This window comes from Fodinicurvata sediminis DSM 21159, assembly GCF_000420625.1.
In the GTDB taxonomy this organism is placed as follows: Bacteria; Pseudomonadota; Alphaproteobacteria; order Kiloniellales; family DSM-21159; genus Fodinicurvata; species Fodinicurvata sediminis.
The window spans coordinates 515,354-628,445 of the sequence record NZ_ATVH01000011.1 but is presented as its reverse complement, the minus strand read 5'-3'; the positions used below and the strand labels follow the sequence as shown (position 1 = coordinate 628,445).

Here is a 113,092-nt window from a genome sequence, read left to right as displayed (position 1 = left end):
AACGCCATAGCGATCCATGATCGGCTGGGCACAGTGGTGCCCGGCCCGAATGGCGACGCCAGCCCTGTCGACGATGGTCCCGATATCATGAGGGTGGGCGCCGTCCATGGTGAAGGAAACAATGGCTGCCTTGTCATCAGACTGCCCAAGAATGGAAAGCCCATCGATCTCCGATAGACGGGTTTGCGCATAGTCGAGCAGGTCTTGCTCGTGGGCAGCTATAGCCTGGAAATCCAGAGCATTCATGTAATCCACGGCAGCGCCGAGGCCGATGGCTTCGATTATGGCCGGTGTGCCTGCCTCGAAGCGATGCGGGGCCGCCTTGAAAGTGCTGCGCTCGAAGGTCACCGACGAAATCATCTCGCCGCCGCCTTGGTAAGGCGGTAGGCGGTTCAAAAGATCCTTGCGTCCATAGAGTACGCCAATGCCGGTGGGCCCATATAGTTTGTGGCCCGAGAAGGCGTAGAAATCGGCGCCAAGCGCCTGCACGTCCACTTTCATGTGCGGCACGGCCTGGCAACCATCCACCAGAACTGGAACGTCCTTCTGGTGGGCGGCGTCGATGATATCCGCGATCGGGGTGATCGTGCCCAGCGCATTCGAGATATGGCTGACAGCGACCAGCTTCGTCTTGGGGCCCAGAAGGGCCAAGTACTCCTCGTAGAGGAAATTGCCCTGGTCGTCGATCGGTACGACCTTCAACTCGATTCCCAGGCGATCGCGCAGAAGCTGCCAGGGCACGATGTTCGAATGATGCTCCAGCCAAGAGATCACGACCTCATCACCGGGTTGGAGCATTCCCTGGCCCAGCCCATTGGCCACCAGATTGATGGCTTCTGTGGCACCCCGCGTGAAAACGATCTCGTCTGAGGAGGCTGCATTGATGAACTGGGCAATGCGTCCGCGTGCACCTTCGTAGAGGTCGGTGGATTCCTGGCTCAGTTTGTGAACGCCGCGATGGACGTTGGAGTAGCAGCCTTCCATGACATCGGTCATGGCCTGGATTACTTGACGCGGCTTCTGGGCACTGGCCGCATTGTCCAAGTATACCAATGGACGGCCATAGACCTGGCGTTCCAGGATCGGAAAGTCCGCGCGGATACGATCCACGTCCAGGGTGGGTGGCTGGTTGTGACCTGCAGGGCGATGTTCAGGTTCGATCATGCTTGTCATGACTGCGGTTCCTCCGCCTGATCAAGCCAGCTGCGCAGACGCTGCTGGAGTGCCGGCTTAAGGGAGTCGTCCTCCAGTTCCTCGATGGCTTCCGCCACGAAGGATTCGACCATCAGGCTGCGGGCACGCTTCTCCGAAATCCCGCGACTGCGCAGGTAGAACAAGGCATCGCTGTCCAGTTCACCCGAAGTTGCACCGTGGGCGCACTGTACGTCATCGGCATAGATTTCCAGCTCCGGCTTGCTGTCGATTTCAGCCTTCTCGGACAGCAGTAGGGTCTTGTTCAGCATCTTGCCATCGGATTGCTGAGCATCCCTGTCCACGATGATCTGCCCCTGGAAAACGCCACGAGCCTTGTCGTCCAGTGCGCCCTTGTAGGTTTCGCGACTGGTGGTGCGGGGGACGTGATGGTGGATCACGCTGGTAGTGTCGCCGTGCTGGCTGCCGCGCAGCAGATAGGCACCGTTCAGTGTGGCCTCCGCGTCCTCGCCGTTCAGATGCACATGAAGCTCGTGCCGTGAAAGGGCGGCTCCCGTTGTCAGGCTGTAGCTCTTGTAGCGTGCCCGACTGTCCAGCTCCGCATGAACCGTGGTCAGATGCCGCATTTCCGGACCGTTCTCCAGAACCCGGACCTGGAGAAGCTCTGCATTCTCGCCCAGGCGCACGTCCCAGAGAGCATTCAGCAAGCCTGCGTTCGTTCCCGGGCCGCCGTGGTGCTCGATCAGTTGGGCTTGGCTGTCCTGCTCCAGCACCACGAGAATGCGCGGATGATGCGCGATGGCCTGATCCTCCAGGCCGTCCAGGAAAAGCAACTCGATGGGATGTTCAAGCCGGACGCCGGCGTGCAGGTGGAGGACCATACCTTCTTCGAAAAGCGCCGTGTTCATAGCGCTTTGTATTTGCTCGGGATGGCGCAGCTCGCGCCCCAACTCTGTTTCCAGCCAGTCGGGGCGGTCGGCCAGAACCTGGGAAAGCGGGGCAAGGGTCACGCCTTCGGGCAGACTATCCAGCCGGCTGTGCGTATCGGACAGGCAGCCATTGACGAAAGTCAGACGGTAGCGGACCTTGTCTTCGGGCAGGAGCGACGGGACCTGATCCAGATTGACCCGGGGGGTGGTCTTGCCACGATGATGCAGGTCCAATTCGCGCAGCGAACGTGGGAGGTTGGTAAACTTCCATTCTTCCTTCCGGGTGGAGGGAAGTCCCAATTCGCGCACCTTGTCCAGCGCTTCCTGGCGCAGTCCGTTCAGCCAGGAAGGCCCGCCCGCGCTCAGCGCCGCTGTTTCGAAGTGCTGCTCGAAAAGTCCGATATTGCTTGCAGGTTCATTTGCCATGATGGTCTTCGACCTCCCTTCAGGCCGCCGACTCTATGAATTGACTGTAACCGCTGGCTTCCAGTTCCTGGGCGAGCTCCGCACCACCCGACTTGGCAATGCGGCCGTGGGCAAGGACGTGCACCTTGTCCGGCACGATGTAGTCCAGAAGACGCTGGTAGTGGGTGATGACGAGCATCGCGCGTTCAGGACTGCGCAGGGCGTTGACACCATCTGCCACCGTCTTGAGCGCATCGATATCCAGGCCGCTGTCCGTCTCGTCAAGGATGGCAAGCGTGGGCTGCAGTATGGCCATCTGAAGCATCTCGTTGCGCTTCTTCTCACCGCCGGAAAAACCGACATTGACCGAGCGTTTCAGGAACTCTTCGGACATGCCGAGTTCCTTCGTCTTGGCGCGTAGCTGCTTCAGAAACTGCATGGCGTCCAGTTCGTCCTGGCCGCGCGCCTTGCGGATCGAATTGAGCGCTTCCTTCATGAAGGTGGTGTTGGGAACACCCGGAATCTCGACTGGATACTGGAAAGCCAGGAAGATGCCGGCAATGGCTCGTTCCTCGGGCTCCATATCCAGAAGGTTCCGGCCCTGGAACAGGACCTCGCCTTCAGTGACTTCATAGCCTTCACGCCCGCTCAGGACATAGGACAGGGTGGACTTGCCAGAGCCGTTTGGCCCCATGATGGCATGCACTTCCCCCGGCGAGATCGAAAGATCCAGGCCGCTGAGAATTTCCGTGCCATCTACGTTGACGTGCAGGTTCTTGATTTCCAACATGACTTCAAACCATTCTGAAAAGAGGGTCTTGCAGGATCAGCCAACCGAGCCTTCAAGGCTGATACCGACCAGTTTCTGTGCTTCCACGGCGAATTCCATTGGCAGCTGCTGCAGCACATCACGACAGAAGCCATTGACGACCAGAGCGACGGCGTCCTCTTCGCCGATGCCGCGCTGGCGACAATAGAACAGCTGGTCCTCCGATATGCGCGAGGTGGTCGCCTCGTGCTCCACGCGGCCCGAACGGTTCTTGTTCTCGATATAGGGTACCGTGTGGGCGCCGCACTTAGAACCAACAAGCAGTGAATCGCACTGAGTATAGTTGCGTGCGTTTTCCGCCTTGCCGCCGATGCGCACCAGGCCGCGATAGGTCTGATTCGAATGCCCGGCGGAGATACCCTTGGAGATGATGCGGGAGCTGGTGTTGCGTCCCAGATGGATCATCTTCGTGCCGGTATCCGCCTGCTGGTAATTGTTCGTGATGGCAATTGAGTAGAACTCGCCAACCGAATTGTCACCCTTCAGGATGCAGCTGGGATACTTCCAGGTAATGGCCGAACCGGTTTCCACCTGGGTCCAGGATATCTTGGAATTCTTGCCTTCGCAGAGCCCGCGCTTGGTGACGAAGTTGTAGATGCCACCCACGCCGTTCTCGTCGCCTGGATACCAGTTCTGGACTGTGGAGTACTTGATTTCCGCGTCATCCAGGGCAATCAACTCGACGATGGCGGCATGCAACTGGTGTTCGTCGCGCATCGGTGCGGTGCAGCCTTCCAGGTAGCTGACGTAGGAGCCCTTGTCCGCAATGATCAGGGTGCGCTCGAACTGTCCGGTGTTCTCCGCATTGATACGGAAGTAGGTGGACAACTCCATGGGGCAGCGCACGCCCGGCGGGATGTACACAAAGGAGCCGTCCGTGAAAACCGCCGAATTCAGGCAGGCGTGCTTGTTGTCCGCATAGGGCACAACGGAGCCCAGGTACTTCCGAACCAACTCCGGATGCGACTGGATAGCCTCGGAGATGGAGCAGAAGATAACGCCAACTTCCTCAAGTTTCTTCTTGAAGGTCGTGGCCACGGAAACGGAGTCGAAAACCGCGTCCACGGCCACGCCCGCCAGCATCTCCTGTTCCTTCAGCGGGATCCCCAGCTTTTCATAGGTTTCCAGAAGCTTGGGGTCGATCTCGTCAAGGGACTGTGGCTTGTCGTCGTCGGTCTTGGGCGCCGCGAAGTAGTATGCATCCTGGTAGTCGATGGGGGGGAAATTAACCTTGGCCCAACTTGGCTCCGGCATTTCCAGCCAATGACGATAGGCTTGCAGGCGCCAGTCCAGCATCCATTCAGGTTCGCCTTTCTTGGCTGAGATGAAACGGACGATGTCTTCGTTCAGCCCTTTGGGCGCCGTGTCCATCTCGATGTCGGTTACGAAGCCATGCTTGTAGCCTTCGCCCAGGTTCTTGACCTGTTCAACGGTCTCGACGCTGGCTGCCATTGTCGATCACTCCTGTCATATAACCCATAGTCAGTTGACCGGTCGCATGTCCGGTTTCTTGTCTTCATTTGGCTCGGTCCATTCGAACAGGCCCGATGTCATGTCCGAGAGGCGTACGCCGTTGAGGGCCGTGCGAATGGCACCGTTGACTTTGTCCCAGTTCCCGCGCATGGGGCAGAGCGCTTCCGATTCGCAGTGTCCAACCTGGCCGTCCACGCACGCGGTCAGCGCAATCGGGCCTTCCAGGGCCTCGATGATGTCCGCAACGGTGATTTCTTCGGGATCGCGTCCGAGCCTGTAGCCGCCGGTAGCGCCCCTCTGGGATACGATAAGCCCGTCACGTGCCAAGGCGTTGAGGACCTTGGCAACCGTAGGAACGGGTACGCCGGTTTCCTCGGCAATATGTGGCGCCGTTCGTACCATCTCGCGATTCCGCGCCATCTGGGCCAGGACCACGACGGCATAGTCCGTCAGGCGGTTCAGTCGAAACATGACCTCTCCAATCCGGAGTTAATCAGTCTGGTTTCTGATTTACGCATTGGCTCGGAAAAATCAAGCACAAACCGGATCAGTTTGGTCCGGTTTGTGTCGATTCATGTTTTTCAGCCGTGACTGCCGAGAATGGTTTCCGTTTCACCGCCCTTGTGCCGTTCAGGCAGGACTGCATGAAGGAACACGCCAACAATGGCCGCCAGAGCCATTGAGGAGACAGTGAAAGTTTCCCCGAACTGGAGGGTCGCACCACCAATTCCGATCACAAGAATGACAGAGGTAACGAGCAGGTTGCGTTTTTCGGATAGATCCACCTTGCCCTCGATCAATGTTCTCAGGCCAGAAGATGCAATTACGCCGAACAGGGCGATGGAAACCCCACCCATGACGGCTGTGGGAATCGACGATAAAAGGGCGGCTACGGTGCCGACAAATCCCAGGATGACAGCCAGCAGAGCTGCACCGCCAATCACATAGACGCTGAAGACCCGGGTAATGGCCAGCACGCCGACATTTTCCCCATAGGTCGTATTGGGTGGCCCGCCCAGCAGGGCGGCCAGCATCGTGGCAAGGCCATCACCGGCCAGGGAACGGTGCAGGCCGGGGGTGCGCAGGAAATTGCGGCCCACAATACGGCTGAGCACCACCTGGTCGCCGATGTGCTCGGCTATGGTCACGATGGCAATCGGAACCAGGACAGGCAGCACCTGCCAGGGAATGCCCTCGGCTGCCAGGAGGCCGAGGAAGCCTTCGAAATCGGGCACACGCAGGAACGAAGCCTCCTGCACCGGCGTAAAATCCACCAAGCCGACAGCCAGGGCAACGACATAGCCCACCGCAATGCCCAGCAGAATCGGTATGACAGAGAAAAATCCCTTGAGAACCAGGGTGAACACAATGATGGAAGCCAGTGTTATGGCTGCAACCAACAGGGTGGTCAGGCTGTAATCGCCGCCGCCTACGGTGTTGTCGGCCATTTCGATGGCAACCGAAGCCAGGCTGAGGCCAATGACCATGATCACGGGGCCGACCACTACGGGCGGCAAGAGGCGCATCAGCCAGCCGACACCGAATGTACGAATGGCCAGGGACACCACCAGATAGACCAAGCCGGCACAGAAGCAGCCGAACAGGGCCCCTGGAATGCCGGCCATGCTGGCAGCTGTCACGATGGGGGCGATGAAGGCGAAGGAGGACCCGAGATAAGCTGGGATACGGCCGCCTGTGACAACGAGATACAAAAGTGTCCCGAGTCCACTGCTAACCAGGGCGACGGCTGGTGGAAGCCCGGTAAGCAGAGGCACCAGGACGGTTGCCCCGAACATGGCGAAGAGGTGCTGAAGGCTGAGCAGCATCCAGGCCCCGGCCGGTGGACGTTGAGATACGCTGAGTGACCAGCTTTCCTGATCCGACATGACTTGCCCCCTTTACTTGTTGTCCCCTGTTGATCCTTCGGCAGTTGCTGCCGGTGGAACTGAAGTGCCTAGAGTGTGCCGAAAAGGCGATCCCCGGCATCGCCCAGCCCAGGCAGGATGTAAGCTTTCTCGTTCAACCTCTCGTCCAGTGCGGCTGTATAGATGGGTATATCCGGATGCGCGTCGGCAAAGACCTTCACACCCTCAGGCGCGCACACCAGGGTGACCAGACGCAGGTCTTCACGGGCCACTCCGTTGCGCAGCAGGACATCCACAGCATGGGCGGCCGAGCCGCCTGTCGCCAGCATGGGGTCGACCAGCAGCACGCGTCCCGGGTTCTCCGGCAATTTCAGGAAGTACTCATGCGGTTTCTTGGTTTCCGGGTCACGGTAAAGCCCGATGTGACCTTCACGCGCCGAAGGAATCAACTGCTGCAGCCCCTCGGCCATTCCCAGGCCAGCCCGCAGGATCGAGACAATGGACAGCGGACAGGCCAGAACCGGTGCATCCATCTCGACAAGCGGTGTCTCGATTCGTTCATGCGTCAGCGGAAGATCGCGTGTGACTTCGTACCCCAGTAGCAGCGAGATTTCGCGCAGAAGCTGGCGGAAGAGGATCGTCGGCGTGTTCTTGTCACGCATCAGGCTCAGCTTGTGCTGGAGCAACGGATGGGTGACCACATGCAGGGAGGGAAAGTCATTTTCTGTCATGGGGCCTCTTTATGATCGTTTGAAGCCGGCAAGGCAATCACCACGATGACACCGGCAAGGCTCAACAGGCTCATTATGAAATAGGCCTGTCCGTGCAGTGCGGCATAGAGCGGTCCTGCCAGGAACAGCATGCCGCCCATGGCCAGGCCACCGGTCAATGCGGCGTAGAGTGTCTGCGCCGTGGCGGCAAGTGAGACTGGCGTATGCGCCGAGATGAAATGCATCGCGCCAAGGTGCGCGGCTGCGTAGGTCAAGGCGTGCAGGCACTGCAGAAGCAGGGTTGTCTCGGCAAAAGGCAGGATTGGCGTCAGGGACCAGCGTATGCAGCCGGCCAGTCCGGCCAGCAGGAGCAAACCTTTCGTTCCGAAGCGCTTCAGGAAGAATGCACCATAGGCGAAGAAGGCAATCTCGGCGATAACGCCGATGGCCCAGAATATCCCGATTGTAATCTCGTCGAATCCTGTGCTGCGCCAATAGATGCTGCCGAATCCGTAATAGAGGGCGTGACTTGATTGCAGCAGGGCTGCTGCAACCAGGAATGCCATGAACTGCCAGTTTCCCATGAGACTGCGCAGGCCACCTATCTCGAAGTTCCGGCGCTCCGTTCTGCCGGAAGGCAGAAGTCCGGCGGTCACCAGGCAGAGACCCAGGCCAATCATGATGAGCAGAAGTATAATGTCCGATGCATTTTCTGCGATCAGCCAGCCGCCGGCCGATGACGCCAGTATGAAGGCGAGCGATCCCCATAGCCTGATGCGGCCGTAATCCAGGCCGTGCGCGCGCACCGCCGCCATGCTGCGACTGTCGCTTAGGGGGATGAGAGGGTGAAAGAGGCAGATGGCAAGCACCTGGACCGGCAGCAGGACCCAGAATCCATGTAGATAGTGGAACAGGCCAAATGTGCAGAGTGCACCTGCGGCAAGGAGGTGCGGCAGGAAGTGGCCGTAGGACCAGCGGTCTGCCACCAGGCCGAAAGCCGGGGTTGCCAGGATTCTCAGCCAGGCCGAAGCGGCAAGCAGAGTCGCGATTTCGGTGGCGCCAAGGCCGCGCCCCTCAAGCCAGAGGGGCCAGAAGGGCAGGTAGATACCAAGTGTAAAGAAGATGGCGGCCTGAAGGGCAGCGTAGGGAAAAGCCAGTCTGAAGTTTACGTGAAGGCGCACGTGATCCAGCCCTGTTACAAGGTTTCAGCGCCAGTTGCTACTTGCTGCGGCTCTGCCGAGACTTGGAAAGAGCCTGGCTCGGTGGGCTGGAGCTCAGCCTTTTCCTAAAGCTCAGCCAAAGGCCTTGAAAGCAATCAGCGTAAAGGTGTCCTTGATTCCGGGCAGGGTCTGGATCGATTCGGTCACGAAGTGCCCGATGTCGGTATCGTCATCCAGGTAGCATTTCACCATCAGGTCATACTGCCCGGATGTCGAGTGGACTTCCGAAACCTGCTCAAGATCCTGAACAAGCTCGTCGGCAACCTTGTAAGCTTGGCCAAGTTCACACTTGATCTGGACGAATATCGTTTTCATGCAACGAAGCTAGCCGAGATAATCCGGTTCGAAAAGGGCCTTGGGCTAGGGGCCACGGGCAGTTTGCGCATCCGCAGTTCAGGCGCTGGCCGTCTGGGGTACGGGGCGCAGCAGGAATGCCGGCGTGTGCTCGCCGAAAGGCGATGTGCTCTCGTCGTTTTCAAGAAGCTCCGGTTCCTTCTTGCGCGACTTGCTTCGACGCGAAGAGGTTTTCTGGGCTGCCGGCTTCTTGCCGCTCTTTGCGGACTTTTCCGCTTCCTCTTCAACAGGTTTGTCTTCAACCGCTTCGACTTCCGCTGCTTTGTCCTCAGCCTGCGGCTTGGATGCGTCGTCCTGCACCTTGCCGCCAGAGGGCTTTCGAGACTTGGCCTGTGATGTCTTGCGCTGGCTTGACCTGCGGGTTTTTGCAGCCTCTGGCTGAGCTTCCTCCTTGGCTTTCTCACTGGAGGGTGCTTCGCCTGAAAGGGAGGTCTTCTGGATCTCGAAGCCGATCAGTTTTTGGACGGCATCCAGGTACTTCTTCTCGCTCGGCAGGAAAAGGGTATAGGCCTTGCCACTGCGGCCGGCGCGTCCTGTGCGTCCGATTCGATGCACATAGTCCTCTGCATGGGTCGGGACGTCGAAATTGAAGACGTGACTCACGGCCGGTATGTCGAGCCCGCGGGCGGCAACGTCGGAACAGACGAGTATCTGTATCTCGCCATTCTTGAACGCATTGAGGGTTTCCATGCGTGCCGGTTGGGCCATGTCGCCGTGGAGCGCCTTGGCATTGAGGCCATGCCGCTCGAGCGAACGCTGGAGTGTTGCGACGTCGCGCTTGCGGTTCGAGAAGATCAGCGCGCTCTGCATCTCGTCAGCTTCCTGTTTCAGGAGCTCACGCAGGGCGGCACGCTTCTTCTTTGGTTCGGCCTCGCAGGGCAGCAGGCGCTGGGTCACCAGGGCCGCCGCCGAAGGCGGAGGTGCAACGCTGATTTCCTTGGGGTTGTTCAGGAACTTTTCGGAAAGCTTGCGAATTTCCGGGGCCATGGTGGCCGAAAAGAACAGGGTCTGGCGCAGCGGTGGCAGCAGCCCGACCAGTTTTTCGACATCCGGGATGAAACCCATGTCCAGCATGCGGTCGGCTTCGTCGATGACGAGAAGCTTGGTGTCCGCCAGCAGGATCTGGCCACGATCGAAGAGATCCAGCAGCCGCCCAGGCGTGGCAATCAGCACGTCGACGCCGCGTTGCAGCAGGTTCTGCTGGTCCTTCATGGATTCGCCGCCGATCAGCAGCGCCATGCTCAGCTTGGAATTCTTGCCATACTTTTCGAAGCTGTCGGCCACCTGGGATGCGAGTTCCCGTGTCGGCTCAAGGATGATGGAGCGCGGCATGCGGGTCTTCGCCCGGCCGCTGCTCAGAATATCGATCATGGGCAGGGTGAACCCGGCCGTCTTGCCGGTGCCCGTCTGGGCAACGCCCATGATGTCGCGTCCCATGAGGACGTAGGGAATGGCTTTCTCCTGGATGGGAGTCGGCTGATCGTAGCCGGCGTCCTTTATGGCCTGGAGTGTCTCGGAACTCAGTCCAAGCTGTTCAAATGACATGTTGACTCTTAACTGTAGGGAAGTATTGCAGCACCGTATTCAATACGGTGAGTGCGCCGAAAACGTTACGGTTTTCTGTGGCTGTGTCAAGAGAGGCCTGATATAGCCGTGCTCTAAACGAGGAATATAGTTTGCTTGTGGCTGAAATACAGCAGAAAATTTCTTGCTGATCCCTGTCACTTTTCTTTCTGTTTCATGAAGTAACAAATCCATGGTTTCTTCCGAGTTATCACGAAAAACCCTGGCCAGGGCGGAGAGCTGCCTTGTGGTGGTGGATGTCCAGGACCGTCTGGCGCCAGCCATAGCAGACAGCCAGGCCGTTCAGGATGTGACGAAGACGTTGCTGCGCGCTGCAGCAGAATTGTCCGTACCGAGCATCTTCACCGAACAATATCCCAAGGGGCTAGGGCCGACAGTTGAGCCAGTGCATCAGGCTGCAACGAACGCGTACGTGGTTAGCAAGATGACGTTTAGCGCCGCGCGTGAAACCACTTTCATGGATGTCCTGGCAGACTTGCAGTGTAGGCAAGTGCTGATCTGCGGCATGGAGACGCATGTCTGTGTTCTGCAGACTGCACTGGACTTGAGCGTCCTGGGTTATGAAGTTTACCTGGTTGCCGATGCCTGCGGCTCTCGCGATCCTATGCAAAGGGAACTCGGGCTGACACGTATGCGCCAGGAAGGCATACGGCTTGTGACAAAGGAAATGGTGCTGTTCGAGTGGCTCGAACGTGCCGGAACAGAAGACTTTCGCTCACTGCTCAAGATGATCAAATGACAGACAGAACGCCACTTGCCTTGTTGCCCGGCCTTTTGCTGGACGCCGACCTCTGGCGCCACCAGATTCAGGAATTGGCGGATCTTGCCGATATCAGGGTGGCGGACTTCAGTACCCAGGATAATGTCTCCGACATGGCCAAATCGGTCCTGGAGATGATGCCGCAACGCTTTGCGCTCGCCGGGTTGTCGATGGGGGGATATGTCGCACAGGAAGTGATGCGCCAAGCCCCTGATCGCGTTGAACGCCTGGCGCTCATGGATACGCGTGCCTGTCTGGACGAAGAAGAAGTGATCTCGCGTCGCAAGGGCTTAATGGAACTGGCGCGCAAGGGCCGTTTCAAGGGTGTGACACCGCGGCTTCTGCCCATGCTGGTTCACGAGGATCGCCTTGAAGACAAGGATCTCTGCGATCGGATCCTGGCCATGGCCGAGAACATTGGCCGTGATGGGTTCATTCGTCAGCAGCAGGCCATTCTCAATCGCCCGGATTTCCGGCCTGACCTGGCCCGGATTACCTGCCGGACCCTGGTGCTCTGTGGTCGTGAGGATCAGTTGACCCCTGTTGAAGCGCACCGCGAGATGGCCGCCGGTATCGCGGACTCACGCTTGGTGATCCTCGACCACTGTGGCCATCTGCCACCGATGGAAAAGCCGCAAGAAACCACGGCCGAGCTGCGTCGTTGGCTGACAGAAAGGGACTGAATTCACAGCGCTATCAGAGTTCTCCTATTGCAACCGCATGGTGCCGGGGTCCGGACAGAGGGTGAGCCGGGATACAGTCTCTCTCGGCTCTGTTGCACATTCTGGCAGCACCAGACCTTCGCGCTGGAAGCGGCCAACGAACTGGGCCGCCGGCATGCGGGCGATGCGCACCGCTGCTGGCGGTATGACGCTCGCAAGCAGGTCTTCGAAATCATGAATGCGCCCTGCCTGTAAACTGGAGAGGGCTGCAAGCAGGAGCTTCTCATCGTTGCTCAATTGCCGGCAGTCCGGATGTTCGATCACGATGACACCAGGAGCGGACGCGGCGAGAGTCCTCATGAAGCGGTCCAGATCACGGGTCGCATCGGACAGTCCTGCGGCCTGGGCGCCATCCTTCAGGTTGACACTGGCATGCCCTGGGTGGCGCTGGTCATCAACCCAGCTGCGCAAGAACCATATCAGGAACTGTCCTGCGAACGGCAGATCCGACAGGCGCGAGGAGTCATCGATGGGACAGTTCATGAATGGGGCCTCCGTTCAGGGTGTTGTTGTGAGAGTTGTTCGGTTGACTTGATCTTCACCGCAGTTTGAAGGCCAGCGGCACACGAAATTCCATACGCTCCCGGTCGATTTCATCGGGCGGCTCCGGCAATGGCTGTGCCCGCTCGATCATGGCCTCAACTTCACGGTCCAGAAGGCTGTGGCCCGCGCTCTGCTCTATCGAATATTCCAGTACGCGGCCTACCTGATTGATCACGAAGCGCAGGATGGCCGTGCCTTCCTGACGCCGTTGACGCGCGGCGCGCGGGTAGTCCTTGTGACGCTCGAGCCAGAGGCCGAGTTCGCCGAGATATCGTTGCAGCGCATCGGCGGTTCTGGCGTCTCCTGTTCCCGGGTTCTCTGTCTGTCCGGTTGAGCTTGTTTCAGATGCGCCGGCACCACTGTTCCCCAAGGCGGCCTGCTCTTCTTCCTGGGCGCCTTCGGTATCCTGGCTCTCTTCAGTCGAGGATTCCGGTTCTGTTGCGGGAGGGTCATTGCGTTCCTCCCGGGTTGGCTTGCGGGCCATTTGCTGGTCTTGAGGCTTCCGAGGGGGCGGCTGTTCAGGGCGGCTTCTCGCAACAGGTTCCTCAGGTCTGTCCTCTTGCGCCTCTTGCTCCTGTTCGCTGGAGACGGCCTGCGCTGTCGCGGTCTCCGGCTCACTGGCAGTGCGCGTTTCCTGCTCTGTGGCTGCAACTGTATCACTTACGTCGGCTGCCTCTGCAGCCGCCTCTGCGACTTCGGCTGCCTCTGCGATTTCTCTAGGTTCGCTAACTTCCGCCTGCTCTTCAGGCGTGGCCGTTATAGCCTCCTCCTGAGCTTGCGCCTGTTGTAGCGTTTCTTCGGGAGGCGCGGACGTCTGGACTTCCTCTGGGGGCGGGGTCTCGGATTGAGATTCCGTGACGTCACTTGCCTCAGCCATGGCTTCCGGGTTGTCTTCCTCAACCTGAACGTCTTCCGGGACGGCTTCACTTGCCTCGGTGGTGTTCTCTGGTGTGACGGCGTTGTTGGTGGATTGGACCGCGGCTTCCTGAATGTTCTCTGCGGCGGTCTGGCCGTCTCCGGCAAGATCAAGCGAGATTTGCGTCCCACCGCCGGCGAGACTGGTCTGGTTATCCTGCTGCAGACCTGAGAGCAGGAAGAATGCGAGGTGAAGCGCAAGGGCAAGTGCCAGGGCCAGAACCCAATGGCGCGGCTTTATCTGCATCAGCGCCTGCTGTTCGTTAGAAGCGTAACCTGCTCAACCCCGGCCTGCCGAAGGCGACTCATGACCTGGACCAGCCGGGCCGAATCAAGGCTGTTGTCTGCTTTCACTTCCAGATCGGCTGCCACCTTCCGCGAAAGGCGGGCAGAGATTTCTTCCTCCAGCTGTTCCAGTGCGACCTCGGTATCCTCGATGACCATTTGGCCATCTTCCGAAATAAAGAGTGTCAGGGTCTGATCCTTGGGAAGCGATTCACTGAGACTTTCGGGCGGTTCGACAGCCAGTGGATCACTTGCCGACAGCTGTCCGGCCAGCATGAAGAAGATCAGCAGCAGGAAGACAATGTTGATCAGCGGCAGGACGCCGGCTTCACTGTCGATGCTGCGAGGTCTGGGTGAGGAGATGCGCATGGCGTCTATCGTTCCGACAGGGCTATGTTGTGGCCCCCCGCAGCCGAGATCTCGTCCAGGACCCGCACGGTCTGCTGCAGAGGGACCTGGCGCATGGGGCGCACCAGGATGCGCCGATCAGGGTCCTGTTGCAGATCTGCACTGAGGGCCGCGCCAAGCTCTTCCACGGACATGCGGCGCCCTGAAAGGTCCACCTGGCCGTCCTCATGCACGCGCAACAGCATGGCACCTTCCATGCTGTTGCCGGCCGCGCTCTGAGCGGATGGCGTGCCCAGGGCGATACTGCGCCAATCCATGAAACTGGAGGCCAGCATGAAGAAAACCAGGAGGATGAAGACGATATCGATCAGAGGGGTCAGGCGTACCAGTCGGACAGCTGACCTTTTCTCTGTCTTATTCCGCAGGCTGAAGCCTCGCCCGGGAGACATCGTGGAACTGTCTGGACTCATGACTGCTTTCGACTGAATAGAAGGCGCTGGTGAATACGCGGGTGACACTGCTTTCGATGACATGGGTGCAGTGATCGACCCGGCGCTCGAACCAGCTGAGTGCGAGAATGGCAGGAATCGCAACGGCCAGGCCCACAGCTGTGGTCAGCAGGGCCTCCCAGATGCCGCCTGAAAGGACCGAGGGATTCACCTGGTTTCCGGCCAGTTCCAGTTGCTGGAAGGAGGCGATCATGCCCAGCACTGTACCGAAGAGACCGAGCAGGGGACTGAGACTGCCGGTCACCTCGAGGATGCGTAGATGTGCGCGCAGTGCGTTCAGCTTTTCGCCAGCGATACGTTCCACTTCCTCACGGATGAGCTGTTGTGAAAGGTCGGCGCGGTTCATGCCGCGGATGGCGGCTTGCAGGGGAGCTGCAGCCGGGTGCCTGGAGGCATCCAGCAGGCGCATTGCAGCAGCGGTATTGCCGTTAAGGTATTGATTGAGCGCATCATCCAGGGGACGTGTGCGAGAGAGGTGCAGCCGCTGGAATTGATAGAACTTCAGCAGAATGACACTGAATGCCACGACCGAGAGGACGAGCAAAATTGCGACAACAGGTCCGCCGGCACTCAGGATTTCTCCAAGCTCAGTGAAGGAAGAGAGAAAGCTGCCCTCTTCTTCCATCAGCAGACGCCCTGTTTCCGGGTCTGGCATTGGAAGTGCGTCTGTCTGAACGTAATTGTCGCCGTCCATTGCGATAATCCTTAGAGGGCATGCGGAAAGGCGCTACCTGGAGCGAAGCATCGTGAATGGAGGTTATTATTAGATATGCGACGCATTTTCAACGAGAATGATAGTCACTATTCCTATAGCTGTCCCTAGCCTCATAGCTTCACTACCGTGGGAACGTGCGAGACAGACTTTCTACACCAACGAAATGCGAGCCTTGCATGGACGTCATTTCTGATGCGGAAACGCTGTTGTTGCACTCGTATCGCTGTCCTCTATATTCACGGCATTATGAATTCACTGGGTTTCGACAAGGCTCCGGGCGACACACGGATCGTGGTCGCCATGTCTGGTGGTGTTGACAGTTCCGTAACCGCGGCGCTTCTGCACGAGGCGGGGTATGAGGTCATTGGCATCACGCTGCAGCTCTATGACCATGGAATGGCCGTGGAGCGGAAGGGGGCCTGCTGTGCAGGTCAGGATATCTATGACGCACGGCAGGTCGCCGACAGTCTGGGAATCCCGCACTATGTGCTGGATTACGAAAGCCGCTTTCGTGAATCGGTCATCGACGAGTTTGCCGATAGCTACCTGAACGGGGAAACGCCGATCCCTTGCGTGCGGTGTAACCAGACCGTGAAGTTCCGTGACCTGCTACAGACTGCCAGCGACCTGGGCGCCGATGCCCTGGCCACGGGCCACTACGTGCAGCGCAAGGAAGGCAAGGACGGGGCCGAGATGCACCGCGCTGTCGACCACAGCCGGGACCAGAGTTATTTCCTCTTTGCCACCACGCAGGAGCAGCTTGATTTCCTGCGCTTCCCGCTGGGCGATCTTCCGAAGAGCGAGACCCGCGCATTGGCCGAGCGCTTTTCGCTGCCTGTTGCGGAAAAGCCGGACAGCCAGGATATCTGTTTCGTGCCCAATGGCTCCTATGCACAGGTGGTGGAAAAGCTGCGCCCCGGTTCTGTGGAATCGGGCGAGATCGTGGATTTGGATGGCCGTGTCCTTGGGCAGCACAATGGCATCATCCACTACACCGTGGGACAGCGGCGTGGCCTCGGGATAGGCGGTCTTGAGGGGCCACTCTTTGTCGTGCGCCTGGAGCCCGAGACACATCGCGTCGTCGTGGGGCCGAAGGCTGCGCTGGCGCGAGACCTGGTACATCTACGCGAAGCCAACTGGCTGGGGTCCGTGCCATCCGACACAGAGGGCATGCGCGTGGAAGTCAAGCTGCGTTCGGCCCAGGAAGCCGTTCCGGGCCGTGTCCGCGTGACAGCTGCAGGTGACGGGAAGCGTTGCGAGGTCTGGCTCGACAGCCCACAGTACGGTGTTTCACCTGGACAGGCTGCGGTCTTCTATCAGGGAGATCGGGTTCTGGGCGGCGGCTGGATCGAAGCTGCGGAACTGCGCAACCTGGAAGCTGCACGTCAGGTTGCCTGACACCCTCCAGGCTCGGGTCAATTGATACCCGTCAGGCCGCTCAATCTGGAATGCCAGGGCCTGCCAGTTGACAGGGACAGCAGATCGGGCTGACTATTGGTAAGAAGCTGAAATATTTCAGCTTTGTTACAAGTCTCTGCTTTTTTTCCGTAGGATTTTCCCGTCATGCCTCTGGAACGCGAACTCAAACTGCGCCTTACGCCTGATGCAGTGCGGCGGTTGAGGCAACATCCTGCCATTGCCGAGAAGGTTCGTGGAAGAGCACTCAGCGAGCGTTTGGCCAACAGTTATTTTGACAGTCCGGAAGGCCGTTTAAGGGAACTCTCAGCTGCTTTGCGTATCCGCCGCAGTGGCACAGAACGACGGCAGACACTCAAGATCCTGAAATCGGAGTATGCCCATCTTCTTGGCAGCAAGGGGAGGACCAAGGATAAGGCAGGGGACGGCCCCCTGCATAGTTACCTGGAATTCGAGGGGCTGATCGAAGGAGACCAGCCCGAGCTTGGGCGTATCGACGATTCCGGCTTGCGGAGTGCTCTCGAGGGCGAAGGGCTCTTCGCGAGGCTGGAGCCAATTTTCACAACCGATTTCCATCGCTACAGCCGCTTGCTGGTAGAGGGTGAAAGTGAGATCGAACTCTCAATTGACGAGGGTGAGATCAGAAGCGCAGACCAAGTTGACTCCCTTTGCGAGGCCGAACTGGAGCTTAAATCAGGTCGGGTTTCAGACCTCCTGACATTGGCGCTTCAACTGGCAGAGATCGAACCCTTCTCTCTGGAAACACGTACCAAGGCCCAACGCGGATACGCTCTCGCCCAGACGGGTAACAGCTTGAAACCTGATTTCGGCAGTAAACCTGCCCTGAACAAGAAAGCTACCGTGCGCGAAGCCTTCGAACAGCTCGCCGGGGCGGGGATGTCCCACTTGCTGGGCAATGTGGCGGCCGTGTTGGAGAAGGGCAGCCCCCAGGCCCTGCATCAGCTGCGTGTCTCCGTTCGTCGCTTGCGTGCTCTCTTCAAGATCCATGAACCCTTGTTGCCTGCCGGGACCTATAGCTGGTTTGCGGGTGAATTGCGCTGGTTACAGCAGGAACTGGGACCAGCACGCGAATGGGATGTCTTCATGGACGAAACGCTGACTTCGCTGCGGAAAAGGGTGCCACGGGAAGCGATGGATGGACTGGGCCGATTGCGCAACCAGGCACAACGGCGCCGGACCAGGGCCTACAGCCGAGCTCGAGGCAGTTTGCAGGACTCGCGTTTCCTGATCTTGATCCTGCAGCTCCAGCTGTTTCTGGAAAGCGGGGATTGGGCGACTGGCGATAGCCAGATGAAGGTCCGGACTTTCAGCAAGGATGTGTTGGACAAGCGTCTCAAGAAGTTGCGCAAGCTTGCCCGGAACCATGCAGCCATGAAGGAGGAAGATCTTCACGAGATTCGCATTGCCGGGAAGAAGCTGCGTTATGCGATCGAGTTCTATCGCTCGCTCTATCCGCGTAAGCAGGTAAAGGCCTATTCGTCTTGTCTTGTGTCCTTGCAGGACAGTCTTGGAACGCTCAATGATGCTGTGACAGGTCGAAGGCTACTCGGTGAGCTGGAAACATCAGGACATGCGCCTTCCTATGCTGGTGGTCTCGTACAGGGCTGGCAGGCCGGGCTGATTGAACGTGATCTGCAGGACTTCGTGACGATCTGGAAGCAGTTGGAAAAGCAATCCCCCTTCTGGAGGTTGTGACATTAGTCCTGAACATCGCGCGGCTTGAGGAACAATTCCAGGCGGCCCGTTCCTTCCTGCAGCAGGGACCACGGGGTTTCCGGAAAGCTTAGCAGCACAAAGGCAGCGGTTGGCAGCTTGCGGGACAGATGCGTGATATCCTCCGGCTGCTGTGCCGTGCTGCAAAGTCTGAGGCAGAGCTCATGGAGTCCAGGATTGTGCCCGATCAGCATCACGCGCTGCGCCTGTTCATCCGCTGCCTTGCAGAACTGTAGCAATGCGTCGGCGGATGCCATGTAGAGGGCTCTGGTGACCGTGAACGGAATGGTCTTGTCTCCGAACCATTCCGGTGCCAGCAAGGACCAGGTTTCGCGCGTGCGTTGGGCATCGGAGCAATAAACCCGGTCAGCCGCGAGGCCACGCTCATGCAAGGCGCGGCCCATGGCGTGCGCGTTCCGGCGGCCGCGCTTGGTCAATGGACGCTCGATATCGCCCAGTTCGGGGTTGTCCCAACTTGACTTGGCATGCCGAAGAACGAGGAGCTGCTTCAAAGTGAAGGCTTTATCCAAATCGTTGGTGGAGGTGCGCTATCTCTGCGATCTGTTATCTTACTGTAGTCAAAGGTTGCTATAAATCCGATAGTGAAACGCTTTGGACAAAGCTGAAAGCGAGAAGGGCGTGACGGAAAGCCAGACATCCGCCAGCAAGGAAGAAATCCGAGAAGCCGAGCGCGCACAGGCCACGCCAGAAGACTGGCCGGACGCGGAGTCTCCCGAACGCTTCATCAATCGAGAACTCTCATGGCTGGCCTTCAACGAGCGTGTCCTGGACGAGGCCTTCAACACGAAGCATCCTCTTATGGAACGCCTCCGCTTTCTGTCGATTTCGTCCAGCAATCTAGATGAGTTCTACATGGTGCGCGTTGCCGGCCTGAAGGGACAGGTGGGCGCCGGCGTGAAAAGTCTCAGCCAGGAGGGATGGACACCTGCACAGCAGCTTGCCGCCATCAATGCACGTACGCAGAAGCTGATGCATCGTCAGCAGACATGCTGGATGGAATTGAAGGATGCTCTGCGCGAGGAGCACATCCAAGTCTTGTCCCGGGAGGAATTGACGGAACGTGACCGTGATTGGCTGACTGACTATTTCAGCCGGCAGCTGTTTCCCGTACTGACCCCCATTGCCATCGATCCGGCGCATCCTTTCCCATTCGTTCCGAACCTTGGCTTCGCGATGGTTCTGCGCCTCATTCGGAAAGAGGCGGAAGAGCCGATGACCGGCTTGATCCTGATGCCACCACAGAGTGAGCGTTTCGTACGTCTACCGGGCAAGACATTGCGGTTTGTACGGATCGAGCAGATTGTGCGCCTGCACCTGCATCATCTCTTCCCGGGCATGGAAGTGAAGCAGGCCGGTGTCTTCCGTGTCATCCGCGACAGCGATGTGGAAATCGAGGAAGAGGCCGAGGATCTGGTGCGCGTGTTCGAGTCTGCACTGAAACGCCGCCGTCGGGGCTCGATCATCCGCCTGACCGTGGATCAGGGAATGCCGAATGACCTGCGCGAGTTTATCGTATCGGAACTGGAGGCCTCGCCGGACGATTTGTTCCAGTTGAGCGGTCTGCTGGGCTTGGCGGATACATCCCAGTTGCTGACGGATGAGCGCCCGGACTTGCTGTTTGCGCCCTATACAGCTCGCTTTCCCGAACGCATCCGTGACTATGACGGGGACTGTTTCAAGGCGATCCAGGCAAAGGACATCATCGTCCATCATCCCTATGAATCCTTCGATGTGGTTGTGCAGTTCATTCGCCAGGCGGCTGCCGATCCGAACGTTGTGGCAATCAAGCAGACGCTTTATCGCACTTCTGAGGACTCACCCGTCGTCAAGGCACTGGCTGAGGCGGCCGAAGCTGGTAAATCCGTCACGGCCCTGGTGGAACTTAAGGCGCGTTTCGATGAGGAGCGCAACATTCGTTGGGCGCGAAACCTGGAGCGCTCGGGTGTCCAGGTGATCTATGGCTTCATCACGCTGAAGACCCATGCCAAGGTTTCCCTGATCGTCCGTCGCGAAGGCGGTGGCCTGCGATCCTACGTTCACTTCGGGACCGGCAACTATCATCCGATCACGGCCAAGATCTATACCGACCTCAGCTTCTTCACAGCGGATCCAGCACTTTGTCGCGATGCGGCGCGCCTGTTCAACTTCATGACCGGTTACGCCAACCCTGGCGAACTGGAAAAACTGGCGGTAGCGCCAGTCAACCTTCGCGAGACCCTGGCAACCTATATCGATCGCGAGATTGACTTCGCGAAAGAGGGCAAACCCGCTGCAATCTGGGCAAAAATGAATTCCCTTGTGGACGGTGGCATCATCGACAAGCTCTACGAAGCCTCCCAGGCGGGTGTCCAGATCGACCTCGTAGTACGTGGCGTCTGTTGCCTGAGGCCCGGCATTCCTGGTTTGAGCGAGAACATTCGCGTGAAGTCGATTATAGGACGTTTCCTCGAGCATTCGCGTATTCTGTGTTTCGGGAACGGGTATCAACTGCCGTCTTCGCATGCCCAGGTATTCATATCGTCGGCCGACTGGATGCCGCGCAATTTGAACCGAAGAGTGGAAACACTTGTGCCCATCGAGAATCCCACGGTACATGAACAGGTCATGGGCCAGGTGATGGTGGCCAACCTGAAGGACGAGACGCAGAGCTGGATCATGCAGCCAAACGGCGATTACCGTAGAAAGCAGGCAAGCGAGGATGATTTCAGTGCCCAGGCCTTTTTCATGACCAATCCAAGCTTGTCGGGGCGAGGCAGTGCACTCAAGAAATCGCGCAAACCTGGCGCCAGTTTGATCATCAACGAGAAATAGCGACTTCCACATGCCTGCGCATGCAGACGGCCTAGCAGAAGCCTCCATGACTGCCAGCCATGGCCTGGCTCCTGAACCTGACCTTGATACAGCTCCTGGCCGTGTGGGCGTTGTCGATATAGGCTCCAATTCCGTACGTCTCGTGGTCTTTGACGGCCTCAAGCGCGTTCCCGTTCCCCTGTTCAACGAAAAGATACTCTGTGGCCTGGGACGCGGACTGGAAGGCAGTGATCAATTGAACCCCGAGGGCGTGCAACTCGCACTCAACACACTTCGACGGTTCGTGGGGCTGGCTCGGGCCATGAAGCTGCAACGACTCGATTTGCTGGCCACGGCCGCTGTGCGTGATGCATCCAATGGTCCCTCTTTTGTTCAGGAAGTCGAAAGTCTCTGCGGCTTGCCTGTTCGTGTCCTGACAGGTGCCGAGGAATCCCGGCTGTCAGCGGAAGGCGTCCTGTCCGGACAACCCAGTGCACGGGGTTTTATGGGCGACCTTGGGGGCGGTAGCCTTGAGGTGGTGGCGCTGGGCGAGGGGGCCGGAGAGGCCTGGGCAACCCTGCCTTTGGGCCCCCTGCGCCTGATGGATGCAGCCGGGGATGATCGGGCGAAGATCCAGGCGCTTATCAATCGGCAGCTTTCCGGCCAGGCTTGGCTGTCCGAACTGGAGGAGCGGGACTTCTACGCCGTAGGCGGGGCCTGGCGCGCCCTGGCGCGCATTCACATGGAGCAGACACACTATCCCCTGCACATGATCCATGGCTATTCCATGGATCGGGAAGAGGCATTGGAACTGACGGGTCTGGTCAGTCATCTTGGCAAGCGCTCGCTGGCGTCCATGACAGGCGTCAACAAGCGACGCATCGAAACGCTGCCCTGTGCCGCCATGCTGATGCGGAGAATCATCGAATTGGCACGGCCAAAGCGTATTGTTTTCTCGGCCTATGGTCTGCGTGAGGGCTGGGTTCACAACCAGCTGGAACCGGAAGTGCGTGACAGCGATCCCCTGCTGTCTGCGGCGGCAGATTGGGGCACCAGAGAAGCCCGTTTCGGAGATCTGGGAGGGCAGATTGCGGCCTGGTGTTTGCCCCTTTTTCCAGAGCGGGATGAGGAAGCAGAAAGGCTGTGCCTTGGGGCCTGCCATCTGTCCGATGTTGGTTGGCGCTATCATCCAGACTATCGCGCGGAACATGTACTCTTGCGGGTGCTTCGCGCCCAGGAACTCTGCATCGAACATTTTGAACGGGCGTTCATTGGGCGTGCGCTCTATAGCCGCTATGGCGGCAACAGGAATGCCAGCATCCTGCATTATACCCGCCAACTGCTTTCCGAGGAGCGGGTCCGCATGGCCGATGCGCTGGGCCGGGCGTTGCGTCTTGCCTATACCCTGTCCGGCGGAGATCCGCAGATGTTGGAGGTCACGGCGCTGAAGCCAGAAGAGGACTGTCTTGTCCTGAAGATTCCTGCCGATGCTGCGGTTCCGCCAGGTCAGATGATCGAAAAACGCCTGTCATCGCTGGCCTCTGCATTGAAGATTTCCAGGTCTGACATCCAGCAGGCCTGAGAGGTTTTCCGCCGCTGTCCGTCATCCGTGGGTGACGTCCTTGTCATCCCAAAATCTTGTACCGGGTCAGGATCCAGTAGAACTGGAAAGCCAGCATGACCATCACCAGGACCAGGTGGAATCGGCGATTGGCCACGAACATTGCAACCACAGCAGCAGCAAACATTGATGCCTGCCGTACAAGGTACTCGGTTCCCAGGGCCTGCAGGTGGTCGAGGCCTTTCCACAGGGTGTCGGCCACATCTATGGCAAATAGGCTTGCCAGAAGCCCATAGAACCACTTTTGCCGCGAGTGGAAATAGGCGGCATAACTGGAATACTCGTCCATTCGATCAGGGAAGAGTATTGCGCAGGTGAAATAGAACAGTGCGGCATAGGATATGATGAAGAGGTAATGCTGGAAGGTCCATTCCTCGACGTAGGATAGACCGAATTCAAACCACCAGAAATGGATGACCGAGGTGAAGAGAAACGCCACCCAACCCAGATGAACGGAATAGACTCTCTTGCTGCCCGGGTGTTGAACCAGACGTGCCAACCCGCCAAGCAAGTGGGCGATGCTGAGCCCGATCACCACACCGAAGATTGCGCGTACGTGGAAGATTGCTTCAGAAGGTGTGGCTGACGTTTCCATACGGGACGCTCCCGGGTTGATGTCGCATTATTCGATACGCAACACTTGTACCTGTTGGCTTCCTCGCGCATCAACCATGACTGGCCTGGAGACCCCATGCCTCAAGGCTACATAGGGGAGAAAGGGGTGATCATCGACTCAGTCGAGTGAGAGCACCTTCACGGATCTGTCATCTGCCGTCAGGGCAATCCTGCCCTGTTTCAATTCCAGTGCGTAGTGACCGAAAATCTCCCTTCGCCAGCCTTTCAGAGCGGGTACGTCAGCATTGTCATCCAATGCGATCTGCTCAAGGTCGCTGACGTTGGCCAGGAGTTTCTGTGCAATCTCGTGCTCTTCGCATTTGGCTTTCAAGAGCACCTTCATCAGTTCGATAAGGGCCGGAGAAGCTTCATCGCGGTTGCTGTCATCCTGGTCGGCAGCCGTGGGCAACTGATTCTTTGGAAGACTGGTCGTTTCCTCAATGATCTTGAGGATCTCGCGTCCAATACGGCCCTTGGCCATGTCCGCGGAAATTCCCCTGGCACGTGCCAGGCCATCGATGGCGGTCGGTCGATTCGAGGCCAGATCATAGATCTGTTCATCCTTCAGGATGCGGCTTCGGGGTACATCCCGGGACTGGGCTTCCTTCTCGCGCCAGGTTGCAAGCGCGCGCATGACCGCCAGATAACGCCGGTCCCGTGATCGGGATTTCAGGCGCTGCCACGCCTTGTCGGGGTCGTTCTGATAGGTTTCCGGGTCGGCCAGGACGGCCATCTCGTCGCCCAGCCAGCTTTCCCGCCCGTTCTTTTCAAGACGCCGGCGCAGCTTTTGATAAACGTCACGCAGATGCGTGACGTCTGCCAGGGCATAGGACAACTGCTTCTGCCCCAGAGGACGGCGGCTCCAGTCGGTAAAGCGCGCCCCCTTGTCGATGGATTCCGAAGTCAGGGCGGCAACAAGCTTTTCGTAACTGACCTGATCGCCGAAACCGCAGACCATGGCGGCCACCTGGGTGTCGAAAACCGGGGCAGGGACACTGCCCATCCTCTGGTAGAAGATTTCAAGGTCTTGTCGGGCAGCATGGAAGACCTTCGTGACATTGGGGTTTCTAAGCAGGGCATAGAGCGGTTCAAGATCGAGCCCCTCACTGAGGGGATCTATGATGACGGCTTCATCCGCACCCCCCACCTGGATCAGGCAGAGTTTGGGCCAGTAGCTGGTATCCCGCATGAATTCCGTGTCGATGGTGATATAGTCGCTGCTTTCCTGAGTGTTGCAGAAAGCCTCGAGACTGGAAGTGTCCGTGATGATACGCATAGGCGTGATATAGCCTGACAGGCGTTTGCGGAAAAGCTTTCAATTGCGATGCATCAGGGCTTCGCATCTTGACAAACTGCCTGCTTCGTTGCCTCTTGCCGCCGCCAATTCTAAGACGGAAAGAAAATACTCCATGCATCCCTATCGTACGCATAGCTGTGGCCAGATTCGCGCGTCTGATGCCGGAACACAGGTCCGTCTGTCCGGTTGGGTCCATCGCAAGCGCGACCACGGCCAGTTGCTCTTTGTCGACCTTCGGGACCACTTTGGCTTGAGCCAGTGTGTGATTGATGTCTCGGCCGAGATTTTTCCGCAGGTCGAGGCCGTGCGCCTGGAATCGGTGGTGACCGTCACCGGGACCGTGGTTCGCCGCTCGGACGAAACGATCAATCCCAACCTGCCGACAGGAGAGGTCGAGGTTCGCATCGAGAGCTTTGAGGTGCAGTCCCAGGCCGAACAGGTGCCGCTACAGGTCAACTCCGATGAGGATGCGGGCGAAGAGTTCCGTCTGCGCTATCGCTATCTGGACCTGAGGCGCGAAAAGATGCAGCGCAAGATCATACTGCGCAGCCAGGTGATCGATTCCATTCGCCGCCGCATGGTGGAACAGGGTTTTCATGAGTTCCAGACCCCGATTCTGACGGCTTCAAGTCCCGAAGGCGCGCGCGACTATCTGGTGCCGAGCCGGCTGCATCCCGGAAAGTTCTATGCGCTGCCCCAGGCGCCGCAGATGTTCAAGCAGTTGCTTATGGTGGCCGGGTTCGAACGTTACTTCCAGATTGCACCCTGTTTCCGAGACGAGGATAGCCGCGCCGACCGTTCGCCCGGCGAGTTCTATCAGCTCGATTTCGAGATGAGTTTCGTCACCCAGGATGATGTCTTCGCTGCCATCGAGCCTGTGCTGCAGGGTGTATTCGACGAATTTGCCAACGGGCGCAAGGTCACACAGGCGCCGTTCCCGCGCATTCCCTATTTCGAGGCAATGCGGAAGTACGGTTCCGACAAGCCGGATCTGCGCAACCCGATCGAAATGCAGGAAGTGACCGACGCCTTCCGCGATTCCGGTTTCAAGATATTTGCCGGGATGATCGAGAAGGATCCCAAGGTCGAGGTCTGGGCCATTCCAGCACCTGGCGGCGGCAGCCGCGCCTTCTGTGACCGCATGAACTCCTGGGCGCAGGGCGAGGGCCAGCCCGGTCTTGGGTATATCTTCTTCCGTGATGGCGAGGGGGCAGGACCTGTCGCCAAGAACATCGGTTCTGAGCGCACCGAAGCCATTCGCTCGCAGCTTGAGCTGAAGGACGGGGACGCTGTCTTCTTTGTGGCTGGTGTTCCCAAGAAGTTCGCCGCCTTTGCCGGACAGGCGCGAACTCGTGTGGGCCAGGAACTTGATCTGATTCAGCAGGGTGAATTCCGCTTCTGCTGGATTGTCGATTTCCCGATGTACGAACAGGACGAGGAAACCGGCCAGATTGAATTCTCGCACAATCCCTTCTCCATGCCGCAGGGCGGCCTGGAGGCGTTGGAGAACGAGGATCCGCTGGATATCAAGGCTTTCCAGTATGACATTGTCTGCAATGGTGTCGAACTGTCCTCGGGCGCGATCCGGAACCACTTGCCGGACGTGATGATCAAGGCTTTCCAGATTGCCGGTTATGAAGGCAACGAGGTGGAAGAGCGCTTCTCCGGGCTCTTCAATGCCCTGCGTTACGGTGCGCCGCCGCACGGCGGATCGGCCCCGGGCATCGACCGTATCGTCATGCTGTTGGCAGATGAGCCAAATATCCGCGAGGTCATCGCCTTCCCGATGAACCAGCGGGCCGAGGACCTGATGATGGGGGCGCCTGCAGAGGTGCCTCAGGAACGGTTGAAGGAATTGCACTTGCGTCAGGTCTTGCCGCCGAAACCGGCTGCATCCTGAGTGCGCGCTGGAGTTTCCGAATTTCCGGTTTGTTGACGACGCGATCTGACCTAGCTTGGTCGTATAGGTCGAGTCCGAGCCAGAAAAGGGAGTTCCGGAAATGTCCAGTAGAAGAGTGACCGCTTTCTTTGTGGCAAGCGCAACCTTGATCGCAGGGGGCGTTGTCCAGCCGGACATGAGCTTGGCTGGCGAAGCTGATGTGCTTGAGGTTCAGGTCGAACGATCGGGCAAGGGCTATCGCTTCAATGTCACTGTGCAGCATGCGGACGAAGGCTGGGACCATTATGCCGATGCCTGGGAAGTTCTGGGACCGGACGGTGATGTGATCGCAACGCGTGAGCTGGCTCATCCTCATGTGGAAGAGCAGCCCTTCATACGCAGCCTCCCGAACGTCGAGATTCCAGACGGGATTTCAGAGGTTACGATCCGAGCTCGGGACAGCGTTCATGGCTTTGGCGGTGAAGAAATAACCGTGGAACTGCCTTAGGGCAGGCACCGGTCTTGAACCGACGCGTCCACCGTGTCCCTGGAAAATTAGGGTGATCGGTGGAAAGTTGATCTCGCGCAAAGACAAAGCGGACACGCGTGTAAAGGATGGGGGCGCGTTTCACAAACGTGACCTTTGCTGCCGCCCTTATAACGATGCCTTTGCGAGTGATCACCGGACATGGATACCGTTGCCCGTTACATAAATGCCAGATTGCCGCGCTATACCAGCTATCCGACGGCGCCCCACTTCACCTCTGCCGTCACACAGGAAAGCTATGCGGGCTGGCTCTCCTCCCTGAGCAACAGTCAGACGGCGTCCCTCTATCTGCACATTCCCTTCTGCCGCTCCATGTGCTGGTATTGCGGCTGCCATACGACAATCACGCGTCAGGATGAGAAGATTATCGATTACCTGGCGGTCTTGCGCGATGAGATCGATCTGGTGGCAAGCCAGCTAGCACGCCCCCTGACCGTCAATCATCTGCACTTTGGCGGTGGTACGCCCACTATCATGTCACCCGAGGAATTCCATGGGCTGATGGATCTGATCCGGCAGCGATTCAGCTTCACTGAGAATGCAGAAATTGCAATCGAGATCGATCCCCGCAGGCTGACGGGCGAGATGATAATGGCTTTGGGGAACGCTGGCGTGACACGGGCCAGCCTTGGAGTGCAGACCTTGGATCCTTTGGTCCAGAAATCCATAAACCGTGTTCAGGATTATAATCAGGTTGCTGCCGTGACAGAGGGGCTGAGAGCGGCGGGTGTCGCAGGTGTGAACTTTGACCTGATCTACGGCCTGCCGCATCAAACGCCTGAATCCTGCATCCTGACCGTCCATCAATGTCTGGAACTGCATCCCGATCGCTTCGCCGTCTTTGGCTATGCTCATGTCCCGGATTTCAAGAAGCACCAGCGCAAGATCGACGAGTCTGCACTTGCCGATACCGAAGAGCGCCTGGCGCAGGCCGATGCCATCAGAAAAACCTTGCTGGAAGCCGGCTATGAGGAAATTGGCATCGATCACTATGCACTTCCGGATGATCCAATGGCCCAGGCTCAGCGGCAGGGCGCGCTTCATCGCAACTTCCAGGGCTATACGACCGATGCCAGCGATGTCCTGATAGGCTTGGGGGCCTCAGCAATCGGCCGCCTGGAGCAAGGCTATGTGCAGAACGAAGTTGTGCTGGGTCGCTATGCAGAACGCATCAGGCAGGGACAGTTCGCCACAACGAAAGGACTGGAGCTGACAGAGGATGACCGACTGCGGGCAGAGATCATCGAGCGCTTGATGTGCGATTTTCAAGTGGACCTTGGGCAGGTGTGTAATCTCCATGGCGGAGATGTGGATGGGCTGATCCAGAGCACATCCCAACTCCAGGAGCTTACAGCTGATGGGCTGATCGAAATTGAGGGTACCGTGATTACGTTGCCCGAGGACAGCCATTATCTGGTGCGGAATGTTGCCTCCGCCTTCGACGCCTATCTTGAAGCTTCCAACCGCACTTTCAGTCGTGCCGTATAAGCAAGTGAGTGATGCGGCTATGTGCGCGTCACATCAGCCCGAGGCTGCGGAAGCTGCTGTGGCCCTGGCGGCTGATGATGATGTGATCGTGGATTTCTATGCCCAGGTGCCCGGCGGCCGTACGGATCTGTTTGGTCATCTCGATATCGGCCTGGGAGGGTGTGGGATCTCCGCTGGGATGGTTGTGGACCAGAATCAGGGCTGAAGCTCCCAATTCCAGAGCGCGTTTGACCACTTCGCGCGGATAGACGGGTGTGTGATCCACGGTCCCGCGCTGCTGACGCTCGTCGGCGATTAGCTTGTTCTTGCGGTCGAGGAACAGCAGGTGGAAGTTCTCGACCTTTTCGTGTGAAAGCTGAAGGTGACAATAGGTCAACAGCTTGTCCCAAGAGGAGATGACGGGTTGCTCGTGTGCTTCCTCACGGGCCAGCCGCTGGGCGGCTTCGGTGACCACCTTGACGGTCGCGGTACCCGAGGCGCCCATATACGGCACCTTCTGCAGCTGTTCGGCTGGCGCATTGAGCACGGCGCCCAAGGATCCGAATTCCCGGATAAGAGCCTTGGCCAGCGGCTTCGTGTCGCCGCGTGTCTTTGCCGCGAAGAGCAGCATTTCCAGGATTTCGTAGTCTGCGAGCGCAGTGCTGCCGCGCTCGAGAAACCTCTCGCGCAAGCGCTGGCGATGGCCGCTTTGGCCGTTATCCGCTGGCAGACCGCTCACGGGCTTTCAGCGGCAGCTCAGGGCACGTCGACATAGGGTGGAGCGGTCCAGCCCTTTGGCGAGTAGGTAAAGACTTCATGCCCGCCCGCGGTGACTCCCAGGGAATGCTCGAACTGGGCGGAGAGAGAGCGGTCGCGGGTAACGGCGGTCCAGCCGTCCTCCAGTATCTTCACGTCATAGCGTCCCGTATTCACCATGGGCTCGATGGTAAAGAACATGCCCTCCTGCAGCACGACGCCTTCACCCGGTTTGCCATAATGCAGAACGCTGGGGGCTTCATGAAAGACAGTTCCTAGGCCATGACCGCAGAAATCGCGGACCACCGAATAGCGGTTCTCTTCTACGTAGCTCTGGATGGCGTGTCCGATGTCCCCCAGTGTCGCCCCTGGCTTTACGACAGCGATCCCGCGCATCATGGCCTCGTAGGTGATCTCGACCAGTTTGCGTGCCTTGACCGGCACCTTGTCGCCGATCAGGAACATCCGACTGGTATCGCCATGCCAACCATCCAGGATGACGGTGACATCGATGTTCATGATGTCTCCGTCGCGAAGTTTGCGCTCTTCCGAGGGGATGCCGTGGCAGACCACGTGATTGATTGAAGTGCAGACCGATTTCGGAAAGCCCTTGTAATTGAGTGGCGCAGGCGTGGCACCGTTCTCCACTATGAAATCGTGGCAGAGTCGATCCAGTTCGCCAGTGGTCACGCCAGGCTTCACATAGGGCGTTATGTAGTCGAGTGTTTCGGCGGCCAGTTTGCCCGCACGACGCATGCCCTCGAAGTCTTCTGCCGGATGTATGGTGATCCGTCGTTGCTCGCGTTGAGCAAGCATTGAGTCGTCCTGCTGCATTGTTTCCTGAATCCGGTTGGGGCCGAGTGGGTTTCGGCAATCACGCTTGTTTCCAAAGTCTGTCTAACTTTGCGCCTTTTGGGGCGCAGTTCAAGTTCAGCCTGGATTTTACCCAATAACTTGCTTCGCTCAGCCGAACCATGGAGCAAGAGGCAAGGGTTGCCTCAGGGAGATCTCCTCTGGCGTGATTTCACAGTCATAGCAGAGAACCTCGACTCCTGCTTCCAGGGCCTTCAGGAAGCTGTCGGCATAGACCGGATCAATATCAGTTGCCGGGCAGAAGCGCGTGCAGTCCATGCGCTGTATAACGAACAGCATCACGGCGCGGTGCCCATTTGCCACCATTTGCATGAGCTCGTGGAGGTGACGATTGCCCCGTGCCGTTACAGAATCCGGAAATTCGGCAAGTCCCTTCGAACGCATCAGATGCACATTCTTGACCTCAAGATAGCAATCGGGAAGCGTTTCAGACTGCAAGAGGAAATCCACACGACTCTTCTCGCCATAACGCACCTCGCGGCGAAGTTCTTCATAGGCTGCGAGCTCGGGAATCCTTCTTGCTTCAAGGGCTTCAGCCACCAGCCGGTTGGGTAGGTTCGTATTGATTCCAACCAGGTCACCATCGGCTTTCGAGATTTCCCAAGTGTAGGGATGCTTCCGTTTTCCGCTGTCGTTCCAGGAAAGCCAAACTGGGGAATCGGGCGCATCCAAGCCCATCATCGATCCCGGGTTCGGGCAGTGTACGACGGTCGTTTCATCATGGCCTTCCAGGACAACGTCGGCAAGAAAGCGCTTGTAACGACGCAGCAAGCGGGCTTTATGCAATTTATTAGTGAATTTCATTTATATCGCTTATTTTAGATGGAATGATGATTTTTCACAGCTGCGCTCCTGTAGCGCTTGCACTTTTAGGACGTTCAGCACAGTCTTGCACTCATGAAGAATAGCCGACTGCCATATGCTTTTCCTGCCCTGCGCGCGGCCGCCGTTTCGGCAGGGATACTCGTTTTTCTTGGGGCCTGTGCCCAGCAGCAGTCCAGTGGGGAAAGTGAACAGCAGACACCGGCGGTCTCTGGCACGACGACTGAACATCCCGACAATCGCTCGCCCCTTCTGATGGGTGACGACGTGCCCGAGAGATGGCGCGATGGGAGCGAGGACACCACCCAGCAGGATGCACTGGAGAGCTGCAACGCCTATGCCAACGCCATCGTTGCCCGGGATCGTCGCATCGACAGCGATCGTACTGCAGGGTTCGATACGGGTGGACCCCTGTCTGGTTCCTCAAGATTGAGTGAAAGCATGCGGATTGAGGGAGAAAAGAACGCCTACGAGCAGAATTTCTCCAACTGCATGGAAAGCCAGGGCTACGGGGACGATGGTGAGTGAAGAGAACAGGGTTGTTACGGCCTGCCTTATTATCATCGGCAACGAGATTCTTTCGGGCCGTACCCAGGATGCCAACCTCTCCTTTCTTGGCCGTCGCCTGAACGAGGAGGGCGTGCGTTTGGCCGAGGTGCGCGTCCTACCGGATTCCCTGGACACTCTGCCCCCTGCCATTCGTGAGGTTAGCGGGACGTTTGACTATGTCTTCACGACGGGCGGAATAGGTCCCACGCATGACGACATAACGGTGGATTGTGTTGCGGCGGCTTTTGATGTTCCGGTGATTGAGCACCCAGAGGCGCGCGGTATTCTTGAAGATTACTACGGGGACCGCCTGACAGATGCGCGCCTACGGATGGCCCGTACGCCGGAGGGAGCCAGCCTCGTGCCCAATCCTGTCAGTGGCGCGCCTGGCATACGGATGAACAACGTCTATATCTTTGCCGGCGTTCCGAAGATCATGCAGGCTCAGTTCGACGCCATCGCACACGAGTTGAATGGAGGCGCCCCCATGCTTTCCGACAGCATTGCTGCGTCTCTTCCGGAATCCGTCGTGGCCGGCGGCCTTGCAGAGATACAGGAGCGTCATTCTTCCGTCGAGATCGGCAGCTATCCCTTCCAGAAAGGGGGGCGGTTCGGCACCACACTTGTGGTCCGCTCGATCGATCCGGTTGCCCTGGAGGCGGCTAGTGAAGCCATCGAGGCGCTTGTGGTGTCCCTGGGCGGCGAGCGCGACAGCAGTGTGGCCTGAAACCACTTAGTTCCTGTTTCAGCGCAGGCTGGCCCGCGGCAGGCCATCAACGTAGTGCCCCTGGAAAAGCTGGATCCCGAATTTCTGTCCGAAACGGATGATCTTCTCGTCCTGGCAGCGGTGCAGTATGGTATGGTCCGGCCCATTACGCTCGACCAGGCTTTGCAGTTCACGCGCTATGGAATTGTTGAAGCGTTGTGGCCAGGAATCATCCCAGACCAGCTTTACGTAATCGACTTTCAGATGGTGTCGGTCAATGCGTGAGAAGCCGTCCATCCCAATTCCGTCCAGGCAAAGGCGATAGCCCTGTTGCCGCGCGAAGTCGCGTGCGAAGGCAAAGTTCTTCAGGTCGCTGAAGACGTCATCGTACTGCAGTTCCAGCATCAACCGTCCACGCAAGCCGATGGGCATTTCCTGGTCGAACTTCAGGAACTTCTGTGAAAGCAATGTCGCAACATTGATGTTGATGGAAACCATCTCTTCACTGGACCGCGAAGCCTCGTGTCTCAGGACCACCAGCATGCGCAGGTCCAATACCTGGGTGAGGTACTTGAAAAGAGCCCGGTTTTCCAGAAGATCCGTTCCGGGCAACAGGTTACGTTCCACCTCTCGTATCGAGGTGAAATACTCCGTGAAGATACGTTGCGTCTTCAAGTCGTCTGTCAGGCGGCAAGCCGATTGCTGGCGCACCAGGTCGGTAATGTCCGCATTTTCCAGCAGGCGTTCCAGTTCCGCTAGGCCCTTGCTGTCCAGGGGACGGCGGTCGTCAAACTCATTGACGTTTGCATCCTTCTCGCCTGCATATGCCCTCTGCTCCTGGACAGCCAGATTGCGCACATGACTGAGGAAGACATCGTATTTGAGATCCAGACCGAAGCGCAGCAGGATATGTTCGCGGCGCAGTGTATCCAGGGAAACATCATGTTCTTCCAGCAGACTGGCCAGTTTCCCTTCGGCAGCCTCCAGCGCCTTGATCTGGCGTGACAGGCCAATGAAGACCAAATCCTGGTTGTAAAGGTGGTAGAAATCACCTTCGAGCGCGCTAAGAGAGGTCTCGAAGACCTGGGCGACAATCCGCGCCTGGTGCTGGTTGAAACCTTTCTCGGCCAGCTTCGAGATGCGCAGATGAACAGCCATCCGTCCCATGCAGCGCCCCTTCAGACGCTCAACCTGGGCCAGTAGTGCGGATGCCTTGTGACGGCGTACAGTTTCACTGTTGCCTGTCTTCGATCCCGTCTGTTGTGCTGTCGAGGACTCCACGATTCTTCCACCCGTTACCTGCAGCGGGCCGTTCCCTGGCCGCTCGTGTTGCCAATGACTTTCGCCCCTTGGTCAGCTGTTCCTGTCTGGGGGCTGGTTCGATTGCGCCAACATCCTAGCGGAGAAAAGGTGAAGAATATCTTACGTAGCCAGATGCTGAATGAATGTGGTGCGGACGGCGGGACTCGAACCCGCACGGGCGATGCCCTCAGGATTTTAAGTCCTGTGTGTCTACCTGTTCCACCACGTCCGCAGTGTCCTTTTCTCTAGCAGCCGGATAACCGTCCCGCAATGTACACAAGCCAATCCGCTTACTTTCGCCGACGCTGGCGCAGGTAGGCAAACAGCAGAAATCCGAGCACCAGGGTGATGGTCAGGGGCGCGACGACCACAAGCAGCGGCAGAGCCGCGAAAAGAAGGGCTAGCAGGCCAATGCCAATGGCCAGCACCAATAGGCAGAGGAAGATGCCGAAGAGGTTGCCGATGATGTCCTTTCCCCTCATGGCGTAGTCTCTTTCCGAGTGGCGGACTGTTCCCGCTTTCCCAGCCTGTGCTCGATCAGTCGGTATATGGGGCCTGCGCAGACGACGATAAGGGCGATGCGGACGATGTGATGGGTGGCAACGAGGGCTGCATCTGCGCCTAGGGCGATGGCGATCAGGCTCATTTCGGCCAAGCCCCCAGGCGCATAGGCCAGCACCAGGGGAGCCAGGCTGATGGGAGTCATGAAAACCAGAAAGCTTGCCAATGCCAAGGTGATCATGACCAGAAGGAGCGTCGCTCCCGCCGAGTGGATGATTGTCTTCAGGACCATCATGGCAGAGGTGCCGTAGAACCTGGCACCGATGGCTGCACCAATCGCGACCTGGGCCATGGAGACGAGGTCCATGGGCGGAGCTGCCTTGGTCAGTCCCATCAGATGCACAATGGAACTGAGCACCATGGGACCGACAACAGGGGCAGCTGGAATCTTCATGGCCCGGGCACCGAAGAAGCCAGCTATGGCACAGGCAACCAGTAGGATGCCTGCCGTCAGCCCTACATCACTCCATCCAGGACCAACGCCGCCGGTTTGGCCGGGTTCAAGATCTGATAGCCAGTAGAAACCGAAGGGGATGGCCACTACGATCAAGAGAATGCGCGTGGCATGAACGAGGGATATGACACGGGGGTCGCCACCGTACTGACCACCCAGCAGGACCATTTCGCTCAGACCTCCCGGGGTGGCGGAGAAATAGGCGCTGGCCTTGTCATAGCCGCAAACGTGATGGAAATAGAGATAACCGCAGGCAGTCGACAGGACAATGTACAGACTGACCAGTGCCAAGCTGCCACTCCAGGCACCGAGCGCGGACAGGATTTCCGGCGTGAAGCCACTGCCAAGCATCACACCCAGCACCGTCATCATGGCGGTACGCAGGCTGGAAGCCATGGCGATGGGGGCGCCGAGCATGGCCGCCACTGTGGTGAAGACCATAGAGCCGATCATCCAGGGCAGGGGGAAGCTGATGCTGTAGGCCAGCCAACCGCCGATCCCGCCTATGCCAAGGGCAAGCAGTACACTTGACCATGTCTTCGGCGCGCTTGTGGGAGCTGTGGAAGTCACCGTGGTCCGGCTCCGAGTGGAAAGGGAACAGCTGTCAGTGCGCCAAAGGGGCTTCACCGAGCCGCTTGACCAGGCGTGTCATGAAGGCTTCTCCCTTGGCCAGCTGTTCCAGAGAGATGAACTCATCGGGCTTGTGGGCCTGGGCTATATGGCCAGGGCCACAGACCACAGCAGGTATGTTGCGCGCGGCAATCTGCCCGGCCTCGGTCCCGAAGGCCACCTTGGCAGTGCTGTTCGCTTCAGCCAGCGCCTTGGTCAAGGTGACGACCTCGTGGTCATCGGGGGTGTCCAAGCCGGCAAAGGTCGCTCCCTGTTCGAAAACAATGCCGGTCTCCGCAGCAATGGCCTTCATCTCAGGCTCGAGTTCACCTTGTGCAAAGCCTTTCAGATCATTGAAGAGGAGGTGCGGGTCGTCTCCGGGCAGGCAACGGAACTCGAATTCGAATGAGCAATCCCGGGGCACGATGTTGACGGCGGTCCCGCCATGTATGGTTCCCACATGGACCGTTGTGAAGGGAACGTCATAATCGTGATCGAATGGGCCTTCCTCGGCCTTGATTCGTCCGATCTCCACAAGACGGTTGATCAGCCGGGCCGCGTACTGAACGGCGTTAACCCCATGTGGTGCAAGAGAGGAGTGGCATTCATGTCCACGCACATGGCAGGTATAGCCAAGCCGTCCCTTGTGCGCATTCACAACCTGCATGCCCGTAGGTTCGCCGATAATGGCACAGCGCGGCCGCACATCCTTCTGGGCCAGATAATCGAGCAGAGGCCCCACGCCGACACAGCCAATCTCTTCATCATAGGTGAAGCATAGGTGGATGGGCAACTGGCCGACCTGCGCAAGGAAATCGGGGGTGTAGGCAAGGCAAAGCGCAACGAAGGACTTCATGTCGCTCGTACCGCGCCCAAACAGCAGCCCGTCACGTTCGCTCACGGTCCAGGGATCCTGGTTCCAGTCCTGGCCGTCCACCGGAACCACGTCGGTGTGACCCGAAAGCGCAATGCCGGAACGATCGCTTGGGCCGAGCGTTGCATAAAGGTTGGCCTTGCGCTTGTCTTCGGAGTGTACCAGTTCGCTTTCAACGCCCAGGTCCGCAAGATAGTTTGCGATGAAGTGAATCAACTCCAGGTTCGAGTTACGGCTGGTCGTATCGTAAGAAATCAGCCTTTCGATCATGCTGCGTGTATCGGGTTTTATTTGCGGCATATCAGCAATAGTCCTTGTTGTGGCGGCCCCGGGTTAGAGCGTTCATGAAAGGGCAGGCGCGCGACAGAGTCGCATCTTGATTGTCTCGTAACTTTAGGGTCTCTGAGCCCTGGAGGAAAGGTCACGCGGCCGCAATGGCTGCTTCCGTCTTTTGGGTTTCTTCCTGGATCCAGGTGAAGAAGGTGCGGACGGGCTCGCGATCAACAAGACTTGGGCGCGTTACGAAATAGTAATGGTAAGCTGTTGAAACTTCGGGGCCGAAAGGCTTGACCAGAAGCCCCTTTGCCATGTCGTCAACGGCAAGCGAGGCGCGCGCTAGGGCAATCCCCTGTCCCGCAATGGCAGCCGTAAGGAGCATGCTGGAATCGTTGAACCAGGGCCCTCTGCGCGTGGCCAGTTCCGGATAACCCGCACGTTCCAACCAGCCCTGCCAATCGATCTCGATGTCTCCACCGAAGACCTCATCGTGCAACAGGGTATGATGTTTCAGATCCTCTGGACTGGACAGTGGCTTGTCTCCAGACAGCAGCGACGGACTGCAAACGGGAAATTTCCGCTCATGCAGGATTCTCTTGCTGTACAGACCTGCATACTCACCAACGCCGAAGCGCAGTCCCACATCGATATCCTCACGTTCCAGGTCGGCCAGCTCGTTCCTGGAGGAGACCAGAATGTCGATCTCGGGATGGTTTGCCTGGAAGGCGGCAAGTCGCGGCAAGAGCCATTTCGCGGCGAAGGAGGGCAAGGTGCTGACCCTCAGAGTCGTCTCGCTGTCGTGTCGGACGAGCTGGCGTGACGCGTCGTTCACCAGGTTCAGGGCCTGGGTGATCGCTAGAAGGTAATTCTGTGCTGCGCTCGTCAGGACAAGGCTGCGGTTCTGGCGCAGGAAGAGATCTTGCTGGAAATAGTCTTCCAGGGCGCGAACCTGATGGCTGATGGCAGCCTGTGTCACGTTCAGCTCTTCAGCTGCAAGCGTGAATGACCTGTGCCGTCCTGCCGCCTCGAAGGCGCGCAGGGCGTTCAATGGGGGCAATCTTCTTTTCATGTTCATATATTAGAAATTCTAATGGAAAACATGCAATAATCCCGTTTGTGCTTTCAAAGTGCAAGGCGCAAATTGGCCATAAGATAAGAGCAAGGGCCCGCTCTTTCAAAAACTGCAGACCACTGGTTCATGAAAGGAACTAATCATGTCGCAGATTTGCGAAAGGCCGGCTGCTGTCCGGAATCCTGGAGAGAGTGTGCCTGGGCGTACAAGCCGGACATTGACTGAACGTGCCATCCGCATTTTCGAGGCACCTGTTGTCTGGATGGAGCGCTGGGAACATCGACAGAAGCTGCGTCAGATGGATGACCGGATACTGCGGGACATTGGTTTAAGCCGTGCAGATATCTACCGGGAAGCGCGCAAGCCCTTCTGGCGCGCATGACTCTGTCTTGCTTCTTGTCCCTGTGATGAACTGGCTGCCAGCGGGCTCATGGGTCCGCTGGCCTTCCTTCATCAAGGTATGAATTGCTCCTTCAGAATCCGTTCTTCCAGATTGTGTTCGGGATCGAACAGTAGGTGCAATTCAGTTTTACGGTCTTCACGAACGCGAACCATGTTCACGTCCCGGATTTCCGTGAAATCCGCCGTGGCACTGACCGGGCGCTTGGAACTCTCCAGCACCTCTATTTCCACGTCCGCCTTTTGAGGTAGCAGGGCGCCGCGCCATCTTCGCGGACGGAATGCGCTGATCGGAGTCAGGGCCAGCAAGGGTGTTCCAAGCGGCAGAATAGGTCCATGCGCCGAAAGGTTGTACGCCGTGCTGCCGGCAGGCGTTGCGACCAGGGCGCCGTCGCAGACGAGTTCTTCCAGCCGTATAACGCCATCAATGCGAATGCGAAGCTTGGCCGCCTGGCGGCTTTGCCGGAACAGGGCGACTTCGTTGATGGCCAATGCTTGAGATGGGCTTCCGTCCGTCGTTTTCGCCTCCATCTTCAGGGGGTGGAGGGTAACCCTTTCGCTGCGCGCCAAACGCTCATAGAGCGCGTCTTCGCGATAGGCATTCATCAGGAAGCCGATCGTCCCGCGATTCATCCCGAAGATGGACACGCCGTCGCCGAACTGCTCGTGCAGCGTTTCCAGCATGAAACCATCGCCGCCCAGAGCGATTATGATTTCGGCATCCTTGGGATGCACATTGGGATAGAGATTCTTCAGACGTTTTGCTGCCGCCTCTGCTTCCTCGGTCTCGGCGTGGACAAAGGCTAGGGGGAGTTCTCTTGGGTCAGCCATGTTCGAGGAAGTGCCCTGCATGGTGTCTCAGGCAGACAGTATAACCTCAATCCCTTCAGGAAACAGACCAACCTGCCTGTCAGGAGCAGATCATCATTTCTTTTAGGAAGGCGCTATCCCGCCTCAGCCACCGGTCACGCTCATATGCCGACTGGAAACGCCCTGCTGATTGTCCCGGTCGATGATGAAGTCATGACCTTTCGGCTTGCGCGTGATGGCTTCGCGAATGGTCTGCTTGACCAAGGCGTCATCATCACTTTCCCGCAAGGGGGTGCGAAGGTCGGCGGCATCTTCCTGTCCCAGACACATATAGAGCGTTCCGGTACAGGTCAGGCGTACCCGGTTGCAGCTTTCACAGAAATTGTGAGTCAGCGGGGTGATGAAGCCGATACGCCCTCCGGTTTCCTTGCAGTGGGCATAGCGGGCCGGCCCCCCTGTCTTGTGTTGGCTTTCTTCCAGTGTCCAGTTCCGGGAGAGGTCCTGGCGCAGCTGCGAGAGGGGATAATACTGATCAAGACGGTCCTCGCCACCAATGTCACCCATGGGCATGACTTCGATGAAGGTCAGATCAAAGCCCTCATCTCCGCACCAGGACACCAGGTTGTCGATTTCGTCATCGTTAACATTCTTCAAGGCGACGGTGTTGATCTTGATCGATATCCCGGCGCGTTTCGCGGCCTGTAGACCTTCCATGACCTTGTCGTACTTGCCCCAGCGCGTGATGGCCTTGAACTTGTCAGGGTTGAGCGTATCCAGCGAGACGTTCAGGCGCTTCACGCCACAGGCTGCAAGCTGGTCCGCATAGCGGGTCAGCTGGCTGGCGTTGGTGGTCAGCGTCAGTTCTTCAAGCTGGCCGCTGTCCAGATGGCGCGACAGGCGCTCGATCAACCACATGATGTTGCGACGCACCAGGGGTTCGCCGCCTGTAAGACGAAGTTTCCTGACACCGAGATCCACAAAGCTGCTGCAAAGCCGATCCAGTTCCTCGAGGCTGAGCACTTCCGATTTGGGCAGGAAGGTCATGTCCTCGGACATGCAGTAGACACAGCGGAAGTCGCAACGGTCGGTCACCGAGACACGCAGATAGGTGATCGCGCGCTGGAAGGGGTCGACCAATGGGGCTTCCGCATTATCGGAAGCAGTGTGCAGGACGGGTTGGGTATCTGACATCATTATCCGCCTTGTGGCTGTTTGTGCCCTCAGCTTGACAGTGGGGGCTGAACGTTTCCTCTCTGCAGGTTAACATAATTTTTGCATCTTGCAGTGACGAGTCCAAGCTTTCTGGAAGAGAAGACGAACCAAGGATGACGTTTATGCCAAAAGGCCGGAAAGGGAGTTCCAGACTGTGCGCATGATCTCGCCTGGGCGTCTGGTGGCGCTGCTCTTGATTCTGGGGTGTGGCGGCCTTCTGGCATATCTCAATTGGCCGGACAGCCTTTCCTTTACCTCGGGAGAGGAGTCCGAGGCAGGGCGTTCCGATGATCCGGTAGAACGCTGCATTGCCGAGGAGCGTGCACAGATTGACCGCATGATCGAGGAGACCCCTGAACTTGAAAGCCGCAGGCAGCTGTTCGTCCAGAGGGCCGAGGCGCGATGCGAAGCAACGGTGGGCTCGGGAAACTCTGCACCACCCGCCAAGGAATCCGATCCAAGTGCGGAGTGACCCCTTTCCCTAGGATAAAATTGTGGGCCGGCGGATCGTGCGTAACGGGCCCCCATCAGAGCGCGCGCGCTCGTCCAGCTCCCGGAAGGTTTCCACGATGACCTGCAAGGGGGCAGCTGTCGCATTGACCACACTGTCTGGTCCCAGGGCGATGGCCACATGTCCCGGCCAATAGAGCAGATCGCCACGCTGGAAGTCTTCACCAGGGTAAAGACGGTCCCCCAGATCCGGGGCCTCTTCCTGCTGGTCACTGTCCCGGGGGACCTCCAATCCAGCCGCAGCCAGGGAAAGCTGCACGAGCGCGGAGCAGTCCAGGCCGAGGCTGGAACGTCCGCCCCAGAGATAGGGTGTTCCCAGGAAGCTCAGGGCCGTCGCCGTCCAGTCCGTCGCGCAGCTGTCTATGGTGTCGGCGTGGCGTGCGTAAACCCAGCCTCCGGTTTCAAGCAACAGGAAACGTCCGTCACTTTCCCTGACGTGAAGTGGCGTTTGCAGGGACAGGTAGTTGCGAACAGGGCTCTTGATATCAGGTGCGGTGAACAGCGGTGTCCGCAGAACCGATACGCGATGGGTCGCGGCCGTGGTCAGTGCAGGCCCCAGATTGTTTTCGCCAATGTAGCCAACGTAGCCATCAGTTTGGCACTGGACCCAGGCCCAGCCATCCTTGCGTTCAAATACGAGGACCTGTTCCGATTGCATAAGTTGACTGTCCAGTGGGGCCTTGTCATCAGCCTGGCGTCTCAGATCGGCCAGAGCGATCCGGATGCTTGCCTGTTGACCGTCGACATAGGCCTCGGCCTGAACCCGTCCCTTCAGGCGTGCATCGGCCAGATCCGGCCGGAAGGCCGCAAGCTTGGGGCTGAGCGTGTCTGATGAGTTCATGACGGCTCGCTCGACCCGGAGCCCGTGCGATTGGCTTCACGATTCTTGCGGCGCTCTTCCTGCAGGCGCAGGTCCTCTTCCGTGGTGTGCATGGCCGGGCGTGGGCCGGCCGCCATGGGCGTATTCGGATCCTCGAAGGTCGCGGCAACCCTGCAATCCTCGCACATGCGCACCCGGTCGATCTGCTCCTGTTGCATGTACATGGAATGCAGGCCGCTCAATTTTTCCACGATCCGTTCTATGGATTGCTTGACGCCAAAAGGAGTGCCGCATCGGATGCAGTGGAAGGGTTCCGCCTCGTTCAGGGTCCGGGGCTTCTTTGCTTCGTCGGTGAAATCAACCTGTGGGATCAGGGTGATCACATTTTCGGGGCAAGTCGACTGACAGAGCCCGCATTGAACGCAGGCTTCTTCCTGAAAACCGATCCAGGGCCTATCGGGATCGTCAAGCAGGGCACCCACCGGACAGGCAGGGATGCAGGCCTGGCAAAGCGTGCAGCCTTCGGTGTCGATTTCTATACGACCGAAGGGAGCGCCCTGCGGAAGGTCAATCCGATCGACCGGGGCAGGGGCATTGTCGTGCAGGTGCCCCAATGCCAGATAACTGCGGCTGCGCTTGTTGCCAAGTGGCAGGAAGTTGCTGGCCGTGGCGGCCTCTCCCTGAGGCAGAGTTTCCAGTTGCCCTTCCACAGTGTCCGGATCAAGCGCGTCGATCAGGCTGAAGTGTCCGCGCCCATATCCGAGACCCTCGGAGATGTTCTCGACCAGTTCCAGGGTTTCTTCCAGGACAGGCAAGTCCTCGCGTTTGGATGGAGGAACCAGGATGGCCGCTGCTGCGGCTCCATAGGCCAGGGAACAGAGATAGATGTCGAAGCCGGCCTGGGTGACCTCGTTCATTTCGACAGGCAGGACATTGGCCGGCAATCCGTTGCCCAGGCGCGCCATGTAGGACAGCAGTTGACGACCATGCTGGCCATCATGGAACAAGAGAACGGGGTTTTCGCCACCGCCGGAGCGGTAACTGGAGAGCAGGACGCGGATGCGATCTGCCAAGCTTGCGGTATCGGGCAGACGGTAGTCCATGGCTCCAGTCGGACAGCTGGCTGCACAAAGTCCACAGCCGCCGCAAACATGAGGATCCACTTCGACAATGTCTCCCAGGGATTGGATCGCCGACAGGGGACAGGCGTCTATGCAACGATTGCAGCCTTGCTGGCGGCTGCGGGAATGCGCGCAGATGCTCTCGTCATACTGGACATACCGGGGTTTCTCGAATTCGCCAACAAGGCCGCTTGCATCCAGAAGGGCTTTCTGAACTGCGATCAGATCACCTGGGTCTGGGCGCAGGTAACCGTCATGACGCTCGTGCGCCGGCAGGAAAGGTGTGCCACCGGAAAGATCCAGCACAAGGTCACAGGACAGGCTGGTCGCCCCCTTCCAGTCCTCGAATGCAAAAGAACTGCGTGAGGAAGGGGAGGGCGCCGCATAGCTTTCGATCTCGGCTTCGAAAGCGCCAAGGTAACCGCTGAGGCTTCGGATTCGCCCGGCGAAAACAGGATAGGTCATGGGTTCTGGAGGAAGGCTGCCCTCGTCCTCGGAAATCAGCACAGTGACCTTCAGGCGGTCACCGAGCTGTCGGGCAGCCTGCAATGCCAGTTCGGACGGGCCATATATCAGGCAGTTTCCCTCCGAGGCCAGGGTCACGCTGGTGAAGGGCTCACTGTCCATAGCCGCCGCTGCCAGAAGGGCGGCCATTTTGGGCGCAGCTTCTTCAGCATCATGCGACCAGCCCGCCGTCTCACGTATATTGGTAAAGCTGACCCTGTCGCCTGCCTGAAAGTCTTCTGCAATTTCTGAAAACAGGGGCGCTTCCTGGGTGCAGGCCACAAGCAGCTCATCACCGCTTTCCAGGGCAGCCTGATAGTTCTCGATCTGACTGCGGCAGAGCTGGGTGTTCAGGAACAGTTCCCCTTCGCCACCAACATTATGACAGGCCTTTTCCAACCCCATGCGTGAGAGGGGCATTGTCTTTTCGCAGTCACAAACCATGACGCGACGGTTGCGCATCTTCATGACGCTGTCTCTCCCGTGGCCCGATTTCGTGGGGACCGTTTATGGATTCTTGTCTTTCATGCGATGCTAGATCAAAGCCAAGGGGAATTGAAAGGTTCCTCTGATCGCATCCCGGTGATTGCCGAGCTGGGCCGACCCGTCCCATAGTGAAGGGGAGGATATCCATAGGCGTACAACGGCCTTTCAGGGAACAGTCAAAGGGCACTTCGATGGGAAAACAGCAAGCAGGACAGGCCGAGATGCTGCGCAAGGTCAGGATTACGGATGAAGAGACCCTGGGCGAGTTCCTGGTACGTCCCGATGTGGATGACGAAAGGCTGGTCAGCCGTGTTCAGGGCATCGACCAGGACGGTTTGCCGGTGGAAACGGATGTGGTCAGTGAGCGCCCCCTGACTCTTTACCTGAATCGCCAGGAGATCGTGACGATGATGACCATCGGTGATCATCCGGATTACCTGGCCGTGGGGTACTTGCTGAATCAGAACATGCTGCACAGTGATGACCGTATTACAGCGATCGACCATGATCCCGAGTTGGAGGTGGTCGTGGTACGCACGGAACGCGAGACGAATTACGAGGACAAGCTCAAGAAGAAGGTGCGCACATCCGGCTGTGCCCAAGGAACTGTGTTCGGCGATCTCCTGGAGAAACTGGATGAGATAACTCTCGGCGCGGACCGCGAATTGCATACCTCCTGGTTGCCGGAGCTGACTCGCAAGATCAATGGAATTCCAAGCCTCTACCTGAAGGCCGGCGCGATTCACGGCTGTGTTCTTTGTCAGGAGGAAAGGCCCCTGATCTACATGGAGGATGTCGGGCGTCACAATGCCGTAGACAAGGTGGCCGGCTACATGTTCCTGCACGGCATCTCCAGCGCAGACAAGATCTTCTATACCACCGGGCGCCTGACCTCGGAGATGGTGATCAAGACGGTTCAGATGGGCATACCAATTCTGGTGTCCCGTTCAGGCTTTACTGCATGGGGCGTGGAGTTGGCTCAGCAAACAGGTCTGACCTTGATCGGCCGCTGCCGTGGCAGTCGCTTCGTAGCACTCGCAGGCCAGGACCACATCCTGTTCGATGCCCAGGAAAGCTACGAGGAAGACAGCCGTCATCGTCGAAAGGCGGCCAGGGATGAAGCATCATGAGCAGGCCGGTTTGCGGAGTCCTGCTTGCCGGGGGGCAGTCACGACGCATGGGCGGTGGCGACAAATGCCTGCGTGAGCTTGCAGGGAAGACGATCCTACAGCATGTGATTGCCCGCGTTGCCCCCCAGGTTCAGGCGCTTGTCATAAATGCCAATGGTGATCCCTTGCGTTTTGATGCCTATGACCTGCCTGTCGTGGCAGACAGTATAGAAGGCTATGCCGGTCCTCTGGCGGGGGTGTTGGCCGGTATGGATTGGGTGGCCACAAACAAGCCGAACTGTGAACTGATGGCCACCTTCGCCACCGATGCCCCTTTCGCGCCACGTGATCTTGTGCCCCGATTGCTGGAAGGACTTGAAGCTGCGGATGCGGATATTGCAGTGGCAGCGTCCGGCGGGCGGTTACATCCCGTTTTTGCACTCTGGCCGGTTTATCTGCGAAATTCTCTGAGGAAAGCCATGATGCGCGAGGACGTGCGAAAGGTGGATGTTTTTACGGCTCGCTACAAGGTCACGGAGGTCGAGTGGGACGCTGGCGGAATGGATCCCTTTTATAACGTGAATCGGCCGGATGATTTTGAACATGCGCGACAGCTTTTGCAGGCCTGAACCCGGGTTTCGCAATAAGGCGGTTTAAGGCTATCGTGGAGTCATGGGACAGCTGGAAAAGGGAAGACAAGAGGTGACGTCCACGGACGCAAGAATGCCTTTGGGAGTCGTGCTGGAAAAGCGTGAAAGCCAGAACAGATGGGTGAGCCACGTCTGGCGGGCCGTCGAAGTCTTGCCTGGTGCGCCGGCGCGCGATCCAGACGGGGATTGGCCTTCACTCGGCCTTTTTGAAAGGGGCGAGCGCTTTCATGCCGGTACTTTGCAACTGGAACTTACCCGGAAATTGACGGATGGCTACCGCTCCAACATTTCCCAGCGAGAACCGCGAGTCTATGTCGTCCTGCGCCAGCAAAGCGAGAAAGACGGGCGTGCACCGCTGTACCCCTTTCTGGTGACAGTCTGTCCACTGGAGGCTGAATTCTACGCGGTCGGAGGGGAGGAAACCGTGGAGGATGTGCCCATGCCGGAGGAAGTCGTGATCTTCGTGAGTGATTATGTGCGGCGTTATCATGAGGAGCTTCCCTTCCACAAACGCAAGCGTGGATCGAAAAAGCGAGACGAGAAGGGAAGCTTCGAGATCCGTGGAGCAGGCGGGGCGAAACTGAATGAGTGACCGGCAAGACTCCTTCTTCAGACGATGGTCCTCGCGCAAGCAGAGCCGCGCGCATGAGGATGGGGAAAACGAAAACGAAAACCTGTCTTCTGTCCCTGAAGGCAGCCAGACAGTGCAGACTGACAGCCAGCAGGTTCAGCAGGACCAGGAAGTGCCGCTATCAGCGGAAGATCTGCCGGATCCAGATACGCTTGACCGGGATGCGGACTGGTCCGTCTACCTCAAGAGGAATGTTCCGGCAGAGCTGCGACGCAAGGCCTTGCAGCGGCTTTGGCGTGTCGATCCCGTCTATGCAAACCTGGACGGGCTTGTCGATTACGCAGATGACTATAACGACCCGGTGCTGCTTTCCCGGAAGGTCAAAACCCTCTTTCAGGTCGGTCGTGGCATGGTGTTGCCTGAAGACGAACCTCGGGCCGTCTCCGAGAGTGAGGCGCATGGGGAGGCTGAATTGGTGGAGCGTGAAAGCGAACCACAGCCGGACGACCTTTCGGGTGATCCCATTGCGGAGTCGAATGATGATTCAATGGATCAGATGGAAACGGGGGAAGAAGACACGGTTGCAGCCGGATACGGACCATTCGGTTTACGCAACCGCAATATCACCCGAAACGAGAGTGCCGAGGAAGGGCTTCGTCGAAAAACAGATGGTTCGGCCGTAAAGCGGCGTTGGGACCTGGGATAGATTCAACGTTCTCGCGAATAATGATGCTGATCCATATCGCATTGCAGCATGCTGATTTATTGACAAGCGATTGGAAGACCGGCTCTAATTGAAAAAGGTTAGAATATTTAAAAATACACGGGTCATATAATCCTTATAAATCAAGGACCCGTCAGGAGAGAGAGATTGACGACCGACGATGAGGTCGAGGAAGAGGACCGTCTGAGGGCAGACTGGTACGGACTGCTGGCGCGTCTTCTTGGAGCCGAACCGGATGACGCCTTCCTGCGTTCTCTTGCAGAACTTGAAGGCGATGACAGCGAGATGGGGCAGGCCGTTTCCACATTGGCCAAGACGTCTGCACGCCTCAATTCTGAAGACTTGAAGCACGAATACTTTGCCCTCTTCATTGGAGCAGGTGAATCAGAGCTTCTGCCCTATGCGTCCTATTACAAGACGGGATTCCTGAACGATAGGCCGCTGGCACGCCTGCGCAACGACATGTTGACGCTTGGTCTGGCACGGAATGAAGGAGTCAGCGAGCCGGAAGATCACATTGCTTCGCTTTGTGAGATGATGGCTGCGCTGATTTCAGGGGATTTCGGTGACCCGCTTCCCTTGGAGGAGCAGAATGCCTTCTTCGAGAAGCATCTGAATGGTTGGGCACAGCGTTTCTTCGAGGATCTGGAGGCCGCGCCTTCAGCGCATTTCTACATGCCGGTCGGTACGATCGGTAAGATCTTCTTTTCCATAGAGGCGCAAGCCTTCGAGATGGCTGCTTGACCCTGCACGGGTTGGGCATCGGTGCAAGGAGAGGTCAGATGAAAGACGATGAACTGAAATCCAAGAGCCGCCGCAATTTCTTTCGTGCCGGACTTGGAACCGGTGTCCTGGGAGCGGCGGGTGCCGTGGCCCTGAACCTGGGAGGCAACGAAGCGGAGGCAGCCGAAAGCGGCAAGACATCCGCTGGATATCATGAAAGCGAGCATGTGCGGACCTATTACGATCGTGCGCGCTTCTGAACAAGAAAACAGCTTGTAAAAGCATGCAGTTACTAGGGAGAGGACGATGCTTACCAGGAAATCCACGGGAACGGTAACAGGCTCTCACATGATGAAGGCGCTTTCCGGTGTCACCGGGAAGGCCGTTGACCGGCGCACGTTCCTTCGCCGTTCTGGGATGGCTGCCGGCGGTTTGGCCGCCGTTTCAGCACTGCCGATGGGGCGTGTCCGCAAGGCCAATGCTCAGGAGAGCGGTTCGAGCGGTAGCAACGTCCAGCAAGTGAAGTCTGTCTGCACGCACTGCTCGGTTGGCTGCAGCGTTATTGCAGAGGTCGAGAATGGAGTTTGGACGGGACAGGAGCCAGGCTGGGATAGTCCATTCAACCTTGGTGCTCACTGTGCAAAGGGGGCGGCCGTTCGCGAACATGCTCATGGTGAGCGCAGGCTCAAGTATCCGGTCAAGCTGGTTGACGGCAACTGGGAACGCATGTCCTGGGAAGACGCCATCGACGAAATCGGCGACAAGATGCTGGAGATCTATGATTCCTCGGGACCGGACTCCGTTTACTGGCTGGGCTCGGCGAAGCACAACAACGAGCAGTCCTACCTGATCCGCAAGCTGGCGGCTTTCTGGGGTACGAACAACGTCGACCACCAGGCACGCATCTGCCACTCCACCACCGTTGCCGCTGTGGCCAATACCTGGGGCTACGGTGCAATGACGAATTCCTACAACGATATCCACAATTCAAGGGCAATGTTTCTGATCGGCGGTAATCCGGCTGAAGCTCATCCGGTTTCACTTCAGCACCTGATGAAGGCGAAGGAAGAAAATAACGCCCCATTGATTGTCTGTGACCCACGTTTCACGCGCACGGCAGCCCATGCCGATGAATACGTGCGCATGCGCCCGGGTACGGACGTTGCCCTTATCTGGGGCATTCTCTGGCACGTTTTCGAGAACGGCTGGGAGGACAAGGAATATATCCGCCAGCGCGTCTGGGGCATGGACCAGATCAGGGAAGAAGTGGCCAATTGGAAGCCGGACGAAGTCGAACGCGTGACGGGCGTCCCGGAATCGCAAGTGGCCCGTGTTGCGCGGACCCTGGCGAATAACAGGCCTTTCACCATTATTTGGTGCATGGGCGGCACACAGCACACTATTGGCAACGCCAATTGCCGGGCATATTGCAATCTGGGATTGGCGCTCGGCGTTATTGGCGTGCCAGGTGGCGGCACCAACATCTTCCGGGGCCATGACAACGTGCAAGGTGCGACGGACCTGGGCGTCACACAGGATACCTTGCCGGCTTACTATGGCCTGTCCGAAGGTGCCTGGCGCCACTGGGCGCGTGTCTGGGATGTCGATTACGACTCCCTGCTGGAACGCTTCCCCGACAAGGAGATGATGGAGCGGGCCGGTACACCGGTTTCACGCTGGTTTGACCTGGCCCTTGAGGCCAAGGAAGACATCGATCAGCCCGATAATCTGCGCGCCATGGTTTTCTGGGGGCATGCGCCAAACTCGCAAACGCGCCTGCCCGACATGCGCAAGGCCATGTCCAAGCTGGACATGCTGGTTGTGGTCGATCCCTTCCCGACCTTTACGGCCGTGATGCACGATCGCACGGACGGAGTTTACCTGCTGCCAGCGACCACGCAGTTCGAGACGGTCGGTTCTGTAACGGCCTCGAACCGCTCGCTGCAATGGCGTGAGAAGGTGTTCGATCCACTGTTCGAGTCCAAGGTGGATCACGAGATCATGTATCTCTTCGCCGAGAAGTTCGGCTTTGCCGACGAGATGTTCAAGAACATCGAGGTCAACGGCAAGGAGCCCCTGGTCGAGGATCTGACCCGCGAGTTCAACCGCGGCACTTGGACCATCGGCTATACGGGGCAGTCGCCCGAGCGCCTGAAGAAGCACATGGCCAACCAGCAGACCTTCGACAAGACATCGCTGCGTGCGCGTGGTGGGCCTTGTGATGGGGACTATTACGGACTGCCCTGGCCATGCTGGGGAACGGCCGAGTACAACCATCCGGGCACGCACGTGCTTTACAACAACACCATCCCGGTCAAGGAGGGCGGCGGTGCTTTCCGGGCCCGCTTCGGTGTGGAACGCGATGGCGACAACCTACTGGCTGTGGGTTCGTACCCGGTCGGCTCCGAGATCGAGGATGGGTATCCCGAAGTCACCATGGCAATGATGAAGTCCATGGGGTGGGATGAGGATCTGACAGACGAAGAGCGTCAGACCATCGAGGAAATCGGTGGCGACGACATCGATTCCGTCAACTGGAAGACCGATCTTTCTGGCGGCATCCAGCGTGTGTCCATCGAGCATGGTATCCAGCCCATGGGCAACGCAAAGGCACGTGCCGTGGTCTGGACCTTCCCGGATCCGGTGCCCCTGCATCGTGAGCCACTCTACACGCCGCGCCGCGACCTCGTAGCGGATTATCCCACCCACGAAGATCGCCAGATGCATCGTCTGCCGACTCTCTACAAGACGATCCAGGACCAGGATTTCTCGGAGGACTTCCCGATCATCCTGACCTCTGGCCGGCTTGTGGAGTATGAGGGCGGCGGTGATGAAACCCGGTCCAATCCCTGGCTTGCGGAACTGCAGCAGGACATGTTCGTCGAGATCAACACCGTGGATGCCAACAATATAGGTATTCGCGATGGCGACATGGTCTGGGTACACGGCCCCGAGAACGAGGCGCGCGTGCGCGTGAAGGCCATGATTACAGAGCGTGTAGGACGCGGTGTCGCTTTCATGCCGTTCCACTTCGGCGGCCATTGGATGGGTGAAGACCTGCGGGATAAGTACCCGGACGGCGCAGATCCCTATGTCCTGGGTGAGGCGTCGAACACGGTGCAGACCTATGGCTACGATGTGGTCACGGGCATGCAGGAAACGAAAACAACGCTTTGCCGGATTGAACCGGCGTAAGGCCCCAGGGGAGAGGAGATCAGAACATGGCACGTATGAAGTTTCTCTGCGACGCGGAGCGCTGCATCGAATGCAACGCCTGTGTGACGGCCTGCAAGAACGAGAATGAAGTTCCCTGGGGCGTGAATCGCCGCCGTGTCGTTACCATCCAGGACGGCGAGCCGGGCGAGCGATCCATCTCCGTGGCCTGCATGCACTGCTCCGACGCCCCCTGCATGGCCGTCTGTCCCGTGGACTGCTTCTATCAGACCGATGAAGGAGTCGTCCTTCACTCGAAGGACCTCTGCATTGGTTGCGGCTACTGCTTCTATGCCTGTCCCTTTGGGGCCCCGCAGTTCCCGCAGGCGGGCAATTTCGGCAGTCGTGGCAAGATGGACAAGTGCACCTTCTGTGCCGGCGGCCCGGAAGAAGACGGCTCCCAGGCCGAGTTTTCGCAATATGGCCGCAATCGTCTTGCCGAAGGCAAACTTCCCCTCTGCGCCGAGATGTGTGCCACGCGCGCCTTGCTGGCCGGGGATGGGGATGAAGTCTCGGACATCTATCGTGAGCGCATCGTGGCTCGCGGCTTTGGCTCCGGCGCCTGGGGCTGGGGCACGGCTTATGACATGAAAGCTGGCGGTTAAGTGTCCGCCTGGTTTTTGGGATGAAGCTGGCAGTTGTGTTCACGGCGCTGGTATCGCTGGCGGCTCTTGCCGCCTGCGATCCAGACGAACAGGATCGTGTTCTCTACCATGAGCCCGGAACCTACCAGGGCAAGGTCGATACACCACTTTCACAGGAACAGGTTCGCGAACTGAAAGGGCGTGCTACCCTGCAGGGCCGTCAGTAGCGATGTCTGTGCTGTAGGGTGATCATGGTGGAGGAAAAGGGACGGACCATGAGATTCACGAGATTGGCCTTGATTGTTCCTGCACTCGTCGCGGTGCTGCTTGTGGCGGTTGTCGTGCAGGGTGGCACGCTCTCCGAGGCCTGGGCCCAATCGACCGATCAATCAGCTGCTTCTACTTCGTCCGAAGGACCTGTTGGTGGCGCTGTTCCGGGCAACAGCCTGGGGACAACAGGCTCTGCCGATCAGTGGCGCGCCATACGGGGCGGCTTGCAGGGAAATGTATCCATTCCGGATACGAAAAGCGGCGTCCTGATCCAGTCGGGTGGGGAAGGCTGGCGCGCCATACGCAACGGTCCGCTCATGACCTATGGCTCCTGGATCCTCTTGGGCACCATTATCCTGCTGGCACTTTTCTATCTTCTCCGTGGCCGGATCCGGCTGGAAAAGGGACCTTCCGGAATCCTGATCGAACGTTTCGGGGGGCTGGAGCGATTCGTGCATTGGATGACGGCCGTTTCGTTCATCCTGTTGGCCTTGACCGGAATCAACATCCTCTGGGGACGCCACGTCCTGCTGCCTGTTATTGGGCCGGAAGCTTTTTCCGTCCTGACCCTTGCGGGCAAGTATGCGCACAACTTCCTGGCCTTCCCTTTCATGCTCGGTGTCCTGCTGATGTTCGTGCTCTGGGTCGGGCAGAACATTCCCAACCGACACGACCTTGTCTGGTTTGCCAAGGGCGGGGGCATGTTCTCGAAGCACGCCCATCCCCCCGCACGCAAATTCAACGGCGGTCAGAAAATCATTTTCTGGGCGGTCGTCCTTGGTGGGCTGTCGCTGTCGCTTTCCGGAATTTCACTGATGTTTCCATTCGAATTCGCCCTGTGGCAAAAGACCTTTGCCTTCCTGAATATTTTTGGCACTGATTTGCCGGATTCCGTTTCTCCCATCATGGAGATGCAACTCAGCTCTCTGTGGCATTCCATACTCGCAATTGTCATGATTGCCGTCATACTGGCGCATATCTACATCGGAACGCTGGGTATGGAGGGTGCTTTCGCCGCCATGGGCAGCGGTTATGTGGATGAAAACTGGGCGCGTGAGCATCACAATATCTGGGTTGAGGAATTGCAGCAGAAAACAGACCACGCGTCAGGAAGCAGCGGTCATACGCAGCCGGCCGAATGAGATGCCGGCACTGTCTGGAATGCGAACAGGGATGGAGCTGTCATGAAGGCTTTTCTTGCGGGGACGTTGGCTGCAATCGTTATATCAGTGGGGGCAGCAATCGTGCTTGATGTGATGGTTCAGTCTTCGAGTGGCGAAGCCTATTCCACTGACAACGTGCGTTTGGGTGAGCGCGACTAATCCCTCGGATCAACCGTTGTACGGTCCCACTGCGTGGACAGATAGTCTGTGAAAGTTTGAAGTCCAGGCGAGGCGGAACTGGCATCCCACGCAGCACAAATCGGTATGCGGCGGGTCACATCATCCAGGGGCTTGATGACCAGGCCCCGTCTTTGAAGATTGCGTACACAGTTTGAGTAGACGCTTACCCCTGTGCCTGCTGCAACCAATCCGAAAATGCCTTCACTGCTGGATGCTTCCTGCACGATACGCGGGAAGAAACCGGATTCATGACATATTATGAAGAGGCGCTCGCGATGGGCCGCCCAATAGTCGCTGTTGCCCAGTACGAATGGCTCGTTGGCCAGGTCCGATAGCCTCAGGCTAGCGACATTGGCGAGTGGATGCGTTGCAGGAAGCAAAGCGACATAACTGTCGTAGTCGAAGGTATAATTATGGATGCGGTCATTCTCGAATGAACCGATCAGGAAGCCCATGTCGATCCGGTGTTCCATCAGTGCGGTCCGTTGCATGGTCGTTGGCATGAAGGAGAGTTCCAGCCGTATGCTCGGATGGGCTTCCCGGAAGGAGCGTATCAACTCAGGCAGACGACCGTTGATTGCAAAATCCATATAGGCAATGCGTAATTCGCCATAGATGCCTTGCGCTGTATAGCGTGCCAGATTGACGGCATGTTCCAGATGACCGACACCCAGCTGTGCTTCCAGAAGGAAAGCGCGGCCAGCTTCAGTCAACTCGGCTGAGCGCGTCGTCCTGCTGATCAGTTTTGTCCCGACGCTCTCTTCCAGTTCCCGCAAGGTTCGGCTAAGGGCAGGCTGTGAGATATGCAGGCGCTCAGCGGCGCGATTGAAGTGCAGTTCTTCGGCCAGGAGAATAAAGGCACGTATGTGGCGCAGGTCGAGAGACAAATTAATAACTCATATGGTATTAATAAAAGAGTAATTGATATTTTACTCATTACCATTGATGCATCAAGCTCCTCAATCAGGCGCCTGTGATAATCACCATACCTTAATTCGGGAGGCACCTGATGGCTGAAACACTGGATCAGATGTTGACCCGTGCTTTTGATGAGGCACGCCAGCTTTACAAGGAGCGCGGGTTTCAGCGCCGTGTGGGCTTTGGCAGCAAGCCGGCTTTAATCAATGTCGATCTTGCCAATGCATGGACGCGCCCCGGAAACGTCTTTGCCTGCGAGAATATTGACGACCAGGTGATTCCAGGTGTTCAGCGGTTACTGTCCGCTTGCCGGCGCAATGGCCATCCGGTCGTGCACGTGACGACCTGCTATCAGGTTACGGACCGTGAGAATCCGCACACCGATATGGGACTTTGGCACAAAAAGATTCCTGTGGAAGCCGTTCCCGAGGACCGTCCTGACCTCTGGGCCATTGATTCCAGAATTGAGCCTGTGGAAGGCGAGCAGCTTCTGGTAAAAAAGCGCGCCAGCGCATTCCACGGCACCTATCTGGCAGGTTTTCTCCGTGCATCAGGCGTTGACACCATCCTTGTAACCGGTGTGACCGCTTCGGCCTGTGTACGTCAGACACTCTGTGACGGGATTGCGGATGGTTTTCGAACCATTGCCGTGAAGGAATGCATTGGAGATCGCATTCCTGGCGCCGTTTCATGGAACCTTTTCGATATTGATGCAAAGTTTGGCGACGTTGAGTCGGTTGAGCGTTGTATCGACTATCTGGATGAAGTTGGTGGCTCGTCAGCTACAGCGTGATCCGGACAAGAGGAACTTGAGAGCAGGGGCAACCTGTCAGTTCCGCCATTTCTCCATAAGGACAGCGGAAATGGTTTCCGCTGACAGAAACTGAAAACAGAAGGAGATCGGGAGATGACAATTAACCTGAAAAACGGTCTGTTCGCGCTTGCAGCGGGAACGGCCCTTAGCCTGAGCATCGTTGGCGCAACACCCGAGGCGCTGGCGCAGGACAAGATTGAACTTAAGATGCACAGCCAGATCGTCGAATCGCGGCCGGAAGCACAGTATCTGCAGGAATTCGCCGATCGTGTTAATGAGCGGGCCGATGGCGCGCTTGAAATTCGTGTCTTCCACGCCGGCTCACTCGGTGTGAAGGATACCGATCTGCTGCGTCTCATGCAGAGCGGTTCCGTGGACATGGCCATGATGTATGGCGAGTACTACAAGCGCGATGCGCCTGAATTGGCTGCCGTATACGTGCAGGGTGCCATCGTCGAGCCCGAGGAACACCTGGAACTGCTTCCGACCATCCGGGAAATCTATGAAGAAGCCTACTCGGACTGGGGCATCACCACAGTTGGCGGTGTTGTCAGTCCAGTCTTCGATGTCGGACTGCATTGCAGCGATCCCGTTAATTCCCTGGAGGAGCTCCAGGACAAGAAGCTGCGTGTCTGGGCTGGGCATCTGGTGGATACCTTCGACAAGCTTGATGTCGCATCGCAGGTCATTCCCCAGAATGACATGTACGTAGCACTGCAGACCGGCGTTGTTGATTGCGCCTATTACCTTTCGACCGTAGCCGAAACGGTTTCGCTTCAGGAGGTCACGGACTACGAAGCCTACCTGCATCCCTGGGCCGCGGTGCCCTGGATGTTTGGTGTGAATGAAGAGGCATGGGACAGCCTTTCACCCGAGCTTCAGGAACTCGTCCGCGAGGAAGGCGAGCGGATGTGGGAAAAGACCCGCGAGCTTGCCGTCGATGAGGAGCGTGAAAGCGAAGCGCGTGCTGATCGCGAAGAGCTGGGCATCACCATGCTGGAGCCCTTCTCGGATGAAGACGTGAACCGCTTTGTCGAAGCCGCGAATGAAGCCTGGGCCGAAATGGCACAGGATGCCGGTGACAAGGGTATGGAATACTACGAGCGGATGCAGGAAGCGATCTCTGAACTGGATCGCTGATCTTCGGACCTGATCCTTGCCCCTTCCTTGCCTGCTTTGGCAAGGAAGGGGCAGTCTCCGCCAAGAGGGAAATGACCATCACCGATCGGGGTGGCACTTAAACATGCAGATACTTGTCAACGCAGTGCACAGGCTGGTTCAATTGATGAATGTGCTGGGTGCTGTCGCGGCCATTGTTATGACGACGATGGTCTTTGCCGGTGCCGTCATGCGCTATTTCTTCGGAGCGCCACTGAGATTCTCCGACGAAATGGTCGGGCTTCTCTTTGTCTCGATGGCATTCCTGGCCATTCCACTGGGTGTTTTCCGCAACCAGCACATCACGATTGATATCCTCAGCCGCAAGTTCACACGTCCCTGGGCTTACATGGCCAACGCCGTTGCCCTGGTTATCCTGATGCTCTTCTCGTTCGCCTTTGTCTGGACCTCCTATCAGTTCATGGATTTCTCGCGCGAGATCTCGGCACGTTCGGATATTGGGAGCCTGCTGCTCTGGCCGTGGATGGCAGTCATGACGGTTTGCATGGGAGTTGCTTTCCTTGTGGCCGCTCTGCAGCTCATTGATGCCTTCAGAGTCATGGCAGGACGGGACAGCTATTTTCCCTCTGAAGCCCCATCCACCGAACAGCAGTCGGAAGGAGGGCGCGTATGACCTGGACAATTCTTGGTGGTGCGCTGCTTTTAACGCTCCTGACCGGTGCCGTACTGGGTGCCTCCCTGGGGTTGGCAGGCTTCTTCCTACTTGAATTCCAGGCGGGCGGCGCCACGGACCTGGCCATCACCTCGGTTTGGAACGTCTTTACAGACTTCACCCTGAGCGCGGTCCCCATTTTCATCATCCTGGGCGATATCCTGCTGGCAAGTGGTGTCAGCACACGAATCTACAATGGCCTGACGCCATTGTTTCACCGTATTCCGGGACGCCTGCTTCACACCAATATTGCCGTGACCACGATATTCGGCGCCGTCAGCGGGTCCAGCACTTCGACCGCAGCCGCCATTGGGTCAGTCGGCTACCCCGAGCTTTCACGGCGCGGTTATCACAAACCCACCATCGTCGCTTCGCTTGCGGCAGGTGGCACTCTGGGGCTGTTGATCCCGCCAAGCCTGTCACTGCTGATCTATGGGGCCACGCAGAATGTCTCGATCGGCAAGTTGTTCCTTGCCGGCATACTGCCGGGGCTCATCATTGCCATGGCGTTTGGCGTCTACCTGATGCTGATCAGTCTGATAAAGCCCGAGCTGACACCCAGTGACGAAGTGAAACCGGGGCGACGGGAAATCCTGCAGGGCCTGGCTCAGATCTGGCCGCTTCCCATCCTGATCTTCTTTGTCCTTGGGACAATCTATCTGGGCCTTGCCACGGTCACGGAAGCAGCAGCAATGGGCGTCGTTGCTGCCATACTGCTCGGGTTTCTCTGGGGGGATCTGACGCCCAAGAAGCTCTGGGGTTCCTTTCTAAGCTCCACCGTGATCTTTGGCGCCATAGCCATGATCCTGCTGGGAACGATCATCCTGGCCCAGGCCATCAGCATCCTGGGGCTGCCGCGCGATCTGGTCGATTACATCGCCACACTTGGCCTCTCCAAATACGAGGTCCTGTTGCTGGTCGTACTGGTCTATCTGCTGCTGGGCTGCTTCTTTGACGGTATCTCCCTGCTGCTGATGACCCTGCCGATTTCCTTTCCCCTGATGATGGCGCTCGGTTTCGATCCGATCTGGTTCGGGGTCATCGTGACCATCCTGATGGAAGTCGGCATGATCACGCCCCCGGTGGGGCTGAACCTCTTTGTCCTGGTCACCATGACCAATCGGGAAGTCGACCTTGGCCAGGCGGCCTGGGCAACGGCACCCTTCTGGCTGGTCATGGTTTTCTCGATCGGCTTTTTCACACTGTTCCCGGAAATTGTCCTGTTCCTGCCAAGCTTTTATTGACGGGTGACAGGATACACAGGAGGTATTTATGTCTGAATCTCTGCACGACCGTATTGTCGTGATCGATGGTCTGATTGTCGCCAAGTGGCATCGTCCGGTTTTCGAGGCCATGCACAAGGGGGGGCTGACAGCGGTCAACTGCACCTGTTCCGTCTGGGAAGACTTCCCGACGACAATGAAGGCCGTAGCCGACATGAAGCGGCAAATCCGCGAGAACAGCGATATCCTTATGCAGGTCTACACCACAAAGGATATCCGTCGCGCCAAGGAATCCGGCAAGGTCGGGATCATCCTGGGGTGGCAGAACAGCACCGGGTTCGGGGATTACCTGCCACTGGTGCAGGTCTATAAGGAACTGGGGCTCGGCATCGTGCAGATGACCTACAACACGGCCACCACGGTGGGCTCTGGCTGTTACGAAAGCCGGGATACGGGCCTGACGGACTTTGGGCGTGAATTGATCGACGAGATGAACCGAGTCGGCATCCTGATCGATCTCAGCCATGTGGGCGAGCTGACCTCCAGGGAAATCATCGAGTACTCGAAGCAGCCTGTGGCCTATTCGCACTGTCTGCCGGCTGCCCTGAAGGCGCACCCTCGCAACAAGAGCGATGAGCAGCTGCGTTTCATTGCCCAGCACAACGGTTTTGCCGGGGTGACAATGTTCCCGCCCTTCCTGGCAAAGGGGACAGAGGCCACAGTCGACGACTATGTCGAGGCCGTTGAATACGTGATGAATCTCGTGGGCGAGGATCGCACGGGGATTGGCACCGATTTTACTCAGGATCACGCAGACAGCTTCTTCACCTACATAACCCAGGACAAGGGCTATGCCCGCCAGTTGACGGAGTTCGGCGAGATCATCAATCCGGAAGGCTTCCGTCGTATCGAGGACTTCCCCAATCTGACGGCCGCCATGGAGCGTCGTGGATGGCCAGAGGGACGTATCGAGAAAGTGATGGGGGGTAACTGGACGAAGCTACTGGAGGAGGTTTGGGGCGAATAAGGCTCCGGCCCATCCTGTTTTAAAGCGAGAAACGGCGGGATCGGATCGATCCCGCCGTTTCTCGTTCATCCTGGCAAGAAGCCATCACTCAGCAGCGATTGCTTCATTGGCCTCCAGACGTGCAGCGCAGAACTTGAACTCCGGTATCTTGCCATAGGGATCAAGTTGCGGATTTGTCAGGATGTTGGCGGCCGCCTCGTTGAAGCAGAAGGGAATGAATAGCATGCCTTCGGGCACCTCACGGTCCTTGCGGACCTTGATCTCAATGGTTCCGCGGCGTGTGGTGATCCTGACCATGTCTCCCGGCTCGATTCCACGACGGCCCATTTCCCTGGGGTTCATGGAGACAATCGCTTCGGGTTCCAGGTCGTCCAGGACGCCTGCACGCCGGGTCATGGCGCCAGTATGCCAATGCTCCAGCAGGCGTCCTGTCGTCAGGACCAGCGGATAGTCGTCATCCGGCAGTTCGTCGGGCGGCACAAGATCGGTCGGAACGATGCGGGCCCGGCCATCAGCTGTCGGGAAGCGCTCTGCAAAGATGATCTCGTTGCCGGGCTTGTCCGGCGCGTCTGCAGGATAGGTGACCGAGTCTTCCCGCTCCAGCCGCTCCCAGGAGATGTTGGCTAGCGAGGGCATGACCTGTGCCATCTCAGCGAAGACATCGCTGGGGTGGCTGTAGTTCCAGTCCTCGCCCATGCGATGGGCAATCTCCTGAATCAACTCCCAGTCCTGGCGTACCTGTCCGGGAGGAGTCACGGCCGCGCGGCCAATCTGGACCTGGCGATTGGTATTGGTGTACGTTCCTGTCTTCTCGGCATGTGCCGTCGCTGGAAGAATAACATCGGCATGCCAGGCCGTTTCGGTCAGGAAGATATCCTGGACCACAAGGTGCTCGAGCTTGGCTAGAGCCATGCGGGCATGGGTCTGGTCTGGATCCGACATGGCCGGATTCTCGCCCATGATATACATGCCCTTTATCTCGTCAGCATTGATGGCGTGCATGATCTCCACGACCGTCAAGCCCTTGTTCGGATCCAGGTCCTGGCCCCAGAATTCCTCGTATTCCTTGCGGATGGCGGCATCTTCGACCGAGCGATAATCGGGATAGACCATGGGGATGAGCCCGGCATCGGAAGCACCCTGCACGTTGTTCTGGCCACGCAGGGGATGGAGGCCGGTACCCGGACGGCCGATTTGGCCCGTGATCAGGGCCAGTGTGATCAGGCAGCGGGCATTGTCGGTTCCATGGACATGCTGGCTGATCCCCATGCCCCAGAAGATAATCGACTTTTCCGAGCGTGCGTAGATGCGCGCCACGTCCCGAATGGTTTCGGCAGGTATGCCGCAAACCTCGGCCATCTCCTCCGGTGAGAAATTGCGGATGCGTTCCTTCAGTTCCTCGTACCCGCTCGTACGTGCCTGAATGTACTGCTCGTCTACCAGGTTCTCAGCAATGATCGTATGGATCATGGCGTTCAGCAGGGCGACATCCTGGCCTGGCTTGAACTGCAGCATGTGACTCGCGTAGCGGGACAGGCCCTGATGCCGCGGGTCCATAACGATCAGTTTTGCACCGTTCTTGGCAGCCGTCTTCAGATAGGTTGCAGCCACCGGGTGATTCTGGGCCGGACGCGCACCGGTCACGATGATGCAGTCGCTTTCCAGCGCGGATGTGAAGGGGGCCGTGACTGCTCCTGACCCCATGCCCTCCATCAGGGCGGCCACGGAGGAGGCATGACACAGACGGGTGCAGTGGTCGACATTGTTGGTGCCAAAACCAGTGCGCACCAGCTTCTGGAACAGATAGGCTTCTTCATTACTGCCCTTGGCGGAACCGAAGCCGGAAAGTGCGCCCCCGCCATCACGATCCCGGATGGTCTTGAGGTCAGTGGCGGCCTTCTCCAGAGCCTCTTCCCAAGTGGCTTCCCGGAAATGAGTCCAGGGATTGTTCGGGTCTACCTGATCGTCCCAGCGCTTGGGTGCATCCTCGCGGCGAACCATTGGTACGGTCAGACGCTGGGGATGATTGATATAGTCGTAGCCGAAGCGTCCCTTCACACAGAGACGGTTCTCGTTCGCAGGGCCGTCTCGACCATCGATCTGGACGATCTCGTTGTCCTTTACATAGACCTTGGTCTGGCAGCCCACGCCGCAATAGGGGCAAACGGAATCGACCGTCTTGTCTTCATAGACCGCTCGCTGACCGACCTTGTCCAGCAGGCTGGATTCCATCAGTGCCCCGGTCGGGCAGGCCTGCACGCATTCTCCACAGGCTACGCAGGTGCTTTCCCCCATGGGATCGTCGAAATCGAAGACCACCTTCGCATTGTGGCCGCGATAGGCCATGCCGATCACGTCATTGACCTGAACCTCACGACAGGCACGTACACAGAGCCCGCAGTTGATGCAGGCATCCAGGTGTACGGCCATGGCCGGATGGCTGACATCCGGTATAGGACGGTCAGCGGCCGGAAACCGGCTGTCCGCTATGCCGATGCTTTCGGCCCAGTTCCAGAACTTGGAATCCGGGTCGTGCGAGGTTTCGCGCTCCGGCTGGTCCGCAATCAGCAACTCGAAGACCATCTTGCGCGACTTGCGCGCACGCTCCGAAGCGGTACTGACCTTCATGCCGTCGGTCGGCTTGCGGATGCAGGAGGCGGCCAGGACGCGCTCGCCCTCGACTTCCACCATGCAGGCGCGGCAATTGCCGTCCTCGCGATATCCCGGTTCCGGGGAATAGCAGAGGTGCGGAATTTCCGTGCCCATCCGGTCAGCTACCTGCCAGATGGTTTCGCCGGGCTCGGCCTGGACTTCCTGGCCATCCAGAGTGAATTTAATCATGTCGCTCATGACCGGCTCTCCTCGGGAAAGTACTTCAGTGCACAGAGCAGAGGGTTGGGTGCCGCCTGGCCCAGCCCGCAGATAGAGGAATCCATCATGACGGAAGACAATTCCTCAAGGAGCTCTGTGTCCCATTGCTTTGCGGTTAGCAGTTGAACGGCCTTTTCAGTGCCGTTCCGGCAGGGCGTGCACTGGCCGCAGGACTCATCCTCGAAAAAGCGCATCAGGTTGCGCACCACCTCCTTGATGTCGTCCTGATCGGACAGCACGACGATGGCAGCAGAACCGATGAAGCAGTCATAGGGTTGCAAGGTGTCGAAATCGAGCGGGATGTCGTCCATGGACGCAGGAAGGAGGCCACCCGAGGCACCGCCTGGCAGGTAGCCCTTGAAGCTGTGTCCCTCGGCCATGCCGCCACAGTACTCCTCGATCAGCTCACGGATCGTGATGCCTGCGGGGGCCATCTTCACACCGGGTTCGCGTACACGCCCCGACACCGAGAAGGAGCGCAGGCCCTTGCGTTCGTGCCGCCCTTGAGACGTGAACCACGCAGCGCCCTTTTCAAGGATATCGCGTACCCAGTAGACGGTTTCCACGTTGTGGGTGAGGGTGGGCAGACCGAACAGCCCGACTTCCGTGGGGAAGGGGGGTTTGTGGCGGGGATAGCCTCGCTTTCCCTCAATGGATTCCAGCATGGCGGATTCCTCGCCACAGATGTATGCACCGGCACCGCGCCGGATCTCCAGGCGGCAATGATCAGCCAGCCCGGAAGTTTCCACCTTTCGCAGTTCACGATTCAGGATTTCGATGACGGCCGGGTATTCATCGCGGATATATATATAGCTGGTCTCGCATTCGCCGACCCAGGCGCCTATCAGCATGCCCTCGATGAAGCGGTGGGGATCGCTTTCCAGGAAGTAGCGGTCCTTGAAAGTTCCCGGCTCTCCTTCGTCGCCGTTGATGGCCATCAGGCGCGGATGGACCTGGGACTGCATGATCTGCCATTTCAAGCCGGCCCGGAAGCCGGCGCCGCCAAGCCCGCGCAGGTCGGCTTCTTTCATGGTGGCAATGATATCCTCGCGTGTCCGTTCGCCCTCCAGGATCTCCCTGAGCAGGGCATAACCGCCCTCGGCTCGATAGTTCTCGAAATCCTTGTATTCGGGAACATCAGGGTGCAGCCGCCGAGCGGAAATGGCTTCTTTGACACTGTTTCCGCTCGCAAAGTTGACGTGATGATGGCCAACTTCTGCTACAGGTGCCGTATCGCAACGCCCCATGCAGGGGGCGCGCAGAATGCGAACCTGGGCATTGGCGTCGGATTCCAGCTCCTCGATCAGGCGTTGTGCGCCCATCATTTCGCAGGTTAGTGAATCGCAGACGCGGACGGTTATTGGTGCCGGGGGCGCTTCCCCTTCTTCGATGATATCGAAATGTGCATAGAAAGAAGCCGTTTCATAGACCGCAGCCAAAGGCATCTTCATCTCCTCGGCAAGTGCCGTGAGATGCGCGGCGGAAAGACAGCCGTAGTTATCCTGAATCAGGTGGAGATGCTCGATCAGCAGGTCAGACTGCCGTGAACGTTCTCCCAGCAGTGCGCGGACCTGATCAAGTGCCTCGGAGTCGGCCTGGCGTCCCTTCGGAGCGAGGGGAGCCTTGCGGCGACCGGAACCAGGATGAATTTGCCTCTGGAACTGTGAGGCGCTTGCTGTTTGCCCTTGGGACATCGATCAATCCGTATTGTTCTTGCTGTGGTGGGGGGTGTCCTCATCCTGTGCCAGCTGCAACTCGATGAGTGCCGAGTTGATGAGGACCTTTCCAGCATTCTCGAAGTTGACGGTGATCCTGTCTCCGATGACGGACTGCACCTGCCCAAGTCCCCAATCCTTGCGCGTCGGATGGTAGACAAAGGTCCCCGGAACAATATCACCCAGAAAGGCGGACATCCTGCCGCTGCACCTCCGAAAACATTGAGACAACTCTACAAAGTGACTATGGCAGGCCCAAGGCCAGGAACGACACCGAAGGCGAGCGAAGCGACACTTGAATGGAACGAGAGGGCACAGCACACTTCTATCCTCATGAAAGAGAAGGGCAAAACATGATGTCTTCTGCCGATTCCCGCCTTGCGGAACTGCTGTCCTCGCGGCTTTGCCATGATCTGGTTGGGCCGATCAGCGCCGTTGGCAATGGCGCGGAGCTGCTTCAAGAGATGAGCCCGATGGATGCTGAAGCCGTGGACCTGATTGCTTCCAGTGCGGGGCAGGCCGCAAGCAAACTGGCCTTTTTCCGGCTTGCCTATGGAGCAGCTGGTGAGCGTATCAGTACAGTGGAGGATTTCCGGCCCGTCATTGACGATTGGTTGAAGGAAGAGCGGTTGTCGCTGCAATGGCCCGAGACCGAGGGGCACCATCTGGCTGGCTATAACGGGAAGGTTCTCATGAACGTGCTTGGCCTGGCACGTGAATGCATGCCCCGTGGAGGCGCGTTGGATTTATCGGTCCTGCCGGAGGATTCCGGAGTGGTCCTGGAGGTGCAGGGTAACGGGGCTGCAGTGGAACTGCGCGAAGACATCTCGCAAGGTCTGGACGAAGCCATCATGGTAGACGAGCTGACGCCCCGGAATGTCCATGCCTATTTCACACGCCAATTGATATATCGAGAGGGTGGTCGCCTAGAACTGGATGCGAATGCCAGCCAAGGCGGTCTTAAGATTCGCGTCGTCTTGCCGGCCTGACAGCCCAATCTGACCACCCGATAGCCGCCAGGCTGGTCGATATTCTGCTTGCGTCTCCAGAAATGCTCTTTGCGTATGGGAGTGATTTGCATTTACGAGTGCCTTTGAGACTGCTACTCATTTGAGTATGAAAAACAGTAAACAAGGGAGTTTTCCAGCATGCAGTCAAAGTTTCATCGGGTGATGTCCGTTTCGACGGCTCTGGGCCTCTTGGCTGGCGTCGGCATTGCCGGCGGAATGGGCTTGCCGATCGGCATTGCATCGGCCGAAGCGCAGGATGAACTGAACATCTATTCGGCGCGCCACTATGAAGCAGACGATGCCCTTTTTTCAGGCTTTACCGAGGAAACCGGGATCGAAGTGAACATCATCGAGGGCAGTGACGAGGAACTGGTTACGCGCATTGTGAACGAAGGCGCCAACAGTCCTGCTGATGTCCTGATTACGGTGGATGCCGGGCGCCTCTGGCGTGCAGATCAGGAGGATGTGTTCCAGGCTGTGGACTCTGACGTTCTGGAAGAGCGTATCCCTTCCAACCTGCGGCATCCGGACGGGCATTGGTTCGGCTTTTCTACACGCATCCGCACCCTATACTACAATCCGGATATCGTGGACGAGCCGCCGCAGACCTATGAGGATCTGGCCGACCCCCGCTTCGAGGGACTGGTATGCATCCGCTCCAGTTCAAACATCTACAACCTCTCCCTGATGGCCTCCCTGATCGAGCATCACGGTGCAGAAGCGGCCGAGGAATGGGCGAACGGGGTCGTCAACAACTTCGCACGTGATCCACAAGGGGGCGATACCGATCAGATTCGCGGTGTGGCTTCAGGTGAATGTGGCGTCGCGCTTGCCAATCACTACTACTACATGCGACTTGTCCGTTCCGATGACGATGCCGATAAGGAAGTGGTCGAGAACACCGAATTGGTCTGGGCCAACCAGGATGACCGTGGTGCCCACCAGAATGTTTCCGGTGCAGGTGTCCTGAAGAACGCACCGCACAAGGACGCCGCGGTGAAGTTCCTGGAATACTTGGCAACGGATGAGGCCCAGGCCTATTTCGCAAATGGCAACAACGAGTATCCGGCCGTTGAGTCCGCCCTGGACAATCCGGTTCTGGAAGAGTTCGGGCGTCCGAAACTGGATGACATCAATGTTTCCGTTTACGGCGAAAATCAGCCGGAAGCCCAGATGATCTTTGATCGCGCCGGCTGGAAATAAGCCCGATCCGCGAAAGGACATCGTGTTCAAGGCCCTGTCCGCCTCTGGTGGGCAGGGCCTTTGATTATTGAAAGGCGCCTTTCCGACCCGGGCGGGAGCGGGCAATGGCGCGAGAAAGTATGATGACTGGGAGCAGGCCGACCGACACGATCATCAGGGCAGGCGTTGCGGCATGACCCAGTCGCTCGTCTGAGGCGAAGTTGTGGGCCGTGATCGCCAGCGTATCGAAGTTGAAGGGACGCATGATCAGTGTGGCTGGTAGTTCCTTCATGACATCGACGAACACCAGCAATCCCGCCGTCAGCAGGCTGCCCCACATAAGAGGGGCGTGGACCTTGGCAAGCGTTTCGAAGGGGCCGTGTCCAAGACTGCGTGCGGCATCCTCCATGCTGGGGCGAACCTTGGTGAAACCTGCCTCCACGGCCTGAAGAGAAACAGCCAGGAATCGCACTAGATAGGCAAAGACGATTGCGGCGATGCCACCGGTCAGAAGCAGGCCGGTGGAAAATCCGAACAGGCTTTCGAACAACCCGGAGATCGTGTTGTCCAGCCAGGTAAAGGGCAGAAGGATACCCACCCCGATGACCGAGCCGGGAATGGCATAACCGAGCCCGGCTATTCGATTGGCCGTGATGCTGACGACTGTGGGGCGTATCCGCAGGCTATACGCCATCATCATTGCCAGTGCCACGGCAAGCACTGCTGTGATGGCGCCGAGAATGAAGGTGTTATAGGCCTGAGGAAGGTATTTGGGGATCTCGAGACCATTGCTGAGCGCCATGTTGAGCAAAAGACCGGCAGGCAGCAGGAAGCCGAAAACGACAGGCAGGCAGCAGGTCAGTGTGGACAGCAAAGCTTTTCCGCCCCTCAGTTTATATTCCGGCAGGTGCTGGTAGCGGTTGGTCGTGTGGTGGAAGCGTCTCTGCCCCCGGCTGAGACGCTCGAGCAGCAGGCAGATAAAGACAAAGCCCAGAAGTATGGCTGCCAGCTGTGCGGCGGCAACCTGATCATACATGGAGAACCAGGCGCGATAGATGCCCGTGGTGAAGGTCGGGACGCCGAAGTATTGGACTGTGCCGAAATCCGCCAGGGTTTCCATGAGCGCCAGTGTTGTACCGGCCACGATGGAGGGGCGGGCCAGGGGGACAGCCACACGCAGGAAAGCGCTCCAGGGACTGCAGCCCAGTGTCCGGCTCACCTCGAGTGCGCAGGCCGATTGCTGCAGGAAAGCTGCACGCGTCAGGAGGTAGACGTAGGGATAGAGCACCAGAAAGAGCATAGTTGCCGCACCGCCAACAGAATGGATGTCCGGAAACCAGTAGTCCCTGGGTGTTTGCCAGCCAAAGAAGTCCCGAAGTGCTGTTTGCAGCGGCCCGCTGTACTGCAGGAAGTCCGTATAGGCATAGGCCATGACATAGGCCGGAACGGCCAAGGGCAGGATGAGCGCCCACTCAAGCAGGTCGCGGCCCGGGAAGCGGCACATGGTGACCAGCCAGGCTGTGGATACGCCAATGGCTATCACGCCAGTGCCCACAATGACTGCCAGCCATATGGTATTGGCGATATAGTCCGGCAGGACCGTTTCCACCAGGTGTGACCAGACTTCAGACTGGGGTAGAAGAAGGTTGTAGACGACGGTGGCAGCAGGAATGCAGAACAGCAGCGCGATGATGACAGAAAACACGCTGAGCAACCGTGTTCTTCCGCGCCGCCGGGCGCGAGGCGGCGCGTCACGCAACGGGCCGGAGATTTCGATCAGATCGCTGCTCTGGGTCATCTCGGGGGCAACATGGAATACCGCATTACTGACGCAGGCTTAGCAGGCTTGCCCAGCTTGTGAAAGTGCGATGCGTTATCATGCATGTGATTCCAGCAAGCAGTGACAAAGGGTCGCGCACCCGCATTTTTGCCTGGTGATACGAAATTCCTGCTTTGCTGCTAACAGCCTTTTAACCCTTTTCCTGCGAATATCCCGGCCAGTACGGATCAACGTCGCTCCGAGAGCCGACGGCCGACAGACAAAGCAGGTATGAATATGGATGAACTTCTCCAAGAATTTCTGACGGAAACGAACGAGGGATTGGGTTTTCTCGATGTCGAGCTGGTGAAACTCGAACAAAACCCCAATGACCCGGATATTCTCTCGAACATCTTCCGGCTAATGCACACCATCAAGGGAACCTGTGGTTTCCTTGGATTGCCGCGCCTGGAGGCGGTGGCTCATTCGGGCGAGAATGTGCTCGGCAAGGTGCGCGATGGCGATGTCGAGGTCACGCCCGGTCTGGTTTCGATCGTTCTGGAATGCCTTGATCGCATTCGCTTGATCCTGGGTGTGCTGGAGGAGACAGAAGCCGAGCCTGCCGGTGACGACAGCGAACTGATCGCACGCCTGGATACTGTCGCTGAAGGCTGGGATGCCGAACAGCTGACGCAGCCGGTTAACGCTGATGCACTGGAAGCAGTCAGCGAGGATGCGGCCGAAAAGTCAGTGGCGGTGCCGGCCGTGGAGGACACGGCAACTGACGAACAGCATGCCGCGCTTCTGGATGAAGCCTTGCCGGAGGCCACCGAGCTGACTGCGGATGAGGGTCCGGCCGAATTGGCCGAAGCTGAAGCAATCGAAGACAACATCGTCGAGATTGGGCAGCCCGGCGAAGTGGCAGCACCGATGGCATCGGGTGGCGGTGCCGAAGGAGGACAGCCACCTGCATCCGACAAGGAGGTTGGAGACCAGGGACAACCCCGGGAATCCTCCGTTGCAAACCAGTCGATCCGCGTGAACGTCGAACTGCTGGAAAACCTGATGACGATGGTTTCCGAGCTGGTCCTGAACCGGAATCAGCTGCTTCAGATTCTGCGCACGCACAAGGACAGTGATTTTGCTGCGCCCTTGCAGCGGCTCAACCATGTTGTCTCCGAGTTGCAGGAAGGGGTGATGAAAACCCGCATGCAGCCGATCGGAAATGCCTGGGCCAAGCTGCCACGCATCGTGCGCGACCTGTCACAAGACATGCACAAGAAGATCGACCTTCAGATGAAGGGGGCGGATACGGAGCTGGACCGGCAGGTCCTGGAACTCATCAAGGATCCACTGACCCACATGGTACGCAACTCCGCCGACCATGGGCTGGAGACCACGGAAGGACGGCGCGCAGCCGGCAAAAACGAAACCGGGACGATCCTGCTGAATGCCTATCATGAGGGTGGGCACATCATCATCCAGATTTCCGACGATGGGCGCGGGCTCAATACAGACAAGATCAAGGAGAAGGCGCTGGCCAACGGCCTCACCACAGAGGCCGAATTGGCGAACATGAATGAACAGCAGATCATGCAGTTCATCTTCAAGCCCGGTTTCTCCACGGCACAGGAGGTTACCTCCGTGTCCGGGCGCGGTGTCGGCATGGATGTTGTGCGCTCAAACATCGAGAAGATCGGCGGCAACGTCGAACTGACCTCGAAGTTCGGCAAGGGCACCAGCTTTACCATCAAGATCCCGCTGACACTGGCAATTGTCTCGGCGTTGATCGTGGAAAGCGCCTCCGAACGCTTCGCCATTCCACAGCTGGCTGTGATCGAGCTGGTGCGTGCTTCGGCCAATTCCGACCACAGCATCGAGCGGATTAACGACACACCGGTGCTACGGCTGCGCAATCGCCTGCTTCCGCTGGTCAATCTCAGCGAATTGCTGAGGCTCGAGCGTGAAGACGACGGGAGCGAGAAGGACCAGTTCATCGTCGTCGCCAAGGTCGGAACCTACAGCTTTGGCATCATCGTGGACCGTGTTTTCGACACCGAGGAAATCGTTGTGAAACCAGTGGCGCCGATCCTGCGGGACATCACCCTCTTCTCGGGCAACACCATCCTGGGCGACGGCTCGGTTGTCATGATCCTGGATCCGAATGGAATTGCTGGCGAGACCGGAGAGTTGACGGTCACGGAAGGCATGGAGGGCATGGCAGAACAGAAGGCCGCCAAGTCAGACGATGCCGTGGCAATGCTGCTCTTCAAGGCTGGAAGCGAGGCTCCGAAGGCTGTGCCGCTCGGGCTGGTCGCTCGCCTGGAAGAGATCGATCGCGAGAGCATCGAGACCTCAGGTGGACAGCCCGTTGTCCAGTATCGCGGCCAGTTGATGCCTTTGATCACCATGGATCCCCGCCAGAGCCTCGAGGGCACTGGTCGCCAGCAGGTTCTGGTCTTCACCGACCGAAACCGCAGCATGGGATTGGTGGTCGACAGCATTCTGGATATCGTCGAGGAGCCGCTGAATATCGAACTTGGCGGCGAGCATGAGGGCTATATCGGGTCTGCGACAATTGCCGGGAAGGCCACGGACATCATCGATACCGGTCATTTCCTGACCCGGGCCTATTCCGATTGGTTCCAGGCGGATGGCAAGATGGAAGTCAATACCTCGTCCAATCGCATCCTGCTGGTGGACGACAGTCCCTTCTTCCGCAACCTGCTGGCACCTCTGCTTTCGTCGGCCGGTTATAATGTGACCTCGGTCGAGGGTGCCGATGCCGCGCTGGAGCTTTGTGAAGCTGGCGAGGATTTCGATGTGATCCTCTCCGATATCGAGATGCCGGGTATGAGCGGTTTCGAGTTTGCCGAGGCCGTGCGTGCCAACCGTTGGTCGGAAACACCGCTGGTGGCCCTGTCCGGCCATGCCAGCCCGAATGATTTTGCCCGTGGGCGCGCCGCGGGCTTCAGTGATTATGTGACGAAGTTTGATCGGGCCGGCCTTCTGGCTTCCCTGAACGAAACGCTGTCGAATATGCGAGGTGCGGCATGAACGATCTGGAACGCATGAAGGCGGGCCTGATGGAGGCTGAGGGCGCGAAGGAATTCGTGACCTTCTACATCGGGGAGCAACTGTTCGGGATACATGTCCTGCAGGTTCAGGACATCCTGAGCAATGTGCGGACGACACGCATCCCGCTGGCACCGCCCGAGATCACGGGCTCGCTGAATCTGCGCGGCCGGATCGTAACGGCCATCAATGTACGCCTGCGCATCGGTTTGCCTCCACTGGAAGGCGAGGACTCCGGCATGTCCATCGTGGTTGATCACCATGGCGAGCTCTACAGCCTTATGGTGGATTCGGTGGGTGAAGTCATGCCATTGCAGTCCGAGGATTTCGAGCGCAGTCCGCCCACGATTTCTCCGCGGCTCAAGGAATACTCCGAAGGCATCTATCGCCTGAAGGACAGGCTTCTGGTGGTGCTCAATATCGAGCGTCTGCTGGACTTCGGACGCGCATCCGCAGCCTAGTTCACGCGTGGAACAGGTCTTCAGATACGGGGATAGGGATGAAAAGCTGTCTAATCGTGGACGACTCCAAGACGGTGCGCATGGTCGCCAAGCGCATCCTGGAGGAGTTGAGCTTTACCACACGTGAAGCCTGTGATGGCCAGGAGGCACTGCAGCTCTGCGAAAGCGAGATGCCGGATGCCGTACTGCTGGATTGGAACATGCCGGTCAAAAGCGGCATCGATTTCCTGCGTGAACTGCGTGCAAAGGAGGCGGTGAACCAGCCCGTCGTCATATTCTGCACCACCGAGAACGGTCTCTCTCATATTCATGAGGCCATCGCGGCCGGTGCCGATGAGTACATCATGAAGCCTTTCGACAGCGGTATCGTGGAGTCCAAGTTCTCTCAGGTTGGATTAATCTGAATGGACGGCCGGTACTTCTCCGTTCCCTGCCTGTCCTCCTGGAGTGACAGATGAGCAGTCCAGCCGCCGGTGCACCCCGCTACCGTGTCATGGTGGTCGATGACTCGGCTGTGATCCGGGGCTTGCTGACCCGCACACTCGAGGAAGATCCTGACATCAAGGTCTCTGCCTCGGTCTCGAATGGCCAGATGGCACTGAACTCGCTGGCCCGGGAAAGCGTGGACGTCGTGGTCCTGGATATCGAGATGCCGGTGATGGATGGTCTGACGGCGTTGCCCAAGATACTGGAGGCTTCGCCGCGGACAAAGGTCATCATGGCCTCGACCCTGACACGCAAGAACGCGGACGTAAGCCTGAAAGCCATGCGGGCTGGTGCGGCGGATTACATCGCGAAGCCGACCACGAGCCTGGGACACCAGTCAGCCAGCGACTTCCGGCGTGAACTGCGCAATAAGGTCAAGGCCCTGGCAGAAGCAGGCCGGCAGGAAGCGCCCCAGGCGGCCCGGGCCCAGCATGAAGCAAAAAGTGGAAAAGTACCCACAAAGGCCGCACCAACGACACGCCCGCCTGCGGCTACGTTGCGTCCGCTTGGCGGAATGCCGCCACGGGTTCTGGCCATCGGAAGTTCCACAGGCGGGCCGCAGGCGCTCTTCAAGGTCCTGGGGGATATGCGGGGTGCGCTGAAGAACCTGCCGGTCCTGGTGACCCAGCACATGCCCGCGACCTTCACGACCCTGCTTGCGGAGCACTTGGCCCGTGTGTCGGGCATGCCCTGCAAGGAAGGTGTGGACAAGGCTCCGGTCCAGCCTGGACATATCCATGTGGCCCCTGGGGGGTATCATATGGAAGTCGTTCGCAATGACGCGGATGCTCCCATCATTCGCCTGACGCAGGAAGAGCCGGAGAATTTCTGCCGTCCTTCGGTCAATCCCATGCTGCGCAGTGCCAGCGATGTTTACGGGGCACGAACGCTGGCCCTGATCCTGACGGGTATGGGGTCGGACGGCCTGGCCGGTGCGGAGAAAGTGGTGGCTTCCGGCGGCACAGTGATCGCACAGGACAAGGAGAGTTCGGTGGTCTGGGGTATGCCCGGGGCCGTGACCGGCAAGGGGCTCTGTTCAGCCGTTCTCCCGCTCATGCAGATCGCGCCTTACCTGCGCGACAACATTCTGAGGACAGCGGCATGAAGCCCGAAGATTTTGATTACCTCGCCCGGTTCCTGAAAGAGTCTTCCGGCCTGGTTTTGGGTCAGGAGAAGAGCTATCTGCTGGAAAGCCGCCTCACACCCCTGGTGCGCAAGTGGGGCCTGTCGGGTCTCGACGGCCTGATTGCCGAGGTGCGCAAGGGCAGCAACAAGGATTTGCGCCGCGAGGTGGTCGAGGCCATGACCACCAATGAATCCTTCTTCTTCCGGGACAACCGTCCCTTCGACCAGTTTCGTGATCTCGTCCTGCCGCATCTTCTGAAGGCGCGTGCCTCGTCACGCCGCATGCGCATACTCTGCGCGGCCTGTTCCTCCGGGCAGGAACCCTATTCCCTGGCTATGCTTCTTGAAGAGAGCAATCTGAATCTGAAGGACTGGAAGATCGAGATCATCGGTACCGACATCTCGACCGAGATGCTGGAAAAAGCCAAGAAGGGTCTCTACAGCCAGTTCGAAGTTCAGCGCGGCCTGCCCGTGAAGATGCTGGTGAAGTACTTCGAGCAGATCGGGGACCGTTGGCAGATTGCCAAGGTCCTGCGCGATCGTGTGCAGTTCCGTTATTCAAACCTGCTTGAAAGCACGTCTGAACTGGGTCAGTTCGACGTTATATTCCTGCGGAATGTCCTGATCTATTTCGACCAGCAGACCAAGAGCGAAGTGCTCACGCGCATATCGAAACAGCTGGCCCCGGACGGTTTTCTCTACCTGGGCGGTGCCGAGACTGTATTGGGCGTGTCGGACCGCTTGCAGCTGATGCCCGGACAGCGTGGAATCTACTGCCTGAAGGATACGGCCAAGGCCAAGGCAGCAGCTGGTTGACAGTCTTCAGAAGTACCGAAGACGGGCCAGGCGATCAGGCACTGGCCAGTTGACGCGTATCGGTCGTTTCCTCTGCAGGATCGCGCAGAACATAACCGCGACCCCATACTGTTTCGATGTAGTTTTCACCGTTGGTGGCGTTCGTCAGCTTCTTGCGAAGCTTGCAGACGAAGACGTCGATGATTTTCAGCTCCGGTTCGTCGATGCCGCCGTAGAGATGGTTCAGGAACATCTCCTTGGTGAGCGTCGTGCCCTTGCGCAATGAAAGCAGCTCCAGGATGCCGTATTCCTTGCCGGTCAGGTGGAGTGGCTGTCCGTCCACCTCGACGGTGCGGCTGTCCAGATTCACGCTGAGGCGTCCCGTGCGGATGACCGATTCGGAGTGGCCCTTGGAGCGCCGGACAATCGCCTGGATTCGGGCGATGAGTTCGGTCTTGTGGAAGGGCTTGGTAATGTAGTCGTCTGCACCGAAGCCGAGACCCTTGATCTTGTCATCCAGACTGTTGAGCCCGGAGAGGATCAGAATGGGTGTACTCACCTTCGAGGATCGCAGGCGCCGCAGGACCTCGTAGCCGTCCATGTCCGGCAGCATGAGATCCAGGATGATGATGTCATAATCATAGAGCTTGCCGATCTCCAGACCGTCTTCTCCAAGCTCCGTCACGTCACAGACATATCCATCGGAGCGCAGCATCATCTCGATACTGCGCGCGAGGTTGTTGTCGTCTTCTACCAAAAGAACCCGCATTTCTGGCCCCCAATATCGCTTTTGCGTCGGTATATTAACCATTGTGACCAGATTGGGTTAACATTTTCTTACCCGTAATCGTGCTTTTCACACCATCAGGGAGTTGGCCCCTTTTCTTTCGGGGCAATGGCAACCACACAATCGCATCATGCTTTACCGAAACTTAAGCTTCCCGATGCAGTATGTGGGTCAAGCGCAGCAGCGTTTCCAATTTACCTGACCGGATGCAAAGCCCCATCAATGCATGATTCCGTTGAGTCCTTCCTTTCCGAGTTGAATCAAATTCCTGAGCGGCGTTCTTATGGCCGTGTTTCAGGTGTGCAGGGCATGACGCTCGAGGTCTCTGGCCTTGAACGCGAACTGTCCATCGGCTCGCGTTGCGACGTGATTGGCCGTGGAAACAGCCGGGTCACCTGCGAGGTTGTCGGCTTCCGTGAAACGTGTGCCCTGTTGCTGCCCTTCGGTTCATTGGAGGGGATCGGCATGGGCTGCAAGGCCGAACTTGCCGCGGCCGAGCCCATGGTCTGGCCCAGTTCGGCCTGGCTGGGGCGGGTCGTCAATGCGTTGGGTGAGCCGATAGACGGCAAGGGACCGATTGCATCGGGGCAGGCCCCCTATAGCCTGCGCAGCGCGCCGCCTCCGGCGCATGCGCGCCGTCGTGTCGGGCACAAGCTCGACCTGGGCGTACGCGCCTTGAACACCTTCCTGACCTGTTGCCAGGGACAGCGCATGGGCATATTTGCCGGCTCTGGCGTGGGCAAGTCGGTTCTGCTGTCGATGCTGGCGCGCTATACGGCCTCGGATGTGAATGTCATCGGCCTGATCGGCGAGCGTGGCCGCGAGGTTCAGGAATGGCTGGAAGATGACTTGGGGCCCGAGGGCTTGGCGCGTTCCGTGGTCGTTGTGGCCACCTCGGACGAGGCGCCCTTGATGCGCCGGCAAGCCGCCTATCTGACTCTGGCGCTGTCGGAGTTTTACCGCGATCAGGGGCAGGAGGTGCTCTGCCTGATGGATTCCGTGACGCGCTTCGCCATGGCTATGCGCGAGATCGGCTTGTCTGCCGGCGAGCCCCCAGCCAGCAAGGGCTATACGCCCAGCGTCTTCGCGGAACTGCCGCGTCTGCTGGAACGGGCCGGGCCCGGTGGCGGAAGCCAGGGTTCGATCACGGGCCTCTTCACCGTTCTGGTCGAGGGCGACGATCACAATGAACCGGTGGCTGACGCCGTACGCGGTATCCTGGACGGACATATCGTCCTGGAGCGCGCCATTGCGGAACGGGGACGCTATCCGGCCATCAATATTCTGCGCAGCGTTTCGCGCACCATGCCGGGCTGCAACAGCGCTGACGAGGAAACGCTGGTCAATCGGGCGCGCCGCCTGATGGCTACCTACGAGGACATGGCCGAGCTAATTCGGCTGGGGGCCTATCGCCGGGGCAGTGATCCCGGCATCGACGAGGCCATTTATTACTATGACCGGATCGAGGAATTCCTGAAGCAAACCAAGGATGAACGGGCCGAACTTGAGGCTGGCTATGCAGAATTGGCCCGGCGACTGGATGAGTCCTGGCCTCTGTCGCAGGCCACGGATCAGGAGGAACAGGCGTGAACGGCCTTGAGAATCTGGTGCGGTTGAAGCGCTGGAAACTGGATGAGCAGCGCCGCGCTCTGGCCGATCTGGAAGCCCTGGAGGAACGCCTGAGGGCCGACCTGGAGCGCCTGGAGGAGGAGATCGCACAGGAGAAAGAGGCCGCAAATGCGGACCAGGAAGGCAATAGGGTCTTCCCCTTTTATGCGGCGAATGCCCTCAAGCGACGTGAGCGCCTGTGGGAGTCCCTGAACAAGGTCAGCGCCGAAACATTGCAGGCGCGCGATGCCGTGGCCGAGGCCTTCGAGGAGGTCAAGCGCTATGAGCAGACCCTGGAGAACATGGCCCAGCGCCGCCAGGAATCACGCCGCAAGCGCGAACAGAAGGAAATGGATGAGATCGGCCTGAGACTGCATCGCCAGCGTGGCAACGATGGAAAATAGCCGCGGCGCAAGTTCAGCGCTCGCCTGTAAGAGCCTGATCCTCCAGAACTCAGATCCCCGCAGCAGTCAGACCGCTCAGGCCGACAGGCCCTCGCCCGGACCTTCGGCCGGAGGGGGCAGGGGAGCCCAGGTCCCGTCGCTCTGGAAGCTCAGGTGGCTTTCCAAGCCGCTGGCTGCACCGGCCGCCCAGAGGACTTCACCCAGCTTGTCCCGTAGTTCCTGAGGAAGGGGCTGCCGGCTGCGCAGCACCAACTCGAAATTTCCTTGCGCCAGCAGGCCATCCAGTTGCAGGGGGCCCAACTGTGCGAAATCCACATCCAGAACGAAGCGGGTGGGGGTGTCGCCTGTCTTGCCCCCGCCTTTCCCGCCTTTGTCCTGGCGCAGATGGAGGCGCAGGAAGTCCAGGCGCTGCTCGTGCTGCAGCGGTATCATGTAGAAGCGCCAGCCGTCGCTGTCCGTCCGGCCAGACAGCTGGCGCAACCATTCCAGGTCCTGGCCCAGGCGTTCACGCTGCTCCGGCGTTGTTTTCTGGGTATCCGCAGCTTGACGCAACAGGTTGTCCAGCCACGCCCTTGTCCTTTGTGGACTGGACAGTGCAGCCAGAAACCCAGCCAACCCCCCGGCCAGTCCGGACCCCGGAGTTGGCAGTGCGGTGTCGCTGCGTGGTCGTGGTCCCAAACCGGCAAGCAACTGGGCCAGACCCGTCCAGCTGGCGAAGGTGATCGAGGGTTGACTGCTGGTCACGGCCGGGCTGCCCTGACCTGTCAGGGCCAGCAGAAGCTGGGTCCCTGCCGGCAGGCGCGGGAGTTCGTCCAGGCGCAACAGGCCGGCTTCGCTGCGCACCAGGGTTTGCCCGTTCGCCAGCTGTTCGGCCACCTGTCCAGTCAGAAGGCGCGCGGACGACGCAAAATCCTGGGGCAGGTTGTGTGCCATGTCCTGGGCACTTTGGCCCGGTTGAAGGCGTAGGACACGAACCAGGAGCGCCGTACCCGCTGCGGGAAGACTTCGTGAGGCTTCCGTGCCCTGGTTCAGGGCAACCACCTGGCCCGTCACGAGATGCCCCAGGTTCAGGCTGTCGTGCTGGTTGGGCGCTGCAGCTGGCAGGCTGGGGATGGTTTGGGCTGGTCCAGAAGAGGTTGCGTGTCCGCCGGGGGCAGGGTTGGCATTGCCAGCGGCCTGCCGGGTTCCTGTCTCGCCCTGTCGGTCGGCGAAGACCAGAACGGACAGTTCTGTTCCGACATGCCGGATCTGAAGGGTGACGCGGCTTCCAGGCGGCGGGACCTGCGCCGCGCGCAGGCTGAGGGTGCCCTGTTCCGTGCGCACCTTTATCTCTCCTGGATTGTCGGAGGGCAGCACAACGCCTTTCAGGCTGTGCCCGACGGCAAGCTGCAGCATGCGTGGCGGCGGGTTGGTGACCTGGGCCGGTGCCCCGCCGGCGCCCAGGATGGCCGCAGGCCCCCCTGATATGCGCCCGGTGCCCCCCAGATCGCTCATGGTTCTAGCTGCTCAGCTTCCGCGCCAGGTCCATGACGTCCTTGGCGGCCGGACTGTCGGGATGGCGCTGAAGCAGGGGCATCTGGGCGCGGATGGATTCCCGGACCTTGGGGTCTCTCCGGATGATTCCAGCCAACGGCGGGGTGATCTTCAGGAAGTTCTCGCAGGCCTTGCGCAGGGTGTTGTAGGTGCGCTCTCCGTCACTGGCGGAATCGGCCATGTTCACCAGGACCGAGATTTCGGTGGCCGCGTTCTGCAGTTTGCTGAGCTTGATGAAGGCATAGGCGTCGGTCAGCGAGGTGGGCTCGTCGGTGGTGACCACCAGGCAGCGTGCTGCCCGGCTTGCCAGATAGCGCACGGTGCGTTCCACCCCGGCCCCCAGATCCAGGATCACGCGGTCATACTGTCCGGCATGTTCGCCAAGGCGTGAGCAGAGCAGCATCAGCTTGTCGGTGCTCAATGTCGCCAGGTTGCCAGAACCGGACCGGCCGGCGATCACGTCGAAGCCACCGGCCTCGTAGTGACTGACGGCCACATCCATGGCGTAGCGCCCGGCCAGGAAGCCACCAAGGTCCTTTTCAGGTGACAGACCGAGCTGCACGTCCACATTGGCCAGGCCGAGGTCGCCGTCGAACAGCAGGGTCTTCTGCTGTTGCCGGGCAAAGGCATGCGAGAGTGTCGAGGCAAACCAGGTCTTGCCCACGCCGCCCTTGCCGGAAGCGATCGCGATCATGTTCTTTCCGCTCTGGCGGGGGGCTGTCGCGGGATCGGTAACAACCTGCATCATAGTGCTGTTCCTGTCGGTAGGTCTTGCAGATCGGCCTCCATTTCGGGCAGCAGGAGCCGAGCCAGGGATAGGGGCGTGAGCGCACTCAAGCCGGTGCCGATGGAGGGGCTGACGCCGGCCCCCATCAGTGAGAGTTGCGCTGCGGCGCAGGCGGCCAGGAGTCCGCCATAGCGGCGGGCCGTATCCAGGCGCGAGGCGATCAGGTAGCGCGCGCCGATGGCGGAAAAGGCCTGGGCAACCTCGGCATTTTCGAGGGCATCGCCCCCGGCCGGCAGCACCAGGATCACTTCGGCCCCGGAGGCCTCGCGCAGCTCCATCAGTTCATTGCATTCCATCTCGTCGAAGGGATTGACCCCGATGCTGTCGATCAGGATGCCATGCTCGCTCGGGCAATCCGTTACGGCCTGCAGCAGGCTGTCGGCATCTTTGGCCTGGCGTAGCGGTGTCTTGAGCGCCTTGGCATAGGTTTCTGCCTGTTCGCGTGCACCGGCGCTTTCATGGTCCAGGGTGATGATCGTGCTCTTGCGGCCGTTCAGAAGGCGCCGTGCGCAGATCTTGGCCGTGGTCGAGGTCTTGCCAGCACCCGGTGGGCCAACCAGCAGGTAGGTGCGCCCGCGATTGCCCGATTCGCCTGGGAGGGCGGCAAAGCGCAGTGTTTCCTCGAAGGCGCCTGCAAGCGCCAGGTCCGGGGACAGGCCGGCCACGTCTCCGGCAGCCGACAGGAAATGCTCCTGCAGGTCGTCGGGCAGGCGGTGGTAGGCAAAGGCTTCCTGAAAGGTCTGGGCCGTAAGCGCCGCCGCCCCAAGGTTGCTGGACAGGCGGTCGTCGGGATCGCTGTCCACGGCGGCTGTAACACGCACCCGGCCGTCCTTCAGCTCTTCAGTGGACAGGATGGCGGCATCGGGGCCCAGCAGGTTGCGGACCTCTTCCATGGCCTCCGGCAAGCTGCCCGCTGTGAAGTTGCGCATTCGCATGATGTGGGCTTTCCCGCGTTCCGTCCGTTACAGCTGACCCAGAGTGCGGATCTTGGCCTTGGGGTGGATCTCGTTCTGCGACAGCACGGCTGTGGCCGGCCGCACGCGCTCGACGATCGAGCGCACATAGGGGCGCACACGTGGCGAAGTCAACAGCGCGGGGGTTTCGCCCTGCATGGCGAAGCGCTCGAAGGTCTTGCGCATGGCGGCGATGAACTCCTGCAGTTGCGAGGGCGGCATGGACAGCTGGCTTTCATCGCTGTCGCCGGTCAGGGATTCGGCGAAGGCCTGTTCCCAATCGGGCGACAAGGTCACCAGCGGAACCACGCCATCGGGGTTGGCATTGTCGCTCGAGATTTGGCGCGCCAGCCGGGCGCGCACATGTTCGGTGATGGCCGTGACGGCGCGGGTATAGCCGGTGGCTTCGGAAATGCCTTCCAGGATCGAGGGCAAGTCGCGGATGGAGACGCGCTCGGCCAGCAGGTTCTGCAGCACGCGCTGAATGCCACCGACAGAAATCTGGGCCGGGACCAGGTCCGAGACCAGCTTCTGGTCGGGCAGGTCCAGGTTGTCCAGCAGCTTCTGGGTTTCGGCATGCGACAGCAGGTCCGAGGTGTTGTCCTTGATGATCTCGGTCATGTGCGTGGTGATGACCGTTTGCGGATCCACCACGGTATAGCCGCGGAACAGGGCTTCTTCGCGCTGGCCTGGATCGACCCACATGGCCGGCAGGCCGAAGGTCGGCTCGCGTGTTTCCTCGCCGGCCAGCGGGATGGTCTCGCCCTTGGGATCCATGATCAGCAGCATGTTGGGGCGCAGGTCCCCGCGGCCGACCTCGACCTCCTTCAGCTTGATCGTGTAGGTGTTGGCGGGCAGCTGGAGATTGTCCTGGATGCGCACCGAGGGCAGGATGAAGCCCAGTTCCTGTGCCAGTTGCCGGCGCAGGGCCTTGATCTGCTCCGTCAGCTTGGAGCCGCCCTCGTTGGACAGCAGCGGCAGCAGGCCATAGCCTAGCTCCAGGCGGATCTGGTCCATAGCCAGGCTGTTGCTGATGGGCTCCTCGGCCACCGGTACGCTCTCGGCGGCCTGGCGTTCCTCATCCACGGCCTGTTGCGCACTGCGCTGGTGCTTGCGCGTGGTCATCCAGGCGGCCGTGCCGGTCAGTGCGGACAGAAGCACGAAGGGCAGGAAGGGAATACCCGGCAGCAGGGCCAGCGCCATTGTCAGGAAGCAGGCCAGGCCCAGCGCCTTTGGGTAGTTGCTCAGCTGGCTGAAGATCGCCTTGTCAGCACTTTCGGTGGAGGCGACCTTGGAAATCAACAGGCCGGCGGCCGTCGAAACGATCAGTGCCGGGATCTGCGTGACCAGACCGTCACCCACGGTCAGGGTGGTATAGCTTTCAGCGGCTTCCCCGAAGCTCAGCCCCATCTGGGCCACGCCGATGATGATACCGCCGATGACATTGATGAAGGTGATCAGCAGGCCCGCAATGGCATCGCCGCGAACGAACTTGGCGGCACCATCCATGGCACCGAAGAAGTTGCTTTCGTTCTCCAGTTCCTTGCGGCGGTCGCGTGCCTGATTCTCATCGATCAGGCCCGAGGAGAGATCGGCGTCGATCGCCATCTGCTTGCCGGGCATGGCATCCAGCGAGAAGCGGGCCGAAACCTCGGCAATGCGTCCTGAACCCTTGGTGATCACCACAAAGTTCACGATGATCAGGATGGCAAAGACGATGATGCCGATGACGAAGTTGCCGCTCATCACGAAGTTGCCGAAGGCCTCGATGACCTGCCCGGCGGCATCCGTTCCTTCGTGCCCGTGCGCCAGGATCAGGCGTGTGGAGGCCAGGTTCAGCGACAGGCGCAGCATGGTGGCGATAAGCAGGACCGTCGGGAAGGACGAGAATTCCAGGGCCTTGCCGATGAACAGCGCCGTCATCAGGATCAGGACCGAATAGGTCATCGAGATGGCCAGGCTTATGTCCAGCATCCAGCTGGGCAGGGGCAGGATCAGCACCACCAGGATGCAGACCACACCCAGCGCAAGGGCGATCTCGCCGCGGCGGACCGTGTCGTTAATGCGTTGCCAAAGGCCGGCGGCATTGAATCCGCCCGGCTGTCCGCCTGTGCTGCTGGTCTCGGTATTGTCCGACACGTTGCTTGATCCCGTCCTGCCCGTTGCCCGTTAGTCTATTGCTGTTTCCTGCCGGCTCAGAACGAAGTCCGCGCCTCGGCGTCACGGGGCAGGGGCACCTGGAAGCCTTCCTCGTTGTACTGCTTCAGCTTGTTGCGCAGGGTGCGGATGGAAATGCCCAGGATATTGGCGGCATGGGTCCGGTTGCCCAGGCAGTGCTGCAGCGTGTCGATGATCAGGTCGCGTTCCACCTCGGCCACCGTGCGGCCCACAAGCGCAGAGGCGTCTTCATCATTGTCCGGGCTTGGTGCTACGGGGACCGCATTGCGCTCGGCCGGCTCGGCCTGCTCGGCTTGTGGGGCGGGGGCGGGTGCGGCCGGCTGGCTGTCCCTCAGCCGGGTCGGGCCGCCGGTCAAGAGGATGGCGTCCGGCGTGATGACGCCGTCGCTGGCCAGCAGTACGGCGCGGTGCATGGTGTTCTCCAACTCACGCACATTACCGCGCCAGCCATGGGCCTTCAGCATGACCACGGCGTCCTCGTCCATACCGGGCGTCTCGACACCGTTGGTCTTGGCGTACTTCTGAACGAAGAATTCGGCCAGGGGAACAATATCCTCCTGCCGCTCGCGCAGGGGGGGCAGCTCCAGGTTCACGACGTTCAGGCGGTAATAGAGGTCTTCGCGGAAATCGCCCTTGCGCACGGCCTCTTCCATGTCGCGGTTCGAGGTGGCGAGCAGGCGGATGTTCACCTTGACCGGCTGGGTGCTGCCCACGCGGTCGATCTCGCGTTCCTGGATCGCGCGCAGCAGCTTGGCCTGCAGGCGCGGGTGCATCTCGGTCACCTCGTCCAGCAGCAGGGTGCCGTTGTTGGCCTCCTCGAACTTGCCGATGCGCCGGGCCACGGCGCCGGTAAAGGCGCCCTTCTCGTGGCCGAACAGTTCGCTTTCCAGCAGGTTCTCGGGAATGGCCGCGCAGTTGACCGAGACGAAGCCGTTGGTGGCACGCTTGGACTTGGAGTGGATGTAGCGGGCCATGACCTCCTTGCCGGTGCCGGACTCGCCGGTGATCAGTACGCTGGCCTCGGACCCAGCCACCTGGTCGGCCAGCTTCAGTGACTTGGCCATGACGAGATCGCGATAGATGAAGCTGGTGGTCTCTTCGGTGACGGCGGCCAGGACGGCGGCAATCATTTCCGGGTCCGGGGGCAGGGGCACGAATTCCTTGGCGCCGGCCTTGATGGCGGCGGCGGCCTGTTGGGCCGAGGCCTGGATGCCGCAGGCCACGACGGTGACCGATATACGCTCCTGCTCCAGGGCAGCGACGAGGTGGCTGATATCGTGGGTGATGTCGACCATGACCAGGTCGGCACTCTTGCCGGCGCGCAGGTTATCCAGGGCACTTGCCACCGAATCGACCTGCGTCACCTTGGCCCCCCGGTCCAGGGCGATCTTGCCGGCCGTGGCGATGTGCCCGTTCATGGAACCGATGATTAACAGCCGCATAGTCTTGTCTCCGTTCTCTATCAGTATCCGCTGCCGCGTTCAGTCGAAGTAGCTGACGCGCTCGGAAGGGGGCAGGATGGAATTCAGCGCAACTTCCAGGCGCCGCGGGTTCTCCTGGCGACCGATGGAAACCGTGCCCAGGGCATAGATCTGGTTCACCTGTGCCTCCACGTCGGCATTGCGCTCCAGTTTGCTGGCCAGCGGTGTGAAGACCATGTTGGCCAGCACGGCGCCATAGAAGGTGGTCAACAGGGCCACGGCCATGGCCGGGCCGATGGTGCTGGGATCCTCCAGCCGGCCCAGCATCTGGACCAGACCGATCAGCGTGCCGATCAGGCCCATGGCCGGCGCCACTTCGCCGGCCCGGCGCAGGATGCCGGCAGACTTCATGTGACGGTTCATGGTGGCATGCACCTCGCGCTCCAGGATGCGGGCAACCTCGTCCGGAGGGATGCCGTCCACGATCAGGGAGATCGCTTTCTGCAGGAAGGGCTGGTTGCGCAGGTTCTGCAGATGCTTCTGCAGTTCAAGGGTGCTGCCCTGCTTGCGGGCCACGTCGGCCAGTCCCAGGATCTGCATGGCTGCGTCCGAGGGCTGCTGCTGGCGGTAGATGATGGCGCGCATCATCACGCTCTGGGCCCGAATCACCTCGCGTACCGTATAGGAGATGCTGGTCACCATGAAGGTGCCGCCCAGCACGATCAGCATGGCCGGGATATCCACGAAGGAGCCCAGCGAGCCGCCCAGAATCATCGCCGAGGTGATCAGGACGAAACCGCCGGCCACCCCCAGGATCGTGGCGAGATCCAGGGTCATGCCGCTTTTCACCGGTTTCGGTGCCGCGCTCGCTCCGCGTGCTGCCGCACTTGCGTTGGCCATTCATCCTGCTCCCGGACTGTGGTGTGTCAGACGGCTCAGGACGAGCGATCGGACTTGATGATCTCGGTCATGGTGACCCCCAGGCGGTCTTCCATCACCACGACCTCGCCGCGGGCGACAAGGCGGTTGTTGACGTAGATCTCGATGGCTTCGCCCACCTTGCGGTCCAGTTCCACGACAGCGCCGCGGCCCAGCTTCAGCAGCTGGCTGACCTGCATGTTGGCCTTGCCGAGGACGGCCGAGACCTGAACCGGAATGTCATAGACGGCTTCCAGGTCCTGGGCGCTGGCCGGGCCGGTGCGAGGATCTTCCATCACCTGGTGCTCCTCGCCGGTATTCACCGCCTGCTCGTTGTCCATGTCCTCGAGATCGAAATTCTCTTTCTGGGCCATCGTTCAGTTCCTTTCCTCTGCGAAGCCTGGCTCCGCATCCTGGGGGTGGCTGTCATCCTGGCTATCGTAAGCGGGGGCCAGGGTCTCCCCGGTTGGTGGAATGTCTGCCTCCGCCGACTGCGGCCAGCTCTCGGGATCGCCATCTACGGGTTGCCCCTCGTACTGTGCCGTGTATGTGCCGTCTTCGGGCTCGCTGGCCGGAGCCGTTTCGGCGTCAGCGCCAGTGGCGGGATCGGAGGTCGGGGCGGCATCGGGGGCCGCGGCGGCGTCCGCCTGCGGTACCAGCGTGTGCTCGATCAGCTGGCCGATCTCCTGCCAGGCGCGCTCGCTGTCGCGCTCGACGCCGCCGTCGGCCCACTCGATCCGGATATCGCCGGGACGGACCTCCTGATCGGCCAGCAGGACGGTCTTGCCCTCGTAGCCGCTCTTGTCCTTGATCTGTTCCATCTGGCCGCGCAGGGCGTCCAGCTGGCTGTCATGCACCCGGATCACAACGCGCGGCTCTTCCATCAGGTGCATCAGACTGTCTTCCAGAAGACCGCGCACCTCCTGGTCGCCCTGGCGTTCCACCAGGCGGGGGAACAGTTTCTGAACCACCAGGATGCCAGCGCGCACGGCGTCGGTGCGGGCGCGTTGGAGCGATTGCTCGATCTGGGGATCCAGGGTGCCAAGCTGCCGGCTCAACTGGGCCAGGGTATCTGTCAGGCGGTTTTCCTCGTCCCGGGCCTGTTCTACCAGGGCCTGCTCGCGGCCGGCTTCCAGTCCGGCCTGATAGGCCTCGCGCCGGGCCTCGGCCAGCTCTTCCTCGCTGTGCTGAGGGGCAGGTGGGATCTCTTCCTGTTCGCTCACGTCCTCGACCGCCGGTTCCTCGGGCTGGGCCGGTGCGTCGAAGCTGTTTTCGAACAGGAATTTGCGTACCGCTGTCATCTCTGTGAATCCCGGCCGTCCATCAATAAACCAACTCGTCTTCGCCCTTGCTGTCGGCGATGACGATCTCGCCTTTGGCCGCCAGGTCCTTGGCCGCCTGAACGATGTAAAGCTGGGCCTCGTCCACCTCGCGCAGGCGGACCGGCCCCATGGCCTGCATGTCCTCGCGCATGATCTTGGCGGCGCGTTCGGACATGTTCTCGAAGAACAGGTTGCGCACGCTTTCCGAACCGCCCTTCAGGGCCGTGGCCAGGCGATCCTTCTCGATGGAGCGCAGCAGGGTCTGGATGCCACCGGAGTCCAGCTTCACCAGATCCTCGAAGGTGAACATCAGCGAGCGGATCTTTTCGGCCGACTCACGGTTGCGCTCCTCCAGGGACGACAGGAAGCGGGTTTCCATGTTGCGGTCCAGGCAGTTGAAGATCTCCGCCATCATCTCGTGAGAGTCCCGTTTGCTTGCGCGCGCCAGGTTGGTCATGAACTCGTTGCGCAGCGTTTTCTCCACATCCTCCAGCACTTCCTTCTGCACCGCCTCCATGCGCAGCATGCGCATGACGACTTCCATCGAGAAGGGCTCGGGCAGGTTGGCCAGCACGCGCGCGGCCTGCTCGGGCTTCACCTTGGACATCACCACGGCGACGGTCTGCGGATATTCGTTCTTAAGATAATTGGCCAGGACCTGCTCATTCACGTTGCCCAGCTTGTCCCACATTGTGCGGCCGGCCGGACCACGGATATCCTCCATGATCGCGTCGACCTTTTCCTTGTCCATGATCTTCATGAGCAGGCGTTCGGTGCTCTCGTAGTTGCCGACCAGCGTGCTTGAACCCGAGAGCTGTCCCGTGAACTCAGAGAAGACCTTCTCGACCACGGGCGCGCTGACCGTGCCCAGGTTGGCCATGGTCTGGGAAATCTCCCGTATCTCTTCGTCCTCCATCAGGGAAAAGACCTTGGTCGCATGGTCTTCACCCAGGGCGATAAGCAACAGGGCCGCTTTTTCAGCGCCGCTGAGCGTGGAGAAGTCTTCACGAATACGCCGTGCCATCAGTTAAGTCCTATTCCCTCAGCGTTCCTGGTAGACCCAGTTGCGAATGATGCCCAGGGTCTCCTGGGGATGCTTGTCCACCAGGTCGCTGACCTTGCGGATGGTCGAGGCTTTGATCTGACCCTCCACCTGGCTCATGTTCAGCATCATCTCGTCTTCTTCCTCGGACGACTGCTGTCCCGGCACCGGCAGGTTGCCGTAGTTCTCGCCCTGGGGAGAGGCCAGCAGGTTCGGGTCCTGCAGATTGGGGCCGGTCAGCGCGGCGTGCTGCTGCCCGCCGGCCAGGGCCGGTGTGCCCTGCATGCCGCTGCTGCCGCCCTCTGGCGTCAGTAGGCGCATGACGAGGGGGCGAACGATCAGCAACAGGACCAGGACCGCGATCACGCCCAGCACCAGAACCTCGGCGATCTTCATCAGCTGGCCGCGTTCCATGCCCAGCAGGCTGTCGCTTTCCACGCCGCCGGACGGCATGACATCGGCAAATTGCATGCTGGCGATCTCGAAACTGTCGCCGCGTTCCGGGTTGAAGCCTACGGCCGAGCGGGCCAGCGCCGCCAGTCGGTCCAGTTCCTCCTGGCTGCGCGGTTCGCTGACCGTTTCGCCCTCGGCATTGGTCGTCTGTACATCATTGACCAGGACAGCGACCGACAGGCGCTCCACGTCGCCGCCTTCCTGGACGTGGGTACGCGTGGTGCGGCTGATCTCGTAGTTGGTGGTTTCCTCGGTCCGGTTGGACATGCTGCTGGCGCCGTCAGCGGCTTCGCCGCCCAGGTCGGCATCCGGCAGGTTGTTGCCGACCGTCACTTCGTCCTGGCCGCCCTCGTTGTCCTGCATCATTTCCTCGACCACCTGGGTCGAGCGCACGACCTGTCCGTCGGGATCATAGATTTCCGAGTTCTCGGTGATGCGGTCATAGTTTATGTCTGCCGAGACCTCGACACGCACGTTGCCGATGCCCACCGAACGTTCCAGCAGCTGCTGGACCGATTGGGCAAGGCGGTTTTCCATGGACAGCCGGCGCTCCTCGGCACTGCCGGACAGACCGCCGGCGCCTGCGTCATCGCTGGTGCTGGCCAGCAGGTTCCCCTGGCTGTCGATGACCGAGACACTGCCGGGATCCATGCGCGGAATGGACGAGGCGACCAGTTGCTGGATCGAGCGCACCTGCTCCTTGCCCAGCCAGCCATTGCCCTCCAGCGCCAGAACGATGGAGGCCTTTGCCTCGTTGCGGTCGCGGCTGAACAGCTCGCGCTGGGGCAGGACCAGATGAACGCGTGCGCTCTTCACCTTGCCGATGGACTGAATGGTCCGTGCCAGTTCGCCTTCCAGCGCGCGCACATGATTGATGTTCTGCACGAAGTTGCTGGTGCCCAGGCTTTCGCCCTCGTCGAAGATCTCATAGCCCATGTTGCCGCCGTTCGGCAGGCCCTGTTCGGCCATGGCCAGGCGCATGCGCGCTACCTCGCTGGCGGGGACGCTGATGCTGCTGCCGTCGGCGCTCAGCTGATAGGGAATGTTTTGGGCGTCCAGCTCGCTGACGATCTGGCTGCTGTCCTGGGACTGAAGGTCGCTGTAAAGCAACTCCATGTCCGGCTGGGACATCCGGCCGATCAGGTAGATGAAGAAGGCCAGCAGGGCCGCGGCAACGCCGCCCAGCACGGCCAGACGGGCTGGCCCCAGTCGTTTCAGGGTATCGAGAAAGGTATTCACGCGCCGCTGTCCCCTCTGCCATGGCACGGGTCTGCGCCCACCGGGCCGACCCTGTCACAAGGGCACGCTAGGCGGTTTGGGTAAACACGAGGTTAACGCCAGGAAATTTTTGCCCAGCGGATTACTTCAAGCCGAATCTCTGCTTGCCGGGTCAAGCCAATAGGATTCAACGAGAAAGGGCGGCCGTTGCTGGCGACCGCCCTTGGATTTCCATGGATCGTCCCGGAACGGAACGATCAGGCCGGGTAGGGGAAGGGGGTTACTCCCGTACTGTCCTCCTCCTGCCGGCGATAGTCCTGCAGCCGTGTGATGCGCAGGCCGTAGAGACCGTGTTCATCGATCAGTCTCTGCCAGGACATGAACTCCTCCAGGGTCAACGTGTACATCTCGCAGGCTTCCTCAAGCGTGATCAGGCCGGCGCGCACACCCGCCACCACCTCGGCCTTGCGCCGGATCACCCAGCGCTTGGTGTTCCTTGGGGGAAGGTCCTCGATGGTCAATGGTTGGCCCAAGGGCCCGATGACGCTGGACGGCCTACCTGGTCGTTCTGACTGCATCCGGTTGTCCTCTTCTTCTTTCTCCAGACGAGGAGTGCAGTCTAGACCAGGGGGTCTTTAAAATTTCCTAATGCACAAGGCGGGTTTTCCACAGCAATCAGCCCTGGCCGGAGGGGGCGCTGGGAATATCGTGTACCTTCTTGATCAGGGACAGGCCGACTTCCGCATCGCCGATCTTCAGGATCGCCTTGCCGCCGTCGGTCTCAATGCCGTCCACCCGTCCGATGGTCGAGGTGGTGGAGGGCACCGGCACTTCATCGCCGTCCTTGGCCATGATGGCATAGGAATAGGTGCCGGGCGGCAGCTGGTTGCCCCCGTTGTCCAGGCCGTCCCAGACGAATTCGTGACGGCCGGCCGAGGTATCCCCCTCGATGGTGCGCACGATGCGCCCGCTGGCGTCCTGGATGCGGATGTCGGCGCTTTCGGCCGCCTTGCTCAGGTTATAGGCGCCCAGCGCCATGCCGTTTTCAAGCTGCAGCTTGTCGCCTTCGGCCTCGACGTGCTTGCCGATCATGTTCACGGCCGCGCCCATCTGGTTGTAACCCTGCAGGTCGATCAGCTTTTCCAGGTTCTTGTTGGACGAGATCTGTTGCTCCACCCCGGCGAAGCCCACCAGCTGCTGGGTGAATTCCTCGGTCTTCATGGGCTCCAGCGGATCCTGGTTCTGCATCTGGGTGGTCAGCATCATCAGGAAGTTGTCGAAGGTCTCGTCCAGGTCCTCGCCGCCGAAGCGCGAGCGGTTGTTGGCACTGCTTTCCTGGCTTGCCTGGGCGGACTGGTTGTTCATAAGGCTTGCGATATCCATGATATCAGGCTCCTTCAGACGCTCAAGTTGATCAGGCCGCTTCCGGCCCGGGGGTTTGCGTCGTTTTCTTCGGGGACTCTGTCATCGCCGGATCCGGTGCCGTTGGCGGCAGTGCCACCTGAAGCGGTGTCGCTTCGGCCCTGGTCAAAGGCCTGCTGCTGGCCGGCGGTATCACGGGTGTTGAAATTCAGGCTGCCGCTGTCGGTCTTGACCCCGGCATCGCTGAGCGCACGTTCCAGGGCGCGGGCGTCGCGCTGCAGCATGTCCAGGGTTTCCGGCCGCTCAGCCGTGATCGAGGCGCGCAGCAGGCCGTCCTGACCGAACTCCATCTTCACGTCCACGCGGCCCAGTTCGGCCGGGTGCAGCTGGACCGAGATACGGTCATTGCCGCCGGCCACGGCCTTGTGGATCTTCATGGCGATCTGGTCGGCCGCGGGGCCGCCCTGAGACTTTGCCGCCTGCTGTGCCTGTGCCGCAGCCTGCTGCGCTTGGGCAGATGCGCGCAGCTGATTCTCGAAGGACAGGGCGTTCAGCCCTTCGGGACCGCGGCTGTTGCTTGAAGGCGTCAGGAACTCTTCGCGCCCCTGCAAGCTGGTGAGCGCTTCGGCCAGGCGGTTGACGCCACCGGCCTGTTCCGACAGGCGCGCAAGGCTGCGCTCCAGGGCCTGGGTCGCGGCCTCGTTCTGCAGGGCCTTGCCGGCCTGCCGCAGGCTTTCATAAAGTTCGGCGGCCTGTTTGTCCGACAGGCTCTGGGCCGCCTGTTGCCGCTGGGCAAGTTGTTCCTGCTGCTCGGCAGAAGCCGTCACGGCAGCCTGCCGGCTGGCCTGCTCGCCGTCGCGTGCGGCGGTCTGGCCCCTGTCAGCTATGACGGCTTCCTGGTTGTTGCCCTGGGTCTGCTGGAGGGTGGCGCCGTTTTGGCCGCCGGGCAGGGCGGTGTCATCGGCTGAACCAGCCGCCTGTCCGCTGCGAAGCTGTGCCTGCTGGTCACCCTGTTGCGCGCCCTTACCGTTGGAAGCCGCCTTCAGGCCTTGCAAAAGGCTGTCCAATTGACGCCCCAGATCGGCCAGCGCGTCATTCGCGGAGGGTACGGCCTTTCCTGTGGTGCTGGCCTGCGCTTCCGCCGCTGCCAGCAGGCTGGTCAGGTCCAAACCCTCGCCATTCTCGCTCAGGGAATCCTGCAGGTCCGAAAGCTGAGCCTGCAGGTCGCTCAGGAGTTCGTGACGCTTGCTGTCCTGTCTGGCCGCTTCCTTCAGCTGCGCCACCGCAGCCTCCAGGTTGTCCAGCAGGTCCGACAGCGATGAGGTTGCGGCTGCCTTCTGATCCTGTGTGCCTGCCGGGGACGCGCCCGTACCTTCGAGCTGCTGCAACAAGCTGTCGAGCTTGTCCTGCAGCTCGGAGAGCGCAGCAGCGCTTGTCTCGCTGTTGTCCAGGAATGGCTGCGCAGCCTGTGCCGGGTTTTCTTTCTGATTCAGGCGGGCCAGGGCCTTCTCGACGGCGGCCACTGCCTGTTCCTTGTCCTGGGTCTCGCCAAGTTTTGCCAGGGCATTCAGTAGGCCGCCGGGCGCATCTTCAGCGCTTTCCAACGCCCCACTTTCCAGTCCACCTCTTTCCAGTCCTTGGGCCAACTCCACCAGGGCTTTGGCCAGATCTTCGAGCGCGTCCGTGGACAGGACGCCGTCTTCTCCGATGATCGCTGTTTGCCCCTTGCCGGAACCTCCCTGGCCGGACAGGCCCGAAAGCGCCGAACGCAAGGCGTCCTGCAAGGCTTCCCCCTGCAGGGCCTTGCCGCCGCCCTGTGCGCCGTCATCCTTTAGGCTAGCCAATAGGGCCTGCGCCCCGCTCTTACCGGTCTTGCCTTCGGAATTGCCTTGCATCAGGGCCAGGAACCCGCCCGGACCGCCGCCCTTCTGTTCTGTCTTGCCGCCTACCTGGACCAAAAGGCCCTGGAGCGCCGAGGATGCTTCACTGATCACGTTCGTACCGCCTTCATGCTGTCATCACGACGTGGATTTCTGTCGTGGAGTAGAATGCAAGCGGCGGGCCAGTTTGCGAGTGGCGGTTTTAAGTTATTGGGATATTTAAAGGAATTCCGTGGTGCGGTGTGAGGATATCGACTTCACAGCCCCTTACTGTACCGTCCCGGCAGGATTTGCCGCGACACTTCCCCAGGCCAAACGGTCAATGCCAGCGTGCTCTTTGACGGGCCAAGTACGTGGTTCGAGGCCCGACCCTGATGGGTCGAGCACCTCACCATTAAGTTAATTTGGAAAAGGCCTTTCCGAATGCGACGGCGTCACCCTGGCGCTTTCAAGCGCCCAGCACCCTCAAGCGACCAGGGAGATCTCGCGGGTGGCTTTGCCGGGGTCAATGTTGGGCCCGCCGCTGACGGCCAAGGCACTGGTGGCGCTGGGCTCAGTTCTGTCAGCCTGCGCACGGCTCGTATCGCGCTTGGTGTCTTGTGGTGCACCGATCTCCGGCAGGGCGTCCTGCTGTTCTTCCAGGGCCTTTCGATAGGCCTCGACCTGCTTCTCGCTGGGGTACTGCTGTTCGACCTCGCCAGAAGCCGGATCGACAATCTGAAACAACAGCACCTTGGCCTTCATGTCGTACTGAAGGACGGGATTGATTTGCAGCGGCGCCCCGTCTTCGGCGTCAGGTGACGCCGGTAACTGTTTCAGGTTTTCACTCCCGGCAGGGGAGGGCACAACCTGATCCTGCAGGGCAGGAAAATCTGCATGTGAAACGCTCGTGATTGCCAACATCGCTCGCAGCGCCTTTGTTGCAAACATCAAGATACTTATATTTTAAAACAAGATGTATGTGTGAATCAAGTTGTTTCTGCAACTTGAGGGATTAGGGCCTCTTAGGAGATACAATTCATTATGGCAACCCGTCTCCCATTCATGAATTCGGACCTCAGGCCGCCGTGTTAGGAAGTTATTAAGACCTGGTGTTGATAATCGCCAAGGTCGCCTGAAGGCGGCTTTCATTCACTCCAATATCAGGAGCTTTAAAAATGGCGAACTCTATCAATACCAATGCCGGCGCTATGGTGGCGCTGCAGAACCTCAGCAAGGTCTCCTCCGAGATGGAGACCATCCAGAACCGCATCAGCACGGGCTTGCGTGTCTCCCGCGCGCAGGACGACGGTGCGGTCTTTGCGGTGGCCCAGGGACTGCGATCGGACATTGGATCTCTTTCTTCGGTCAACGAGCAGCTAGGCGGCGCCAAGGGTCTTGTTGATACCACCATCACCTCCCTGACCAATGTCTCGGACACCATGGGTGAGATGAAGAACATTCTGGTCAAGCTTGCGGACGAGAATGTTACAGGTGATACGCGCACCCAGTACGAAGAGCAGTACAAGAGCCTGGCTGCCAACGTGAACGGCTTCATCGAAGACTCTCGTTACAACGGCAAGTCGCTCATCAATGATGGAAGTGCAGCTGTCCACGGCAGCGTTTCCGTGATCCGGAATGAACAGGGCGAGAACTATACGGTGGATAGCTTCTCAGCGGCTGCAAGCGTTTTCAGCCTGATCAGCGGTGGTGCTCTGGGAACGAACGCAGCGAGTGCTGCGGCCCTTCTGACCGGCAGTTTTGCTACGGCAGAACAGCGCGTCGGTACTCAGCTGAACAACTACGCCAACGATGCCAAGTTTATCGACAACCAGGTCAGCTTCAACCGGGACAAGGCCGACGCGATCGAGCGTGGTCTGGGCGCATTGGTCGATGCCGATTTGGCCAAGGAATCGGCCAACCTGCAGGCCCTGCAGGTGAAGCAGCAGCTGTCGACGCAGTCGCTCGGCATCGCCAACCAGTCACCACAGATCCTGCTCAGCCTGTTCGGTTAACCTGAACAGCATTGGCTGTCCGATAAGGAAGCTGATGCATTTCGACCGATTTGGTTGGACGAACAACTTGAAACCCTCTTCAGTGTCAAATCGCTGGAGAGGGTTTTTCTTGTCTTGATATACACAAAGTAATTTTCCGATCCTTTCGAAGGACAATTAGCTGGAGTGGCAGAAACTGCCAACCTGGCGGCAGTTTTTGCCGTTCCGTCCCAAGGAAGGGATCGAGCACCTTAGAATTGCTCTTAAAATTACAGTGCAGAGTTTGGCATGGACTTTGCGAGGGGAGGTTGAACCCTTAGCAAAGGAGGCCAAAATGGCGAACTCTATCAATACCAATGCCGGTGCCATGGTGGCGCTGCAGAATCTCAACAAAGTCTCCTCCGAGATGGAGACCATCCAGAACCGCATCAGCACGGGCCTGCGTGTCTCCCGCGCGCAGGACGACGGTGCGGTCTTTGCGGTGGCCCAGGGACTGCGATCCGATGTTGGGTCCCTTACTTCGGTCAACGAGCAGCTTGGCGGCGCCAAGGGGCTTGTTGATACCACCATCACCTCCCTGACCAATGTCTCGGACACCATGGGTGAGATGAAGAACATTCTGGTCAAGCTTGCGGACGAGAATGTGAATGGAGACACGCGCACCCAGTACGAAGAGCAGTACAAGAGCCTGGCTGCCAACGTGGAGGGTTTCATCGAAGACTCTCGTTACAACGGCAAGTCGCTCATCAATGATGGAAGTGCAGCTGTCCACGGCAGTGTTTCCGTGATCCGGAATGAACAGGGCGAGAACTATACGGTGGATAGCTACTCTGCAGCGGCAAGCATTTTCAACTTGATCAGCAGTGGTGCTCTGGGAACGAACGCAGCGAGTGCTGCGGCCCTTCTGACCGGCAGTTTTGCTACGGCAGAACAGCGCGTCGGTACTCAGCTGAACAACTACGCCAACGATGCCAAGTTTATCGACAACCAGGTCAGCTTCAACCGGGACAAGGCCGACGCGATCGAGCGTGGTCTGGGCGCATTGGTCGATGCCGATTTGGCCAAGGAATCGGCCAACCTGCAGGCCCTGCAGGTGAAGCAGCAGCTGTCGACGCAGTCGCTCGGCATCGCCAACCAGTCGTCTCAGGTTCTGCTTAGCCTGTTTGGTGGATAATGTTTCGCCCCGGTTTGTCTTTCTGGCAACCGGGGCGAATTCACAGCTGAGCAATTATAGCTGATGAAGGTCATGTTGTTTTTCCGTGCAGGCATTAACAACCGCTTAACCATGACCTGTATACCTTAGTCCGCAAAATTACTGAATGTGGGAGTTATGATCGTGACTGACTCGATCTCACCCTCGATGTCCAAAGCTTACTTGAATGCTTATGCCCAAGCCCAATCCATGCGTTCAACGCGTAGTCGGGAGGCGGACATCTTTAGACGTGTTACCTGGGCGCTGAAAGAAGCCAGGAAATCAGGTGAGTCCATGCAAAAAGTGCGTGCCATCTCGGATGTCCGGCGGCTCTGGGGAGTCGTCCACGATTCCGTCCTACACCCTGAAAATCATTACCCGGATCAATTGAAAGCCCAGCTGGCCTCAATTGCGCTGACGGTATTGCGTGAAGTCCAGTCAGAGGACCCGGATCTGGATTTCTTGATTTCGGTAACAGCGAGCGTGGGTGAAGGGCTTGATGATGCTCCGTCCTCAGCATCTTCTGAGAGTTCGTGAATTTGCTAGAGCAACCGGCTCCTGGTTCTGCATAGAAAGGTCATATGAACATGCATGCGCAGCTTGACAGTAACACCGAAAAGCGGGTTCAGGACGCCGAGCGTTTGGCCGGAAAGGGCCAATATGTGGCTGCAGGGCGGATCTACGACGTTTTGCTGAAGCAGAATCCGGATAGCAGCGGCTATCGCGCCCGTAGGGGTGAAATGGCTTATGCAGCTGGCGATGCAGCGAGAGCTATCGAGCTGTTGAATCCGGTGCTGGAGACAGATCCCGAGAATGTGCAGCTATTGAAGGTGCGTGGAAGTGCGCGTGCGCGTCATGGTGATATAGAGGGAGCGTTGGATGATGCGTCTCTGGCTGTCACTCTTGCACCGAGTGATCCAGAGGCCGCGTATCTGCTTGGTAGTGTGCTCTATGGCTGCAAGCGTTATGAAGAAGCGGTCCTGTGCTTTGGCGATGCTGTAAGACAGTCACCGACTGCAAAAAGTTATCTACTGGCGCTGGCAGATAGTTTCATCGCATTGCAAAAGTGGCAGGCAGCAGAAGAACTGCTCAATGCAGTGATTGCTGAAGACCCTGCTACCAGTTTTACACCCTATGGCATGCTGGCTACGGCCTACCTGAAACAGAGATGTCCCGGCAAAGCCGTAAGCTTGCTGGAAGAAGCTGGTCGTCAGGGCTTCAATGACAGTCGTTACTACCAGCAGCTGGGCAATGCTTACATAACGGCTCAACAGACTGAAAAAGCGGTGACTGCGTTCGAGGCGGTTTTGCGTTTGGAGCCGGACAATACCTATGCAAAACACCTGCTTGCTGCTGCTCGTGGCCAGGTGACGAACAAGGCCTCTGGAAGCTATGCAGCCCAACTCTTTGATTCCTACGCGGACAGTTTCGACAAGCACCTGGTTGAATTGCATTATCGTGTTCCAGGTCTTGTGCGCAGAGCCGTGGAGCGCATCTATCCAAGTATAGGCCCCGAGCCTGACAAGAAGAAGCTCGGTCGCATCCTGGATCTTGGGTGTGGTACAGGCTTGGTTGGGGTTGTGCTTTCCGACATTCTTGGCGGTTTCCTGAAGGGCGTGGATATCTCATCCAAGATGGTGGCCAAGTCACAAGAAAAACAGATTTATAGCGAACTCGAGACTGCAGATATCCAGGAACTCCTTCAGCAGGATAAGGAAATTTATGATCTGGTCATTGCAGCTGATGTGTTGTGCTATTTTGGCGAGCTTGAGGAACTGTTTAAAGATGTTCGCGCTCATCTCCTAACAGGCGGAGTGTTCATCTTCTCTGTAGAATCCCATCCGGAAGATGCAGAGCAGCCATACACGCTATCTTCTTCAGCAAGATACCGACACCAGAAGAGCTATGTAGAAGATGCCATTGTCCAAGCCGGGTTCTCCATAGAAGAAATCATGGAAGAGAACCTGCGCATGGATTTCGGCAATCCAGTACAGGGACTGCTTGTTGTGGCCCATGCAGCGGAGACCTGCGCATGATCGATCAATTAAACACAGCCAAAGATCTTGGGTGTGAGCCATCAGAAGAACTGAGGACCCAAACACCAGCGGCTGTGAGCAAAACATCGCTGGGAAATTTGAATAATGATCCCAGGGAGTTGGAGCAGCGTTATCGCTATGCTCTAGGCTTGCTGGCGGAGGATAAACCTTCAGAAGCGATTGCAGACTTGCAGGCTATACACGCTATTATTGGCGATGATCCAGCCCTGATGATCAATCTGGGCATTGCTCTGACATCCGCCGCTCGAAGCGAAGAAGCATTGCCTGTCTTACGTACGGTGGTCGAAAAGACCCCGGAGGATGCTGAAGCACATTACAGACTGGCGGAAGCACTGCGGTTAACCAAGGCCTATCAGGAGGCCTTGGATGAATATAAGAAATGTCTGCTGTTAAAGCCCGATCATATCTCGGCACTCAGGAATATAGCACTCTGGGCCTTGGAGAATCGTGATGTAGAAACGGCCCTAGAATACGCAGATCAGGCTTGTGAATTCTATCCTGAAAACCATGAACTCAGGCTCAATCTTGGGGCTGCAAGAGAAGCTTCTGGCGACGTGCCTGGAGCACGGCAAGCATATTTGGATACTCTCTCTCTCTCTCCATTGAACCTGCAGGCAGCAAGGCGTCTGGTTGGCCTGGAACTCATGGGTTATGGACTTCAGGTGGCGCTTGAAGTCTGGCAGGTGCAAGTTGATCAAAACCCGGATGATTTATCTGCTCTGATTGTATTCAGCCTTCTTCTGGAAAGAAGTGAGCAGAAACAGGCTGCGCTTGAATATCTCGCAGTTTTGCGAGCTTTGGTAAACCCCGAGGATTGTGAAGGCCTTTGTAGCCTGGCAGCCATATATGGAGAACTGGACGCCTATGGCGAAGCTGAAGATATTTATGCCGAGGCCTACCAACTGGACCCGAATAATCTGGAAGTCTTGAAGGGCAGGGCACGTTCTCTATCCAAGATCGCTCGCTATAGTTCTGCTTACCGTATGTGTCAGGAGGGGCTGGCTATTGAGCCGGATAACCTGGTACTCCAAAATCTGAAAGCTTGCTCTGAGCAACATCTCGGATGGCACAGTCAGGCTCGCCATTTTCTATTGGATGCAGTTTTCCAAAAAGAGGATTCAGGGATTCTGCGCAGTGCTATTGGTGTCTTACCTTACGATTTTTCAATAACTCCGGAAATGCTGCTTGATGTTGGCCGGAAAATTCAGACGGGAAATCGTGGGTTTGTGGAAAAAGTCTACAATAACACAGTGGATGGCGAACGACCGTTGCGCATTGGTCTTCTTTCAGGGTGCTTTGGCAAGCACCCTGTAGGCTGGCTGACAGTTGCGGCCTTTGAAGCCTTGCCGAAGGATAAATTTTCCTTGCATGTCTTCTCGACACGTCGGCGAGACGATTACCTAAACCGGCGCTTCAAGGTCAACGCAGAAACCTGGCACGAATACAGTCCCCACGATACGATGCGTATCAGTCATGATATGTTGGCGGAAGGGATTGATATATTAATTGATTTGGGCGGCTATGGTGACGGGGGAAACCCTCAGGTGCTTTTGGAGAAGCCAGCTCCAGTCGTTGTTAAGTGGGTTGGCTCCCAGTCTTGTTCGACCGGTCTCGACACCATTGACTGGATGCTGACGGATTTTATCGAGACCCCAGAAGGTTTTGAGAAATACTATACCGAAAAGCTGTTGCGTCTGCCGGATGGGTACATCTGCTATACTCCACCAATAAATATTCAGGAACCGCGCTCTCTCCCTGCATTAGAGAATGGCTATGTGACCTTCGGGTGCTTCAATAATCTCTGCAAGGTAAATGATGAAACATTGGAGCTTTGGTCCAGGGTCCTGAAACGTGTTCCTAATTCGCGCATGATTGTGAAAGCCCGCACATTCGAGGAGGACGAAACGAGCAAGCTCTTTCTGGAGCGCTTTGCAAAGTATGGTATCGAGGCAGATAGGTTGGAGTTGCGCGGTACCTCGCCTCATGAGGAGATGATGCGCCAGTATGCCGATATGGATATTGCACTAGATCCCATTCCCTATAGCGGTGGGCTGACAACTTGTGAATCGCTGTACATGGGTGTGCCTGTAGTAACCGTCCCATTTCGTACTTTCGCCAGCCGTCACTCTGCATCTCACATGACCAACGTTGGCTTGGCTGATTGGGTTGCTGAAGAAGGGAATCTGGAACAGTATGTGGATATAGCTGTTGCCAAGGCCAGCGACATTCAGAAGCTCTCAGAGTTACGGGCAGGCCTGCGTAATCAGCTGCTTGCCTCTCCGATTTGTGATGCTATCCGGTTTGGAGGGAATCTAGGGACTGTCTTGCGTTCTGCTTGGCGGGAGTGGTGCAAGAATCAGGAGAACAATTCATCTGTCGATGCACTTTCAGACGAACTTGCCTCTGTTATTGATAATAAAGTGGAGTTGGATAGTCTTCTGATATCGCCTGCCCATATACGACGGATAAGAGATAGGTTAGGCGCAGGGCATGGTTTGTTTCCCACGACTGGTGCAGGATCCGAGGAGCAGCAAGCTCTTATAGGCGATCCGGTCCTGGAGAATGAATCCAACTTTGAATTCAATACTTTCACAATGGAAAAAGGGCCACTGGCTCTGCTCAAAGCGTTATTTGAACGGGTCAAGCCAAAAACTGTTGTGGAATTTGGCTCAGGAATAAGCACCGCTATTTTGGCTCGACATTTGATTGATATTCATGGCGGCGATGGGGATATTTCCTATATCACGATTGACCAATCCCAGGAATATCTCAACGAAGCTTTGGCAAGAGCGGAAACGCATGCCACTGGTCTTGTGAGAGGCAAGTATGCCCCTGTTGGAGATATTGAAGCCGGGGGCAGGCAAACCCAGTGCTATCAAGTTACGCAGAAAGAGTGGCAGGAACTTCTGGATGGCCGGCTTGTCGATATCGTGATCATCGATGGCCCAGTTGGAGGAGGGCCCTATGGGGTGCGAGGAGCACGTTTCGGCACGGTCCCCATGATTGCACCTTATGCGGCCAACGGCGCCCTCTTCACATTGGACGACGCCTTCCGTGACACCGAGATAGAAATAAGCGAGCAATGGCAGGATCTTCCAGGTATTGGGGTTCTAGGCTATTACCCTCTCGGAAAAGGGGTTTTGATTGGTCAGTTTAACAAGGCCTGAAAGCTTGTTTGGCACTGGAGTCTTTGCCTTGTATGAGGAACTGTGCCGGAACAGGAGCGGGCCTTCAACAGGCAAGGTTTTCTTAACCTCTTTGCACCAGAATAAGATCCATCATCCATCGGAATTCCCCAAAATGGGGAAGGACTCACAGAACTGGAGGTTTTGATGGGGCTTATTCTGAAGCTCAAGAAGGGCGAGCATCTTGTCGTTAACGGAGCGCTGCTGCGGTTCGAGCGCGCTTCCAAGATTGTCCTCAAGACCAAGTCCGCCGTCATGCACGATCGGCAGATCATGCGCCCCGACGAGGTCACGACGCCGGCAGCCCATATCTATTTCGCCATACAGAATGCCTATATGGCCGAGGACGAGGATCGCCCGGCCTATGTGGATCAGGCCGAAACGCGCATTGCCGAGTTTCGAGAGGCCTCCACCCTGTCGGCCGTTCATGAAGTGCTGGATGCCATACAGGCCTTGATTTGGCAGGCGGATTTTTTTCAGGGGCTACAGATGACGCGGCAGCTTCTGGAGTATGAATCGGCCCTGCTTGGCATGGCAGATGCAAGGGTCTCCACGGAACTCGATGTCTGTGAAGAGGTCGAGACTGACAGATACGATGAAGTGGAGATGACACCATGATGCAGAACACTCAAGCCTTGGCCGTGGAGCAGGCTGACATGACAGACGGTACGGAAATGCGCGCGCGTGAGTTCCAGGCACTGGAGCGCGTCACAGCCACCCTGCGCCAGGCGCGCGATACGGGTGAGGCCGCCGAGGCGGAACGTGGTCTGGCCATGCAGAAGCAACTGTGGACGGCCTTTATCGAGGACCTGTCCGCTCCGGGGAACGCCCTGCCGGCCGAGCTGCGCCAGCAGTTGACGAACATCGGGGCGGTGGTGCTTCAGAATGCGAACGTGGCCAACGACGAGTCCATCGACTTCGATTTTCACATCAACGTGAACGAAGCCATCATGGAAGGCCTGCAAGGAGGCTGAAGTCATGAACAACTGGCAAGCGGTGGGTGCACTGTTCGGTGTGCAGACCGGCGGGTTTTCCGGTGTCGGCGGCAGCATGGCGCTGGGGGGAGGTGATCCCATCACCCAGTACCGGACGGCCCAGAGCATGAAGGACCGCCAGATGGAGATGGTCCGTCAGGACCCCATGGTGAAGCGCGACATTGCCGAGTTCAACAAGGCCCTGGAGAATGCGGAAACGCCAGAAGACCTGCTCAACAACCGGCGGTCCATGGAATTCCTGCTGCGTGGCCTGGGGATGGCGGATCAGATCGGCAATGATGCTCTGATTCGCAAGGGCTTTCTGGAAGACCCCTCCAAGCAGGACGCCCTGGTCAACCGCCTGCAGGACAAGCGCTACAAGGAAGGCGCCGAGATGTTCCGTTTTGCGGAGCTAGGCCTGGAAGCTGTTCGTAACGAGGAATTCAAGACTAAGTTCACGGAATCCTATGTTCAGCAGCGCTACGAGGAAAAACTTGCCGAGACCAACCCGGCAATTCCCGACGCCATGGCCTTCGAGCGAATCGTCAAGGACAGCAAGAAGGATCTGACCAATCCCTATAACATCTTGGGCGATCCGCTCCTGCGCCGCGTCGTGACGACGGCCCTGGGCCTGCCGCGCGAGATTGCCGTGCAGTCTGTGGAGGCCCAGGCCCGTGCCGTCACCTCGCGCATGGACCTGAGCGACTTGAAGGATCCGCAGTATGTGGACAAGTTTGTTCAGCGTTTCCTGATGAACGACACACGTGGCGGCCAACAGGGCATGGGCGGTATGGCTGGCCTTGGCGGCGGCGGCGGTAACGGCGCCTGGCAAACCAACCTTCTAAACGGCCTTTCCGGAGGGGGAGGCGGCGGCCTTGGCGGAGGAGGCGGCTTCCTGGTTTAGGATGTGTCCCCAGGCCAGGCCGCCACTGCGGTGAGGTGGTTCGAGGGTCCCTGCGGGGCCGCCTCACACCATGAGGAGATTCCTGGGGCGGTGACCTTTGCTCACAATTGCGGCCTGGGCCGCTTGCGCCTCCAAACCTATCGCAGGTAGTTGGCTAGAGAGGTCTGGAGCAGGCGGGCGGTGCTTTGGTAGCTGGCTTGCAGGACGGTTTGGGTCATCGACAGCTTGGTCGAGACCTCGGCCAGGTCCACGTCCTCGATCTTGCCAGCGGTCTTTTCCAGGAAGTCCAGGGTGCCACTGTGGTGCTCCCTTTTTGCCGCAGCGCGGGCCTGGTTGAAGCCATTCTTTGCTTCCAGTTCGCCCAAGCCGGTCGCGGCGCGTTCCAGCAATGTCCGTGCTTCTTGTAAATTGTTCTTTGGATCCTGCTTGGCATAAATCAGAGAGTTAATGAAGTCCTGGATGGCAGGCTCAGCTGCACTCACTCCATATTCCATCTGTTCGCTATCATCGATATGGATGCTGTCTCTGTTCCAGACATTTGTATCATCAATGTTTCCGGTTTTATTGATGTAGTCGCTTGCAGTCTGGTTGCCTTTTGTGACCGGAGGATCGTTTGGGTCTATTGTGATTGTCGTTTCATCAATATCTACGAGTGAAACTGTTGGCGCTTCATCAGTGATTGATCCCGAAAAGAGATAGCGGTCGCCATCCTTGACGGAGAGGGCGGCCTCTATGTCGGTAAGCCAGCCGTCCAGTTCTCCCAGAAGCATATCCTCGGTCACCTTGTCCTGGTCTTCGAGCCGAATCAAGGTTTCACGCGCATCGGCGGCGGTTTTGGACAGGGAGTTCAAGGAGTTGGCATAGAGCTCCGTGCGCCGGTCCACGGCGTTGAGGCTGCGCATATAGGACTCGGTGCGCTGGGTCACCTCCTTGCCTTTCAGAAGCTGCCCGGCGTCGCGTGCGACGCCGGCTAGACCGCCCGGTTTCTTGCCGCTCGCCAGCTGTTCCTGAAGGCTGTAGAGCTGGGTGTTCAGGGATTGGGTCTGGCGCGTAACGTCCAGGAAGCGTCCGTAGGTGCTGTTGATCGTCGTCATCGTCCGACTGCGCCCATCAGTGTGTTCATCATGTCATTGACCGTCTGCATCACCCGCGCATTGGCGGCATAGGCGTTCTGTAGTGCAATCAAGTCAGCCATTTCCTGGTCCACGTCGACCCCGACCTTTCCGCGGAACTTCGCCTCCATGGCGTCGCGCGAGGCGGTTGCGTTTTCCAGGTTGTGTTTGCTTTCCGCCTTGAAGCCCGCGGTGTTTTCTATGATGCCGCTGAGCTGTCCGCCAATATTGTCATCAATCAGGGCTTGGGAGACCGTGCCCCCGGCATCGTTCTGAAGGGCTTCCGTGCCATTCAGAATCGCTGGTTTGACCTGCAACGTACCGGCGCCAGGTGCGGCAGGAGTCTGGAAGAATATATCTCCGGCTCCTCCATAGGCATCATTCACTGTAGTTCGTATATCCACGGCGAAGTCGTTCAACTGATCCTTGAGCTTCTGAATCGTGCCAGCTGCCGGGTCGTTGCTGCCCACAAGAGTGTCATCCAGCATCCGCAGACGTGCTCCGATCTCACCGTCCTTGAAGGCATTGGTGACAGTGTTGCCGTCACTTTCCTTGATGATATCGTCGCCATCCCAGGAGAACTGCTGCGCTGAAATTCCGACCAGCTGCGTGCCGCTGGAGGTATAAACCTGGGCACGGCCCTGGTCGTCCATCAGGACGCGGGTGTCCACCAGTTCCGAAACCTCCTTGATGGCCGCATCGCGGCGATCCTCGAGATTACCGACCGTTTCGCCCAGAGCCTTGTTGCCTGCGATTTCCTTGTTCAGTTTCTCAATCTCGAGCAGCTTTTCGTTCAGTTGCTCCACCGACTTGTCAACCTGGCTGCGTATTTCCTGCTCCAAGCTTTCGGTTTCGGCGTAGAGATGGTTGACTTCCTTGGCTAGGGCATCGGCTGTATTGATAACCCGAGAGGCCATGGTGTTGCTTTCCGGCGTGGCCTCGAAGTCGCGCAGGGCGGTTTCGAAGTCGCTAAAGAGCTGCTGCAGGCGCGGCGTGTCGGCATCGATGTTCAGCATTTCGCCGAGCCGCTCCGCCGTTTCCGCGCGGGTTTCGTTGCCTGCTGCTTGTGACGTCAGTCCGCGCACATCCTGGGCAATTCGGTCGGCGACCCGGCGTTCCACGCCCTCCAGATAGGGGCCCGACAGGCCAACGCCCGAGTGGCTGGAATGCTGCAAGACCTTGCGCGAGTAGCTCGGGTCCTGGGCATTGGCAATGTTGGAAGAGGCGACCTCTGTGCCGGCCTGGGACAGGCGGAGGCCGGCAAAGGCGTTGTTCAATGCCACGTTCAACGACATGTCGGACCTCCTTTCCTGTTCAGTTTACGGCAAAAGGGTTAAGAAATAACCGCTAGAAGTTAGCGTTTGATGTTGATGACCTCGGCCAGCATCTCATCGGCCGTCGTGATGATCTTGGAGTTTGCGGAATAGGTCCGCTGCGCCGTGATCATCTTGGTGAACTCGTCACTGATGTCCACGTTGGAGGCCTCGAGAGTCTGGGACGAGATCGTACCATTGCTGCCAAGACCTGGGGGGTTCAGACGCGGCACACCGGAATCAGGACTCTGCTGGAAAGCATTTCCGTCCAAACGAGTCAGGCCATTCGGATTGTTGAACTGGGTCAGCGGCACCTGGAAATAGGTCTTCGTCTGACCGTTGTCATAGTTCAGGTTCACATAGCCCGCGTCATCGATAAAGAGATCCTTGAAAGCCCCAGGCGGCACGCCATTCTGATCCAGAGAGTTCAGTTGGAGTTCCGTGCCTGTATACTGGGTCGTGCCGTTAGCTCGTTCAAAATTCCCCAGGTTAATGGTGATATCCTGGGCATCAATACCTGCTCCAAAATCAAGTCCCTGTAGCGTTATCTCAGCTGGATCTCCACCTGCCTGTGAAGCTGGCGGTGTTATGTTTGGGTCTGCACTTGTATCTATGCCATTTGCGGCAATCCGTCCGTTGTCGAACTCAAACTCGACGGGACCATAACTAGCAGGAGTGCCATCGGGAGAATTGATGGATAGCTCCCAGATATTGTCGGTCGCAGTTTTACTCCAGACGAGGTCGAGATTTCGTTGGTTGCCAACGGAATCGTATATCTGAATGGAGTTTGCAGGCAGTGTTGTGCTTGGATCCAACTGAGACGGTAGGTTTGCCGCATATTGGATGTTGCTGGTTGGTACGGGTGAGTCCTGCAGCTGTGAGATCTGGATAGGTTTAACATCTGCCGTATTCGCAATACCCGTTCCCGGGTCTACATCCCAACCATTCAGGTAATATCCTGAGGAGTTTACAAGGTAACCGCTTTCGTCGACCTCGAAATCACCTGCGCGCGTGTAAAAGCTGCTGGGCTTGAAGTTCACTTCACCGCTGTTGGGGTCCACGCTTTCAGGCTGACTGACTGAGAAGTAGCCCTTGCCGGTCACGCCCAGGTGGGTGCTGACTTGGCTCTGCTCCATGTTGCCCTGTATATCGTTGCGGAACGAGGGGCGGGCGCGGACGCCGCCGGCCTGGTGCTGGTTCTGATTCGAATCGGTGACCAGAGTGGAGAAGGCGGTGTCGACGCGCTTGTAGCCCGTTGTCCGCGAGTTGGCGATGTTGTCCGAGATGTTGGCCAGGGCGGAGGACTGGGCCCCCAGGCCGCTGACCGCTGTGTTCATTGCTCCATAGACGCTCATGTCTTTCTATCCCTCAAGGCGTGGATGGGACTGTCTGTCATGGTTGTGTAAGCAAACTTCATGCCAGACAGGGGTTTTCTTAACCTGTTGCTTCCATTCGGATTTTTATCCACTGTCCTTTTCATCGGGACAGGGCCGGGCATTTCTTGCCGCCCAAGTATATTTTTGCCGTGAGACCGTAGCTGTTCATGCGGCTGTTGCCGGCTGGCGTGCCGGCAGGATCTCGTCCATCAGGATGCGCTGCCAGCCGCAGCGGCGGCGCCAGTCCAGTAGAAGTGGTGCCCGCCGGTTGGCGAAGTAGCGCGTGCCCTTGTCCGAACGGGCCGGCGTGACGATCAGCAGGCTGCGCAGGTCGCCGTGCGCAATGCCCAGGCGCCGTTCGGCCCAGTCGATCTCGTGCGCCGGCAGGGCGCCACCGACGGAGGCAGGCGGCACGACCAGGAAGCGCAGATCCCGACTGGTCTGACTCTGCAGGCAGAAGGTGCCGGGCAGGCGACTTTCCGCCAGTGGGGTCAGCCAGAAGTCGTGTTCTTCCGGATAACCCAGCAGGCCGCGCGGGAAGGCCAGGGAGATGCGCTGCCCTGCTTCCTTCTGGGGCATGCGCGTCGTTTTGCTGTCCTGCTCGTGCCGGGACGGCAGATCAACGGTGCGCTGGGTGGGAAAGGACAGACCGCCGGGGGGCAACTGGTCGGCGGGAAGCGGATTGCGGAACTGAATGGTCATGGCTGGTTTCCTTGCGTTCTGTCGCCCGTGGAAAAAGTCACAGGCTTTCGTTGATGCGCAGCGATACAGGCGCACCTCCAGCCGAGCCGCCACTGTGGGCGCCGCTGGCGGCATATCCGCTGGTCTCGCGCTGTTGGGCCTCGACCGCGCTGGCAATGGCGCGGAAGACACGGTCATGGGCTTCCATGGCGGCCTTCAGCGCGGTTTCGTTGGCCTGGGCCGTTTCGTTCAGGCGCTCGATCACATCCGCCAGCTCGTCACGCAAGCGGGGCTCCAGGGTTTCGCTGAACCCCGGGTTCTCGCGAAGCGCGCGGACATGGCCACGGTATTCCTCGGTCAATGACGCCTTCTGTTCCGAAAGCTCATTGATGCTGTTGACCTCGAGCTTGCGCAGCAGGTGGATCTCCCGGTCCAGGACCGAGGTCAGGTCGCGCGCCAGCTCAATCAGGCGCAGCAGGGTCGTGGGCTCAGAAGCGTCCTCGGCAGAGGAAGCCGGCGTGGTTTGAGATGGTGTGGTTTGGGGAGGCGCGGCAAGGGCCGTGTTGGCAAGCATGGGTCTAGTCCTCCTGCATCTTCATCATTTCGCGGGCAACGCTGTCGGCGATGCCGATGCCGCCGCGGCGGGCCACGGACTTGCCGATCTCGTCGATCATCAGCGAACGGTACATGCCCTCGGCCTGTCCGCCGCCGAAGTAACCATCGGTCTCCAGCCCCTCGAACATCGGGGCCATCATCTGGGAGATGAAGACGGCTTCGAAGTCCTGGGCCGTTTCACTGACCTGCTCTGGGATTGCGACCCGGTCCGGAATTGCCGTGTCTTTTGACGCACCGGAAACATTGGGCTGGGCCGTTGAACGCGCCTGGCTGGCTGCCTGGCGGGTCGTTCCCGCCGCCATGCGGTCCTGGGCCAGGCCCTGGAGGGACTGCAGCGCGGCGGTATCATTCAAGGAACTCATCATCACATCACCTCCAGGTCGGCCTGCAGGGCACCCGAGGCCTTGATGGCCTCCAGGATCTGGATCATGTCGCGCGGGCCGACGCCCAGGGCGTTCAGGCCGTTGACCAGGTCGCGCAGGGTCACGCCCTCGGACATGACGGACAGCTTGCGTTCCTCGTCCTCGTCCACCTCGATCTGGGTGCGCGGAACCACCACGGTCTCGCCTTCCCCGAAGGGGTTGGGCTGGCTGACCTGCGGGGTTTCGGTGACGCGGATGGTCAGGTTGCCCTGGGCGATGGCGACTTCCGAGATGCGCACATTCTCGCCCATGACGATGATACCGGAGTGTTCGTCGATGACGACGCGGGCGGGCTGATCGACGCGCACGGGCAGCTGTTCGATGTCGGTCAGCAGGTCCACCGTGGAGCCGGGGTAGTCCGCTGGTACGCGCACGTTGATGGTGGCGTTGTCGATGGCCTCGGCCGTGGGGTTGTTCAGCAGGGCATTGATCGACTGGGCTGCACGCCGGGCCGTGGTGAAGTCGGGGTTGTGCAGCGACAGCTTCACTTCCCGCATGGAATTCAGCTCGAAGCCAATTTCCTTCTCGATGGTGGCACCGTTGGAAATGCGGGCGCTGGTGGGCGTGCCGCGCGTGACACTGGTTGCCGCGCCCTGGGCTTCGAACCCGCCCACGGCCAACGGACCCTGACCCACGGCATAAACTTCGCCATCGGCACCCAGAAGGGGCGTGACCAGCAGGGTGCCGCCCCGAAGGCTGTCGGCATCGCCCATGGCCGAGACCCGAACGTCGATGTTCGTGCCCTGGCGGGCGAAGGCGGGCAGTTCGGCCGTGACCATGACGGCGGCTACGTTGTCGGTTTCCAGATTGGGATCGCGGGTGTTGACCCCCATGCGCTGCAGCATGCCGATCAGGCTTTCGCGGGTGAAGATCGAACTGGAGAGGTCGTCGCCCGTGCCGTTCAGCCCGACCACCAGGCCATAGCCGATCAGCTTGTTGCTGCGCACGCCCTCGAAAGAGGCGATGTCCTTGATCCGGTTCTGTGCATGAGCGGTCCCGCTGATGGAGATCGCCGTGACGGCAAGCAGCAGCGTCAGGGAGATCAGGGTGCTCAGGTGGCGCAGGTAACGCATGGCTTTCTTTCTGTCCCGTTTTATCGTCACGGCCATTTTCGGCCTTGTTACGCAGGATGCTATGCGAGGATCGTGCCAACTAGGGAAGAACGAATTTTTCATAGGAAAAACAGACTACTAGAAAGGGGTAAATTTTTCTCTAACCATGACCCGGCAGGAATCAGCCATGGACAAGCGGCAAAAATTTCCCTAAAGCCGCGCGCTCTTCACGGCCTATTAACCATTCCCCTGCACTCTGTGGAGCCTAGGCCAACAGCTTGTGAACCGTGAGTTCCATGAAGATCGATTCCCTCTCTTCCACCCAGTCGAGCAGCGCCAAACGTCGCAGCGCCAAGACGCGCTCTGCCGATGGTGCGTTCTCAAGCCTGCTGGACGAAAGCGGCAAGACCCGATCGGTCTCTTCCGGTGGGCCGGCCGGTGCCGTGGACGCCCTGCTGAGCCTGCAGGAAGTGGAAGGCGAGGTGCCGGACCAGCGCCAGCGCTCCTGCCAGCATGCCGAGGACATCCTGGACCGCCTGGAAGAACTGCGCCTGGGCCTGCTGTCCGGGCGTCTGTCACAGCCGCTCCTGGAACGAATCGGGAAATTGCTGTCCGCACGCCCCGCCGACAGCGGGGATCCCGATCTGGAAGCCATTCTTCAGGATATCGAATTGCGTGCCGCCGTGGAGCTGGCGAAGCTGCAGCGCTGAGTCCGGAGGACAGGCCCCGAGAAGGGCGGATTCCTGCCCATTCCGGGGGGCTTGTTCCGGACGGCAAAAATCATATACTCCGCGCGCATTTTGCATTTGCCGTGAGAGTTCCGCATGACGGTTACCTTGCCTCCCGACTACCGGCCTTCCGAGGACGAGAGTTTCATGAACCCGCAAATGCGGGAGTATTTCCGGCTAAAGCTTCTGCAGTGGAAGGCCGAGCTGCTGAAGGAATCCGGTGAAACCATCAATCACATGCAGAGCGAAAGCCTGGCCGAGCCGGACGTCGCCGACCGTGCCTCGCTGGAATCCGATCGCTCGCTTGAGCTGCGCACCCGTGATCGGGAACGCAAGCTGATCACCAAGATCGATGCCGCCCTGCAACGCATTGAGGACGGCAGCTACGGCTATTGCGAAGAAACCGGTGAGCCGATCGCGATCCGCCGCCTGGAAGCCCGCCCCATCGCAACCCTGTCGCTGGAAGCGCAGGAACGCCACGAACGCCTGGAGCGCACCCAGCGCGACGATTGAAGGGTGGCGCGATCGCTGGCGGAGCCAACTTTTTTGCCAATGGCTTGGCGGCATATTGTCACCACCCTCCAGGCTGACCTCCCTCTGGCCTCATGGTGAGGTGGCTTGACGCCAGTCAAGCCCTCGAACCATCTCGGCACAGGCGGCTTGGCCTGGGAGAATGCAAACGGCGCCGCCTGGGCTGGTGGCCGCCTCTTTCGAGACGCGGCCTGGCGGCCGCTCCTCAAGATGACGCCGTGGGGAGTAAGGACGGCTTTCTTGGTAGCATAGCCGTAACAACCAGCGAACGTCACCGCCCCCAAGGCTGACTCCCCCCTGGCCTCATGGTGAGGCGGCTTGACGCCAGTCAAGCCCTCGAACCATCTCGCCGCAGGCGGCTTGGCCTGGGAGGATGCAAACGGCGCCGCTTGGCCCTGTGGCCGGCCCTTCGAGGCGCCGCGCTGTCGCGCTGCGCACCTCAGGACGAGGTTTTCTTATTAAATTCAGAGAACTAACCTCCTGGTACCATCTTGCCCCAGGCGTTTCGGCTGGGCGCACAGAAAAAAGGGCCGGTTCTTTCGAACCGGCCCTGAAGTTTTCCAAGCTCGGGACAGACGCCTGGAAGGGTTGGTTGGCTGGCCGTCAGAAGGGCCAGATGATGTCGAAGACCTGTTGGCCGTAGCGTGGCTGCTGCACGTCGGAGAGTTCACCGCGTCCGCCATAGGACACGCGTGCCTCGGCGATCTTGTCGTAACTGATCTCGTTCAGGTTCGAGATGTCGGCCGGACGGATGATGCCGGCGATCTGCAACTCGCGCAGTTCGAAGTTCACCCGTGTTTCCTGCCGGCCCGCGATCACCAGGTTGCCGTTGGGCAGGACTTCGGTGACCAGGGCCGCGATGCGCAAGTCAATTTCCTCCTCGCGGGCGATGTTTCCGGTGCCGCCGGCGTCTGAGGTGCTGCCGGCGGAGACCAGGTTGCCCGGATCCACGGCATTGGGCAGCACGTTCCGCAGGCGGGTCTCATATCCCAGGAAGGAATTCAGAGAGGACTGCTCGTCGCTGTTGCGGCTGCGGTTCGTGGTGTTGTTCATCTCGGCCGAGTCGTTCATCTGGATGACGACGGTGACGATATCACCCCGCTCGCTGGCCCGCTGGTCCTCGAAGAAGGTGCGGCTGCCGCTCTTCCACAGCGAGTTGGCATTCTGCGGCTGACCTACATCCTGGGCCCGCGGATCCGAAAGAGCAGCCTGCTGGGTCGCCTTGGGATCCACGGGCAGGTCCAGTTCGCTCATGTCCGGAGCCTTGCCGATACGGGACAGGCGTTCGCCTGCATTGCAGCCGGCCAGGGCCAGACCCAGAAGAGCTGCAAGCGCCAGCTTGCCGGCGAGGCGGGTGAAGTGGGTGTTCCTGATCTCTGTCATGATTTCTGTCCTTCCGGCCGCTCAGTTCAGCATGGCCGTGTTGTGGCCGCCAACGGACACCAGGCCCGTGTCCTCGACGACGGCCTCGATGACCTGGTTCGACTTGGTGTTCATCACGCGGATGACGGCGCCATCGGTACCTTCCTCCAGTGCGCGACCCGAGACGGTCAGGTGCATGTTGGCGTTGCGGTATCGAATGGTGACACCGCTGTTCTTGGTTACCAGGATCGGCTCAACCAGATCGTTGCCCCGCAGACTTGAGCCAGCGCGCAGGGTCCGGCGCGGACTCTTGCCGAACATGCGTTCGGCATCGGTCACGGTGTCGGCGTGCAGACGGTCGAGACGCTGGGATTCCCAAGCGATATCGCTTTCGGTTATGATGTCGCTGCGGTTCACCCGCTTGTTGACCACCGGAACCTCGACCATTTCGTAGGCGCGTCCACTCAACTCCATGCGTACGAGAGGCGAGCCGTTGTCCGGATAGACCAGACGGGCCCTGAAGCGGTTACTGTCCGCGTTGCGCTCCAGCCCGACAATGCCAGCCTTCGCATCGGCCACCCGGGGGATGTGCAGACTGTCCTGAGGTTCTTCAAGTGAGATTTCCAGGTCCGCCTGCTCTCCGCGCGTCTGGAAGGCCATCTTGACCATGTCCAGCAGTTCGCTGCGCTCCAGACGGATGCTGTCACGCTTGACTTCGGCGTATTCCAGTCGGGAACTGGGCGACCAGTCCACGCCGTAGTTGCGAGCCAGTGTGGCGAGCCAGCGGGCCTCGAGCTGGACGGTGGTTCCCGCCTTGGGAGCACGGCCGATGGGTGTATCAGCCTGATCCTCCAGGCCGCTGAAGATATCGCCCAGGCGGACGAATTCTTCCTCGACCACGATGGAACGGTTGAGGGAAATGAACTGCTCGACCGAGTTGTCCGCTTCGGCCAGCGCCGGGCTGGTCAGGGCAGGGGCGAGGCTGGCGGCGGACAGGACGCCGGCCGTCAGCAGGGCCTTCATAAAGCTGTTCTTCATGATGCTATCCTCTCATCCTAGCGCAGCTGGGTGACGCTGCGCAGCATCTCGTCGGATGCCTGAATGCTCTTGGAATTCATCTCGTAGGCGCGCTGGGCGGTGATCAGGTTCGTGATCTCCTGCACGGCGTCGACATTGGAGGTTTCAAGAGCGCCCTGCACCATGGTGCCGAAGCCCTCTTCGCCTGGTGGGGCCACCTGGGGGGCTCCTGAGGCCGGCGTTTCCACGAAGAGATTCTGGCCCATGGCTTCCAGGCCCGCGTCATTAGGGAAGACAGCCAGTTCAAGCTGTCCGGCCTGCTGGGGTGCGACCTGGCCGTCCAGCTTGACCCAGACCTCGCCATTCTCGTTGATGGATATGGCCGTGGATTCCGCAGGAATGTTGATTCCCGGCTCCACCATGAAACCGTCCGGCGTGACGATATCGCCGTCGGGACTGAGCTGGAAGGAGCCGGCCCGGGTGTAGGCCGTTTCGCCGTTTGGCTGTTGCACCTGGAAATAGCCGCGGCCGTCCACGGCCAGGTCCAGGCTGTTGTCCGTGATTTCCAGGTTGCCTTGCTCGTGGATGCGATAGACGGCTGCCGTGCGGACACCCAGGCCGATCTGCACGCCCGAGGGCACGATCGTTCCGGTGTCGGACGAGGCCGAACCCACGCGGCGCAGGTCCTGGTAAAGCAGGTCGTTGAACTCGGCACGGCCCCGCTTGAAGCCGGTGGTGTTCATGTTGGCGATGTTGTTGGAGATGACGTCGACATTCGTCTGCTGCGCAAGCATGCCGGTTGCGCCGATGCTGAGGGAGCGCATGGTCAGAAATCCTTTCCGGTGGTGCGCAGGTCATCCCTGGCGCACATGACAATCATGGTTGGGAGGACAATCTTGCCGAGGGTCATGCCTGGCCTCCGAAGGAGCCGAGGATCTGGATCGCCTGGCGCTGGCGTTCGTCCTCCTTGTCCATCATGTTCTTGACGGATTGATAGCTTCTCTGGGTTTCGATCATGCGGGTCATCTCGACCACGCCCTGCACGTTCGAACCCTCCAGCATGCCCTGGAGAACGGCGACACCCTCGGCCTCGACCGGGTCCTGATCTTCCGCATTCAGCAGGCCGTCCGCTTCACGCTTCAGTTCGTATTCCTCCTCGAACTGCACGACACCGACCTGGCCAATGGGGTTTTCAGCCATGGGATCGGCCGGATCGCGCACGGCGATGGTGCCATCCTTGTTAATGACGATGTCCGAGGCTTCGGGTGGCAGGACGATCGGGGCTCCGTCGGCGCCCATCAGGGGGTCGCCTGCCGCGGTGACGATCTGGCCGTTGTTGTCCAGGGTGAAGTTCCCCTTGCGGGTATAGCGCGGACCCTCTTCGGTCTCGACCGTGAAGTAACCGTTGCCGGAGATCGCAATGTCCAGCGGATTGTCCGTGTTGACCATCGGCCCTTCGCTCAAGTCGCGTACGGAGGCCAGGTCCTGGACCATGCTGATCTTGCGCAGGATACCCGCGTTCATGTCCTTCGTGTCGGCCAGGTATTCCTGGAACATCATCGATTCCCGCTGGAATCCGGGCGTGTTCATGTTTGCGAGGTTGTTGGTCACGACATCCATTTCCCGCCTGAGGGCGGTCATGCGTGACAGTGCTATGTAACTTGGGCTTTCCATGGTTCGTCTGTCCTTTTCAAGTGCCGAGCTCTTTTGCGAGCTTCTTGCGACAGAACAGAAAGCAGGAAGCGTGCCAACTTTATAAATATATTAATTTCAATGGCCTATTAAAGTTTCTGCTGTGCTGAGGGAGAAGATTACGGCAATCATTGCGCTGC

At 58.9% G+C, this 113,092-nt stretch carries 108 protein-coding genes and 1 tRNA gene (1 of these 109 only partly in view); 47 read left to right on the top strand and 62 right to left on the bottom strand.

Annotated elements, in window-relative coordinates; translation table 11 throughout:
• The 10 genes from G502_RS0104330 to G502_RS0104285 all read right to left on the bottom strand — a co-directional run.
• Positions 1-1,173, bottom strand: the 5' portion of a protein-coding gene (locus G502_RS0104330) for an aminotransferase class V-fold PLP-dependent enzyme (RefSeq protein WP_022727436.1). The gene continues 99 nt to the left of window position 1, outside the view; 1,173 of the gene's 1,272 nt are visible here — the first part of the coding sequence; its start codon is at positions 1,171-1,173; its stop codon lies beyond the left edge, outside the window.
• The gene (gene sufD / locus G502_RS18620) at positions 1,170-2,507 is read right to left on the bottom strand and encodes a Fe-S cluster assembly protein SufD (protein ID WP_022727435.1); all 1,338 of its coding nucleotides are present in this window, start codon (positions 2,505-2,507) and stop codon (positions 1,170-1,172) included. The genes G502_RS0104330 and sufD overlap by 4 nt, the downstream gene beginning before the upstream one ends.
• A 19-nt stretch (positions 2,508-2,526) precedes the next feature.
• A complete protein-coding gene (gene sufC / locus G502_RS0104320) occupies positions 2,527-3,276 on the bottom strand; it encodes a Fe-S cluster assembly ATPase SufC (protein ID WP_022727434.1) in 750 nt (249 codons plus the stop codon).
• 36 nt (positions 3,277-3,312) lie between these two features.
• Positions 3,313-4,767, bottom strand: a complete 1,455-nt coding sequence (gene sufB, locus G502_RS0104315) for a Fe-S cluster assembly protein SufB (protein WP_022727433.1) — start codon at positions 4,765-4,767, stop codon at positions 3,313-3,315.
• 30 nt (positions 4,768-4,797) lie between these two features.
• A complete protein-coding gene (locus G502_RS0104310) occupies positions 4,798-5,259 on the bottom strand; it encodes an SUF system Fe-S cluster assembly regulator (RefSeq protein ID WP_022727432.1) in 462 nt (153 codons plus the stop codon).
• 110 nt (positions 5,260-5,369) lie between these two features.
• On the bottom strand, positions 5,370-6,674 hold the full coding sequence (locus G502_RS0104305; RefSeq protein ID WP_022727431.1) for a solute carrier family 23 protein: 1,305 nt from the start codon (positions 6,672-6,674) through the stop codon (positions 5,370-5,372).
• 68 nt (positions 6,675-6,742) lie between these two features.
• Positions 6,743-7,384, bottom strand: coding sequence for a uracil phosphoribosyltransferase (gene upp, locus G502_RS0104300; protein ID WP_022727430.1), 642 nt, complete (start codon positions 7,382-7,384; stop codon positions 6,743-6,745).
• On the bottom strand, positions 7,381-8,544 hold the full coding sequence (locus G502_RS18615) for an MFS transporter (RefSeq protein ID WP_022727429.1): 1,164 nt from the start codon (positions 8,542-8,544) through the stop codon (positions 7,381-7,383). The genes upp and G502_RS18615 overlap by 4 nt, the downstream gene beginning before the upstream one ends.
• Positions 8,545-8,655: 111 nt before the next feature.
• Positions 8,656-8,898, bottom strand: coding sequence for an Lrp/AsnC ligand binding domain-containing protein (locus G502_RS0104290; protein WP_022727428.1), 243 nt, complete (start codon positions 8,896-8,898; stop codon positions 8,656-8,658).
• A 78-nt stretch (positions 8,899-8,976) separates the two neighbouring features.
• Complete coding sequence (locus G502_RS0104285) at positions 8,977-10,482, bottom strand: DEAD/DEAH box helicase (RefSeq protein ID WP_022727427.1); 1,506 nt, start codon at positions 10,480-10,482, stop codon at positions 8,977-8,979.
• 265 nt (positions 10,483-10,747) lie between these two features.
• Here G502_RS0104285 and G502_RS0104280 point away from each other — a divergent pair, with 265 nt between their 5' ends.
• Together G502_RS0104280 and G502_RS0104275 are read left to right on the top strand one after the other, a co-directional pair.
• Positions 10,748-11,260, top strand: coding sequence for a hydrolase (locus tag G502_RS0104280; protein ID WP_245560707.1), 513 nt, complete (start codon positions 10,748-10,750; stop codon positions 11,258-11,260).
• Entirely contained in the window at positions 11,257-11,964 is a 708-nt protein-coding gene (locus tag G502_RS0104275; protein WP_022727425.1) for an alpha/beta fold hydrolase, read from the top strand. Before G502_RS0104280 ends, G502_RS0104275 begins: the two co-directional genes overlap by 4 nt.
• A gap of 24 nt (positions 11,965-11,988) precedes the next feature.
• Here the strand turns inward: G502_RS0104275 and G502_RS0104270 are convergent, their stop codons facing one another.
• From G502_RS0104270 to G502_RS18605, 5 genes are read right to left on the bottom strand one after another with little or no spacing between them, the layout of a single operon-like run.
• Positions 11,989-12,486: a hypothetical protein gene (locus G502_RS0104270; RefSeq protein ID WP_022727424.1), complete on the bottom strand. Its 498-nt coding sequence runs from the start codon at positions 12,484-12,486 to the stop codon at positions 11,989-11,991.
• A 55-nt stretch (positions 12,487-12,541) separates the two neighbouring features.
• The gene (locus tag G502_RS21315; RefSeq protein ID WP_022727423.1) at positions 12,542-13,708 is read right to left on the bottom strand and encodes an energy transducer TonB family protein; all 1,167 of its coding nucleotides are present in this window, start codon (positions 13,706-13,708) and stop codon (positions 12,542-12,544) included.
• A complete protein-coding gene (locus G502_RS0104260) occupies positions 13,708-14,115 on the bottom strand; it encodes an ExbD/TolR family protein (protein WP_022727422.1) in 408 nt (135 codons plus the stop codon). The genes G502_RS21315 and G502_RS0104260 overlap by 1 nt, the downstream gene beginning before the upstream one ends.
• Positions 14,116-14,120: 5 nt before the next feature.
• Positions 14,121-14,543 carry an ExbD/TolR family protein gene (locus G502_RS0104255; RefSeq protein ID WP_022727421.1) on the bottom strand — a complete coding sequence of 141 codons (423 nt, stop codon included), beginning with the start codon at positions 14,541-14,543 and terminating at the stop codon, positions 14,121-14,123.
• Complete coding sequence (locus tag G502_RS18605; RefSeq protein ID WP_022727420.1) at positions 14,509-15,297, bottom strand: MotA/TolQ/ExbB proton channel family protein; 789 nt, start codon at positions 15,295-15,297, stop codon at positions 14,509-14,511. The genes G502_RS0104255 and G502_RS18605 overlap by 35 nt, the downstream gene beginning before the upstream one ends.
• A 267-nt stretch (positions 15,298-15,564) precedes the next feature.
• Here G502_RS18605 and mnmA point away from each other — a divergent pair, with 267 nt between their 5' ends.
• Together mnmA and G502_RS0104240 are read left to right on the top strand one after the other, a co-directional pair.
• Positions 15,565-16,716 (top strand): tRNA 2-thiouridine(34) synthase MnmA, encoded by a 1,152-nt coding sequence (gene mnmA, locus G502_RS0104245; protein WP_022727419.1) that lies wholly within the window; start codon positions 15,565-15,567, stop codon positions 16,714-16,716.
• A gap of 165 nt (positions 16,717-16,881) precedes the next feature.
• A complete protein-coding gene (locus G502_RS0104240; RefSeq protein WP_022727418.1) occupies positions 16,882-18,450 on the top strand; it encodes a CYTH and CHAD domain-containing protein in 1,569 nt (522 codons plus the stop codon).
• A 2-nt stretch (positions 18,451-18,452) separates the two neighbouring features.
• Here the strand turns inward: G502_RS0104240 and G502_RS0104235 are convergent, their stop codons facing one another.
• Positions 18,453-18,980, bottom strand: coding sequence for a SixA phosphatase family protein (locus G502_RS0104235; protein WP_026989050.1), 528 nt, complete (start codon positions 18,978-18,980; stop codon positions 18,453-18,455).
• 163 nt (positions 18,981-19,143) lie between these two features.
• Here G502_RS0104235 and G502_RS18600 point away from each other — a divergent pair, with 163 nt between their 5' ends.
• Both G502_RS18600 and G502_RS0104225 read left to right on the top strand, forming a co-directional pair.
• A complete protein-coding gene (locus tag G502_RS18600) occupies positions 19,144-21,300 on the top strand; it encodes an RNA degradosome polyphosphate kinase (RefSeq protein WP_040487667.1) in 2,157 nt (718 codons plus the stop codon).
• 46 nt (positions 21,301-21,346) lie between these two features.
• Positions 21,347-22,861 carry a Ppx/GppA family phosphatase gene (locus G502_RS0104225; RefSeq protein ID WP_022727415.1) on the top strand — a complete coding sequence of 505 codons (1,515 nt, stop codon included), beginning with the start codon at positions 21,347-21,349 and terminating at the stop codon, positions 22,859-22,861.
• Positions 22,862-22,904: 43 nt separating this feature from the next.
• Here G502_RS0104225 and G502_RS0104220 read toward each other — a convergent pair whose 3' ends face one another.
• Positions 22,905-23,495 (bottom strand): hypothetical protein, encoded by a 591-nt coding sequence (locus tag G502_RS0104220; RefSeq protein WP_022727414.1) that lies wholly within the window; start codon positions 23,493-23,495, stop codon positions 22,905-22,907.
• A gap of 138 nt (positions 23,496-23,633) precedes the next feature.
• Positions 23,634-24,791, bottom strand: a complete 1,158-nt coding sequence (rnd, locus tag G502_RS0104215) for a ribonuclease D (RefSeq protein WP_022727413.1) — start codon at positions 24,789-24,791, stop codon at positions 23,634-23,636.
• Between the two features lie 133 nt (positions 24,792-24,924).
• On the opposite strand from rnd, the gene aspS reads away from it, so the two are divergent.
• The 3 genes from aspS to hemN all read left to right on the top strand — a co-directional run bounded on the left by aspS (position 24,925) and on the right by hemN (position 28,726).
• A complete protein-coding gene (gene aspS, locus G502_RS0104210) occupies positions 24,925-26,712 on the top strand; it encodes an aspartate--tRNA ligase (protein ID WP_022727412.1) in 1,788 nt (595 codons plus the stop codon).
• 100 nt (positions 26,713-26,812) lie between these two features.
• A complete protein-coding gene (locus G502_RS0104205; protein WP_211217792.1) occupies positions 26,813-27,199 on the top strand; it encodes a hypothetical protein in 387 nt (128 codons plus the stop codon).
• Positions 27,200-27,379: 180 nt separating this feature from the next.
• A complete protein-coding gene (hemN, locus tag G502_RS0104200) occupies positions 27,380-28,726 on the top strand; it encodes an oxygen-independent coproporphyrinogen III oxidase (RefSeq protein WP_022727410.1) in 1,347 nt (448 codons plus the stop codon).
• Between the two features lie 28 nt (positions 28,727-28,754).
• Here the strand turns inward: hemN and radC are convergent, their stop codons facing one another.
• The 3 genes from radC to sfsA form a co-directional block, all read right to left on the bottom strand.
• Positions 28,755-29,444 carry a RadC family protein gene (radC, locus tag G502_RS0104195; protein WP_022727409.1) on the bottom strand — a complete coding sequence of 230 codons (690 nt, stop codon included), beginning with the start codon at positions 29,442-29,444 and terminating at the stop codon, positions 28,755-28,757.
• A gap of 17 nt (positions 29,445-29,461) precedes the next feature.
• Positions 29,462-30,277 (bottom strand): type I methionyl aminopeptidase, encoded by an 816-nt coding sequence (map, locus tag G502_RS0104190; RefSeq protein WP_155957786.1) that lies wholly within the window; start codon positions 30,275-30,277, stop codon positions 29,462-29,464.
• 147 nt (positions 30,278-30,424) lie between these two features.
• A complete protein-coding gene (sfsA, locus tag G502_RS0104185) occupies positions 30,425-31,138 on the bottom strand; it encodes a DNA/RNA nuclease SfsA (RefSeq protein WP_022727407.1) in 714 nt (237 codons plus the stop codon).
• 93 nt (positions 31,139-31,231) lie between these two features.
• On the opposite strand from sfsA, the gene G502_RS0104180 reads away from it, so the two are divergent.
• Complete coding sequence (locus G502_RS0104180; RefSeq protein WP_022727406.1) at positions 31,232-31,684, top strand: hypothetical protein; 453 nt, start codon at positions 31,232-31,234, stop codon at positions 31,682-31,684.
• Entirely contained in the window at positions 31,677-32,432 is a 756-nt protein-coding gene (locus G502_RS0104175) for a competence/damage-inducible protein A (RefSeq protein WP_322098844.1), read from the top strand. Before G502_RS0104180 ends, G502_RS0104175 begins: the two co-directional genes overlap by 8 nt.
• A gap of 18 nt (positions 32,433-32,450) precedes the next feature.
• Here the strand turns inward: G502_RS0104175 and G502_RS0104170 are convergent, their stop codons facing one another.
• From G502_RS0104170 to gcvA, 6 genes are all read right to left on the bottom strand, one after another.
• Positions 32,451-33,692: an EAL domain-containing protein gene (locus G502_RS0104170; protein WP_022727404.1), complete on the bottom strand. Its 1,242-nt coding sequence runs from the start codon at positions 33,690-33,692 to the stop codon at positions 32,451-32,453.
• Positions 33,693-33,859: 167 nt separating this feature from the next.
• A tRNA-Leu gene (locus G502_RS0104165) sits at positions 33,860-33,945 on the bottom strand.
• Positions 33,946-34,003: 58 nt separating this feature from the next.
• Positions 34,004-34,195, bottom strand: a complete 192-nt coding sequence (locus G502_RS0104160) for a hypothetical protein (RefSeq protein WP_022727403.1) — start codon at positions 34,193-34,195, stop codon at positions 34,004-34,006.
• A complete protein-coding gene (locus G502_RS18595) occupies positions 34,192-35,298 on the bottom strand; it encodes an AbrB family transcriptional regulator (RefSeq protein ID WP_022727402.1) in 1,107 nt (368 codons plus the stop codon). The genes G502_RS0104160 and G502_RS18595 overlap by 4 nt, the downstream gene beginning before the upstream one ends.
• 34 nt (positions 35,299-35,332) lie before the next feature.
• On the bottom strand, positions 35,333-36,511 hold the full coding sequence (gene argE / locus G502_RS0104150) for an acetylornithine deacetylase (RefSeq protein WP_022727401.1): 1,179 nt from the start codon (positions 36,509-36,511) through the stop codon (positions 35,333-35,335).
• A 121-nt stretch (positions 36,512-36,632) separates the two neighbouring features.
• Entirely contained in the window at positions 36,633-37,544 is a 912-nt protein-coding gene (gene gcvA / locus G502_RS18590; protein ID WP_211217791.1) for a transcriptional regulator GcvA, read from the bottom strand.
• Between the two features lie 208 nt (positions 37,545-37,752).
• Between gcvA and G502_RS21890 the strand changes: the two genes are divergently transcribed.
• On the top strand, positions 37,753-37,941 hold the full coding sequence (locus tag G502_RS21890) for a DUF1127 domain-containing protein (RefSeq protein WP_245560706.1): 189 nt from the start codon (positions 37,753-37,755) through the stop codon (positions 37,939-37,941).
• 71 nt (positions 37,942-38,012) lie between these two features.
• Here the strand turns inward: G502_RS21890 and G502_RS0104135 are convergent, their stop codons facing one another.
• Together G502_RS0104135 and moaA are read right to left on the bottom strand one after the other, a co-directional pair.
• Positions 38,013-38,789 carry an NAD kinase gene (locus tag G502_RS0104135; protein ID WP_026989045.1) on the bottom strand — a complete coding sequence of 259 codons (777 nt, stop codon included), beginning with the start codon at positions 38,787-38,789 and terminating at the stop codon, positions 38,013-38,015.
• Between the two features lie 123 nt (positions 38,790-38,912).
• Positions 38,913-39,959 carry a GTP 3',8-cyclase MoaA gene (moaA, locus tag G502_RS0104130; RefSeq protein ID WP_040487659.1) on the bottom strand — a complete coding sequence of 349 codons (1,047 nt, stop codon included), beginning with the start codon at positions 39,957-39,959 and terminating at the stop codon, positions 38,913-38,915.
• A gap of 181 nt (positions 39,960-40,140) precedes the next feature.
• Here moaA and G502_RS0104125 point away from each other — a divergent pair, with 181 nt between their 5' ends.
• Positions 40,141-40,452, top strand: coding sequence for a hypothetical protein (locus tag G502_RS0104125; RefSeq protein ID WP_022727396.1), 312 nt, complete (start codon positions 40,141-40,143; stop codon positions 40,450-40,452).
• 9 nt (positions 40,453-40,461) lie between these two features.
• On the opposite strand, the gene G502_RS0104120 is transcribed toward G502_RS0104125, so the two are convergent.
• Both G502_RS0104120 and G502_RS0104115 read right to left on the bottom strand, forming a co-directional pair.
• Positions 40,462-41,331 (bottom strand): C40 family peptidase, encoded by an 870-nt coding sequence (locus tag G502_RS0104120; RefSeq protein ID WP_022727395.1) that lies wholly within the window; start codon positions 41,329-41,331, stop codon positions 40,462-40,464.
• Complete coding sequence (locus G502_RS0104115) at positions 41,328-43,403, bottom strand: 4Fe-4S binding protein (RefSeq protein WP_022727394.1); 2,076 nt, start codon at positions 43,401-43,403, stop codon at positions 41,328-41,330. Before G502_RS0104115 ends, G502_RS0104120 begins: the two co-directional genes overlap by 4 nt.
• A 239-nt stretch (positions 43,404-43,642) precedes the next feature.
• Here G502_RS0104115 and fdhD point away from each other — a divergent pair, with 239 nt between their 5' ends.
• From fdhD to G502_RS0104065, 10 genes are all read left to right on the top strand, one after another.
• Entirely contained in the window at positions 43,643-44,551 is a 909-nt protein-coding gene (gene fdhD / locus G502_RS0104110; RefSeq protein ID WP_051152036.1) for a formate dehydrogenase accessory sulfurtransferase FdhD, read from the top strand.
• Entirely contained in the window at positions 44,548-45,159 is a 612-nt protein-coding gene (gene mobA, locus G502_RS0104105; RefSeq protein ID WP_022727392.1) for a molybdenum cofactor guanylyltransferase MobA, read from the top strand. The genes fdhD and mobA overlap by 4 nt, the downstream gene beginning before the upstream one ends.
• A 73-nt stretch (positions 45,160-45,232) precedes the next feature.
• Positions 45,233-45,772: a DUF3305 domain-containing protein gene (locus G502_RS18585; RefSeq protein ID WP_162140945.1), complete on the top strand. Its 540-nt coding sequence runs from the start codon at positions 45,233-45,235 to the stop codon at positions 45,770-45,772.
• Positions 45,765-46,457, top strand: a complete 693-nt coding sequence (locus G502_RS21310) for a DUF3306 domain-containing protein (RefSeq protein WP_022727390.1) — start codon at positions 45,765-45,767, stop codon at positions 46,455-46,457. The genes G502_RS18585 and G502_RS21310 overlap by 8 nt, the downstream gene beginning before the upstream one ends.
• Before the next feature lie 165 nt (positions 46,458-46,622).
• Complete coding sequence (locus G502_RS0104090) at positions 46,623-47,219, top strand: TorD/DmsD family molecular chaperone (RefSeq protein WP_022727389.1); 597 nt, start codon at positions 46,623-46,625, stop codon at positions 47,217-47,219.
• 38 nt (positions 47,220-47,257) lie between these two features.
• Complete coding sequence (locus G502_RS0104085) at positions 47,258-47,458, top strand: hypothetical protein (protein WP_022727388.1); 201 nt, start codon at positions 47,258-47,260, stop codon at positions 47,456-47,458.
• Positions 47,459-47,504: 46 nt separating this feature from the next.
• Positions 47,505-50,393 carry a formate dehydrogenase subunit alpha gene (locus tag G502_RS0104080; RefSeq protein WP_026989041.1) on the top strand — a complete coding sequence of 963 codons (2,889 nt, stop codon included), beginning with the start codon at positions 47,505-47,507 and terminating at the stop codon, positions 50,391-50,393.
• 26 nt (positions 50,394-50,419) lie between these two features.
• Positions 50,420-51,016, top strand: coding sequence for a formate dehydrogenase FDH3 subunit beta (gene fdh3B / locus G502_RS0104075; protein WP_022727386.1), 597 nt, complete (start codon positions 50,420-50,422; stop codon positions 51,014-51,016).
• Between the two features lie 20 nt (positions 51,017-51,036).
• Positions 51,037-51,222, top strand: a complete 186-nt coding sequence (locus G502_RS0104070; protein WP_022727385.1) for a hypothetical protein — start codon at positions 51,037-51,039, stop codon at positions 51,220-51,222.
• Between the two features lie 48 nt (positions 51,223-51,270).
• Positions 51,271-52,407, top strand: a complete 1,137-nt coding sequence (locus G502_RS0104065; RefSeq protein WP_026989040.1) for a formate dehydrogenase subunit gamma — start codon at positions 51,271-51,273, stop codon at positions 52,405-52,407.
• A 176-nt stretch (positions 52,408-52,583) separates the two neighbouring features.
• Here the strand turns inward: G502_RS0104065 and G502_RS0104055 are convergent, their stop codons facing one another.
• Complete coding sequence (locus G502_RS0104055; RefSeq protein ID WP_022727382.1) at positions 52,584-53,495, bottom strand: LysR family transcriptional regulator; 912 nt, start codon at positions 53,493-53,495, stop codon at positions 52,584-52,586.
• A 122-nt stretch (positions 53,496-53,617) separates the two neighbouring features.
• On the opposite strand from G502_RS0104055, the gene G502_RS0104050 reads away from it, so the two are divergent.
• The 5 genes from G502_RS0104050 (at position 53,618) to G502_RS0104030 (ending at position 58,421) form a co-directional block, all read left to right on the top strand.
• Positions 53,618-54,319, top strand: a complete 702-nt coding sequence (locus tag G502_RS0104050) for an isochorismatase family protein (RefSeq protein ID WP_022727381.1) — start codon at positions 53,618-53,620, stop codon at positions 54,317-54,319.
• A 114-nt stretch (positions 54,320-54,433) separates the two neighbouring features.
• Entirely contained in the window at positions 54,434-55,480 is a 1,047-nt protein-coding gene (locus G502_RS0104045) for a TRAP transporter substrate-binding protein (RefSeq protein ID WP_022727380.1), read from the top strand.
• A gap of 103 nt (positions 55,481-55,583) precedes the next feature.
• Positions 55,584-56,132, top strand: a complete 549-nt coding sequence (locus tag G502_RS18575; protein WP_022727379.1) for a TRAP transporter small permease — start codon at positions 55,584-55,586, stop codon at positions 56,130-56,132.
• On the top strand, positions 56,129-57,415 hold the full coding sequence (locus G502_RS0104035) for a TRAP transporter large permease (protein WP_022727378.1): 1,287 nt from the start codon (positions 56,129-56,131) through the stop codon (positions 57,413-57,415). Before G502_RS18575 ends, G502_RS0104035 begins: the two co-directional genes overlap by 4 nt.
• Before the next feature lie 28 nt (positions 57,416-57,443).
• Positions 57,444-58,421, top strand: a complete 978-nt coding sequence (locus G502_RS0104030) for a dipeptidase (RefSeq protein WP_022727377.1) — start codon at positions 57,444-57,446, stop codon at positions 58,419-58,421.
• An 84-nt stretch (positions 58,422-58,505) separates the two neighbouring features.
• Here G502_RS0104030 and fdhF read toward each other — a convergent pair whose 3' ends face one another.
• From fdhF to G502_RS0104015, 3 genes are read right to left on the bottom strand one after another with little or no spacing between them, the layout of a single operon-like run.
• Positions 58,506-61,271, bottom strand: a complete 2,766-nt coding sequence (fdhF, locus tag G502_RS0104025) for a formate dehydrogenase subunit alpha (RefSeq protein WP_022727376.1) — start codon at positions 61,269-61,271, stop codon at positions 58,506-58,508.
• Positions 61,268-62,986: an NAD(P)H-dependent oxidoreductase subunit E gene (locus G502_RS0104020; protein ID WP_022727375.1), complete on the bottom strand. Its 1,719-nt coding sequence runs from the start codon at positions 62,984-62,986 to the stop codon at positions 61,268-61,270. The genes fdhF and G502_RS0104020 overlap by 4 nt, the downstream gene beginning before the upstream one ends.
• Positions 62,987-62,989: 3 nt before the next feature.
• Complete coding sequence (locus G502_RS0104015) at positions 62,990-63,205, bottom strand: DUF3553 domain-containing protein (RefSeq protein ID WP_022727374.1); 216 nt, start codon at positions 63,203-63,205, stop codon at positions 62,990-62,992.
• Between the two features lie 155 nt (positions 63,206-63,360).
• On the opposite strand from G502_RS0104015, the gene G502_RS0104010 reads away from it, so the two are divergent.
• Together G502_RS0104010 and G502_RS0104005 are read left to right on the top strand one after the other, a co-directional pair.
• A complete protein-coding gene (locus G502_RS0104010) occupies positions 63,361-63,996 on the top strand; it encodes a histidine phosphotransferase family protein (RefSeq protein ID WP_022727373.1) in 636 nt (211 codons plus the stop codon).
• A gap of 159 nt (positions 63,997-64,155) precedes the next feature.
• Entirely contained in the window at positions 64,156-65,220 is a 1,065-nt protein-coding gene (locus G502_RS0104005) for a Fe(3+) ABC transporter substrate-binding protein (protein WP_022727372.1), read from the top strand.
• Between the two features lie 64 nt (positions 65,221-65,284).
• Here the strand turns inward: G502_RS0104005 and G502_RS0104000 are convergent, their stop codons facing one another.
• Positions 65,285-66,997, bottom strand: a complete 1,713-nt coding sequence (locus G502_RS0104000; protein WP_022727371.1) for an ABC transporter permease — start codon at positions 66,995-66,997, stop codon at positions 65,285-65,287.
• A 258-nt stretch (positions 66,998-67,255) separates the two neighbouring features.
• Here G502_RS0104000 and G502_RS0103995 point away from each other — a divergent pair, with 258 nt between their 5' ends.
• Genes G502_RS0103995 through G502_RS0103975 form a run of 5 tightly spaced genes read left to right on the top strand, consistent with a single transcriptional unit; the run spans position 67,256 to position 72,921 of the window.
• Entirely contained in the window at positions 67,256-70,015 is a 2,760-nt protein-coding gene (locus G502_RS0103995; RefSeq protein ID WP_026989036.1) for a hybrid sensor histidine kinase/response regulator, read from the top strand.
• On the top strand, positions 70,012-70,494 hold the full coding sequence (locus tag G502_RS0103990; protein ID WP_022727369.1) for a chemotaxis protein CheW: 483 nt from the start codon (positions 70,012-70,014) through the stop codon (positions 70,492-70,494). The genes G502_RS0103995 and G502_RS0103990 overlap by 4 nt, the downstream gene beginning before the upstream one ends.
• Before the next feature lie 38 nt (positions 70,495-70,532).
• A complete protein-coding gene (locus G502_RS0103985) occupies positions 70,533-70,898 on the top strand; it encodes a response regulator (protein ID WP_022727368.1) in 366 nt (121 codons plus the stop codon).
• Between the two features lie 50 nt (positions 70,899-70,948).
• The gene (locus tag G502_RS0103980; protein WP_022727367.1) at positions 70,949-72,085 is read left to right on the top strand and encodes a protein-glutamate methylesterase/protein-glutamine glutaminase; all 1,137 of its coding nucleotides are present in this window, start codon (positions 70,949-70,951) and stop codon (positions 72,083-72,085) included.
• Positions 72,082-72,921, top strand: coding sequence for a CheR family methyltransferase (locus tag G502_RS0103975; protein ID WP_022727366.1), 840 nt, complete (start codon positions 72,082-72,084; stop codon positions 72,919-72,921). The genes G502_RS0103980 and G502_RS0103975 overlap by 4 nt, the downstream gene beginning before the upstream one ends.
• Before the next feature lie 34 nt (positions 72,922-72,955).
• Here the strand turns inward: G502_RS0103975 and ctrA are convergent, their stop codons facing one another.
• A complete protein-coding gene (gene ctrA / locus G502_RS0103970) occupies positions 72,956-73,669 on the bottom strand; it encodes a response regulator transcription factor CtrA (RefSeq protein ID WP_022727365.1) in 714 nt (237 codons plus the stop codon).
• Positions 73,670-73,909: 240 nt separating this feature from the next.
• Between ctrA and fliI the strand changes: the two genes are divergently transcribed.
• Positions 73,910-75,277, top strand: a complete 1,368-nt coding sequence (fliI, locus tag G502_RS0103965) for a flagellar protein export ATPase FliI (protein WP_022727364.1) — start codon at positions 73,910-73,912, stop codon at positions 75,275-75,277.
• On the top strand, positions 75,274-75,699 hold the full coding sequence (locus G502_RS0103960; protein WP_022727363.1) for a flagellar FliJ family protein: 426 nt from the start codon (positions 75,274-75,276) through the stop codon (positions 75,697-75,699). Before fliI ends, G502_RS0103960 begins: the two co-directional genes overlap by 4 nt.
• Positions 75,700-75,774: 75 nt before the next feature.
• Here the strand turns inward: G502_RS0103960 and G502_RS0103955 are convergent, their stop codons facing one another.
• The 14 genes from G502_RS0103955 to G502_RS0103890 form a co-directional block, all read right to left on the bottom strand.
• A complete protein-coding gene (locus tag G502_RS0103955) occupies positions 75,775-77,193 on the bottom strand; it encodes a hypothetical protein (protein ID WP_022727362.1) in 1,419 nt (472 codons plus the stop codon).
• Between the two features lie 4 nt (positions 77,194-77,197).
• Positions 77,198-77,977 (bottom strand): MinD/ParA family protein, encoded by a 780-nt coding sequence (locus G502_RS0103950; protein ID WP_026989035.1) that lies wholly within the window; start codon positions 77,975-77,977, stop codon positions 77,198-77,200.
• Positions 77,977-78,954: a flagellar biosynthesis protein FlhF gene (locus G502_RS0103945; RefSeq protein ID WP_022727360.1), complete on the bottom strand. Its 978-nt coding sequence runs from the start codon at positions 78,952-78,954 to the stop codon at positions 77,977-77,979. The genes G502_RS0103950 and G502_RS0103945 overlap by 1 nt, the downstream gene beginning before the upstream one ends.
• Before the next feature lie 27 nt (positions 78,955-78,981).
• The gene (flhA, locus tag G502_RS0103940) at positions 78,982-81,111 is read right to left on the bottom strand and encodes a flagellar biosynthesis protein FlhA (protein WP_022727359.1); all 2,130 of its coding nucleotides are present in this window, start codon (positions 81,109-81,111) and stop codon (positions 78,982-78,984) included.
• 56 nt (positions 81,112-81,167) lie between these two features.
• Positions 81,168-82,592, bottom strand: a complete 1,425-nt coding sequence (locus G502_RS0103935) for a sigma-54 interaction domain-containing protein (protein ID WP_022727358.1) — start codon at positions 82,590-82,592, stop codon at positions 81,168-81,170.
• Between the two features lie 39 nt (positions 82,593-82,631).
• On the bottom strand, positions 82,632-83,471 hold the full coding sequence (locus G502_RS0103930) for a motility protein A (protein ID WP_022727357.1): 840 nt from the start codon (positions 83,469-83,471) through the stop codon (positions 82,632-82,634).
• 35 nt (positions 83,472-83,506) lie between these two features.
• Positions 83,507-83,785 carry a flagellar motor switch protein FliN gene (gene fliN, locus G502_RS0103925; RefSeq protein WP_437123806.1) on the bottom strand — a complete coding sequence of 93 codons (279 nt, stop codon included), beginning with the start codon at positions 83,783-83,785 and terminating at the stop codon, positions 83,507-83,509.
• 81 nt (positions 83,786-83,866) lie between these two features.
• Complete coding sequence (locus tag G502_RS21305) at positions 83,867-84,790, bottom strand: FliH/SctL family protein (protein WP_022727355.1); 924 nt, start codon at positions 84,788-84,790, stop codon at positions 83,867-83,869.
• A gap of 22 nt (positions 84,791-84,812) precedes the next feature.
• On the bottom strand, positions 84,813-85,835 hold the full coding sequence (fliG, locus tag G502_RS0103915) for a flagellar motor switch protein FliG (protein ID WP_022727354.1): 1,023 nt from the start codon (positions 85,833-85,835) through the stop codon (positions 84,813-84,815).
• 18 nt (positions 85,836-85,853) lie between these two features.
• On the bottom strand, positions 85,854-87,545 hold the full coding sequence (fliF, locus tag G502_RS0103910) for a flagellar basal-body MS-ring/collar protein FliF (RefSeq protein ID WP_022727353.1): 1,692 nt from the start codon (positions 87,543-87,545) through the stop codon (positions 85,854-85,856).
• A gap of 236 nt (positions 87,546-87,781) precedes the next feature.
• Positions 87,782-88,102 carry a CtrA inhibitor SciP gene (gene sciP, locus G502_RS18560; protein ID WP_022727352.1) on the bottom strand — a complete coding sequence of 107 codons (321 nt, stop codon included), beginning with the start codon at positions 88,100-88,102 and terminating at the stop codon, positions 87,782-87,784.
• Between the two features lie 97 nt (positions 88,103-88,199).
• Positions 88,200-88,907, bottom strand: a complete 708-nt coding sequence (locus tag G502_RS18555; protein ID WP_022727351.1) for a flagellar hook assembly protein FlgD — start codon at positions 88,905-88,907, stop codon at positions 88,200-88,202.
• A 14-nt stretch (positions 88,908-88,921) separates the two neighbouring features.
• Positions 88,922-90,880 (bottom strand): flagellar hook-length control protein FliK, encoded by a 1,959-nt coding sequence (locus G502_RS0103895; protein ID WP_022727350.1) that lies wholly within the window; start codon positions 90,878-90,880, stop codon positions 88,922-88,924.
• Positions 90,881-91,231: 351 nt separating this feature from the next.
• The gene (locus G502_RS0103890) at positions 91,232-91,612 is read right to left on the bottom strand and encodes a hypothetical protein (protein ID WP_155957785.1); all 381 of its coding nucleotides are present in this window, start codon (positions 91,610-91,612) and stop codon (positions 91,232-91,234) included.
• A gap of 311 nt (positions 91,613-91,923) precedes the next feature.
• Between G502_RS0103890 and G502_RS0103885 the strand changes: the two genes are divergently transcribed.
• From G502_RS0103885 to G502_RS21300, 8 genes are all read left to right on the top strand, one after another.
• Positions 91,924-92,760 carry a flagellin gene (locus G502_RS0103885; protein WP_022727348.1) on the top strand — a complete coding sequence of 279 codons (837 nt, stop codon included), beginning with the start codon at positions 91,924-91,926 and terminating at the stop codon, positions 92,758-92,760.
• 313 nt (positions 92,761-93,073) lie between these two features.
• Positions 93,074-93,913: a flagellin gene (locus G502_RS0103880; protein WP_022727347.1), complete on the top strand. Its 840-nt coding sequence runs from the start codon at positions 93,074-93,076 to the stop codon at positions 93,911-93,913.
• 162 nt (positions 93,914-94,075) lie between these two features.
• Complete coding sequence (locus tag G502_RS21885) at positions 94,076-94,468, top strand: flagellar biosynthesis regulator FlaF (RefSeq protein ID WP_162140944.1); 393 nt, start codon at positions 94,076-94,078, stop codon at positions 94,466-94,468.
• Between the two features lie 44 nt (positions 94,469-94,512).
• Complete coding sequence (locus G502_RS0103870; protein WP_022727345.1) at positions 94,513-95,967, top strand: tetratricopeptide repeat protein; 1,455 nt, start codon at positions 94,513-94,515, stop codon at positions 95,965-95,967.
• Entirely contained in the window at positions 95,964-99,155 is a 3,192-nt protein-coding gene (locus G502_RS0103865; protein WP_081649667.1) for an O-linked N-acetylglucosamine transferase family protein, read from the top strand. Before G502_RS0103870 ends, G502_RS0103865 begins: the two co-directional genes overlap by 4 nt.
• Positions 99,156-99,320: 165 nt before the next feature.
• Positions 99,321-99,791: a flagellar biosynthesis repressor FlbT gene (locus tag G502_RS0103860; RefSeq protein WP_022727343.1), complete on the top strand. Its 471-nt coding sequence runs from the start codon at positions 99,321-99,323 to the stop codon at positions 99,789-99,791.
• Entirely contained in the window at positions 99,788-100,147 is a 360-nt protein-coding gene (locus G502_RS0103855) for a flagellar biosynthesis regulator FlaF (RefSeq protein ID WP_022727342.1), read from the top strand. Before G502_RS0103860 ends, G502_RS0103855 begins: the two co-directional genes overlap by 4 nt.
• A 4-nt stretch (positions 100,148-100,151) precedes the next feature.
• Positions 100,152-101,051, top strand: coding sequence for a DUF1217 domain-containing protein (locus G502_RS21300; protein ID WP_022727341.1), 900 nt, complete (start codon positions 100,152-100,154; stop codon positions 101,049-101,051).
• A gap of 137 nt (positions 101,052-101,188) precedes the next feature.
• Here G502_RS21300 and G502_RS0103845 read toward each other — a convergent pair whose 3' ends face one another.
• The 7 genes from G502_RS0103845 to G502_RS0103815 form a co-directional block, all read right to left on the bottom strand.
• Positions 101,189-102,145 (bottom strand): flagellin, encoded by a 957-nt coding sequence (locus tag G502_RS0103845; RefSeq protein ID WP_022727340.1) that lies wholly within the window; start codon positions 102,143-102,145, stop codon positions 101,189-101,191.
• Positions 102,142-103,458, bottom strand: a complete 1,317-nt coding sequence (gene flgK / locus G502_RS0103840) for a flagellar hook-associated protein FlgK (protein ID WP_022727339.1) — start codon at positions 103,456-103,458, stop codon at positions 102,142-102,144. Before flgK ends, G502_RS0103845 begins: the two co-directional genes overlap by 4 nt.
• Before the next feature lie 59 nt (positions 103,459-103,517).
• Positions 103,518-104,831 (bottom strand): flagellar hook protein FlgE, encoded by a 1,314-nt coding sequence (locus G502_RS0103835; RefSeq protein WP_022727338.1) that lies wholly within the window; start codon positions 104,829-104,831, stop codon positions 103,518-103,520.
• A 186-nt stretch (positions 104,832-105,017) separates the two neighbouring features.
• Complete coding sequence (gene fliW / locus G502_RS0103830) at positions 105,018-105,554, bottom strand: flagellar assembly protein FliW (protein WP_022727337.1); 537 nt, start codon at positions 105,552-105,554, stop codon at positions 105,018-105,020.
• Between the two features lie 37 nt (positions 105,555-105,591).
• Positions 105,592-106,107 (bottom strand): flagellar protein FlgN, encoded by a 516-nt coding sequence (locus tag G502_RS22375; RefSeq protein WP_022727336.1) that lies wholly within the window; start codon positions 106,105-106,107, stop codon positions 105,592-105,594.
• A 4-nt stretch (positions 106,108-106,111) separates the two neighbouring features.
• Complete coding sequence (locus tag G502_RS0103820; protein WP_022727335.1) at positions 106,112-106,513, bottom strand: rod-binding protein; 402 nt, start codon at positions 106,511-106,513, stop codon at positions 106,112-106,114.
• Complete coding sequence (locus G502_RS0103815; protein WP_022727334.1) at positions 106,513-107,643, bottom strand: flagellar basal body P-ring protein FlgI; 1,131 nt, start codon at positions 107,641-107,643, stop codon at positions 106,513-106,515. Before G502_RS0103815 ends, G502_RS0103820 begins: the two co-directional genes overlap by 1 nt.
• A 275-nt stretch (positions 107,644-107,918) precedes the next feature.
• Between G502_RS0103815 and G502_RS0103810 the strand changes: the two genes are divergently transcribed.
• Complete coding sequence (locus tag G502_RS0103810) at positions 107,919-108,332, top strand: flagellar assembly protein FliX (RefSeq protein WP_022727332.1); 414 nt, start codon at positions 107,919-107,921, stop codon at positions 108,330-108,332.
• Positions 108,333-108,446: 114 nt separating this feature from the next.
• Positions 108,447-108,863, top strand: a complete 417-nt coding sequence (gene dksA / locus G502_RS0103805; protein ID WP_026989029.1) for an RNA polymerase-binding protein DksA — start codon at positions 108,447-108,449, stop codon at positions 108,861-108,863.
• 621 nt (positions 108,864-109,484) lie between these two features.
• On the opposite strand, the gene flgH is transcribed toward dksA, so the two are convergent.
• From flgH to flgF, 4 genes are all read right to left on the bottom strand, one after another.
• Entirely contained in the window at positions 109,485-110,264 is a 780-nt protein-coding gene (gene flgH / locus G502_RS0103800; protein WP_022727330.1) for a flagellar basal body L-ring protein FlgH, read from the bottom strand.
• Between the two features lie 21 nt (positions 110,265-110,285).
• Positions 110,286-111,281, bottom strand: coding sequence for a flagellar basal body P-ring formation chaperone FlgA (gene flgA / locus G502_RS0103795; RefSeq protein ID WP_022727329.1), 996 nt, complete (start codon positions 111,279-111,281; stop codon positions 110,286-110,288).
• A gap of 17 nt (positions 111,282-111,298) precedes the next feature.
• On the bottom strand, positions 111,299-112,084 hold the full coding sequence (flgG, locus tag G502_RS0103790) for a flagellar basal-body rod protein FlgG (RefSeq protein WP_022727328.1): 786 nt from the start codon (positions 112,082-112,084) through the stop codon (positions 111,299-111,301).
• An 82-nt stretch (positions 112,085-112,166) separates the two neighbouring features.
• On the bottom strand, positions 112,167-112,934 hold the full coding sequence (gene flgF / locus G502_RS0103780; RefSeq protein ID WP_022727327.1) for a flagellar basal-body rod protein FlgF: 768 nt from the start codon (positions 112,932-112,934) through the stop codon (positions 112,167-112,169).
• Between the last annotated feature and the right edge of the window lie 158 nt (positions 112,935-113,092).

What these genes read in the sequence shown, in the direction of transcription:
- sciP (WP_022727352.1), bottom strand. Translation starts at nt 88,102, where the DNA reads ATGCAGTCAGAACGACCAGGTAGGCCGTCCAGCGTCATCGGGCCCTTG.
- hemN (WP_022727410.1), top strand. Translation starts at nt 27,380, where the DNA reads ATGGATACCGTTGCCCGTTACATAAATGCCAGATTGCCGCGCTATACC.
- G502_RS0103870 (WP_022727345.1), top strand. Translation starts at nt 94,513, where the DNA reads ATGAACATGCATGCGCAGCTTGACAGTAACACCGAAAAGCGGGTTCAG.
- argE (WP_022727401.1), bottom strand. Translation starts at nt 36,511, where the DNA reads ATGCCGCAAATAAAACCCGATACACGCAGCATGATCGAAAGGCTGATT.
- G502_RS0103935 (WP_022727358.1), bottom strand. Translation starts at nt 82,592, where the DNA reads ATGCGGCTGTTAATCATCGGTTCCATGAACGGGCACATCGCCACGGCC.
- G502_RS21305 (WP_022727355.1), bottom strand. Translation starts at nt 84,790, where the DNA reads ATGACAGCGGTACGCAAATTCCTGTTCGAAAACAGCTTCGACGCACCG.
- G502_RS0103955 (WP_022727362.1), bottom strand. Translation starts at nt 77,193, where the DNA reads ATGAGCGATCTGGGGGGCACCGGGCGCATATCAGGGGGGCCTGCGGCC.
- G502_RS0104240 (WP_022727418.1), top strand. Translation starts at nt 16,882, where the DNA reads ATGCCTCTGGAACGCGAACTCAAACTGCGCCTTACGCCTGATGCAGTG.
- G502_RS0104115 (WP_022727394.1), bottom strand. Translation starts at nt 43,403, where the DNA reads ATGAAGATGCGCAACCGTCGCGTCATGGTTTGTGACTGCGAAAAGACA.
- G502_RS0104180 (WP_022727406.1), top strand. Translation starts at nt 31,232, where the DNA reads ATGAAGAATAGCCGACTGCCATATGCTTTTCCTGCCCTGCGCGCGGCC.
- G502_RS0104270 (WP_022727424.1), bottom strand. Translation starts at nt 12,486, where the DNA reads ATGAACTGTCCCATCGATGACTCCTCGCGCCTGTCGGATCTGCCGTTC.
- G502_RS0103820 (WP_022727335.1), bottom strand. Translation starts at nt 106,513, where the DNA reads ATGATGAGTTCCTTGAATGATACCGCCGCGCTGCAGTCCCTCCAGGGC.
- mobA (WP_022727392.1), top strand. Translation starts at nt 44,548, where the DNA reads ATGAGCAGGCCGGTTTGCGGAGTCCTGCTTGCCGGGGGGCAGTCACGA.
- G502_RS0103930 (WP_022727357.1), bottom strand. Translation starts at nt 83,471, where the DNA reads ATGGCCAACGCAAGTGCGGCAGCACGCGGAGCGAGCGCGGCACCGAAA.
- G502_RS0103810 (WP_022727332.1), top strand. Translation starts at nt 107,919, where the DNA reads ATGAAGATCGATTCCCTCTCTTCCACCCAGTCGAGCAGCGCCAAACGT.
- G502_RS0104260 (WP_022727422.1), bottom strand. Translation starts at nt 14,115, where the DNA reads ATGCGCATCTCCTCACCCAGACCTCGCAGCATCGACAGTGAAGCCGGC.
- G502_RS21315 (WP_022727423.1), bottom strand. Translation starts at nt 13,708, where the DNA reads ATGCAGATAAAGCCGCGCCATTGGGTTCTGGCCCTGGCACTTGCCCTT.
- G502_RS0103865 (WP_081649667.1), top strand. Translation starts at nt 95,964, where the DNA reads ATGATCGATCAATTAAACACAGCCAAAGATCTTGGGTGTGAGCCATCA.
- G502_RS0103880 (WP_022727347.1), top strand. Translation starts at nt 93,074, where the DNA reads ATGGCGAACTCTATCAATACCAATGCCGGTGCCATGGTGGCGCTGCAG.
- G502_RS21310 (WP_022727390.1), top strand. Translation starts at nt 45,765, where the DNA reads ATGAGTGACCGGCAAGACTCCTTCTTCAGACGATGGTCCTCGCGCAAG.
- fliN (WP_437123806.1), bottom strand. Translation starts at nt 83,785, where the DNA reads ATGGAAGATCCTCGCACCGGCCCGGCCAGCGCCCAGGACCTGGAAGCC.
- moaA (WP_040487659.1), bottom strand. Translation starts at nt 39,959, where the DNA reads ATGTCAGATACCCAACCCGTCCTGCACACTGCTTCCGATAATGCGGAA.
- G502_RS0104125 (WP_022727396.1), top strand. Translation starts at nt 40,141, where the DNA reads ATGATCTCGCCTGGGCGTCTGGTGGCGCTGCTCTTGATTCTGGGGTGT.
- G502_RS0104255 (WP_022727421.1), bottom strand. Translation starts at nt 14,543, where the DNA reads ATGTCTCCCGGGCGAGGCTTCAGCCTGCGGAATAAGACAGAGAAAAGG.
- upp (WP_022727430.1), bottom strand. Translation starts at nt 7,384, where the DNA reads ATGACAGAAAATGACTTTCCCTCCCTGCATGTGGTCACCCATCCGTTG.
- G502_RS0104275 (WP_022727425.1), top strand. Translation starts at nt 11,257, where the DNA reads ATGACAGACAGAACGCCACTTGCCTTGTTGCCCGGCCTTTTGCTGGAC.
- G502_RS0103950 (WP_026989035.1), bottom strand. Translation starts at nt 77,977, where the DNA reads ATGCAGGTTGTTACCGATCCCGCGACAGCCCCCCGCCAGAGCGGAAAG.
- G502_RS0103980 (WP_022727367.1), top strand. Translation starts at nt 70,949, where the DNA reads ATGAGCAGTCCAGCCGCCGGTGCACCCCGCTACCGTGTCATGGTGGTC.
- G502_RS0103945 (WP_022727360.1), bottom strand. Translation starts at nt 78,954, where the DNA reads ATGCGAATGCGCAACTTCACAGCGGGCAGCTTGCCGGAGGCCATGGAA.
- G502_RS18575 (WP_022727379.1), top strand. Translation starts at nt 55,584, where the DNA reads ATGCAGATACTTGTCAACGCAGTGCACAGGCTGGTTCAATTGATGAAT.
- dksA (WP_026989029.1), top strand. Translation starts at nt 108,447, where the DNA reads ATGACGGTTACCTTGCCTCCCGACTACCGGCCTTCCGAGGACGAGAGT.
- G502_RS0103860 (WP_022727343.1), top strand. Translation starts at nt 99,321, where the DNA reads ATGGGGCTTATTCTGAAGCTCAAGAAGGGCGAGCATCTTGTCGTTAAC.
- G502_RS0103985 (WP_022727368.1), top strand. Translation starts at nt 70,533, where the DNA reads ATGAAAAGCTGTCTAATCGTGGACGACTCCAAGACGGTGCGCATGGTC.
- G502_RS0103855 (WP_022727342.1), top strand. Translation starts at nt 99,788, where the DNA reads ATGATGCAGAACACTCAAGCCTTGGCCGTGGAGCAGGCTGACATGACA.
- G502_RS0104310 (WP_022727432.1), bottom strand. Translation starts at nt 5,259, where the DNA reads ATGTTTCGACTGAACCGCCTGACGGACTATGCCGTCGTGGTCCTGGCC.
- G502_RS0103995 (WP_026989036.1), top strand. Translation starts at nt 67,256, where the DNA reads ATGGATGAACTTCTCCAAGAATTTCTGACGGAAACGAACGAGGGATTG.
- G502_RS0104020 (WP_022727375.1), bottom strand. Translation starts at nt 62,986, where the DNA reads ATGTCCCAAGGGCAAACAGCAAGCGCCTCACAGTTCCAGAGGCAAATT.
- fliW (WP_022727337.1), bottom strand. Translation starts at nt 105,554, where the DNA reads ATGACCATTCAGTTCCGCAATCCGCTTCCCGCCGACCAGTTGCCCCCC.
- fdhF (WP_022727376.1), bottom strand. Translation starts at nt 61,271, where the DNA reads ATGAGCGACATGATTAAATTCACTCTGGATGGCCAGGAAGTCCAGGCC.
- G502_RS0104065 (WP_026989040.1), top strand. Translation starts at nt 51,271, where the DNA reads ATGAGATTCACGAGATTGGCCTTGATTGTTCCTGCACTCGTCGCGGTG.
- flgA (WP_022727329.1), bottom strand. Translation starts at nt 111,281, where the DNA reads ATGAAGAACAGCTTTATGAAGGCCCTGCTGACGGCCGGCGTCCTGTCC.
- G502_RS0104120 (WP_022727395.1), bottom strand. Translation starts at nt 41,331, where the DNA reads ATGAACTCATCAGACACGCTCAGCCCCAAGCTTGCGGCCTTCCGGCCG.
- G502_RS0104135 (WP_026989045.1), bottom strand. Translation starts at nt 38,789, where the DNA reads ATGGCTGACCCAAGAGAACTCCCCCTAGCCTTTGTCCACGCCGAGACC.
- G502_RS0103975 (WP_022727366.1), top strand. Translation starts at nt 72,082, where the DNA reads ATGAAGCCCGAAGATTTTGATTACCTCGCCCGGTTCCTGAAAGAGTCT.
- G502_RS0104305 (WP_022727431.1), bottom strand. Translation starts at nt 6,674, where the DNA reads ATGTCGGATCAGGAAAGCTGGTCACTCAGCGTATCTCAACGTCCACCG.
- G502_RS0103885 (WP_022727348.1), top strand. Translation starts at nt 91,924, where the DNA reads ATGGCGAACTCTATCAATACCAATGCCGGCGCTATGGTGGCGCTGCAG.
- G502_RS0103990 (WP_022727369.1), top strand. Translation starts at nt 70,012, where the DNA reads ATGAACGATCTGGAACGCATGAAGGCGGGCCTGATGGAGGCTGAGGGC.
- flgF (WP_022727327.1), bottom strand. Translation starts at nt 112,934, where the DNA reads ATGGAAAGCCCAAGTTACATAGCACTGTCACGCATGACCGCCCTCAGG.
- G502_RS0104045 (WP_022727380.1), top strand. Translation starts at nt 54,434, where the DNA reads ATGACAATTAACCTGAAAAACGGTCTGTTCGCGCTTGCAGCGGGAACG.
- G502_RS0104285 (WP_022727427.1), bottom strand. Translation starts at nt 10,482, where the DNA reads ATGTCATTTGAACAGCTTGGACTGAGTTCCGAGACACTCCAGGCCATA.
- G502_RS21300 (WP_022727341.1), top strand. Translation starts at nt 100,152, where the DNA reads ATGAACAACTGGCAAGCGGTGGGTGCACTGTTCGGTGTGCAGACCGGC.
- fliI (WP_022727364.1), top strand. Translation starts at nt 73,910, where the DNA reads ATGCATGATTCCGTTGAGTCCTTCCTTTCCGAGTTGAATCAAATTCCT.
- G502_RS0103845 (WP_022727340.1), bottom strand. Translation starts at nt 102,145, where the DNA reads ATGACGACGATCAACAGCACCTACGGACGCTTCCTGGACGTTACGCGC.
- G502_RS0104160 (WP_022727403.1), bottom strand. Translation starts at nt 34,195, where the DNA reads ATGAGGGGAAAGGACATCATCGGCAACCTCTTCGGCATCTTCCTCTGC.
- G502_RS0104070 (WP_022727385.1), top strand. Translation starts at nt 51,037, where the DNA reads ATGAAGCTGGCAGTTGTGTTCACGGCGCTGGTATCGCTGGCGGCTCTT.
- sfsA (WP_022727407.1), bottom strand. Translation starts at nt 31,138, where the DNA reads ATGAAATTCACTAATAAATTGCATAAAGCCCGCTTGCTGCGTCGTTAC.
- sufB (WP_022727433.1), bottom strand. Translation starts at nt 4,767, where the DNA reads ATGGCAGCCAGCGTCGAGACCGTTGAACAGGTCAAGAACCTGGGCGAA.
- G502_RS22375 (WP_022727336.1), bottom strand. Translation starts at nt 106,107, where the DNA reads ATGCTTGCCAACACGGCCCTTGCCGCGCCTCCCCAAACCACACCATCT.
- rnd (WP_022727413.1), bottom strand. Translation starts at nt 24,791, where the DNA reads ATGCGTATCATCACGGACACTTCCAGTCTCGAGGCTTTCTGCAACACT.
- aspS (WP_022727412.1), top strand. Translation starts at nt 24,925, where the DNA reads ATGCATCCCTATCGTACGCATAGCTGTGGCCAGATTCGCGCGTCTGAT.
- G502_RS0104290 (WP_022727428.1), bottom strand. Translation starts at nt 8,898, where the DNA reads ATGAAAACGATATTCGTCCAGATCAAGTGTGAACTTGGCCAAGCTTAC.
- G502_RS0103815 (WP_022727334.1), bottom strand. Translation starts at nt 107,643, where the DNA reads ATGCGTTACCTGCGCCACCTGAGCACCCTGATCTCCCTGACGCTGCTG.
- G502_RS18605 (WP_022727420.1), bottom strand. Translation starts at nt 15,297, where the DNA reads ATGGACGGCGACAATTACGTTCAGACAGACGCACTTCCAATGCCAGAC.
- sufC (WP_022727434.1), bottom strand. Translation starts at nt 3,276, where the DNA reads ATGTTGGAAATCAAGAACCTGCACGTCAACGTAGATGGCACGGAAATT.
- fliG (WP_022727354.1), bottom strand. Translation starts at nt 85,835, where the DNA reads ATGGCACGGCGTATTCGTGAAGACTTCTCCACGCTCAGCGGCGCTGAA.
- map (WP_155957786.1), bottom strand. Translation starts at nt 30,277, where the DNA reads ATGCTTGCTCAACGCGAGCAACGACGGATCACCATACATCCGGCAGAA.
- flgG (WP_022727328.1), bottom strand. Translation starts at nt 112,084, where the DNA reads ATGCGCTCCCTCAGCATCGGCGCAACCGGCATGCTTGCGCAGCAGACG.
- G502_RS18555 (WP_022727351.1), bottom strand. Translation starts at nt 88,907, where the DNA reads ATGGATATCGCAAGCCTTATGAACAACCAGTCCGCCCAGGCAAGCCAG.
- flgH (WP_022727330.1), bottom strand. Translation starts at nt 110,264, where the DNA reads ATGACAGAGATCAGGAACACCCACTTCACCCGCCTCGCCGGCAAGCTG.
- G502_RS0104035 (WP_022727378.1), top strand. Translation starts at nt 56,129, where the DNA reads ATGACCTGGACAATTCTTGGTGGTGCGCTGCTTTTAACGCTCCTGACC.
- G502_RS0104000 (WP_022727371.1), bottom strand. Translation starts at nt 66,997, where the DNA reads ATGACCCAGAGCAGCGATCTGATCGAAATCTCCGGCCCGTTGCGTGAC.
- G502_RS0104225 (WP_022727415.1), top strand. Translation starts at nt 21,347, where the DNA reads ATGACTGCCAGCCATGGCCTGGCTCCTGAACCTGACCTTGATACAGCT.
- G502_RS0104010 (WP_022727373.1), top strand. Translation starts at nt 63,361, where the DNA reads ATGATGTCTTCTGCCGATTCCCGCCTTGCGGAACTGCTGTCCTCGCGG.
- flgK (WP_022727339.1), bottom strand. Translation starts at nt 103,458, where the DNA reads ATGTCGTTGAACGTGGCATTGAACAACGCCTTTGCCGGCCTCCGCCTG.
- fdhD (WP_051152036.1), top strand. Translation starts at nt 43,643, where the DNA reads ATGCTGCGCAAGGTCAGGATTACGGATGAAGAGACCCTGGGCGAGTTC.
- G502_RS0104015 (WP_022727374.1), bottom strand. Translation starts at nt 63,205, where the DNA reads ATGTCCGCCTTTCTGGGTGATATTGTTCCGGGGACCTTTGTCTACCAT.
- ctrA (WP_022727365.1), bottom strand. Translation starts at nt 73,669, where the DNA reads ATGCGGGTTCTTTTGGTAGAAGACGACAACAACCTCGCGCGCAGTATC.
- G502_RS0104050 (WP_022727381.1), top strand. Translation starts at nt 53,618, where the DNA reads ATGGCTGAAACACTGGATCAGATGTTGACCCGTGCTTTTGATGAGGCA.
- G502_RS0104085 (WP_022727388.1), top strand. Translation starts at nt 47,258, where the DNA reads ATGAAAGACGATGAACTGAAATCCAAGAGCCGCCGCAATTTCTTTCGT.
- fdh3B (WP_022727386.1), top strand. Translation starts at nt 50,420, where the DNA reads ATGGCACGTATGAAGTTTCTCTGCGACGCGGAGCGCTGCATCGAATGC.
- G502_RS0104030 (WP_022727377.1), top strand. Translation starts at nt 57,444, where the DNA reads ATGTCTGAATCTCTGCACGACCGTATTGTCGTGATCGATGGTCTGATT.
- mnmA (WP_022727419.1), top strand. Translation starts at nt 15,565, where the DNA reads ATGAATTCACTGGGTTTCGACAAGGCTCCGGGCGACACACGGATCGTG.
- G502_RS0104205 (WP_211217792.1), top strand. Translation starts at nt 26,813, where the DNA reads ATGTCCAGTAGAAGAGTGACCGCTTTCTTTGTGGCAAGCGCAACCTTG.
- sufD (WP_022727435.1), bottom strand. Translation starts at nt 2,507, where the DNA reads ATGGCAAATGAACCTGCAAGCAATATCGGACTTTTCGAGCAGCACTTC.
- G502_RS0103835 (WP_022727338.1), bottom strand. Translation starts at nt 104,831, where the DNA reads ATGAGCGTCTATGGAGCAATGAACACAGCGGTCAGCGGCCTGGGGGCC.
- G502_RS0104080 (WP_026989041.1), top strand. Translation starts at nt 47,505, where the DNA reads ATGCTTACCAGGAAATCCACGGGAACGGTAACAGGCTCTCACATGATG.
- G502_RS0104005 (WP_022727372.1), top strand. Translation starts at nt 64,156, where the DNA reads ATGCAGTCAAAGTTTCATCGGGTGATGTCCGTTTCGACGGCTCTGGGC.
- G502_RS0104220 (WP_022727414.1), bottom strand. Translation starts at nt 23,495, where the DNA reads ATGGAAACGTCAGCCACACCTTCTGAAGCAATCTTCCACGTACGCGCA.